This window comes from Mobilitalea sibirica, from assembly GCF_015999265.1.
GTDB lineage: Bacteria > Bacillota > Clostridia > Lachnospirales > Lachnospiraceae > Mobilitalea > Mobilitalea sibirica.
Map to the genome: position 1 here is coordinate 1 of NZ_JAEAGR010000010.1, position 115,343 is coordinate 115,343.

116 protein-coding genes are annotated in these 115,343 nt (G+C 38.6%); 98 read left to right on the forward strand and 18 right to left on the reverse strand.

All coding sequences use genetic code 11. From position 1 onward, the window contains the following. Positions 1-496: 496 nt before the first annotated feature. The 5 genes from I5677_RS10145 to I5677_RS10165 all read left to right on the forward strand — a co-directional run bounded on the left by I5677_RS10145 (position 497) and on the right by I5677_RS10165 (position 5,608). Positions 497-1,384, forward strand: a complete 888-nt coding sequence (locus I5677_RS10145) for a DegV family protein (protein WP_197661481.1) — start codon at positions 497-499, stop codon at positions 1,382-1,384. Positions 1,385-1,487: 103 nt separating this feature from the next. Further along, entirely contained in the window at positions 1,488-2,252 is a 765-nt protein-coding gene (locus I5677_RS10150) for a TrmH family RNA methyltransferase (protein ID WP_243456558.1), read from the forward strand. A gap of 33 nt (positions 2,253-2,285) precedes the next feature. After that, positions 2,286-3,629, forward strand: coding sequence for an MFS transporter (locus I5677_RS10155; RefSeq protein ID WP_197661482.1), 1,344 nt, complete (start codon positions 2,286-2,288; stop codon positions 3,627-3,629). 44 nt (positions 3,630-3,673) lie between these two features. Then, the gene (locus I5677_RS10160; RefSeq protein ID WP_279380756.1) at positions 3,674-4,504 is read left to right on the forward strand and encodes a glycerophosphodiester phosphodiesterase family protein; all 831 of its coding nucleotides are present in this window, start codon (positions 3,674-3,676) and stop codon (positions 4,502-4,504) included. A 174-nt stretch (positions 4,505-4,678) separates the two neighbouring features. After that, complete coding sequence (locus I5677_RS10165) at positions 4,679-5,608, forward strand: alpha/beta hydrolase (protein ID WP_197661483.1); 930 nt, start codon at positions 4,679-4,681, stop codon at positions 5,606-5,608. 156 nt (positions 5,609-5,764) lie between these two features. On the opposite strand, the gene I5677_RS10170 is transcribed toward I5677_RS10165, so the two are convergent. From I5677_RS10170 to I5677_RS10180, 3 genes are all read right to left on the reverse strand, one after another. After that, positions 5,765-6,502, reverse strand: coding sequence for an LPXTG cell wall anchor domain-containing protein (locus tag I5677_RS10170; protein WP_197661484.1), 738 nt, complete (start codon positions 6,500-6,502; stop codon positions 5,765-5,767). Positions 6,503-6,801: 299 nt separating this feature from the next. Continuing rightward, positions 6,802-7,401: a hypothetical protein gene (locus I5677_RS10175; protein ID WP_197661485.1), complete on the reverse strand. Its 600-nt coding sequence runs from the start codon at positions 7,399-7,401 to the stop codon at positions 6,802-6,804. Positions 7,402-7,626: 225 nt separating this feature from the next. Beyond that, positions 7,627-8,844: an argininosuccinate synthase gene (locus I5677_RS10180; RefSeq protein WP_197661486.1), complete on the reverse strand. Its 1,218-nt coding sequence runs from the start codon at positions 8,842-8,844 to the stop codon at positions 7,627-7,629. A gap of 337 nt (positions 8,845-9,181) precedes the next feature. Between I5677_RS10180 and I5677_RS10185 the strand changes: the two genes are divergently transcribed. From I5677_RS10185 to I5677_RS10250, 14 genes are all read left to right on the forward strand, one after another. Further along, positions 9,182-9,784, forward strand: a complete 603-nt coding sequence (locus I5677_RS10185) for a Maf family protein (RefSeq protein ID WP_197661487.1) — start codon at positions 9,182-9,184, stop codon at positions 9,782-9,784. 108 nt (positions 9,785-9,892) lie between these two features. Next, positions 9,893-10,321 (forward strand): GNAT family N-acetyltransferase, encoded by a 429-nt coding sequence (locus I5677_RS10190; RefSeq protein ID WP_197661488.1) that lies wholly within the window; start codon positions 9,893-9,895, stop codon positions 10,319-10,321. 17 nt (positions 10,322-10,338) lie between these two features. Continuing rightward, positions 10,339-11,559 carry a bifunctional glutamate N-acetyltransferase/amino-acid acetyltransferase ArgJ gene (argJ, locus tag I5677_RS10195; protein ID WP_197661489.1) on the forward strand — a complete coding sequence of 407 codons (1,221 nt, stop codon included), beginning with the start codon at positions 10,339-10,341 and terminating at the stop codon, positions 11,557-11,559. A gap of 424 nt (positions 11,560-11,983) precedes the next feature. After that, positions 11,984-12,874 (forward strand): acetylglutamate kinase, encoded by an 891-nt coding sequence (gene argB, locus I5677_RS10200; protein WP_197661490.1) that lies wholly within the window; start codon positions 11,984-11,986, stop codon positions 12,872-12,874. Positions 12,875-12,917: 43 nt separating this feature from the next. After that, a complete protein-coding gene (locus tag I5677_RS10205; protein WP_330617894.1) occupies positions 12,918-14,120 on the forward strand; it encodes an aspartate aminotransferase family protein in 1,203 nt (400 codons plus the stop codon). 236 nt (positions 14,121-14,356) lie between these two features. Further along, the gene (locus I5677_RS10210) at positions 14,357-14,791 is read left to right on the forward strand and encodes a DMT family transporter (RefSeq protein ID WP_197661595.1); all 435 of its coding nucleotides are present in this window, start codon (positions 14,357-14,359) and stop codon (positions 14,789-14,791) included. 218 nt (positions 14,792-15,009) lie between these two features. Then, a complete protein-coding gene (locus tag I5677_RS10215; RefSeq protein ID WP_197661491.1) occupies positions 15,010-15,693 on the forward strand; it encodes a helix-hairpin-helix domain-containing protein in 684 nt (227 codons plus the stop codon). A 36-nt stretch (positions 15,694-15,729) separates the two neighbouring features. Further along, positions 15,730-16,425, forward strand: a complete 696-nt coding sequence (locus I5677_RS10220) for a response regulator transcription factor (RefSeq protein WP_197661492.1) — start codon at positions 15,730-15,732, stop codon at positions 16,423-16,425. A 31-nt stretch (positions 16,426-16,456) separates the two neighbouring features. Beyond that, positions 16,457-17,851, forward strand: coding sequence for a sensor histidine kinase (locus I5677_RS10225; protein ID WP_243456559.1), 1,395 nt, complete (start codon positions 16,457-16,459; stop codon positions 17,849-17,851). A gap of 27 nt (positions 17,852-17,878) precedes the next feature. Next, a complete protein-coding gene (locus tag I5677_RS10230) occupies positions 17,879-18,754 on the forward strand; it encodes a GerMN domain-containing protein (protein WP_197661494.1) in 876 nt (291 codons plus the stop codon). Positions 18,755-19,328: 574 nt separating this feature from the next. Beyond that, entirely contained in the window at positions 19,329-21,707 is a 2,379-nt protein-coding gene (locus tag I5677_RS10235; RefSeq protein ID WP_279380758.1) for a DNA internalization-related competence protein ComEC/Rec2, read from the forward strand. A gap of 118 nt (positions 21,708-21,825) precedes the next feature. Continuing rightward, positions 21,826-22,587, forward strand: coding sequence for a transposase (locus I5677_RS10240; protein ID WP_197661496.1), 762 nt, complete (start codon positions 21,826-21,828; stop codon positions 22,585-22,587). A 178-nt stretch (positions 22,588-22,765) separates the two neighbouring features. Then, positions 22,766-24,352, forward strand: coding sequence for a gamma-glutamylcyclotransferase family protein (locus tag I5677_RS10245; protein ID WP_197661497.1), 1,587 nt, complete (start codon positions 22,766-22,768; stop codon positions 24,350-24,352). 308 nt (positions 24,353-24,660) lie between these two features. Then, positions 24,661-24,861, forward strand: a complete 201-nt coding sequence (locus I5677_RS10250) for a hypothetical protein (RefSeq protein WP_197661498.1) — start codon at positions 24,661-24,663, stop codon at positions 24,859-24,861. Positions 24,862-25,400: 539 nt separating this feature from the next. Here I5677_RS10250 and I5677_RS10255 read toward each other — a convergent pair. The 6 genes from I5677_RS10255 to I5677_RS10280 form a co-directional block, all read right to left on the reverse strand. After that, positions 25,401-26,693 carry a peptidoglycan-binding domain-containing protein gene (locus tag I5677_RS10255; RefSeq protein WP_330617896.1) on the reverse strand — a complete coding sequence of 431 codons (1,293 nt, stop codon included), beginning with the start codon at positions 26,691-26,693 and terminating at the stop codon, positions 25,401-25,403. A gap of 24 nt (positions 26,694-26,717) precedes the next feature. Next, positions 26,718-27,293, reverse strand: a complete 576-nt coding sequence (locus I5677_RS10260) for an N-acetylmuramoyl-L-alanine amidase family protein (RefSeq protein ID WP_197661499.1) — start codon at positions 27,291-27,293, stop codon at positions 26,718-26,720. 844 nt (positions 27,294-28,137) lie between these two features. Beyond that, positions 28,138-29,871 (reverse strand): S8 family peptidase, encoded by a 1,734-nt coding sequence (locus tag I5677_RS10265; protein ID WP_197661500.1) that lies wholly within the window; start codon positions 29,869-29,871, stop codon positions 28,138-28,140. 97 nt (positions 29,872-29,968) lie between these two features. Continuing rightward, the gene (locus tag I5677_RS10270) at positions 29,969-30,454 is read right to left on the reverse strand and encodes a GNAT family N-acetyltransferase (RefSeq protein WP_197661501.1); all 486 of its coding nucleotides are present in this window, start codon (positions 30,452-30,454) and stop codon (positions 29,969-29,971) included. Positions 30,455-30,489: 35 nt separating this feature from the next. Next, positions 30,490-31,227, reverse strand: coding sequence for an ASKHA domain-containing protein (locus I5677_RS10275; protein WP_197661502.1), 738 nt, complete (start codon positions 31,225-31,227; stop codon positions 30,490-30,492). Further along, on the reverse strand, positions 31,205-32,053 hold the full coding sequence (locus I5677_RS10280; protein WP_197661503.1) for a 2Fe-2S iron-sulfur cluster-binding protein: 849 nt from the start codon (positions 32,051-32,053) through the stop codon (positions 31,205-31,207). The genes I5677_RS10275 and I5677_RS10280 overlap by 23 nt, the downstream gene beginning before the upstream one ends. Between I5677_RS10280 and I5677_RS17520 the strand changes: the two genes are divergently transcribed. The 5 genes from I5677_RS17520 (at position 32,034) to I5677_RS10300 (ending at position 34,587) form a co-directional block, all read left to right on the forward strand. Next, on the forward strand, positions 32,034-32,222 hold the full coding sequence (locus tag I5677_RS17520) for a putative holin-like toxin (protein ID WP_408609480.1): 189 nt from the start codon (positions 32,034-32,036) through the stop codon (positions 32,220-32,222). The two genes, I5677_RS10280 and I5677_RS17520, sit on opposite strands and share 20 nt — an antisense overlap. A 95-nt stretch (positions 32,223-32,317) precedes the next feature. Beyond that, positions 32,318-32,530, forward strand: coding sequence for a helix-turn-helix domain-containing protein (locus I5677_RS10285; RefSeq protein WP_197661504.1), 213 nt, complete (start codon positions 32,318-32,320; stop codon positions 32,528-32,530). 19 nt (positions 32,531-32,549) lie between these two features. Beyond that, positions 32,550-32,717: a hypothetical protein gene (locus I5677_RS10290; protein ID WP_197661505.1), complete on the forward strand. Its 168-nt coding sequence runs from the start codon at positions 32,550-32,552 to the stop codon at positions 32,715-32,717. Positions 32,718-33,040: 323 nt separating this feature from the next. Then, positions 33,041-33,550: a helix-turn-helix domain-containing protein gene (locus I5677_RS10295; protein WP_197661506.1), complete on the forward strand. Its 510-nt coding sequence runs from the start codon at positions 33,041-33,043 to the stop codon at positions 33,548-33,550. Positions 33,551-33,960: 410 nt separating this feature from the next. Beyond that, positions 33,961-34,587, forward strand: a complete 627-nt coding sequence (locus I5677_RS10300) for a helix-turn-helix domain-containing protein (RefSeq protein WP_197661507.1) — start codon at positions 33,961-33,963, stop codon at positions 34,585-34,587. 49 nt (positions 34,588-34,636) lie between these two features. Here I5677_RS10300 and I5677_RS10305 read toward each other — a convergent pair whose 3' ends face one another. The 6 genes from I5677_RS10305 to I5677_RS10330 form a co-directional block, all read right to left on the reverse strand. Then, positions 34,637-36,619, reverse strand: a complete 1,983-nt coding sequence (locus tag I5677_RS10305) for a DNA polymerase (RefSeq protein ID WP_334298797.1) — start codon at positions 36,617-36,619, stop codon at positions 34,637-34,639. Beyond that, the gene (locus tag I5677_RS10310) at positions 36,616-37,143 is read right to left on the reverse strand and encodes an NUMOD4 domain-containing protein (protein ID WP_206762694.1); all 528 of its coding nucleotides are present in this window, start codon (positions 37,141-37,143) and stop codon (positions 36,616-36,618) included. The genes I5677_RS10305 and I5677_RS10310 overlap by 4 nt, the downstream gene beginning before the upstream one ends. 69 nt (positions 37,144-37,212) lie before the next feature. Then, entirely contained in the window at positions 37,213-37,776 is a 564-nt protein-coding gene (locus tag I5677_RS10315; protein ID WP_197661509.1) for a DUF2815 family protein, read from the reverse strand. A gap of 13 nt (positions 37,777-37,789) precedes the next feature. Next, a complete protein-coding gene (locus tag I5677_RS10320) occupies positions 37,790-38,905 on the reverse strand; it encodes a DUF2800 domain-containing protein (RefSeq protein WP_197661510.1) in 1,116 nt (371 codons plus the stop codon). Beyond that, entirely contained in the window at positions 38,898-39,248 is a 351-nt protein-coding gene (locus tag I5677_RS10325) for a DNA ligase (RefSeq protein WP_197661511.1), read from the reverse strand. Before I5677_RS10325 ends, I5677_RS10320 begins: the two co-directional genes overlap by 8 nt. Then, positions 39,241-39,405 (reverse strand): hypothetical protein, encoded by a 165-nt coding sequence (locus I5677_RS10330; protein WP_197661512.1) that lies wholly within the window; start codon positions 39,403-39,405, stop codon positions 39,241-39,243. Before I5677_RS10330 ends, I5677_RS10325 begins: the two co-directional genes overlap by 8 nt. A gap of 309 nt (positions 39,406-39,714) precedes the next feature. Here I5677_RS10330 and I5677_RS10335 point away from each other — a divergent pair, with 309 nt between their 5' ends. The 46 genes from I5677_RS10335 (at position 39,715) to I5677_RS17360 (ending at position 79,721) form a co-directional block, all read left to right on the forward strand. Continuing rightward, positions 39,715-40,071 (forward strand): DUF7768 domain-containing protein, encoded by a 357-nt coding sequence (locus tag I5677_RS10335; protein ID WP_197661513.1) that lies wholly within the window; start codon positions 39,715-39,717, stop codon positions 40,069-40,071. 92 nt (positions 40,072-40,163) lie between these two features. Next, positions 40,164-41,399: a site-specific integrase gene (locus I5677_RS10340; protein ID WP_197661514.1), complete on the forward strand. Its 1,236-nt coding sequence runs from the start codon at positions 40,164-40,166 to the stop codon at positions 41,397-41,399. Next, positions 41,386-42,387: a tyrosine-type recombinase/integrase gene (locus I5677_RS10345; RefSeq protein ID WP_197661515.1), complete on the forward strand. Its 1,002-nt coding sequence runs from the start codon at positions 41,386-41,388 to the stop codon at positions 42,385-42,387. Before I5677_RS10340 ends, I5677_RS10345 begins: the two co-directional genes overlap by 14 nt. After that, positions 42,374-43,396: a site-specific integrase gene (locus tag I5677_RS10350; protein WP_197661516.1), complete on the forward strand. Its 1,023-nt coding sequence runs from the start codon at positions 42,374-42,376 to the stop codon at positions 43,394-43,396. Before I5677_RS10345 ends, I5677_RS10350 begins: the two co-directional genes overlap by 14 nt. A gap of 72 nt (positions 43,397-43,468) precedes the next feature. Next, positions 43,469-43,630 carry a DUF7768 domain-containing protein gene (locus I5677_RS17570; protein WP_456299360.1) on the forward strand — a complete coding sequence of 54 codons (162 nt, stop codon included), beginning with the start codon at positions 43,469-43,471 and terminating at the stop codon, positions 43,628-43,630. Next, complete coding sequence (locus tag I5677_RS10355) at positions 43,627-45,879, forward strand: phage/plasmid primase, P4 family (RefSeq protein WP_197661517.1); 2,253 nt, start codon at positions 43,627-43,629, stop codon at positions 45,877-45,879. The genes I5677_RS17570 and I5677_RS10355 overlap by 4 nt, the downstream gene beginning before the upstream one ends. A gap of 147 nt (positions 45,880-46,026) precedes the next feature. Further along, entirely contained in the window at positions 46,027-46,308 is a 282-nt protein-coding gene (locus I5677_RS10360; RefSeq protein ID WP_197661518.1) for a VRR-NUC domain-containing protein, read from the forward strand. Further along, a complete protein-coding gene (locus I5677_RS10365; protein WP_197661519.1) occupies positions 46,289-47,656 on the forward strand; it encodes a DEAD/DEAH box helicase in 1,368 nt (455 codons plus the stop codon). The genes I5677_RS10360 and I5677_RS10365 overlap by 20 nt, the downstream gene beginning before the upstream one ends. A 54-nt stretch (positions 47,657-47,710) precedes the next feature. Beyond that, positions 47,711-48,031, forward strand: coding sequence for a hypothetical protein (locus I5677_RS10370; protein WP_197661520.1), 321 nt, complete (start codon positions 47,711-47,713; stop codon positions 48,029-48,031). A 1-nt stretch (position 48,032) separates the two neighbouring features. Then, complete coding sequence (locus I5677_RS10375; protein ID WP_197661521.1) at positions 48,033-48,449, forward strand: DUF1492 domain-containing protein; 417 nt, start codon at positions 48,033-48,035, stop codon at positions 48,447-48,449. A 118-nt stretch (positions 48,450-48,567) separates the two neighbouring features. After that, positions 48,568-48,927, forward strand: coding sequence for an HNH endonuclease (locus tag I5677_RS10380; protein ID WP_097015283.1), 360 nt, complete (start codon positions 48,568-48,570; stop codon positions 48,925-48,927). Positions 48,928-49,040: 113 nt separating this feature from the next. Then, complete coding sequence (locus I5677_RS10385) at positions 49,041-49,619, forward strand: P27 family phage terminase small subunit (RefSeq protein WP_197661522.1); 579 nt, start codon at positions 49,041-49,043, stop codon at positions 49,617-49,619. 185 nt (positions 49,620-49,804) lie between these two features. Further along, positions 49,805-51,031, forward strand: coding sequence for a site-specific DNA-methyltransferase (locus I5677_RS10390; protein WP_197661597.1), 1,227 nt, complete (start codon positions 49,805-49,807; stop codon positions 51,029-51,031). Next, the gene (locus tag I5677_RS10395; protein ID WP_097015252.1) at positions 51,024-51,596 is read left to right on the forward strand and encodes an NUMOD4 domain-containing protein; all 573 of its coding nucleotides are present in this window, start codon (positions 51,024-51,026) and stop codon (positions 51,594-51,596) included. Before I5677_RS10390 ends, I5677_RS10395 begins: the two co-directional genes overlap by 8 nt. Then, entirely contained in the window at positions 51,589-53,523 is a 1,935-nt protein-coding gene (locus I5677_RS10400; protein ID WP_197661598.1) for a DNA cytosine methyltransferase, read from the forward strand. The genes I5677_RS10395 and I5677_RS10400 overlap by 8 nt, the downstream gene beginning before the upstream one ends. Positions 53,524-53,595: 72 nt before the next feature. Next, positions 53,596-54,306 carry a virulence protein gene (locus I5677_RS10405; RefSeq protein ID WP_330617899.1) on the forward strand — a complete coding sequence of 237 codons (711 nt, stop codon included), beginning with the start codon at positions 53,596-53,598 and terminating at the stop codon, positions 54,304-54,306. Then, a complete protein-coding gene (locus tag I5677_RS10410; RefSeq protein WP_197661523.1) occupies positions 54,290-54,685 on the forward strand; it encodes a DUF4314 domain-containing protein in 396 nt (131 codons plus the stop codon). The genes I5677_RS10405 and I5677_RS10410 overlap by 17 nt, the downstream gene beginning before the upstream one ends. After that, positions 54,685-54,867 carry a DUF5049 domain-containing protein gene (locus I5677_RS10415; RefSeq protein ID WP_197661524.1) on the forward strand — a complete coding sequence of 61 codons (183 nt, stop codon included), beginning with the start codon at positions 54,685-54,687 and terminating at the stop codon, positions 54,865-54,867. The genes I5677_RS10410 and I5677_RS10415 overlap by 1 nt, the downstream gene beginning before the upstream one ends. Positions 54,868-54,939: 72 nt before the next feature. Then, on the forward strand, positions 54,940-56,538 hold the full coding sequence (locus tag I5677_RS10420) for a terminase large subunit (protein ID WP_197661600.1): 1,599 nt from the start codon (positions 54,940-54,942) through the stop codon (positions 56,536-56,538). Between the two features lie 13 nt (positions 56,539-56,551). Then, positions 56,552-57,811 (forward strand): phage portal protein, encoded by a 1,260-nt coding sequence (locus I5677_RS10425; protein WP_456299358.1) that lies wholly within the window; start codon positions 56,552-56,554, stop codon positions 57,809-57,811. Beyond that, positions 57,804-58,343, forward strand: coding sequence for an HNH endonuclease (locus I5677_RS10430; RefSeq protein WP_197661526.1), 540 nt, complete (start codon positions 57,804-57,806; stop codon positions 58,341-58,343). Before I5677_RS10425 ends, I5677_RS10430 begins: the two co-directional genes overlap by 8 nt. Further along, positions 58,312-59,013, forward strand: coding sequence for a head maturation protease, ClpP-related (locus I5677_RS10435; RefSeq protein ID WP_197661527.1), 702 nt, complete (start codon positions 58,312-58,314; stop codon positions 59,011-59,013). Before I5677_RS10430 ends, I5677_RS10435 begins: the two co-directional genes overlap by 32 nt. Before the next feature lie 18 nt (positions 59,014-59,031). Further along, positions 59,032-60,225, forward strand: a complete 1,194-nt coding sequence (locus tag I5677_RS10440; protein ID WP_197661528.1) for a phage major capsid protein — start codon at positions 59,032-59,034, stop codon at positions 60,223-60,225. 12 nt (positions 60,226-60,237) lie between these two features. Then, positions 60,238-60,450 carry a head fiber protein gene (locus tag I5677_RS10445; protein ID WP_097015245.1) on the forward strand — a complete coding sequence of 71 codons (213 nt, stop codon included), beginning with the start codon at positions 60,238-60,240 and terminating at the stop codon, positions 60,448-60,450. 14 nt (positions 60,451-60,464) lie between these two features. After that, positions 60,465-60,785, forward strand: a complete 321-nt coding sequence (locus tag I5677_RS10450) for a head-tail connector protein (protein ID WP_197661529.1) — start codon at positions 60,465-60,467, stop codon at positions 60,783-60,785. 1 nt (position 60,786) lies between these two features. After that, the gene (locus I5677_RS10455) at positions 60,787-61,122 is read left to right on the forward strand and encodes a head-tail adaptor protein (RefSeq protein ID WP_161839480.1); all 336 of its coding nucleotides are present in this window, start codon (positions 60,787-60,789) and stop codon (positions 61,120-61,122) included. A 5-nt stretch (positions 61,123-61,127) separates the two neighbouring features. After that, positions 61,128-61,559 (forward strand): HK97 gp10 family phage protein, encoded by a 432-nt coding sequence (locus I5677_RS10460; RefSeq protein WP_197661530.1) that lies wholly within the window; start codon positions 61,128-61,130, stop codon positions 61,557-61,559. After that, positions 61,556-61,897, forward strand: coding sequence for a hypothetical protein (locus I5677_RS10465; RefSeq protein WP_197661531.1), 342 nt, complete (start codon positions 61,556-61,558; stop codon positions 61,895-61,897). Before I5677_RS10460 ends, I5677_RS10465 begins: the two co-directional genes overlap by 4 nt. A gap of 3 nt (positions 61,898-61,900) precedes the next feature. Further along, positions 61,901-62,491: a major tail protein gene (locus tag I5677_RS10470; protein ID WP_197661532.1), complete on the forward strand. Its 591-nt coding sequence runs from the start codon at positions 61,901-61,903 to the stop codon at positions 62,489-62,491. 8 nt (positions 62,492-62,499) lie between these two features. Further along, positions 62,500-62,889: a hypothetical protein gene (locus I5677_RS10475; RefSeq protein WP_456299359.1), complete on the forward strand. Its 390-nt coding sequence runs from the start codon at positions 62,500-62,502 to the stop codon at positions 62,887-62,889. A gap of 47 nt (positions 62,890-62,936) precedes the next feature. Next, positions 62,937-63,077 carry a hypothetical protein gene (locus I5677_RS10480; protein ID WP_197661533.1) on the forward strand — a complete coding sequence of 47 codons (141 nt, stop codon included), beginning with the start codon at positions 62,937-62,939 and terminating at the stop codon, positions 63,075-63,077. Between the two features lie 14 nt (positions 63,078-63,091). Continuing rightward, the gene (locus tag I5677_RS10485; RefSeq protein WP_197661534.1) at positions 63,092-65,518 is read left to right on the forward strand and encodes a phage tail protein; all 2,427 of its coding nucleotides are present in this window, start codon (positions 63,092-63,094) and stop codon (positions 65,516-65,518) included. A gap of 13 nt (positions 65,519-65,531) precedes the next feature. Further along, positions 65,532-66,383 (forward strand): phage tail family protein, encoded by an 852-nt coding sequence (locus I5677_RS10490; protein ID WP_197661535.1) that lies wholly within the window; start codon positions 65,532-65,534, stop codon positions 66,381-66,383. Between the two features lie 3 nt (positions 66,384-66,386). Beyond that, positions 66,387-68,651 (forward strand): siphovirus ReqiPepy6 Gp37-like family protein, encoded by a 2,265-nt coding sequence (locus I5677_RS10495; protein ID WP_197661536.1) that lies wholly within the window; start codon positions 66,387-66,389, stop codon positions 68,649-68,651. Positions 68,652-68,678: 27 nt separating this feature from the next. Beyond that, positions 68,679-69,182: a hypothetical protein gene (locus tag I5677_RS10500; protein WP_197661537.1), complete on the forward strand. Its 504-nt coding sequence runs from the start codon at positions 68,679-68,681 to the stop codon at positions 69,180-69,182. A gap of 239 nt (positions 69,183-69,421) precedes the next feature. Next, positions 69,422-71,662, forward strand: a complete 2,241-nt coding sequence (locus tag I5677_RS10505) for a fibronectin type III domain-containing protein (protein ID WP_243456560.1) — start codon at positions 69,422-69,424, stop codon at positions 71,660-71,662. A gap of 65 nt (positions 71,663-71,727) precedes the next feature. Further along, positions 71,728-72,165 (forward strand): phage holin family protein, encoded by a 438-nt coding sequence (locus I5677_RS10510; RefSeq protein WP_197661539.1) that lies wholly within the window; start codon positions 71,728-71,730, stop codon positions 72,163-72,165. A gap of 26 nt (positions 72,166-72,191) precedes the next feature. Next, positions 72,192-72,749 carry a hypothetical protein gene (locus I5677_RS10515; protein ID WP_243456561.1) on the forward strand — a complete coding sequence of 186 codons (558 nt, stop codon included), beginning with the start codon at positions 72,192-72,194 and terminating at the stop codon, positions 72,747-72,749. Positions 72,750-73,207: 458 nt separating this feature from the next. Then, positions 73,208-73,717, forward strand: coding sequence for a hypothetical protein (locus I5677_RS17230; RefSeq protein WP_243456562.1), 510 nt, complete (start codon positions 73,208-73,210; stop codon positions 73,715-73,717). Between the two features lie 19 nt (positions 73,718-73,736). Beyond that, on the forward strand, positions 73,737-74,441 hold the full coding sequence (locus tag I5677_RS10525) for an N-acetylmuramoyl-L-alanine amidase (protein ID WP_197661540.1): 705 nt from the start codon (positions 73,737-73,739) through the stop codon (positions 74,439-74,441). 205 nt (positions 74,442-74,646) lie between these two features. Next, on the forward strand, positions 74,647-75,504 hold the full coding sequence (locus I5677_RS10530; protein WP_197661541.1) for an HDOD domain-containing protein: 858 nt from the start codon (positions 74,647-74,649) through the stop codon (positions 75,502-75,504). 328 nt (positions 75,505-75,832) lie between these two features. Then, on the forward strand, positions 75,833-76,264 hold the full coding sequence (locus I5677_RS10535) for a helix-turn-helix domain-containing protein (protein ID WP_197661542.1): 432 nt from the start codon (positions 75,833-75,835) through the stop codon (positions 76,262-76,264). Next, positions 76,257-76,439: an SHOCT domain-containing protein gene (locus I5677_RS10540; RefSeq protein WP_197661543.1), complete on the forward strand. Its 183-nt coding sequence runs from the start codon at positions 76,257-76,259 to the stop codon at positions 76,437-76,439. Before I5677_RS10535 ends, I5677_RS10540 begins: the two co-directional genes overlap by 8 nt. Beyond that, positions 76,436-77,992 carry a recombinase family protein gene (locus tag I5677_RS10545; RefSeq protein ID WP_197661544.1) on the forward strand — a complete coding sequence of 519 codons (1,557 nt, stop codon included), beginning with the start codon at positions 76,436-76,438 and terminating at the stop codon, positions 77,990-77,992. Before I5677_RS10540 ends, I5677_RS10545 begins: the two co-directional genes overlap by 4 nt. Continuing rightward, a complete protein-coding gene (locus tag I5677_RS10550) occupies positions 77,977-79,542 on the forward strand; it encodes a recombinase family protein (protein ID WP_197661545.1) in 1,566 nt (521 codons plus the stop codon). Before I5677_RS10545 ends, I5677_RS10550 begins: the two co-directional genes overlap by 16 nt. Before the next feature lie 56 nt (positions 79,543-79,598). Next, positions 79,599-79,721 (forward strand): hypothetical protein, encoded by a 123-nt coding sequence (locus I5677_RS17360; RefSeq protein WP_279380757.1) that lies wholly within the window; start codon positions 79,599-79,601, stop codon positions 79,719-79,721. Positions 79,722-79,841: 120 nt separating this feature from the next. Here the strand turns inward: I5677_RS17360 and I5677_RS10555 are convergent, their stop codons facing one another. After that, positions 79,842-80,753, reverse strand: coding sequence for a glycoside hydrolase family 18 protein (locus I5677_RS10555; RefSeq protein WP_197661546.1), 912 nt, complete (start codon positions 80,751-80,753; stop codon positions 79,842-79,844). Positions 80,754-80,911: 158 nt separating this feature from the next. Here I5677_RS10555 and I5677_RS10560 point away from each other — a divergent pair, with 158 nt between their 5' ends. The 3 genes from I5677_RS10560 (at position 80,912) to I5677_RS10570 (ending at position 83,434) form a co-directional block, all read left to right on the forward strand. Beyond that, on the forward strand, positions 80,912-82,210 hold the full coding sequence (locus tag I5677_RS10560; protein ID WP_197661547.1) for a LysM peptidoglycan-binding domain-containing protein: 1,299 nt from the start codon (positions 80,912-80,914) through the stop codon (positions 82,208-82,210). A gap of 226 nt (positions 82,211-82,436) precedes the next feature. Then, positions 82,437-82,583, forward strand: coding sequence for a hypothetical protein (locus I5677_RS10565; RefSeq protein ID WP_197661548.1), 147 nt, complete (start codon positions 82,437-82,439; stop codon positions 82,581-82,583). A gap of 89 nt (positions 82,584-82,672) precedes the next feature. Beyond that, on the forward strand, positions 82,673-83,434 hold the full coding sequence (locus I5677_RS10570) for a transposase (RefSeq protein ID WP_197661549.1): 762 nt from the start codon (positions 82,673-82,675) through the stop codon (positions 83,432-83,434). A 106-nt stretch (positions 83,435-83,540) separates the two neighbouring features. On the opposite strand, the gene I5677_RS10575 is transcribed toward I5677_RS10570, so the two are convergent. Further along, positions 83,541-83,858 (reverse strand): hypothetical protein, encoded by a 318-nt coding sequence (locus tag I5677_RS10575; protein ID WP_197661550.1) that lies wholly within the window; start codon positions 83,856-83,858, stop codon positions 83,541-83,543. A 14-nt stretch (positions 83,859-83,872) separates the two neighbouring features. After that, entirely contained in the window at positions 83,873-84,115 is a 243-nt protein-coding gene (locus tag I5677_RS10580) for a hypothetical protein (RefSeq protein ID WP_197661551.1), read from the reverse strand. Positions 84,116-84,566: 451 nt separating this feature from the next. On the opposite strand from I5677_RS10580, the gene I5677_RS10585 reads away from it, so the two are divergent. From I5677_RS10585 to I5677_RS10705, 25 genes are all read left to right on the forward strand, one after another. Further along, positions 84,567-85,679, forward strand: coding sequence for a DNA (cytosine-5-)-methyltransferase (locus I5677_RS10585; RefSeq protein WP_197661552.1), 1,113 nt, complete (start codon positions 84,567-84,569; stop codon positions 85,677-85,679). Between the two features lie 39 nt (positions 85,680-85,718). Beyond that, the gene (locus tag I5677_RS10590; protein ID WP_197661553.1) at positions 85,719-86,426 is read left to right on the forward strand and encodes a DUF434 domain-containing protein; all 708 of its coding nucleotides are present in this window, start codon (positions 85,719-85,721) and stop codon (positions 86,424-86,426) included. Between the two features lie 234 nt (positions 86,427-86,660). Further along, positions 86,661-87,392 carry a PhzF family phenazine biosynthesis protein gene (locus I5677_RS10595; RefSeq protein WP_330617900.1) on the forward strand — a complete coding sequence of 244 codons (732 nt, stop codon included), beginning with the start codon at positions 86,661-86,663 and terminating at the stop codon, positions 87,390-87,392. Between the two features lie 613 nt (positions 87,393-88,005). Beyond that, the gene (locus I5677_RS10600) at positions 88,006-89,466 is read left to right on the forward strand and encodes a UDP-N-acetylmuramoyl-L-alanyl-D-glutamate--2,6-diaminopimelate ligase (RefSeq protein ID WP_197661554.1); all 1,461 of its coding nucleotides are present in this window, start codon (positions 88,006-88,008) and stop codon (positions 89,464-89,466) included. A 137-nt stretch (positions 89,467-89,603) separates the two neighbouring features. Further along, positions 89,604-91,850 carry a replication restart helicase PriA gene (gene priA, locus I5677_RS10605; RefSeq protein WP_243456564.1) on the forward strand — a complete coding sequence of 749 codons (2,247 nt, stop codon included), beginning with the start codon at positions 89,604-89,606 and terminating at the stop codon, positions 91,848-91,850. 178 nt (positions 91,851-92,028) lie between these two features. Then, positions 92,029-92,523 (forward strand): peptide deformylase, encoded by a 495-nt coding sequence (def, locus tag I5677_RS10610; protein WP_197661555.1) that lies wholly within the window; start codon positions 92,029-92,031, stop codon positions 92,521-92,523. Between the two features lie 285 nt (positions 92,524-92,808). Further along, entirely contained in the window at positions 92,809-93,744 is a 936-nt protein-coding gene (fmt, locus tag I5677_RS10615) for a methionyl-tRNA formyltransferase (protein ID WP_197661556.1), read from the forward strand. 340 nt (positions 93,745-94,084) lie between these two features. Next, entirely contained in the window at positions 94,085-94,789 is a 705-nt protein-coding gene (locus I5677_RS10620; RefSeq protein WP_197661557.1) for a zinc metallopeptidase, read from the forward strand. After that, complete coding sequence (gene rsmB / locus I5677_RS10625; RefSeq protein ID WP_197661558.1) at positions 94,782-96,125, forward strand: 16S rRNA (cytosine(967)-C(5))-methyltransferase RsmB; 1,344 nt, start codon at positions 94,782-94,784, stop codon at positions 96,123-96,125. Before I5677_RS10620 ends, rsmB begins: the two co-directional genes overlap by 8 nt. Positions 96,126-96,318: 193 nt before the next feature. Beyond that, positions 96,319-97,362 (forward strand): 23S rRNA (adenine(2503)-C(2))-methyltransferase RlmN, encoded by a 1,044-nt coding sequence (gene rlmN, locus I5677_RS10630; RefSeq protein ID WP_197661559.1) that lies wholly within the window; start codon positions 96,319-96,321, stop codon positions 97,360-97,362. Between the two features lie 30 nt (positions 97,363-97,392). Further along, complete coding sequence (locus I5677_RS10635; RefSeq protein WP_197661560.1) at positions 97,393-98,112, forward strand: Stp1/IreP family PP2C-type Ser/Thr phosphatase; 720 nt, start codon at positions 97,393-97,395, stop codon at positions 98,110-98,112. Between the two features lie 17 nt (positions 98,113-98,129). Continuing rightward, positions 98,130-100,262 carry a Stk1 family PASTA domain-containing Ser/Thr kinase gene (gene pknB / locus I5677_RS10640; RefSeq protein ID WP_197661561.1) on the forward strand — a complete coding sequence of 711 codons (2,133 nt, stop codon included), beginning with the start codon at positions 98,130-98,132 and terminating at the stop codon, positions 100,260-100,262. 1 nt (position 100,263) lies between these two features. Continuing rightward, positions 100,264-101,145, forward strand: coding sequence for a ribosome small subunit-dependent GTPase A (gene rsgA / locus I5677_RS10645; RefSeq protein WP_197661562.1), 882 nt, complete (start codon positions 100,264-100,266; stop codon positions 101,143-101,145). A gap of 38 nt (positions 101,146-101,183) precedes the next feature. Beyond that, entirely contained in the window at positions 101,184-101,855 is a 672-nt protein-coding gene (gene rpe / locus I5677_RS10650; protein WP_197661563.1) for a ribulose-phosphate 3-epimerase, read from the forward strand. Positions 101,856-102,032: 177 nt separating this feature from the next. Next, positions 102,033-102,704, forward strand: coding sequence for a thiamine diphosphokinase (locus I5677_RS10655; RefSeq protein ID WP_197661564.1), 672 nt, complete (start codon positions 102,033-102,035; stop codon positions 102,702-102,704). Between the two features lie 202 nt (positions 102,705-102,906). Further along, positions 102,907-104,001 carry a redox-regulated ATPase YchF gene (gene ychF / locus I5677_RS10660; RefSeq protein WP_197661565.1) on the forward strand — a complete coding sequence of 365 codons (1,095 nt, stop codon included), beginning with the start codon at positions 102,907-102,909 and terminating at the stop codon, positions 103,999-104,001. A gap of 81 nt (positions 104,002-104,082) precedes the next feature. Further along, the gene (lgt, locus tag I5677_RS10665) at positions 104,083-105,015 is read left to right on the forward strand and encodes a prolipoprotein diacylglyceryl transferase (RefSeq protein WP_197661566.1); all 933 of its coding nucleotides are present in this window, start codon (positions 104,083-104,085) and stop codon (positions 105,013-105,015) included. Positions 105,016-105,366: 351 nt separating this feature from the next. Continuing rightward, on the forward strand, positions 105,367-105,795 hold the full coding sequence (mraZ, locus tag I5677_RS10670) for a division/cell wall cluster transcriptional repressor MraZ (RefSeq protein ID WP_197661567.1): 429 nt from the start codon (positions 105,367-105,369) through the stop codon (positions 105,793-105,795). A gap of 9 nt (positions 105,796-105,804) precedes the next feature. Further along, complete coding sequence (rsmH, locus tag I5677_RS10675; protein ID WP_197661568.1) at positions 105,805-106,737, forward strand: 16S rRNA (cytosine(1402)-N(4))-methyltransferase RsmH; 933 nt, start codon at positions 105,805-105,807, stop codon at positions 106,735-106,737. A gap of 42 nt (positions 106,738-106,779) precedes the next feature. Next, positions 106,780-107,313 carry a cell division protein FtsL gene (locus tag I5677_RS10680; protein WP_243456565.1) on the forward strand — a complete coding sequence of 178 codons (534 nt, stop codon included), beginning with the start codon at positions 106,780-106,782 and terminating at the stop codon, positions 107,311-107,313. 31 nt (positions 107,314-107,344) lie between these two features. Beyond that, positions 107,345-109,570, forward strand: a complete 2,226-nt coding sequence (locus I5677_RS10685; protein ID WP_197661569.1) for a peptidoglycan D,D-transpeptidase FtsI family protein — start codon at positions 107,345-107,347, stop codon at positions 109,568-109,570. A 54-nt stretch (positions 109,571-109,624) separates the two neighbouring features. Next, on the forward strand, positions 109,625-111,574 hold the full coding sequence (locus I5677_RS10690; protein ID WP_197661570.1) for a penicillin-binding transpeptidase domain-containing protein: 1,950 nt from the start codon (positions 109,625-109,627) through the stop codon (positions 111,572-111,574). A gap of 144 nt (positions 111,575-111,718) precedes the next feature. Then, a complete protein-coding gene (gene mraY, locus I5677_RS10695) occupies positions 111,719-112,687 on the forward strand; it encodes a phospho-N-acetylmuramoyl-pentapeptide-transferase (protein ID WP_197661571.1) in 969 nt (322 codons plus the stop codon). 104 nt (positions 112,688-112,791) lie between these two features. Next, a complete protein-coding gene (gene murD, locus I5677_RS10700; protein ID WP_197661572.1) occupies positions 112,792-114,150 on the forward strand; it encodes a UDP-N-acetylmuramoyl-L-alanine--D-glutamate ligase in 1,359 nt (452 codons plus the stop codon). 20 nt (positions 114,151-114,170) lie between these two features. Beyond that, positions 114,171-115,313, forward strand: a complete 1,143-nt coding sequence (locus tag I5677_RS10705) for an FtsW/RodA/SpoVE family cell cycle protein (protein ID WP_197661573.1) — start codon at positions 114,171-114,173, stop codon at positions 115,311-115,313. Positions 115,314-115,343: the final 30 nt, after the last annotated feature.

Below are 115,343 nucleotides of genomic sequence, written 5' to 3' on the forward strand. Positions count from 1 at the left end.
TGTTCAATACAATAATAATTGGTCTACCAAAAAGCTCAGGGGTTTTGCTATGGCTTATGATGATCTTCAGGAGATGTTTAACCTGAAGTACTCATAAATCTATTTACACAAAAATGTTGACACTATCCAATTGTTCACCTATACAATAATGTATGCTAAGATATTATATTTTCATTACTTTAAACATTAAAATTATTTTAACATTATAAAAATTGAATAGCAAGTTTTTTATCGCTAGTAAATTAATTTATAAGCCAGCCCTCTTGTCTGAAACAATGATACATAGTATTAACACATATTTGATTTGGTATAATTCTATCGTGATAGGGCTATATAATTAGGAAGAGCAGGAGATTTCTTTAATTTACCTTGCTAACTTTTTAAGAATCGTTTAAAATTATAGGTGGAGTTTTCCTTTATTTACAAATGGGGAGATCATGAAAAAATACAAATGATAATAATTTGAAATTTAATTCGTATAAGAAGGAGATAAAACATGAGCGACTATGTAATCGTAAGTGATGCAACATTGGATTTGCCGATTCAGATACTGGAGGAATATGACATAAATGTAATACCCATGGGATTTGACATTGATGGTGTGGAATTTAATCATTATCCGGATGAAAAAGAAATTTCGGTTGAAGCGTTTTATGGCAAATTAAAGGCCGGAGCAACCAGTCATACGACACAGATCACGCCGGGAGTTTTCATAGAGTATTTTACATGTTTATTAAATCAGGGAAAGGATATCTTATATATCGCTTTTTCTTCAGGATTAAGTGGTACATACCATGCGGCAGGGCTGGTAATGAAGGATTTGGCAGAGGAGTATCCGGACAGAAAAATATATATTGTTGATTCTCTTTGTGCTTCCGTCGGAGAGGGTTTATTGGTGTACCATGCCGCAATGCAAAAAAAGAATGGACTAAGTATCGACGAACTGAGAAACTGGGTGGAGGATCATAAGTATGCATCCCGTCATTGGTTTACGGTTAGGGATTTGCATTATTTAAAAAGGGGTGGAAGAATTACTTCTATCGAAGCTGTTGTAGGAACAGCCTTAAGGATTCGTCCGGTACTGGGTACGAATGAGGAAGGAAAGTTAGAGGTGGTATCAAAAGTCAGAGGTTCCAAAGCAGAACTTGAATTTCTTGTATCGAAGATGGAAACAGAAGGAACTGATTTGGCTTCCCAGACTGTCATAATAGGGCATGGAGATAACCTGGAGCAGGCAGTTGCTTTGGAAAAGTTGATTCGAAGTAAAAATCTTGTTAAGGATATCATCATCTCTAAAATTGGACCTATTATCGGGACTCATACAGGACCTGGAATGCTGGCTCTGGTTTATATGGGTAACAAAGGCCAAATAAAGATATTTTAAGTTGACGTTCTAAACCGAAACACTAACTAAGAAGCTTATACGCCCGTATATCAATGAGAATGGCAGAAGAAGAATGATTGTAATCAAAACAGGAGGCGAATCTTTGGATAACAAAAAAAAGAATATTCATCCTACAAATCGACCAATGGATCATCAGCAAATCAAACCGTATAAAAAGGATAGTGATTATTCTTATACACTGGGAGCATTTCCAACTTACGAATTGATTATGGCAAGACCTAATATTGTTCGTAAAGTTTTAGTACATTCTGCATATACGGATATTGATAAAATAAAAGAGCTATGTAAGGAAAAGTACATTCCAATAGAAAATAATGATAAGATTATTACAAAAATCAGTGATAAAGAAAATTGTTATGTGGCGGGTGTTTTTGATAAATTCGATTGTGAATTAAGTTATGACAAACCCCATATAGTTTTAGTTAATCCCAGTAATATGGGGAATCTGGGGACAATACTTCGTAGTGCGGTAGGTTTTGGCATTAAGGACATTGCCATAATACTCCCCGGAGCTGATGTATTCAATCCCAAAACGGTCAGATCCTCTATGGGAGCGTTATTTCGATTAAATCATCATCGATATACCTCCTTTGAAGAATATAGACAGCAATTTGATCAGCATGAGATATTTACCTTTATGTTGAATGGGGAACATACGCTTACTCTTCAGGATTGTCCGAAACCTAAACTGTTTTCATTGGTTTTTGGTAATGAGGCAACCGGACTTGATGATTCCTATCTTGGAGTTGGTACCAGCATAGTGATACCCCAGTCACCGGATGTGGATTCACTAAATTTAACGATTGCTGTTGGAATAGGGGCTTACGTTTTTACAAATCTAAAATAAAATATCTTAAGGAGCGGGTAGAGGGAGGTTCATATGAAGCTGAACTATAAGAGGACTTTTTTTGTGGGGCTGGCATTTTTATCAATTTGTGCTTTTTGGGAATTATACGATAATGTGGTTCCTAAAATGTTGGAGAAATCCTTCAATATGGGGGAAACGGCTGCCGGAGTAGTTATGGCTATGGATAATGTTTTAGCATTATTATTACTTCCGTTGTTTGGAGCGTTTTCCGATAAGGTTAATACGCGGCTAGGTAAACGAACACCGTTTATTTTAATTGGTACGATTGTAGCATCGGTTTTTATTCTTTTATTGCCGGTTGCCGAGCAACAAGGTAGTTTGGTATTGTTTTTGATTTCTCTTGGAATGGTTTTAATTGCTATGGGATCATACCGTTCACCGGCGGTAGCCCTGATGCCTGATTTGACTCCAAAACCTCTCAGAAGCAAAGCCAATGCAGTAATTAATCTAATGGGGACCCTTGGTGGTGCCTATGCTTTGTTGGTTATCCGTACACTGTACACAGAAAAGGAAGGAACAAGTAAATTACCTGTGTTTTTAGCTGTGGTAGGGTTGATGATTTTAGCGGTTGTCCTACTTTTAATCACAATTAGGGAAAAGAAATTAACGAAAGAACTTAGACTGCAGGAACAGAAGGAACGTTTGTATACTGAGGATGAAAACCAAAGTGATATCAAAATGAATCATACGGAAGATATTGGAGCACATACGGAAGAAATAAATGAAACTGAAGATCATAAAATGCCGGTGGAGGTTCGAAGGAGTTTTGCATTTATTATGGCATCCATTTTTCTCTGGTTTTTTGCATATAATGCTGTTAAAACTGCTTTTTCAAGATACGCGGAGAAAGTATGGGGATTTTCAGAAGGTGGATTTGCAGATCCGTTGTTAATTGCACTGGGAGCTGCATTGATCAGCTACATACCGATTGGAATAATATCTAGTAAAATTGGTAGGAAAAAGACCATTATTGCAGGTATCATTCTTATGACAATGTCTTACTTTTTAGGCTTCATGGTATTGGAATATTCAATTACGATTAATTTGATTTTTGCGTTTACCGGAATTGGATGGGCGGCAATCAATGTGAATTCCTATCCTATGGTTGTTGAGATGAGCAAGAGTTCTAATGTTGGAAGATACACAGGCTTATATTATACATTTTCTATGTCAGCACAGATTATTACACCGATTTTATCTGGATTTTTACTAGAGAATATATCTTATCGTACTTTGTTTCCTTACGCAGTAACCTTTTCTTTGGCTTCCCTGTGTACGATGTTGTTCGTAAAACACGGTGATTCCAAGCCTCTCAAAAAAGTGAATGTGATAGAAAACTATGATACTCCGGACTAATAAAAGGAGGTACGAAAGGAGATACCTAAAGGAGATATTACATCATGCTAATCAATGTCTTGATTTTTACGATAATTATTATAATCCTTTATCTTTTGGCTATTATGCCGAAACTACGCCGCAATCCCGATCTTAAGAAATTGGATGGGTGGTATTATGCTCACAGGGGATTGCATGATAACCAATCGGATGCCCCGGAAAATTCAATACGGGCATTTGAGTTGGCTGTTAATCATAGGTTCGGGATTGAACTGGATGTTCAGTTAACAAAAGATATTATACCGGTTGTATTTCATGACTATAATCTTAAACGGACCTGTGGGGTGGATAAGAAGGTATCAGAACTAACGTATGAGGAACTAAAGCAATATTGCCTATTTGGATCGGAGCAGAGAATTCCGACTTTTTCCGAGGCTTTATCCTGCATTGCAGGAAAGGTACCGATTGTTGTAGAGCTAAAGATTCCATGGAATGCAAAAAGCATCTGTGAAGTGGTATCCAAAGAACTAGATAATTACATTGGTTTTTATTGTATTGAGTCCTTTAATCCATTTGGTTTGATGTGGTATAAAAAACATTATCCAAAGATTGTTCGTGGACAGTTAGCAACGGATTTTTCAAAGGAGAAGATTGAAGGCAGCAAAGTTCAATATTTTATACTAAAACACCTTTTGTTCAATTTTCAAACAAAACCGGATTTTATCGCTTATCATCATGTATATAAAACGGGACTATCCTTTACTATCTGCAGAAAGTTGTATCAGACAAAGGCAGTAGCCTGGACCATAAAATCACAAAAACAACTGGATGAGTGTAGAGAGTATTATGATTTATTTATCTTCGAGCAGTTCTTGCCGGAGGATAAGGAAAATTAGACAAGCAACTTTTCATGTGTTCCTCTTGTGATATACAGTATAAAATGTTTACGCAAGGAGGAACATTTTTCATCTGTTTTAGATTCGACATGCAACCAATTGTATTAGAAGTATAATTATAGTATGGATTGGTAATTATGATGATAGAATGGATGTTAGGATGTAATGATGGTAATGAAAATAGTATGTATTTGGACAATGGCTATCTTATGGTGGCTTTCAAATTTAATATTAAAGCCTAGAAAATTATCCTGTCAAAAGGTATATAAGTTAGAAGAGAAAAGAGGAAAGTTCAGTTCTGCGTCCTATAAAGCTACGATAAAGATGGTATTCGATCTTCCTTCGGATTTTGGTTATAAAATATCCTGTGAGCAGCTGGAGCCTAATCAAAGGTTAGAAAACGTAACAGAGAATGATAAAAAACCGGTTAAGAAAATTGCTGTCTTGTGTCATGGTTTTACCTATGCAAAATATGCTTGTTTAAGCTATGCTGAAATATATCTTAAACTGGGTTTTACCGTAATAATATATGATCACAGAAATCATGGATTAAGCGGCAAAGCCTATACAACCATGGGATATTATGAAAGATTTGATTTAAAGAAAGTTATTGATTGGTGTTATGATACCTATGGATCAGATTGCATGATACTAACCCATGGTGAATCTATGGGAGCAGCAACAGTACTAATGCACCTGGGAATAGATAATAGAGTAAAATGTGCGATTGCAGACTGTGCTTACTCAGATTTAATACAGCTATTAAAGCATCAATTACATGTATATTACCATTTTCCAAAGTGTTTAATTAAGGTAGAGAGCTTAATTACTTATCTAAGGGCCGGATTTTGGTATAAGGAGGTATCTCCGATTAAAGTAGTCAGTAATACGGATATACCTATATTGTTTATTCATGGGAAAAAAGACTGTTACGTACCTACTGATATGTCGAGACAGATGTATTCCTGTAAGAAAAATAAAAAAGCAATCTATCTGGTAGGTAAAGCAAAGCATGCAGAAAGTTGTTTAGTAAACCGTAAGGGATATGAGGAAAAAGTAAGAAGATTCCTTAAGGTTTTTTTTGAAAACGATGTTAAATTATAGTGTTATGTAAAATGTTAAAAGTGATAGAAATATGTTATCGCTTATATATATTATCAGAAGGTATTAATAAAGTATAAACATTATTATTTCAAAATACAAGAACCCCACATATTATTCTATGTGAGGTTCTTTCTGATACAGCGAAACGCTATATTATTATTTTTCTCTTTTCTTAAGAACAACTGAACCGGTTCCGAAAGCAACAGCACCTAAGCCTAATAATAAAGCGGAAGATACAACACCGGTCTTAGGAACACTAGCTTCAGCAGCAGGAGCAGCTTCTTCGGAAGCTTCTTCAGCAACTTCTTCAGCAGCAGGAGCTTCACCGGTTAACTCGTTGAACAATGCTTTTGCATCAGCAGCAGCAAGGTATCCGGTTCCATCAACACCACCAATGATATCGCCATCTGCATTTCTTAAAACGAATTGCTCTAACGAAAGCTCGCCTTCTGTTTTGTTTCTTAATAAGAAAGCAACTGCAGAACCATTAGTACCATCTAAAACAGATCCGTCATAATCAGCACTTACAACTGTTACACCATCAACTGTTAAAGGAACAGCCTTTAGTGTATTATTGTCATAACCAGAACCATCGGGTGAATAAGCACCTTGATAAATCACATGGTATTCAACGGAGCAGTTTCCGTTAACTACAAAATCGATAGAAGCAATATCATTGATAACATCAGCAATTTCTTTGTGGTATGTAACTGCTGCACCATCACATGCTGCACCATCAACTAATACAATCCACCAAGGAGCTTTGTCAGCTTCTCTAGCACCTGCAGCACTGTCAATCGTGTCAATTGTTGCACCGAAAGCTGATCCTACCATCATGGAGAGAGTCAGTACGGTTGCGGCAAACCCAGCAAATAACTTGTTTCTTAATTTCATTTCAAATCCTCCCTAAAATTATGTATTATTAGTAAATATTGCATGTACATTATATCAAAATGCAATACTATTGAATAGTAACAAATATGATAAGTTTATTGCTATTTTTTATACAAAAGCAACAAACTTTTATTAAATAAATGGATATATATAATATAATATAATATTGGGTTTTGTTCTTCTGTTATAATAAAAAATAATATATGCTTATTGAGACACCTTAATCTTAATGAAGATACAAAAACCCCCCATATGTTAAACATATGGGGGGTAAATTGTCTTATGTAAGATAAGTTTAATTATCTTTCTTTTTTCTTAAGAGCAACTGCACCAGTACCGAAAGCAACAGCGCCTAAACCTAAGAGTAATGCTGTAGACACAACGCCGGTCTTAGGAACGGATTCTTCAGCAGCAGCTTCAGCAGCGCCACCATGAGTTACAAGAACTTTACCGTCAGCATCTTTGAAATCCATTCTTGCTACTGCAAGAGGGCCTTCAGTCTTATTCTTTAAGTTAACAATAACTTCAGCATAACCGGAACCTTTAACAACGTAAGGTAAGCTGAGAACTAACTCGCCATCTACTGTTTGACCAGCCATTGTTGTAGGTACCCAACCGCCAGCGAAGTTAGCGATTAACTCAGCGTCAAAGGATGCATTACCGGTAATAACGATATCAACTGTTTTAACTGCGTCGCGAACAGCTTCGTCATCAGTTAAAGGTGTAGCAGCAGTTCCACCAAAAAGAACTACCCATACGTCATTATTAGTTGCTGCATTTGCCTCATTAGGATACTCAAAAGGTAATACGTCGGTGGAAGCCATAGCGGATCCAACCATCATGGAAAGTGCTAATACGGTAGCTGCGAAACCAGCCATAAGTTTGTTTCTTAATTTCATTGTGAACTCCTCCTTAAATTTTATAATGCTTGATCACTCTCTTATTTTAACAAAAACAAGGTTGCTTGTATATCAACATATCAGATAAGTTTAAATTAGTTTTTTGTATAATTTGCACAAAACAGGGAAAAATACTTTTATTTATGGACACAAAATGTGGTATGCATTTTCCAAAGAATACATACCACATCAGCAATTTAATGTTATTTGTTATCAATTTTTGTTTTATTTTTTATCCTTATCCAAGGATGCCATTTTCATTGCTCGAACCTTTAATGATAATCCGAATAAATTAATAAAGCCTTCTGCATCATGATGGTCATACAGATCTCCGGTTGTAAAAGAGGCAATACTTTCATTATATAGAGAATATGGGGAAGTAGTACCTTGCTTTATAATGTTTCCTTTATAAAGTTTTAATTTCACCTCTCCGGTAACATATTCCTGTGTCACATCAATAAAAGCCTGATATGCCTCTCTCAGTGGAGTAAACCATTTGCCTTCATATACAATATCTGCAAAGCGGTTACTGATTTCTTTCTTTGCCGACAGAGTTGCACGATCCAGAATTAGTTCTTCTAACTGTGCATGAGCCTCCATCAGAATAGTTCCTCCCGGTGTCTCATATACACCTCGGGATTTCATTCCAACAACACGGTTTTCAACGATATCAACGATACCGATACCGTGATTTCCGCCCAATTGGTTTAACTCTTCAATAATCTTTGTAGGGGACATTGGTTTACCGTTTAAGCTGACCGGAATTCCTTTTTCAAAGGTCAAACTTAAAGTCTCGCCTACTTCGGGAGCTTTTTCAGGAGAAACCCCCAGTACCAGGAGATGATCATAGTTAGGAGCATTGGCGGGATCCTCCAGCTCTAGTCCCTCATGGCTGATATGCCATAAATTACGGTCACGGGAGTAACTGTTATCAGCGGAGAAGGGAAGGTTAATTCCGTGCTTTTCGCAATATTCAATTTCTTCTTCACGGGAAGACATGGTCCAAATTCTCCAAGGAGCAATGATCTTGAGATCCGGAGCCAAAGCTTTAATCGTAAGTTCAAAGCGAACCTGGTCATTGCCTTTACCGGTCGCACCATGACAGATAGCGGTTGCACCTTCCAAACGGGCAATCTCAACCAATCTTTTTGCGATAACCGGTCTTGCCATAGATGTACCCAGCAAGTATTTATTTTCATATATTGCACCGGCTTTCACACAGGGCATTACATAATCATTCACGAATTCATCGACAACATTTTCTATGTATAATTTTGTTGCACCGGATAATTTAGCTCTTTCTTCCAAACCGTCTAATTCATTTCCCTGTCCTACATCAATACATACACATACAACTTCGTAATCATAATTTTCTTTTAACCATGGAATAATAGCGGTTGTGTCAAGACCGCCGGAATAAGCGAGAATAACCTTTTCCTTCATATTCGTGACCTCCTAATTAACTTCAAGTTTATTTTTTTATTTATTTTATGAATGATTTTTGGTATTATGTGATTAAATATACAACAATTTTTATTATTATGCAATAGCAAATATTAAAAAATTGAAATTTATTGTAGATAAGATAAGGCAAGCATATCTTAGTCAACCCCTTTACTTATATTTTTATTGGGTTATAATTATTAAAAGTGAGTAAAGTAGATATTATTTTAGAGATTAGATATCATGTATATTTCGTTGCTTCTGTATAAAAGTGAATAAAGTGATTTAAAGAGCGTTATATACATGTTATTTGTAAGTTCGGGAAGGAGAGATTATTATGTTTCGTATTATTTTAGCATCAGAATCCCCAAGACGTAAGGAGATAATGGAGACAATGGGAATACCCTTTGAAGCAATGGCATCCAATGTAGAGGAGGTCGTTAGGGAGACATTGCCGGAGGAGATGGTACAAGCTTTGGCAAAACTGAAATCCGTTAACATAGCAGAGAGGATAGGCCACTCTGATGAAGATAGTATAATTATCGGAGCTGACACAATGGTATTCTATCAGGGACACGCTTTAGGTAAACCTAAGGATAGAGCAGATGCAATACGAATCTTGGAGATGATTGCTGATGACAGTCATGAGGTATATACCGGCGTTTCTATTATAATAAGAAGAAAAGGGTACAAGGAAAGGATTATTTCTTTTGCTGTGTGTACGAAAGTGACGGTACAGCCTTTAACAAGGCAACAGATTGAGGATTATGTGGCAACCGGAGAACCGATGGATAAAGCAGGGGCATACGGAATCCAAGGTAGTTTCGGAATATTTATACAAGGGATAGAAGGAGACTACTATAATGTGGTAGGGTTCCCTATTGCAAAGATATATGAAGAATTACTGCATTATGGCATTGATATAAAAAATATAAAATAAGTATTGCATAAAATTTAGTTCAGATGTATAATTATAAATATTTTATTTTTGAGGGGAATATTAACTACAATTATGTTGAATCATCGAAATAAAAATTAGGGGGTATTTATGATTAGATTATTATGCATGAATGATTATAACCAGATGTATAAACTATGGAAGAAGTCCCCCGGAGTAGGATTAAGAAGCTTAGATGATTCAAGAGAAGGAATTGAGCGTTTTTTAAGGAGAAATCCCTCAACGAACTTTATTTCATGGGAGGACGGTCATATCGTTGGTGTAATATTAAGCGGTCATGATGGAAGACGAGGTTATATTTATCATTTATGTGTGGAGGAATCTTATCGACGAAGATCCATAGGAAGAAAACTGGTAGAACATGTAATCATGGCGATGAGGAATGAGAAAATCAATAAATTAGCTTTGGTAGCTTTTCATGATAACAGCCCTGCGAATAATTTCTGGAATAAAATGGGCTGGGAGATACGAAGAGATCTGAATTATTATACAATAAGTTTAAATGACAATAATCTATAATGACGGAGGGTAAATGTATGAAGAAAATTGAAGGCGGCGTTACTGCCGCAAAAGGTTATAAGGCAGCCGGAATTTATGCAGGTATAAAGAAGAAGAGAAAAGATATGGCTTTGGTATATTCAACCGTGCCGGCTAAGGGTGCCGGTACATTTACCACAAATGTAGTGAAAGCAGCTCCTGTGAAATGGGATATGAAGATAACAAAAAAGAGCCCATATGTGCAAGCAGTTGTATTAAACAGCGGTGTAGCAAATGCATGTACCGGAGAAGAAGGTGAAACCAATAATCTCTTAATGGCACAGGCAACAGCCGATGCACTGGATATATCCGTGGATGCTGTATATACCGCTTCCACCGGTGTCATCGGTAAGCAGTTGCCGATTGATATAATAAAAGAGGGAGTAAAGCTTCTGGCAGAGGATATGAAGGAGGATATCGACCATGGTACCCTTGCTGCCGAAGCAATTATGACAACCGATACTTATTCAAAGGAATGTGCTGTAAGATTTATGGTAGGAGGTAAAGAAGTTATCATCGGAGGAATGGCTAAGGGTTCCGGTATGATACACCCCAATATGGCTACGATGTTAGGTGTGGTAACAACAGATCTGGCAATTAGTAAGGAGCTTTTACAGGAAGCATTAAGTGAAGATGTGAAGCATACTTTCAATATGATAAGTGTAGACAGGGATACCTCAACGAATGATTCCTTATTGCTTCTCGCCAATGGATTAGCCGGTAATGATGAAATCAAGGAAAAAAATGAAGATTATAAAGCCTTTTGTGAAGCTCTAAATTACGTTACAACTGACCTGTCTAAGAAGATGGCAGCAGACGGAGAGGGAGCAACCAAATTACTGGAGGTTCAGGTAATAGGTGCGAAAATAAAAGACGATGCGATATTAATCAGCAAATCCATTATAACCTCTAATCTGGTGAAAACCGCTGTATTTGGAAACGATGCGAATTGGGGTCGTATCTTATGTGCCATGGGTTACGCCGGAGTAGATTTTGATCCGGATATCGTGGATCTTTATATTGAAAGTATCGACGGGAAATTAAAGTTGGTAGAGAACGGGATGGCAACGAACTATAGTGAAGAAACAGCGACTCGTATACTTTCTGCAAAAGAAGTGAAAGCCTGCGCTGATTTAAAAATGGGAACCGAGTCCGCTACAGCCTGGGGCTGTGATTTCTCCTATGATTATGTCAAGATTAACGCAGATTATCGTTCTTAGGGAATAAGATACTAAGTTTATAAAGATAAGAAAATTGAATTATGGGTAACTGCTATTAATAATAAAAAGTATATTTCTTTATATATTATATTTTTAAATGTTGAAATAAAAGTGCTATACACAGCGTTGGGGTTTCCAAGGGTATTTACTGAAAAGTTTTGAACTGTAACAAAAGATGTAATACTTTCGGAAATTCGAAAAGAAAACAAAGGGGAAATTCGCCATGGAAGGCGAATTTAGGCACCTTCACCATGGAGGGTGATAGGAGTTGACCCGTAGATTGATATATCTAAAAGGAATTTCCGAATAAGTATTACTTAACGACGTTAGTGATTCAAAGAATGTCAGTAAGTACCCTTGGAAACCGTAAACATGATTTTGAAGATATTACATAACTCGAAAGGAAATTAAAACAATGGAATACATGGATCAAATACTTCTGAAAGCGCAGACACTAATTGAGGCGCTTCCTTATATTCAAAAATTCAACAATAAAAAAGTGGTAGTAAAGTATGGCGGCAGTGCTATGCTGGATGAGAATCTACAGTCCAATGTAATAAAGGATGTAGCATTACTGAAGCTGGTTGGTATGAGACCGATTATTGTTCACGGCGGCGGTAAGGAGATAACGAAATGGCTGAACCTGCTGGGTCATGAATCCCGCTTTGTTGAAGGCCTTAGGGTTACGGATGAGCAGACCATGGAAGTGGCTGAAATGGTTCTTGGGAAAGTGAATAAAAATCTGGTTCAGAGGGTTGAAAAGCTGGGTGTAAAAGCCGTTGGTATCAGCGGTAAGGACGGGGCAACTCTAAAGGTAGAGAGAAGAACTGTGAACGGTCAGGATATCGGATTTGTCGGAAATATAAAAGAAGTGAATGTGGATTTGATTAATACATTAATAGAAAATGATTTTGTTCCGGTAATTGCACCAATCGGCTTGGATGATGATTATCAAAATTATAATATCAATGCCGATGATGCTGCTTGTGCGGTAGCAACAGCAATCGGTGCTGAAAAGCTGGTGTTCTTAACGGATATCGAAGGTGTTTATGCAGATCCGAAAGACAAGGACAGCTTAATATCTGTACTTACGTTAGAAAAAGCAGATGAGCTTTTAGACAGTGGTTACATCGGCGGCGGAATGCTACCCAAATTAAAGAACTGCATTGATGCTGTCAGAAACGGTGTATCCAGAGTACATATTCTGGACGGAAGAATGGAACATTGTCTGTTGCTTGAATTCTTTACCAATCGTGGTATTGGTACGGCAATCATAGATAAAGAAAGCATCTTTGATAATGAGAAAGTAAATTAAACAGGTCAATCAATTACAATGGCAACCGGAAGGAGGAAGATAAATGGAACAGGTTATGAAGGCTAAGAACTATATGGAAGAAGCGGATCAAATATTAATGCATACTTACAGCCGTTTTCAGATAGTTTTGGATAAGGGTGAAGGTGTATATTTATATGATATGGAAGGAAAGAAATATCTTGATTTTGCAGCAGGAATTGCTGTTTTTGCCCTTGGATATGGAAACCAACAATATAATGATGCGTTAAAACTACAAATTGATAAATTGCTGCATACATCCAATTTATACTATAATGTACCCATGATTGAGGCTGCTAAGAAGTTCGTGAAAGCGTCTGGTATGGACCGGGTGTTTTTTACCAACAGCGGAACGGAAGCAATTGAAGGAGCCATAAAGCTTGCAAGGAAATATTACTATAAGAAAAAGGGAGACGCAGGCAGTGAAATTATCTCCATGAACCATTCCTTCCATGGTAGAAGTATGGGAGCTTTGAGTATTACCGGGACGAAAAAATATCGTGAAGCCTTTGAACCGTTAATTGGAGGTGTAGCTTTTGCCGAGTATAATGATTTGGAGAGTGTAAAAGCTCAGATCAAAGAAAATACCTGTGCGATCATTATGGAACCGGTACAGGGAGAAGGCGGAATCTATCCGGCAGAACAGGCATTTATTGAGGGGGTAAGAAAGCTTTGTGATGACAATGATATTCTCTTGATATTTGATGAGATTCAATGTGGAATGGGTAGAACCGGTGAAATGTTTGCATATCAAAAATACGGTGTAAAGCCGGATATTATAACAAGTGCGAAGGCTCTGGGATGCGGAGTACCAGTCGGAGCTTTTGCAGCAACACAAAAGGTGGCTAAAGCTTTTGAACCGGGTGATCATGGTACTACCTACGGCGGAAATCCTTTTGCAACGGCAGCAGTCAGCAAGGTCTTTGATATATTTGATAGTGAAAAGCTTCTGGAACATGTGAATGAGGTTGCTCCTTATCTTTATGAAAAGCTGGAGGAATTAGTCGATAAATACGATATCATAAAGGAGCATCGTGGAATTGGACTAATGCAGGGCTTAGAATTTACGATTCCAGTAAAGGATATCATATTAAAGGCAGTGGATGCCGGTCTTATCATCATCTCAGCAGGTGCCAATATCATTCGATTTGTACCGGCCTTAATTATTGAAAAAAGTCATGTGGATGAGATGGTAGAGATTTTAGATGGAGTACTAAAAAGTATATAAGTTTTATTTAGGCATTACCCCCGTATTGGAAACGCAAACAGGGTCAGGTGAAACTGTGTGGTTTCAGTAGGATTTCCTATAAGGCGGAGGTAATGCTTATTTTATATTTATAACTTCTACTTATTAATTCAATATAGCTTTTTATGTTTGCGGTGAGTTTTTGCATAGAGAAAAAAGAAACTGGAAATGTTAAGAAGGTACTTTTACAAATCATGCAGAAAGGTTTGGTTTCATCTATGTGGGGTATCATTATCGCAATCATTTCCGGAAGTTTAATGAGCGTTCAAGGTGTTTTAAATACAGGAGTAACAAAACAAACCGGAATCTGGGTTTCTGCCAGTTTCGTTCAGTTTACTGCTTTGTTGGTCTGTCTGGGGGCTTGGGTAACAACCGGTAGACAAAGTAATTTTGCAGATCTTTTTAAAATTGATAATAAATTTATGCTTTTGGGAGGTGTATTGGGGGCGTTTATTACTTATACAGTTATCAAGAGTGTAGGTTCCCTTGGACCGGCAAGAGCCAACATGTTCATAATCACAGCTCAGATGGTGGTAGCATATCTGATTGAGTTATTTGGTATCTTCGGTTCGGAAAAGGTGGATTTTGAATGGCATAAGCTGATAGGGATTGTATTGATATTAGGTGGAATTGTCACTTTCAAATGGAAGTAAGCCATAATAAAATATTTACCAACTTTTGAAATACCTATTGTAAATAGAGAACAGATTATGTAAAATAGGATTAACTTAATCATAAAAGTATAGAGGGTACTTTTAAGTCTTCTTTTATATTCACGAAAATTCTAATATTATGAACCGGAGCTACTCAGTTTTACATTGTAGTACAATTTTTGTGGATAATGAAATAATGTTAAAGGAAGATGATGATTATGAAACGAAAAATTATTCTAATGAGCATTATCTGCTGTTTTTTTATAGTGGCAGGTTTATGCTATAGTTGTAATTATGCAAAACCTGATCATGTAAAACCAATTCTTCTTACTACCTTAGAGGATGGTGAAGATGGAAACGAAAGTAATACATCCCATAATCGAAAGGATGTTAATTTAGACCGGCAAAATGAGATAACGAAAATGCCTAGTCTTGAAGAGACGATAGATATTTATGTCCATGTATGTGGTGCGGTAGTTAATCCGGGGGTTTACAGGGCTAAATCGGGGGACAGGCTGGTAGATCTAATCGAACTGGCCGGAGGTTTGACTGAGAAAGCGGACGATGCTTATGTCAATCAGGCACAGGAAGTAAAGGATGGCCAGCGATTTTATCTTCCTACAAAGGAAGAACTAATAGAACTTAAAATCGGAGAATATATCAAAGGCCAAGGAGAAACAGTAGCAGAACAGGGATCAACAGAAACTTTATTAATAAACATTAACAAAGCAACCGTAGATGAATTTATGCGCCTGCCTGGTATTGGTCAATCGAAAGCAGATAGCATTATAGATTATCGTAATAAGAACGGAGATTTTAATTCCATTGAAGATATAATGAAGATACCCGGTATCAAGGAAGGATTGTATCAACAAATATCCTCTTATATTACCGTAAATTAATCTGGAATATATATTATACAAAAATGAGGTGAAATGATGGCTAAGAGAGTACTGGTGGTAGATGATGAAAAGTTAATCGTGAAAGGAATACGCTTCAGCCTTGAACAGGACGGTATGGAAGTGGATTGTGCTTATGATGGAGAAGAAGCACTAGAAGCGGCGAAGCAAAAGGAATACGACATCGTGCTTTTGGATGTAATGCTTCCTAAGTTATCCGGTTTTGAGGTATGCCAACAGATCAGGGAATTTTCTTCCATGCCCATAATTATGCTTACAGCTAAGGGTGATGATATGGATAAGATATTAGGTTTGGAATATGGAGCAGATGATTATATCACCAAGCCTTTTAATATATTGGAGGTAAAGGCAAGAATTAAGGCTATCATGCGCCGCAGTGGTAAAAATCACACTGCTAATGAAGAGAATAAGACAGTATCTTTCGGTGATATGAAGATAGACTGTGATAACAGAAGAGTTTATATTGGCGGTAAAGAGGTTAATCTCACTGCGAAAGAATTTGATCTGCTTGAGTTGTTAGTGTTTAATCCGAATAAGGTTTATAGTCGTGAAAATCTGCTGAACATTGTTTGGGGATATGATTATCCCGGAGATGTAAGAACCGTGGATGTTCACATCAGAAGACTGCGTGAAAAAATAGAAAACAATCCAAGCGAACCAAAATATATACATACAAAATGGGGTGTTGGCTATTTTTTCCAGGATCAAGGCTAATCTAAGATTTCTAAATAGTATGAGGATGCACATGTTACTTATATTTATAGTAGTAGGTGTAGTTCCTCTTTCTATTTTTTCCTATGTGATTTTGAGTACGTATGAGAATAAGGCAGTTAACAATAAAAGACTTGAACTTCAAGGTCAGGGGAATATCCTGTCTAATATCATTTTTCCTACAGGGTATTTAACCACCTCAGAAGTGAATGCAACAGATCATTCGAGAATTGATGATGAAGTTAATAGACTTGCAGAGATTTATAATGGACGTATCATAATTGTAAATAATAATTTAAACATTGTAAAAGATACCTATGGATTTGATGAAGGGAAATATCTTATTTCAGAAGAAGTGATTCGGTGCTTAAACGGTTCCAAGCCCTGGTTCCATGATCGAAAGAGTAACTACATTAAATTAACATATCCAATCACCAATAATAACACCAAGGAAATCGTTGGTGCTATTGTTATGAACTTTTCTACCAGAGAAATTCAGACTGTCAGATTAAGTCTTGAACAACGTGCAGTAATGTTTGCGTTGACTCTAGCAATATTAATTATTGTCTTTGCGATCTATTTCTCCAGGAAATTAACAAAACCATTAACCAGCGTTGTGAATTCCATTGACCGCCTAACAGAAGGTTATCTGGAAGAGGAAGTCTCAATTAAGGGTTTTTATGAAATTGAGAAGATATCGGATTCCTTTAATCATATGATTTCCCGTATGCAAAAGCTGGAGAGCTCCAGGCAGGAATTTGTTTCGAATGTATCCCATGAACTGAAAACGCCAATCACCTCGATTAAGGTATTGGCAGACTCACTTCTAATGCAGGAGGATACGCCGGTGGAATTATATCGAGAATTCCTTGTGGACATTACGGATGAGATTGAACGAGAGAATAAAATTATCAATGACTTACTCAGCTTGGTAAAGCTTGACAAAACCGCCGGTGATATGAATATATCCAGCATCAATATTAATGAATTGTTGGAGCAGATATTAAAACGTCTAAGACCGATTGCCAAAAATCGAAACATTGAAATGATATACGAAAGCTTCAGACCGGTAATTGCAGATATTGATGAGGTGAAATTATCCTTAGCGATATCAAATCTCATTGAAAATGCAATTAAATACAATATAGAGGATGGTTGGATTCGTGTTTCTCTAAATGCAGATCACAAATATTTCTTTATTAAAGTATCGGATTCCGGTATCGGTATTCCTGAAGATGCACAGGATTATATCTTTGAGAGATTTTATCGTGTGGATAAAGCAAGATCCAGAGAATCCGGAGGTACCGGACTTGGTCTTGCTATTACTAAGAACGTAATACAGATGCATAGAGGAGCGATAAAGGTTTACAGTAAGGAAGGGGAAGGGACCACATTTAATGTCCGAATACCTTTAAACTATATTGTATAGACTCAGTTGGAAATGGAGTAGTTAAAGATGAAGAAGCAAATTTATGTGCTTTTATTATTGTTAATTATAGTGTTTTTCTCGGGTTGTTCAAATGATAAAGATAATAACCAGGGAGAAGAAGTAAAAGTATATTATATCGATAGTAAAACTTCGACTCTTGTCAGTGAAAATTATACCCCGATTGAAACAGAGAAAAAATTAATCGTGGAAGAGTTGTTGAGTGCTTTAAGGAAGGAACCGAAGAATGTAGTTTATAAAAAAGCCCTTCCCGATAAGGTTACTATCAAAGATCTAAGTATAAAAGCAGACGAATTAACGATTAATTTTGATTCTACCTATAACGAATTAGTTGGTATACCGGAGGTACTTTGCAGGGCTGCCATTGTAAGAACTTTGACCCAGATAGATGGATTAAAATATGTGGTTTTTAATGTAAGTGATCAGCAATTCGTAGACTCAAATGGCTTAAGTTTATTTACAAAAGAAGATTTTATCGAAAGTACAAGTGCGGAAACGAATTATAAAGTATCTTTATATTTTGCAGATGCGACAGGCCAAGCTTTGGTCGATACCGTAACAAATATTTTTTATACCGGGACAGGCTCTATCGAGGAATTGGTGATCAAACAGCTGATTAATGGACCGACTCAGCCCGGAATGTTAAATACCGTTCCGGAAGGAACTACATTGTTAAATGTTACTACGAAGGAAGGAATATGTGTCGTTGATTTTAACGAGAAATTTAATGATTCTCTTCCGAATGTCTCAAAGGAGATTTCCATCTATTCTGTAGTAAATTCCTTGGTTGAATTACCGGGGATTAATAAAGTTCAATTTAAAATCAACGGTACCGTAGGAGAAACCTACGAAAGAAACTTATCCTTAGTAAAGGGTGAAGAATAGATTTATTGTGGAAATCCATCCAAGGTAACGGCACCGGTGTGGATATAAACCACGTGAATATAAATCTATGTGAGAGTAGAAAACACGTGAATATAAATCTATGTGAGAGTAGAAAACACGTGAATATAAATTACAGTGACTGAGAGTATAATCTACTGTGAACATAAACCGTGTATATAAACTACAGTGAATATAAATCACTGAGAGTATAATCTACTGTGAATATAAACCATGTAAATAAACCACTGTGAGTATAAACCACTGCGGAAGTTACAGTCGTAGATATCAATGTGTACGGTTGTTCCTACTTAGTTGATGTTTATAATATATTGATTTAATTAGTTTATTGTAGAGAGGTATTTCAATACATTTCTAATTGAGTACAACTGATGTATAGTATAGCATACTGATATCTAAGTTGTTATCTTATACGATGTGTATTTTAGATAACAGGGAATATCATATCATCTACAATAAAGATACTCGTTTATAGGCTTCTTTCAATATTGGGAAAGGGGGTTACTTTCTGATTAAAAGACCATTTATATGGGTGCTGGGAGCCTACCTAGTTGGAATGCTCTTGGCCTGGTATCAGTTATCCTATCTATTGGTAATCATTCTTGTTCTAATATCTTGTCTTATCATTTTCCTTCTGATGTTTCGTATAAAAAATCCCCAAGTAAAGCAAACAGACTATTTTTTATGGAGTATACCGGTGTTGTTGCTCATCGGATTTTATTCTATGGGTATTCATATGCAACGACCGGATTTGGATACGGTATTTGAAGAAAAGATCAGTTGTAAGGTAAACGGTCAGATATCTATGGTTGTGAAAAAGCAGTGGGGTAAGGTTTTATATATTAGTAATAACACGGTATATTTATCAGAGGAAAAACCGTATCTTTGTGAAAATATAATCGTATATAGCAGTGATGATCTGGAATATCAAGTTGGAAATAATATTACCGTCTACGGTCAAATCGAGAAATTTTCTAAGGCCTCAAATCCGGGCCAATTCAATGAACAACTCTATTATCAAATTCAAAATATCGATTATAAGTTAAAAGCCGAAAGGATCTTTATCGTTGATACAGAAAGTTCCATTTTTCATAAGGTGTTAGATGGAATTAAGCAAAGGTTTTCAACCGTTTACCATACTCTTTTATCTGAAAAAGAAGCCGGAGTCATAACGGCAATGATCCTTGGTGACAAATATCTAATTGATGATGAATTAAAAGAGTTGTATCAGGAAAATGGTATCGCTCATATTCTGGCAATCTCAGGCCTTCATGTTACTTTAATCGGTCTATCTGTATATCATTTACTTCGTAAGTTAAAATCCGGTCTTATTCCCGCAACTATAATAACCATTGTATTCATATACTGCTATGGTGTATTGACTAGTTTCAGTGTATCTACCAACCGGGCAGTCGTAATGCTTACGATACTGCTTATGGCACGGATCTTTGGTAAAACCTACGATATGTTATCTGCAATTTCTCTCAGTGCTCTACTTATTCTTCTTCAAAATCCCATGCAGCTGTTTCATGTCGGCTTTCTACTTTCATTTGGAGCTGTATTAGGTATATCAATTCTTCTTCCGGCTATGAATACTCTACTATATTCTAATGTAATTACAAAAAAGTCTCCCATACATAATATAAAGAAAACCATATCTAGTGGAATACTTCTCAGTTTCTGTGCTCAGGTTATGACCCTTCCGGTAATCCTTTTGTTTTATTATCAATTGCCAGTATATAGTATCTTGATAAACCTTATAATAATACCCTGTATGTCTATCCTGGTAATAGGATCATTGGCAGCAGGAATCGCAGGTGTGTTTTTCATGCCGGTTGGAGTATTTTTGATAGGCGGAACCTATTATCTACTTAAGCTATATGAAGGGGTCTGTAGTATCGGAAGCCGTCTTCCCGGAAATCTGTTAACGGTAGGAAAACCGGATGTGATACGCATATGGATTTATTATATTGTAATCCTTATATTTTTACTGTTGGTGAAGCGAAAGCAGATGAAACATCTGATACTAATTCCATTCCTTGCTGTATTTATCCTTATCCTTCCGAAAGGAAATGCAGGATTAGAAATTACATTATTGGAGGTTGGTCAGGGGGAGGCAATCTTTATGGAAACAAAGTCAGGAACCACCTATCTGATTGACGGAGGAAGTTCCAGTATAAAAAAGGTTGGTACCTACAGAATACAGCCGTTCTTATTATCGAAAGGTGTAGACTTATTGGATTATGCAATCATAACCCATACAGATAAGGACCATATCAGTGGACTAAGAGAGCTGTTGGAGGGAAAGAAAATCGCTATCATGAATTTGATTTTACCATACCAAACATCTAAGGATGATGCTTATCTGGAGTTAGAGGCTTTGGCTGCTAAGAAAGGAGTAAAGGTCAGTTATATTAAGGCCGGGGATTTTATACAGGATGATAAGGTTATGATACGTTGTCTACATCCTGCCTATGATTATATTGGTACATCAGCTAACGCCTATTCCACTGTATTAAGCATCAACTATGGTGAGTTTGATCTACTTCTGACCGGAGATTTAGAACAGGACGGAGAAAAGCTTCTGATTGATCGGTTGAATGCTAAGAATATGATTAAGAGTACAGGTAAAGATAATAAATCAATGGAACAGGAGATAGTTGCTAATGATCGGATGGTTACAGATTATGATGTTCTCAAGGTGGCACATCATGGTTCTCGTAACTCTACCTCAGGAGAATTATTGAAGATAATACAGCCGGAATATGCTCTGATCTCCTGTGGTAAGGGTAATAGTTATGGACATCCTCACGATGAGGTTTTAGAGAGGTTAAAGGAAACAAAGACTCAGGTTAAAATTACATATGAGAGTGGGGCTATTATAATAAAGACAGATGGGAAGAGGATGGAGATAAGTGATTATATAAAAGAATAGGCTGACAACGGGACGGGGTTATTGACACTGGTGTGACAACGGTGTGACAACGGGACGCGGTGTGACAACGGGACGGAGTTATTGACACTGATAAATAATTTACCATGGAGGTGTTTTTTTGCCAAGAGTAGCAAGGATTAAAAGCAATAGTGGAATATACCATATCATTATGAGAGGAATAAATCGACAAACTATATTTGAAGTTGAAGAAGATTACGAAAGGTTTATTCTAACAATACAAAGATACAGAGAGATATGTGAATATAAGATATATGCTTATTGCTTAATGGGTAATCATTTGCATTTATTGCTAAAAGAAGGAAAGGAACCACTAGAGACAGTCATGAGAAGAATATGTGGTAGTTATGTCTTTTGGTATAACAAAAAATATGGAAGGGTGGGGTACTTGTTTCAAGATCGGTTTAAGAGCGAACCTATTGAAGAGGATGAGTATTTTCTCACTGTACTTAGATATATTTTTCAAAATCCTTTAAAGGCATGTATGGTTACTAAAATTGAAAATTATAAATGGACTAACTACATTGATTATATTCGAGGAAGTAATCAGACTGAGATAGACTTTGTGCTGAATATTTTGAATACAAATAGAGAACAAGCAATAAGGCGATTTATTGAGATTATAAACAAGGACAACGATGATGAATGTCTGGATATATTGGAAAAACAGCGGTTAACAGACGATGATGCAAGAAATATAATAAAGAGACATTGCAAAATTGACCATGTCATAGATATACAAAAATTTGATAAAGTTAAAAGGAATATGTATTTAAATGACCTGAAGGAGAGGTATGGCTTATCAATTAGACAAATTGAAAGATTGACTGGAATTAGTAGGGGTGTAATACAAAGAATATGATGTGTCGACAACCCCGTCCCCTTGTCACCTTGCCCCTTGTCACCTGCCCCTTGTCACCAAAATGAAATCAAAAAGCTAAACTTATTTTTACTAATATAAAAATATAATATCGTGTACGTAGACAAGGGTACTTGTCTTACGTATAATAATATTAATATTTGGAAATTGAGGTGAAATAATGCATAGTATTTTTATATATGGCACACTAAAAGATAGGGAGTTCCAGAGATACCTTTTTGGTAAAGAACTAGAAATGGTAAATGCAACACTTGATAACTATAAGATTTATAGTGATTTAGATGGCTACTACTATATTGAAAACAGCAAAGGTAATAGTATTAATGGTAAAATAATTGAAGTTACAGACAAAGAACTAGAAATCATTGAGGCATGGGAAGAAGTTCCAATGTACATTAGGAAAGAATGTAAAGTTACAATTGAAGGGGGGATACATAAAATTGTTGATGCCTATTTTAAAAGAAGTACATTTGGAAAGATAGAAGTTGACAATCAATCAACAACAAGAAACAATAGAGATGATATCATTAAAGAAATCGAGTTAATGAAAGAGCGCATTAGGGGGAGAGAATATCCAAGATCAGATCTTATGATTGTATATCCAGCATTGATTGTCGATAAAAAAAAGTATATAGAATTTGTTGATAAAAAGATTCAAAAAGAAACTGAAGAGTATTTCACAAAATTTATGAAGGATACCGTTAATACAGAATATAATAACGAGTTTAATGATTCTATTGAAAGAGTTTATTATGGACACAAATTTGTTGTGAGCGATAATAACAACCAGTATTCTGAGATCTATATCTCTTGTATAAAGGACTTAAATATTGTATCAATTTTAATTAATATTCCCAATATATTAATTGATACAGTTGAGTTGATTGAAAAGGTTAATGATCAAGCAATATTTTTCCAAGAAGGAAAGGGTAATATTGATATAAAAAACTTGTTGTATGAAATTGGATTAGAAATATGTGGAGTAGCAAATTTTATATCTTTTTTACCCGAGCTACCTAAGAAGAAAAAGATGAGTGATTTTTTAGCAGGTGAGATGACACCTGATAGTTATGAGGTAATACACCCTGATTATTATAATCCTGAGAATATTGGAATCTATAATTCGTCAGAAATATATGCGAGTTTTCACTCTTTATTAATTAGGCAAAACAATTTCTCGGATAACTATTTAATTAGAGCTAAGCGACAGACGCTTACTTACTTCATTATTGAATTGTTAGTGTTACAAGAAGCGTTAATAAATAGAACTAATGGTATTATTGATAAAATTATATATCACAAAGAGAAATATGATTGTGATTTTCAAGTAGAACAGCTTGAAAAATTAATATATGAGACATCGAAAGGATTGTTTCTTTGGAATGTCAGAAAGTTTAAGTTTACTACCGGAAAAATCCTTGCTGATAATATCTCAAAGAGATTTGGAATTGATGAACTGTTAGCAGAACAAGAAAAGAATAAGGACAGAATTGAACAACTTCTTTCTATACGAGTTGCACGGATTAATGAACATGAAAATAAAAGTATAAATCTCTTATTAATATTACTTACCTTTTTACAGGTTGCACCTGTAATATATACAAGTATCATGTCAATTTATGACGGTAAGTTTTATTTGGAGCAACTTTATGCTTCTGTTGCGAGTCTGATGATTTGCATTATTTTGTTGGTTATATTTAGAATTAGATTAAGAATAAAAATAAGAAAGGAAAACTTGAAAAAGTAACTTTTCTATCTCCGAAATTAAAACTTGACCACAATAAGATTAATGGATCTGCATTTGTTAAAGTTATACCGTTTCAATATAATAAGTGATCGAGAAGTTCACCATTTAGTCTGATATGCATGTAGTACAAGTAAAGAGATCTAAATATTTTGTAAATTAATGGAATTGTTATAATAATCTGAGTATTTATATACGCGAAAATAACAAGTCGTTTTTAGGTGGTTTCAATTGAAGAAATAATGCAATAAAAAGGATAATTATGGAAGTGTGTAGCGCATGTTTGAAAAAAAAGTAAAGATAATAAATCAATGGAACTGGAGATAGTTGCTAATGATCGGCTAGTTACAGATTATGTTGTTCTCAAGGTTGCCCATCACGGTTCTCGAAATTCTACTTCAGTAGAATTATTGGAGATAATACAGCCTCAATATGCTCTAATCTCCTGTGGTAAGGGTAATAAAAGGGTTACGAGATTGATACAATTTCGGTTTCCATGTTCAAGTCTGTAAATAGCTTATTATAAGGGTCTTGTGGCAAGTTGCTCAGAGATAGTTCTAGATTTTCAAGAGAAAAACATTGGGCTAAGTTATAATAATTACATCTTTCTAACTGCGTTTGCACAACCATATTAACGATATAAGTTTAATCGTTATAAGATTTAGTAATCGTTAGACAGTATCGCTCCTATAAAATTCATATTCATTGGATGAATTATGCCCAACTTAAATGATAAATTAAATTACGAACATAAAATATAAGTCAAAGGTGATTTTTTTGTGTAACAATCGTCTCACACCCGCATAGCGGGTGGGTTATATTTCGCACGCATTGCGTGCTCAACAGGGTCACGACCTATAACAAAACATCTGGTTAAGATATAACTATTATACTTGATCAGATTTTTTATTATAGGCGTGTTTCATCTGACGCTTACCCTTAAATATAATTTACCCGACTTTAAATGAGTTGATAAATAAGGGCATGGTAGTAAACGAATATTTTCGTAACAATAGTCCAAGTATTATGATAATCGTTACGATCGTATAACTCATTCCGCAATTCTCGTAACCCCCACATATATATGAGATATTTTATACCATGTAGCAAAATCTACCACACCGGTTTGGGGAAGATTAAATATTTGCTGGAAGATTCTTACCGCATCTGCGGTTTGTGGTCCATACTGTCCATCCACAGCTATTTTAGGAATCGCTACATAAGTATCTGAAATACGGTTTAGCTGTTCTTGAATCATCCGTACACTGACTCCGGTGGAACCTATGGTCAGATTTACTCCCGGCCAGGAAGCTGGAACACCAGATACTTGAGGTGCTGTGTTAATAAACATGGAATCTCCATAAAAATGTTGAAGTATCTGGATTGCATTCAGACCATTCTCTCCCAATTCCTTAGATCCCCATTGGGTCATCCAGTTCGGACACTGTACTCTATAACCATCACAGTATTGGGTTAATATGGGTTGTTTAACATTAGGTCTGGATAAATAATTGGTGAATATCTGGTCCACCGCTAGGCCGATATTACTGTAAATATTCCTGCCCGGAATCCATTTGTGATCAAAGGCCGTGGATGAGGTTATGGTAAAATTATATCCCTGATTACGATACCATTCCGTAAAAACTCGGTTTAGGGTAAAGGACTGGATAGCAAGAATATTTGCCATAATGGTTGATTCCGGCCATGTGGCATAGATTTCGCTAGAAGCTACATTTTTAATATAATCACGGTACCGTACATAGTGATTCTGTGCAGCAGTATCAGTAGGAGGACCGTCGTGGACTACGATATATTCTGGGATCACTACATTTTGTAATACAATTTCACCGGTTTCACCTATAGCTTTAATCTCTTCTTCTTCTATTTTTGGTGGGTAATCGCCATATAAAGTATGAGGTGGTATTACATATAATTCACCTCCGGTAGGAATTTCTGCAGGGGTTAGGGTTAATTCCTGCAGAGCTGTTACAAGGGTGAGTATTTCAACATTCGATACGGTAACCGGTTCAAAGTCCGGTGCGCTTACCCTAAGGTTAAATTCTGAATAAGGTTGTGTGGCTGGAGCAGGGTTCAGACTATAATCAATTGGGGGTGCCGGTAATTCAATTTCTTGTGTGAGCCCGTTAAAATCGGTAGTAAGCTCTTCTATAATTACCTGCGGCTCTGCCGAAGAGGAAATTTGGACGATTGCACTATCAATTGGTGCCAGTCCTCTGGTTGTGCAGCGAACCTGTAACCTCCCGAAGGTCTGTGTTCCCATTTCAGCTGGATAAACACGAATTTTATTATATAAATTTCGATTAATATTATTATTTTTCATCATTCTTTATCCCTCCTGTTATTAATATTAAATCGGTTCAAATCCAAAATAATTTAAGATACCGATATATATTGCATAAGCAATCAGCCATTGATTATCTCTAAGAATAGCGGCATCATGTTCATTCGTAAGATATCCCATTTCTATCAGTAAGGAAGGCATATTAGTTCTGCGCAAAATATATAAGGATTGATTTATACGGATACCATTATTCTTTAAGGCTGTAAATTGGACAATAGCATCCATGATATGCTGTGCTAGCCAATGTGCTTGAGTATTGTATTGGTATATATAGATCTCAGCTCCATTAATTGCAGGATTTACATTTGCATTAGCATGGATACTGATAAAATAATCAGCAGGCCATTCATTCGCCATTCTAACCCTTTCAGCCAGGCTGGTTGCATTTGTAGTTCCTAAAACCGTAGTAGGCGTAGGTCTTGATAACAAAACGGAAAATCTTCGGTCAGCTCCTAATAAATTGGCAAGATAGATTCCAACCTGATAAGTAATATCTTCTTCTATTAACCCAAGACCTCTGGCACCAGTATTGTGGTAACCAGTCGGATTGTGACCTTGATCTACAAAAATTTTAATAGCCATGAAATACTTCCTATTCTATAAAACTGTTATTATATTGTATTCAAGTTCATGTTAAATGTTGTTATTAAGGCTAATATAATTCCTTCATAGATTGTTATAGTCATTATTTCAAATGCACTAAGGCTACCCCATATGTTATTAGTGCCGTGTTAGGCGCATATTACCTTATAAAGTTAAAACGTATCAAATACATTTTCCAAGCTAAATTGTTCTGCAAATTAAGCAATCTGAATACATGTTAGATTAATTAATTATATTAATGATAAGTAATAATGAGATTGATTTAATTCTATTTATATGGACTTGTGTCTACGCTATTGACGCAAGTCCACTTGAACTTGGGTTGATAACATATAATGCGTATGCATTATTTCTTCAATATGAATATTTTCAAGGTTGTATAAAAAGATATTCGAGACACGAGTAATGTACCTCATGAGACGATAGACGCATACGCTGAGACTATAGAACTGCTTTTTGTCTTGCGAGACAAGGGAACTACTGTTTTTAAGTTAGGTTGAGACTAGAGAACTGTTATCATTAGACTAATCACTTATTATTCTTTATATACTTCCTTCCGTTTAATTGAAAGGTATCATGGCTTTTGATTTGCTCGATGGCAACTTTTAAGTTCCGAGCGTCTCTGTGCCTATGATATTGATTATAGCTGTTGTGCTTATGATATACTTTGAAATTTCTAAAGGTTGGGTATTCCGCAACATGAATACCCCAGAAGTGCATTGTATTCTTTGACTGCAAATAGACGGCAAAGCATCCCATCTGCATTACATTAAAATAATGGAAGTCAATAGTTTTTATGAAGAAAAGGAGTATTTTCGCTTTATTACATATAGCGGAAGGTATTATCCAGACACAGAGCCCCATATCCCAGAGTCCTGTTAGGATAGATTCTCTCAATCCGCAAAGGTCTGGCTCCATTAATCAGATATGCCCTGAGCTTCTCACCGTACAAATAAGGATCATTTCCCCGCACAATGCCCCATTCCATTAATAAAGCTGCACTGCCGGTGACAAACGGAGTCGCCATAGAAGTTCCCGAACGAATCGTATAGCCTCCTCCCGGGGAAGCAGAATTGATATTTACTCCTGGTGCCACAAGATCCGGCTTAACCCGGTTATTTCTGGTATAGCCCCTTCCCGAAAATGGTGCATAGCTGTCCGTATAGGCGTTGTAAGCTCCTACGGTGATGGCTCTTTCAGCGGTAGAGGGTATCGTCAGGGTGGTATATTCCGAGGAAAGCAGAAAGCGAGTAGCGGGGTTTTTTACACTTCCTGACGGAAGCCAGATATCATAATTGCCTTCCACGATCCGATTTGGTACCAGTTCAATACGCCAAATACCGGAATTAATATAACGGTTTGTCGGAATCAACTCAACATAGATCTCCTGTTGGGGATTATAGGGTGTGGGATCCCCATAGTAGAGAAATATTTCTGTCTGAGCCACCGTAAACTGCTGCGTACCTAAAATCCTTGGGATTGGTCCGACACGGGTTCCGTTCGGGGCAGTTATAATAATATCAAAATGATCATAATAATTTTTCCATATTTGAAAATTCAGTGCAAACTCATACTCGCTGACGGCAATTTCAATCACCTCGTTTCTTCCCATTTGTAGAACTCCCTGGGTGTGATTTCCGGTAGCACCTTCATTTCCCGTTCCTATAATTATGTTATTTTTCCAGATATTCGCCGCATCATTGATAAAAGTCTCCAGCAATGACAGTCCCGTATGGGAGCCGTAATTATTACCAAAGCTGATGTTAATCGCAACGGGGGTTCCTTCAATAACTGCCGTTCGAATCGCAAAATCAATTCCCTGCATCAGCTGAGTCGTTCTTGGAAAGGAATCACCAATGGATGTTCCAAGCTTTACCACAATCAGCTCACTTTGGGAAGCAACTCCGCGATACCGCCCGTTGCTTGCCCTTCCGTTGCCGGCAGCAATACCGGCCACATGAGTGCCATGGCCTGACAAATCCGTGCTTGGAACCAGCTCCAATCTCTCGGGCATGGGTGTATTCAAAGCTTCATTAATTTGCTCTCTGGTATAAAGAGTTCCAATGTCAAACCCTTCCGGCGGTGCTCCCGGTATGGTCTGATCCCATAATGCCAATATCCTCGTGGTTCCGTCTTCATTCCGGAAATCCGGGTGGGAATAATCAATTCCCGAATCAATAACAGCTACCAGTACGCCCTCACCAAACAGATTGTAAATACCTGTCTGAAGCGGGTTAATACAAGAAGCAGTCCTTCCTTCGTTTACTTCATAAAAAAGTCTCTTTGGTTTTTCGACAAACTCAACTTCTTCATAATCCGTAAGCCGGTCAATCAAATATTCCGGTATCGTCAGGATTGCATACCCTCTCACCAGTTCAACAGCAGATATATCCAGTTCCTCCCGGATCCGGTCAAGGCTTCCGCTGTATTTTACAATCAATTCCCATGTGTTCGTATTCGGAGAATATCCTACGTTCAGATTTAATGTTTTCGCTCTATCCGCTTCGGGAATATCAAGTGCAAGGTTTAACTCATTTTCCAGTTTACCATTCGGCATGGCTTAACTCCCAGGCTATCTTTGTTAGTTCATTATATGCAGACATGGAACTGAAAATTGCAGTCTTGCGAAAGGTACTTACCACTCCTACGCTTTCTTATAACAGATGATAATACAGCACAATGTCTTCATAATTACCGTCCTTTAACATAAAACCCCCGGGTACCACACCCAGCTTCACAAATCCCAGCTTTTCATACAAATGATGCGCACTGAGATTTGATTTAACTACCGCATTAAACTGAAGAATTCGAAATCCCAGCTCATGTCCCTTATTAAGACAATGTCTGACTAACTGCTCACCGACATGCAATCCCCGTGCAGAGGATTTCACTGCATAGCAGGCATTGCTGATATGGCCGCAGCGGCCTATATTATTAGGGTGAAGGATGTATAAGCCGACGATTTCCGTCCCCCATTGTGCAACAGCGGAAAAACTCTGGCAGGCAAAAAACTCTTTTGCCTCCTCCAGGGTCAGCGGTTCCATCTGCGGAAAAGCTATCCCGTCCTCCACTACCTCATTCCATATTTCCATCATAGATATCAGATCGTTTTCATTGTATTCCCTTATCGTTAAATTCATAATCAAATCACACCTTTACTTTCGTATCTTATTTTTCAAAAAGAAGGTTCCTCTGCTTTTTCTTCGAAAAACATATGCTTTATATATAGATCATTAAAATCTGTCTCATTGGATAAGCTGATTTCGCCGGATACGCCAAGTATATGATCCACTCTGGCAGAAGCGCTTTCCCCTGCCAGATACTTTACAGCTCCTCCTAACGCGCTGTTTCCAACAGCTTTGATTTTACCGGAAAGTTCTTTGGGCAGCAAACCCACACCAAAGGCCTTCTCCAAATTCATTTGATAGCCGAAGCCCCCCGCCAGATATACGGTATCGATCTCATCAAAAGTAATCCCATGACAGCGGACCAGCGTCTCTATTCCGGCACGGATTGCCGCTTTTGCCATTTGAAATTCCCGCATATCCTTTTGGGTAAACAGGATTTCTCTGCCCTGGGGATCGGCAGCAACCGGATACCCCTGTTCAAAATATTCCTCACAGAGCAGCCCCGTGGCATCGGATAGTTTTGACTGAAGCAGTTCAAAAACCAGTGCTACCACTCCGGTCCCGCAGATACCGATGGGCGGCTGATCTGCGATGGTCTGAAGCCGGTTCCCCTCCTTATTAATTTCAATATCACAGATGGCACCTGCAATGCTTCCGACACCGCAGGAAATATTACCACCCTCAAAAGCAGGTCCGGCTGCAGCGGAGGAAACTAAAATCCGGTCTTTATTGCCCACGGCCATCTCACCATTCGTGCCTAGATCAACTAACTTTCGCCTGATCAAAATCACAGGCCAGCAGACCGGCTACAATATCCCCTCCTACATATGCTGAGATGCCGGGAAGGATGGTTACCGGAATACTCAGGTAATCACTTCCCATGACTTCTTCATAAGGAAGCGTCAGCGTACTGATATTGACCGGCGTAAAAGGATAACTGCCCAGCCCCTGACAGGAATATCCCAGCAACAAATGGCCCATGGTGGTATTCCCGGCAATTACGATCCTTTTCAATCTGTTTTTCGGAATCTCGGCCTCATGAAGGATACGCCGGATCAGCTCCAGAAGATCATCCTGAATACTTATTCTCAGAAGCTCCCGCTTTCCGTCATTGGACGCCTTTATTCTTGATACAACATCCGTTCCATAAGCTCTTTGCCGATTGATTGCAGAGTCTGTCAACCGGATTTTTTTACTTTCAAGACCAACCAGACTGGTGGCAATGGTGGTGGTACCGATGTCAACTGCGACTGCATAATCCTCATCCGCCTTACCGTAACCGATGCTTTCCTGCCGGTGCTCCGTGATAATTTTAAAATCCGTCTCCCTGCCCGAAACCAGCCGGATGATGCAATCCTTTTTGGGATAGGCTTTACAGGCCAGCCGGTATCCCTGCTCCAGCTCTTGCTCCGTTAGTTTATTCCGATCAAACGAGGTTATTTCAAGCTCTCCCTCCAGAAGCTGAAGCTTACACTTTCCGCAGGTTCCTCTGCCCGCGCAGTCTGCACTGAGATAAATGCCTTGTCCAATCATCGCATCCAACAAACTCGTCTCTTCGGTATAATTAATCAGAATCGGTTCTCCTCTTCCCGTGATAGTAATCCGGCTCATCCGTTTCCTCCTGTCACTCAGTCATGTATTTATCCTGGTAAAACTCTTAATTCCTGTTGCTATCATACTTCAATTGTCTTCCTGTTTCAATAGTTATTCCTTTACTACTTTTGTCGTAGCTTTAATCACTCTTGTTATCCATCTAATAAGGATGAACAACAAAAAATGATTCTACAACATGTTAAATATTGACAAGCCGATTCCCCAGTGATACCATGAAAGCATAATAGCTTACAGAATTTTACGAATAGGTGGATTAAGTACATGGCAGACCGTTTTTTGACGGACGAAGAGTGCGCTTCGTTCGGAGAGTACGTTAAAGCACGCAGGGAAGTGCGCGGAAAGTCCATTCGTGGGCTTGCTCAGGAACTGTTCCTGACACCAGCATATCTGAGTGACATTGAGAAAGGAAACCGATATGCGCTGGAAAAATATCTTGACAGGATGGCTGAGGTACTGTGTATCAACGGGGGATGACCTCTACACTTTTTATGATTTGGCGGGTAAAAGTAGGAATAATCATTACCCGGATCTGGCAGAGTATATCGGGAAGACGGAGATTGTACAGGAAGCTTTAAGACGTGCCCGTGACCTCAACATCTCCATTTCACAGTGGCAGAACTTCATTGACGAAATTAGTGGTACGAAGAAAATACAGGAGTAGGCTATGATGAGGCAATCAGTGTGTTTACCTATGTTGATGGTCATTATGTCAGACCGCACTGTTTTAATAGTGGATATATTCGGAAAGACCAGACATTTTCCATCAGTATAAAGGATACATTAGTTGAAAGTACGCTCAAATCAGAATTTAAGAAGGAACTGGAAAGAGGAAATTTTTTGCCTGTAGACTCACATTTTTGCTTTAAACACCCTAATTACATACCCATAGAGAAGAAGGTCAGACTGTTTTAACAGATTATGCCTGATTCCATAGGGATGAATGTTGCCAAGTCTTCAATTTGAAGATTCAATCTCTGGACAAATATGGAGAGGGGTTTTGCAGGATGTGTTCTATTTAGGAATGCTGCTTCAAATATAGTTTTTGAAGCCCATTACTCATCTGACATTAAGGATAAGCCAAACCAAGCAAATATGATAAAGCAATATAATACAGAGTTACTGAATGTGGCTAGAATGCTACCAGTGACGTTTTCAGGGACACTGAATGCTTTAATCGATTGGTCTGGGATGACTGAGGAGGAACTGGCAGGTGCAGCAAGCATTAGTGAGAAAACGATTCAAAGATTAAGAAATGCAGAGCCAGACAATGTTACAATAGAAACAGTGGTACAGCTGTCGATTGGTATGCAGTTACCACCTGTATTAAGTACTTGTTTGTTAAAGGCATCGGGTAAATCTTTTATGATGACAGAGCAACACATCATGTATCAATTCCTGTTGAATACCTGTTACACAAAATCTATTCATGAGTGTAATGATATGCTGGAAGCACAGAATTTAAAGCAACTTGGACGGCAGAATAGAATAACATAATAAAATTTATTGTTGTGGTCGAACATGCCATGTCTGTCTGTATTCGTTATTCAAGAACAATAGCAATCAAAAAAAAAGAGTCATGAAAATAAGCTTGTTTTCATGGCTCTTTTTTTATTGCTGTGTCAGCAAAAATAGGACATCCCATGTCCGAGCAATTTTAGCTGGCACACTTTAAAATTAGAGCATAAATAAAAATTCATATAGACCTGACAGAGCGCTGGGAAGGTGGATATGACCATATTGCTTTAGAAGTAGCTGCCATTATGACAGTTATGGAAAAGCAGATGGAAGTACCCCTATAATTTCCTGCGCTCTTTTTCTAATGCCTGGTCTTGGGATACTTCTATCCAAGGTCAAAAGGTATCTCCCTTACCTCAGTCTCTCTCGGTCGGAAAGAGAGACAATCTATGGAAATCAGAGTAAATCAAGAGGAACAGGTATTAATCCCAATGATTATTGATAGGGATTCAATCGAAGAACATGGGATGATCGCGGGTGTTAAGAAATCTCAGATTAGAAAATGGAGAGTAGGGAACAGATTAGTGGATGTGGTGTTAGTTCCAGGAACTAAGGCACAGTACGATGCTGTAATGAGTTCCTATTCAGCAGAGTTTAAAGCAGAGGATCGTGACAAACGCTGCGAGGTAAGCAATGGAAAAGGAAAACTGATTCGCTGCCCAGAAAGTAATAAATGCAGTCAGTGTCCATACGCCATTTCATTGGACAAGAAGAATTTCGGAACATTAACCTTCAGTTGCCTGTCAGCAGAAAATGAAGATGGAGAAGAGTCAGATTTCGAAGCTGTAGCACCAACCACATATGGTGCAGCAGATATCTATTTGGGTATGTTAAATGAACTCATTAATCGCGTAAATGAGATCGACCCTAACTACGGTAAGATACTTCAGTTATTATCTGATGGATTTAGCCATAGGGAAATTGCGGATGAGATTGGAATGGGAAAGAGCACAGTCACAGATAAGGTGACGAAAATTAAAGCAATTGTAATTGATTTACTTGATAACATGATTTAATTCAAATGGTAGCAGCACTATATGGAATCGGTGTTGCTACCATTCCGTTTTAATCTTTTCTATAAAACGCAGTCTCAAAGCCATCAGCTCTTAATAATAGACCTTTTATCCATGGAGGAGTTCTTCCCATCTGTTCACAGATAAAATCCAAAGATTCTTCCACTGGACATTCGATAATTAATTCATCATGAATGTGGCCGCAAATGAATGATTGGGAGAGGGTTTGCATCGCATAGCTAAGGATATCTCTTGAAATAGCTTGAACGATATTCTCTACAAATTTAGCACCGTATGATTCTATTCGCCCCCACTTCTTTGTTGCCCCGATACCTTCGTAGGTTACGGCTTCTCCACCAAATCTGTTTATACCAATCTTAGGCTTTACATAAGTCAGCTTTCTTCCGGAAGGAAGTTTAATGAAGAGCATACCGCTTTGATAAATAAAATAGATGCCATGGGTTTCGGTAGTCGTTTTCTGCGTAACTGCTGTTTTGACAGCCGTATCAACGTCCCACCAAAGCTGTACAATATTGGGGTTTGAAAATCTCCATGCATCAACCAGGGGTTGTAATTCCTCTTCAGTAATTCCCATATCTAAGGCTCCCATGGATTTAAGAGCACCACACGAACCGCCGTATCCAAGAGCAAGTTCCGCTATTTTACCTTTTTGGCGAAGGTGACTGTTTTGACCATGCTTTTCAACTGGAACACCAAACATTGCAGAAGCACTTGCACAATAAATATCTTCATTATTTGCAAATACTTTATTTCTCCACGACTCCTGTGCTAGATATGAGAGCACCCTTGCTTCAATTGCACTAAAATCTGCCACAACAAGCTTATATCCAGGTCTGGGCACGAAAGCGGTGCGGATAAGCTCCGATAATACTTCGGGGACAGAATCATAAAGCATTTGTAAAGCTTCAAAGTTACCGCTTTTAACAAGTTCACGGGCTGGCTCCAAATCCGGCATATGATTTTGTGGGAGGTTTTGTAATTGAATAATACGACCTGCCCATCGGCCACTACGATTTGCTCCGTAAAACTGGAACATTCCTCTTGCCCGCCTGTCAGTGCATACGGTATTTTGCATCGCCTGATATTTCTTAATACTTGACTTGGCAAGCTGCTGACGGAGAATGAGAACATCAGCTAGTTCCTCTGGAGCATCCTTTAGCATTTCTGCTACAGCTTTTTTACCAAGGGTTTCAGTCTCCAGCCCATTGTCAGATAACCATTGTTTCATCTGTATTACTGAATTAGGATTATCCAGATTAGTTAACTTCTTCATTTCTTCTGATAGTTCTTCTTTGGAACGTTCATACATCATAATCGCCTGTTCTACGATATCCATATCAATAGCAATTCCTCTATCATTTATCTTTTGGTCTAAATGATATTCTTTCCAAACAAACTCTGGAACAGGAAAATGGGCTAACTTCTTTTGAATAGACATTTCAACTTCAACATCCTTGCGGTTGTAGGAGATGAATGTATTCCATTTATCTTCGTCATGCATAGGAAGATTTCTAGTCCGACCACCGTTTGATTTCGTAGGCTTGCATGGAACACAAAAATAGCGGATGAGGTCTTTTCCTTCTTTCATTTTCTGTTCTTCCAATCCAAGAACTGCTCCTACACCTTCAAGAGATAATGGTAATCCAAGATATGCCGACCATACCATCGAGCATCTCCACGAGGATGGATCCAGGTAATTATCGACCGTGTCTTCACTGGTACTGTAGCTACTGAAATATTCAGGATAATTTCTTCTAAGCCATTCAGACAAACAGATACGTTCAAAAGCAGCATTATATGCCCACTTTATAACTTCTTTGTCTGATAGAGCAATGATTACCTCTGTAGGAATTTTCTCATTATTAGCTAGATCGATAACGACAACCTCACCACCATTGATGGAGTAAGCAAAGAGAAGTATTTCAAAGTTGGGTGACTCTGCATATTTGTACATACCGCATTTCTTTAGATCCACATCAGAATATGTTTCGATATCGCAACTCATATATTTTATTTCAGCCATCCAAAACTCCTCCCTAATTTGATGCGAGATATTGTTGATGAAGAAACACCATACATACTAGCAAGCTCAACTCCTGTAATTCCACAGGATAAGCCAAAACGAATATTTTCAACATCGTCAGTCGATAATTTTCTCCATCGCCCCCCATCTTTATATACATCAAGAATATTTTCTGTACGTGTACCATATCGGAGATTGCAGACACGATTATCGGTAGGAATACCATTTTCGTGGAGAACTTCACAACCGTTAGGACAAGGACCTAAGAAGGTCAATGCAATTAATTGATGTACTGGTTTCCCAATGCCACCACGTCCTAATACTACAGAAACATGACCACTTTTACAGAATCGTCCTGGCTTTAAGATTCTGCCGTGAATCATTCTGTAAAAATCATGTCCTGTGAAATGACATTTACCCCTAACTAACCGATCTAGACTTTTAATACGTCCCATTGTGCTTGCCTGATATTTTCCTTCAAACCCAGGTATGTCTTTCCATATTTCTTCTATCATATTCACCATCCTTAATGTAAAAGGGCGGCAGCATAGCCACCGCCCAAGTCAGAGATTAATGGGTTACTTCTATGAAAGAAAATCATCATCGTCATCTGTAGAGAAATCATCCTCTGCACGAGATTTGCCGCCCAAAGGTTCCCCGTCTGAAATCTTCTGTAGATTATTTAAACCACACGCAATTCCACGATTTCCATTTGAATTGAAAGCATACAGATTGATGGAAGCTCTACCATATACTCCTGAATAAACTTCAGAACGGTCAAGGACTGGATTGCAATTTGCATCAACAATACCCGGTGCAGTAGCACTATTGGCATTGATGAAATATGCATTTGCATAAGTAGGGTCATCTGGTCTTTCTACATCGCCATCACGAAGAGGAGTTTTAAGAACGGAAAGAGCAGGAACTGTTTTACCATTACCCTTTAACTTTGACTCGCCTTCCTTATACGCTGCTTCAATGGCTGTCTTTATTAGCGCAACTGTCTTGGTATCAGACTTTGGAATTATAAGGCTAACGCTATACTTCGGTGTACCTCCATTGATTGACTTTGCATCCCATACATTTGCATATGACCATCTTGTTTGTGGACCGGTAATCACTTTCGTTGGATTTGCTACGTTTGACATATTATTGTCCTCCTTATTTAAAATCAATTTGTGCTGTGTTAAATTCCGGACGCTTATCATTCTCCGGAACAAGAGTTGGTTTACCTGGAGCCTTGATTACAAGGCTTCCTAGAACTTCTTCGAATTTCTTTTTGCCAAGAACTGAAGTCATGGCTGTAATACCTAAGAGCTTATTTTCGTATGGGTCAAAACCTGCTGATGTAACTGCATCTGCAACCGCCTGTTCATCGGTGTATTTTCTGGTTGAGCGTCCCTCAACAACTTTAAAGCCATCGTACTTTGTGCCACTAAGTGCTTGTTGTAATGCATATTCCTTTATGTCATTGACCCAGGTGACAAGGTTATCTACCTTGGTGAGAATAACACTTATTTCTGTGTCATCTAAATTGGAAGGCATCTCAAAGTCATACTTTGCTAGTTCAAGGTTGTACTCGGCACGTTTACGACAGGTAGCCTTAATCTTACAGAACTGGCAGTGGTCACCGGCCTTAAATTCACCCTCACCTGCATAGGCCAGTTTTGCTATAGGGGAGAGTACTTCATTACCCCAAGTTATTAGTTCTTCCTTTGACAAGGTGTAGGTGCTGATATTGTCCCTTCGTGGTTGGAAGATTGTCATCTTAACGGTATCGATATCGTAGATACCATCGAAGAGTTCAATAGCTCCAAGAGCATAACACATCATCTGTGGGTTCTCTTCAGCTGACACCAGTATTCCAAGTCCGTGTTTGTAATCGATGACTTGAAGAATACCATCAGCAACGATTACACAGTCACCTGTTCCAAATCCATTCTCTACATATTTAGAGAAATCGAGACGCTGTTCAATTAAGATTACAGGATCAGAACAATAGAGCTTTGCTTCCGCCAATTGCTCAATGACGAATGAAGCGTATTCTTCAGCACAGATTTCCATCTCTCCATTGTAGAAATCCAAATTCTCCGTAGGGTCTTTTGAGTTTATGCCGAGTGCCTGTTCTAATTTAAACTGACAGAGGCTATGTGCATCGGTACCCTCTTGTGCATAAGGACTGGATTTGTTATCTTCTTCAGCACATAACTTTGCCGAAGGTGGGCATTGCAGCCATCGGTGACTGGATGAAGCGGAGAGTAATGCATGCTTAGGCATTTCCAAACACCTCCGCATCTGCGAGTAAAGCTTCATAATCAGTCGGATTAATGTCGGACAGTTTATCAGCTCCATACTTTAAAAGTAGTGCTTTGATATCGGCTGTGTATCCACTGCGGGACTTCTCCGCAAGGATTGCTCGGACATCCGTAAGAGAGATTGATTTCTTTGCAGGTTCTGGTGGTACTTTTGTCGTAGCCTTCTGATTCTTAGACTTACTTGTAGCTTTTTCTTCTACATCCGTAGAAAAAAGTTCTCTTAGAGTATCTGAAATTCCAATTAAGATTTCACCACATCTTTTTAACTCATCAAGTTCCGCGGATAGTTCGTTCATCTTACTCATGCTTGTTTTCTCCTTCCTTGTTTGCTTGTTTTTGCTCGGTTAATTTCCTTGCAAGTCGCTTTGAAATAACACTAATTGCGATTAGTACATCAGCAAGTTCTTCATCTAAACCGATGTCCTGCTTGCTATCTGCACCTGCAGTTGATTCAGACTGCATAATTAGCACCGCCTTTCCGAGGGTTTATTACCTCTCAATTTCCTAAGGACAAAAGTCTGAGCTTTGGACGGGTAATCTTAAATCTTTTTGAAATTCTTTTCTGACTCATATCCCTCCAACTTCCTAAGGACAGAAAACAAATAAATGGACGGATAGTTTCGAAGCTTTTTCTACTCGGTTTTTGGCTTATATAAAGGAAGCGATTCTGAAATAAAAAGTTTGCAAAGTGTCCGTCCAAAAACGAAGGTTCTGTCCTTAGGAAGTTAGAGGGATATTTTGTCCTCGAGTATTTTTAAGGAGGTGAAACCTTTGGGAATCAGTTTTTATAACTCAGAAGGCTACAAAGACCCTGTACCCTTTGAAGCGATCAATGGCATAGAGCGTGAAGAAAGAAAGAGTAATTACAGACCACTTGTTTATATCTGCTCTCCTTACGCTGGAAATGAGAAATGGAATACAATGAAGGCCAGAGAGTATAGCAGATTTGCAGTAAACATGGGAGTAATACCAATTGCCCCACATCTGTTGTTTCCGCAATTTATGGATGAAGCCACCGAGAGGGAATTGGCAATGTTCATGAACATGGTACTGCTGGGAAGATGTGCAGAGTTGTGGGTTAATGTAAAGTCCTTCATTATGTCAAATCACTCCCTTAAAGTATTGTAAAATCAATAAACAAGTCTCAAAAACTTCGCATAACAAACCTGTATAATGAAAATGCAAGCGATATGACTTGACTAAAAAAATGGAGGTTTGTTATGAGCGAACAAAGACACACCATATCCGAACTTGTGGATATGGCAAGGAACGAAATGATCCGGCTGCAGTACAGTCACTTCACCGTTGAGAATTACTCGAAAGTATGGAGAAATCTGCTGAAATATGCCGCTGAAAAAGGTGTTGCATATTTCTCGGAAGAATTTGGAGAGCAATTTCTGCGGGACCATTACAAATACGAACATGGATATTTGGAGCGAGAGCACAGAATAGTCCAGCCGCCAAGAATGGTCAGGGTGTTGGGACACTATCAATTACATGGGGTAATCATGCATGAGCGGCTCAATAGCAAGAAAATGCAACCGCCCGAAATATTTGCCCCGGTAATGCCCGATTTTTCAAAGTATTTAGCCGAATTGGGCTTGAAAGAAGGAAGCGTAGATGTTGTGACCAGAAATATTGTGCGTTTTTTGGAGTTCCTTTCGGTAAATCAAATCACCCGGCTTGATCTAGTGACTGAAGCACACATCACCGGATTTGCCGCCACACTTTTCAGGTATTGCTCAGAAACCATAGTGTCTTACTTTGGTTCGATGCGGCATTTTTTCAGATTTTTGCATCAGAAGGGATACCATCAAAAGGATTTATCTATTGCTGTGCCCCGGCATTTATCGCGTCAAACACGATCTATCCCGTTCATTTGGAGCAAAGAGGACGTGGAGAAGTTGCTGGCAGCGGTTGACCGGGCGAATCCTATCGGGAAGCGAAACTATGCAGTACTGCTGCTTGTGACCAAGCTCGGTCTGAGAGACAGCGATGTTCAAAACCTTAAGCTTGGCGATTTGAAATGGGAAAGAAATTACATTGAACTTGTTCAGGTTAAAACCGGGAAGAATGTCACGCTACCCTTGTTGGATGATGTAGGGTTGGCTATTATTGATTACCTCAAATATGGCCGGCCTGTAAGTGAATGCCCTCATGTCTTTTTGAAGCATGTTCCGCCATATGACAGGATGCATGATTTTACCAGCATCGTGTACAAATATATGAATCTGGCTGGAATCAGCGTTAAAAACGGAACCCCGCACGGATTGCACTCGTTGCGACACACGATGGCGAGCAGGCTTTTGGAGCGAGATGTGCCGTTATCCACAATATCAAGCATTTTAGGACATGCCGACTTAAACTCCGCAAGTGTGTATCTGTCGATTGACATGAACAATCTGTTGAAATGCGCACTGGACCCGGAGGAGGTGTTCGTAAGTGAAAATTCCTGAAAAATACATGGAATTCACCTTCTCCAGCCCTATATCCGAATGTATAGAGAAATTCATCGCACAGCAAAGGGCAATCGGATTCGTCTTTAATGACCAGTCGAAGCATCTGCGTAGCTTTGACAGATTTGTCTCCACGCAAAACTGTCCACCAAACACACTCCCAAAAGAGCTTGTGAATATGTGGATAGACAGCCGTCCAAATGAAAAACCCACGACCCAACGAAAGCGCGCCAACCTGATAAAGCAATTGGGACAGTTTATGGTAAAAAACGGTTACGAAGCGTATATACCGCCCATCACCGTCACAAGAGCTATACCGCCGGATTACATTCCATACATCTACACAAACGAGGAATTGGCAAGGTTTTTTACGGCAACGGACAATCTGCCTCGTAGTTCCGCGAGCAATCGCAGTCTTGCCGCTCCGGTTTTCTTCCGAATGCTTTACGGCTGCGGGTTGAGAGAATCAGAGGGAAGAAAGCTGAGAGTACGTGATGTTGATTTAGAAAAGGGTACGCTTGCGATTAATGCTACAAAACTGGGAAAAAGTCGACTCATTCCTATGGCACCGTCCTTGTTGCAGCGTTGCAGGGATTACAGCCGCCAAGTCCATAAGCATTCTAATCCGGATGATTTTTTCTTCGCACCTTCCAAAGGCGGGATGTACAGCAGAGGCGCTTTTCTCAGAATGTTTCACGAAAGTCTGAGAAAAGCGAAAATTCCTTACGGCGGCAAAGGAAAAGGCCCCAGGATGCATGACATGAGGCATACCTTCGCTGTCCATTGCCTCAGAAAATGGTCCCAAAATAGCACAGATATAACAACGGCGTTTCCTTACTTAGCTGTATACATGGGACATTGTGATTTGCGGAGTTCTCAATATTATCTCAGACTGACATCCGAGCTGTTTGAGCATATCACTGATTCCCTTAATGAACAGTTTAGTGATGTTATCCCAAAGGCAGGTGATGTCTATGAAAACAACTGATTTTTCTAAGTATCTGTCTGACTTTCTGGGCGTCTACTTGCCACGGGGAAGGAACATGAGTTCTCATACAATATCGTCTTACTGCGACACGTTCAGCCTATTTCTGCGATTTTGCAGGGATGTGAAAGGAATCAGAGCGGACAGGCTTTCCTTAGCCGACTTCAACAGTGATCTGGTTACCGCTTATCTGAAATGGATCGAGACCGACAGAAAGTGTAGCGTGTCAACCAGAAATCAACGGCTGGCTGCGATTTGCTCTTTTGTCCGATATGTTCAGATTGAATCGCCGCGACACATGTTTGAATTGCAAAAAATTCTCGCGATACCATTCAAAAAGGCAAAAGAACCCGTAGTAAGCTATCTTTCCGCAGATGAGTTGAAACTTCTACTGGAACAACCCGATACCTCGTCCATTTACGGAAGGCGCGACTTGGTTATGCTGAGCGTTCTGTATGATACCGGTGCAAGGGTACAAGAGCTTGTGGATTTGACGGTTAGAAATATCCGCCTTGAAAATCCGGCCCACATCACCCTGACGGGCAAGGGTGATAAATCAAGACAAGTTCCTCTGCTGCCAAAGACGGTTGATTTACTGCGCCAATATCTTGCTGAAATGAACCTGAGAACACCAGACAAGCTAGATTATCCGGTGTTTACCAACAATCAAAAAAAGAAGTTTACCCGTGCTGGTGTCGCATATCTTTTGGACAAATACGCAAAGATGGCGAGAACCTACAATCAACTGATTCCGGAGAAGGTGACCCCGCATATGCTTCGCCATACCAAAGCTATGCATTTGCTGCAGGCTGACGTTAACATTATTTATATTCGAGATATTTTGGGGCATGTCGATGTCGCGACAACGGGTGTCTATGCCCGCGCCGATACAAAAATGAAGCGTGCCGCGTTGGAAAAAGCTGATGACACCAAACTGCCAAGCTCTATCCCGCCATGGGCGAAGGATCAGGATTTATTAAACTGGCTCAAAAATTTAGGAAAGGATGTGTAAATCATCAATTATTATGCGAAGTTTTCTTGCCTCAAAGCCTGTGTTTCAACAGGCTTTAAGATTCTACTTTTCATAACAAATCTCTTTACATTAACCCAATTATGTGAAGCTTCACATAAGTGGGTGTTTGGAGGAAGGATATCGGAAGGTATGGCAGCTGAAATTCTAAGAGCCAAACGAAAACGCATGAGAATCCGTTATTTTACGGAGGACTTTAAGGAGGTGACCAGATGAAGCAATTTACTTTGTATACATCAGACAGTGTGGGGAGCCAAACAAATTGCGTTTATCCTCATAAGACAGTTATTACAGATGAAGTCTCTTTGAAGCAAGCGGCTACACATGACCATGTTTCGGCAGAATATAAGGGTAATTATCGTAGCAGCATGAATTTCATTCAGGCAGATAATGTACCTCTCGATTGTGATAATGATCATTCAGATAATCCGGATGACTGGGTAACACCACTAGAAGTTGCGTTTGCCTTCCCTAATGTTGCTTTTGCTGTTGTATATAGTAGAAGCAATATGCTACAGAAGGACAGTAGGTCACCACGTCCAAGATTTCACGTGTTCTTTCCAATACCTCCAGTAACAGATGCAAAAGTATACTCAGCGTTAAAAAAGGAGATCACATCGTGTTTCCCTTATTTTGATAACAATGCTCTTGATAGCGCAAGATTTTTATTTGGAACAGCCAATGCTGAGGTAGAACTCTACAGAGGAGATAAAAGTATTGTAGACTTTCTGCAAGATAATAAATTTGAAGAATGGGATAATTCGCAGGATGAAGTACTAGAAGGAAATCGAAACAATACGATGTCGGGTATAGCAGGTAAACTCGTTGTTCGTTATGGGAACACCGATGAGGCATATGCTATTTTTCTAAAGAAGGCAGAGAAGTGCAATCCACCTTTGGAAGAAACAGAATTAAAGACTATATGGAACAGTGCTGTAAAATTTGGGAAATATGTATCTTCTCAGGAGAGCTACATTCCACCAGAACAGTACAACACAGATATGAAGTTAAAGCCGGACGATTTTTCCGATGTAGGTCAGGCGATTGTTTTATCAAGAGAATATTTGGAGAGTTTACGTTATTCGCCATCCACAGATTACATCGTCTACAACGGAAGCTACTGGGAGGAGTCAAAGCCAAAGTCTCAGGCAGTGGCACAGGAACTAACAGCAAGGCAGTTGGAGGAAGCGGAAGCAGAGATGCAGAAGGCTACGAATGAAATGCTGCAAAATGGTGCTTGGGAGATGCTTGTTGCAATGGGACCTAAGAAAGCAGCATCAGCTTTTAATGAACAGCAAAGGCATTCCTTTGAGAAATACCAGACCGCACAGCTTTATCGCAATTATGCCATTAAGCGTCGCGATTCCAAATACATCTCATCTGCCTTAAAAGAAGCTCGCCCAATGTTGGAGATAGAGCAATGTAATCTGGATGCGGATGAGTTTCTATTAAATACACCATCCGGAACATATGACCTACGTAAAGGATTAGGTTCTGTTATGAAGCATGATCCACTTGATTTTATTACAAAACAGACAATGGTGGATCCTGGTACGGAAGGAGAAGATCTATGGGAAGCAGCTCTGAATACATTCTTCTGTGGCGATTTAGATCTCATCCATTATGTTCAGGAGATTGTAGGCCTTGCTGCCATAGGAAAAGTATATGTGGAAGCGTTGATCATTGCCTATGGGGAAGGTCGTAATGGTAAGTCAACCTTCTGGAATGTAATTGCTAGAGTACTTGGTTCTTACAGCGGTAATATTTCTGCTGATATGTTGACAGTTGGATGCCGTAGAAATGTAAAGCCGGAATTAGCTGAAGCAAAGGGAAAGAGATTGATAATTGCTGCTGAGATGGAGGAAGGAATGCGCCTAAATACATCAAATGTGAAACAGTTGTGTTCTACCGATGAAATTTACGCAGAGAAGAAGTACAAGGATCCATTCAGCTATATTCCAAGCCATACACTGGTGCTTTATACCAACCACCTTCCTAAAGTAGGCGCTATCGATAGAGGCACCTGGCGTCGTCTGATTGTAATTCCTTTTAGTGCAAAGATAGAAGGCAACGCAGATGTGAAGAACTATGCAGATTATTTACTTGAAAATGCAGGAGGCGCAATTCTTTCTTGGGTGATTGAAGGTGCTACGAAGGTAATCGGACATAAATTCAAGATTGAAGCACCAGAGAAGGTAAAGGCTGCAATTCAGTCATATAAGGAAAATAATGATTGGCTTTCACATTATCTAACTGACTGCTGCGAAGTGGATAATTCTTATAGTGCAAAGTCTAGTGAAGTTTATAGCTCATACCGCACTTATTGCATGCAGGTGGGTGAGTTTATTCGCGGTACAGCAGATTTCTATGCAGCGCTGGAAACAGCCGGATTTGACCGTAAAAGAACCCGTGATAATAATCTAATTCTGGGACTAAAGCTGAAGCCGGAATTCCTTGAAGTATAAGGCTTTTTAACTATGTGTGGAGGTCTATGGAACTTGATATATAAACTTTCTTATAGGGGTAAAAAAATAGCCTATATATAAAGTTATAGAATCAGCCTCCAAAGACCTCCACACCCCAATAATCTTGATGGAAAGGTATGCGAGAAAATGCGTGAGAAGACTATAGAACAAAAACTTGTTGTAGCAGTTAAAGCCAAAGGTGGTATTTGCCCGAAGTTTACATCACCTAGCTTTTCGGGTATGCCGGATAGATTGATATTACTTCCGGGAGGAAAGCTTGGATTTGTGGAAGTGAAAGCACCTGGTGAGAAACAAAGACCGTTGCAGCTTACTAGACATAAGTTACTTTGTCAATTGGGATTTAAAGTATATGTGTTAGATTCGGTAGAAAAGATCGGAGGGATTATTGATGCAATACAATCCACATAGCTACCAGCAATATGCTATCGAATATATCAAAACACATCCCATTGCAGCAGTCCTTTTAGATATGGGTCTGGGAAAAACAAGTATTACTCTGACTGCAATAGTTGACTTGTTATTTGATTACTTCGAGATACACAAGGTTTTAGTGGTAGCACCGTTAAGAGTGGCAAGAAATACCTGGTCAGCAGAAATAGCCAAGTGGGAGCATCTACAGGATTTGAAGTACTCCATAGCAGTTGGAACAGAAGCCGACAGGCTTACGGCACTAAAAGCCAAAGCAGATATTTACATTATCAATCGTGAGAATCTTCAATGGCTGATTGAGAAAAGCAATCTTCCATTTGATTACGACATGGTTGTAATCGATGAGCTATCTTCATTTAAGAACTGGCAGTCAAAGAGATTTAGAGCTTTTATGAAGGTAAGACCAAAGATAAAAAGAGTAGTAGGACTCACAGGAACACCAAGTAGTAACGGTTTGATGGATTTGTTTGCTGAGTTCCGTGTGCTTGATATGGGTTTGCGTCTTGGAAGATTCATTACCCAGTTTCGTAATAACTACTTCAAGCCAGATAGAATGAGTGGTCAGATTGTTTATAGTTACAAACTATTGCCTGGAGCTGAGCAACGGATCTATGACAAAATATCGGATATTACGATTTCTATGAAATCCACCTACTATCTGCAGATGCCAGAACTAATTAATTCTAACTATTTAGTATATCTGGACCCAGAAGAACAGGATTTATACGATGATATGAAAAGAGATTTGATGCTTCCTTTTCGTGACGATGATGATATTACAGCAGCAAACGCGGCAGCACTTTCAGGGAAGCTTTGTCAAATGGCAAATGGGGCAGTGTATTCCGATACAAATGAAATCGTGTATATCCACGACAAAAAACTGGATGCTTTGGAGGATATTATTGAAGCAGCAAACAGTAAGCCAATCTTAGTGGCTTATTGGTTTCGACATGATTTGGAGCGTATCACAGAGAGGCTTAATAAATTAAAAGTAGAATTCACACAGCTGAATACAGACAAAAGTATCCAAAAATGGAATGCTGGTAAGCTTCCTGTAGCATTAATACATCCTGCGAGTGCCGGTCATGGCCTTAACCTCCAATCTGGTGGATCCACCATAGTCTGGTTTGGAATGACATGGTCCTTGGAATTGTATCAACAAACAATAGCAAGGTTGTGGAGACAAGGGCAGATAGAAAATACCGTTGTGGTGCAGCACATAGTTGCCGCTGGAACGATTGATGAGAGGATTTTAAAAGCATTGTCAGAAAAGAACAATACACAATCCGCATTAATCGATGCTGTAAAGGCTAATCTGCAAATCTGAGACAATCTGAGTAAATCCGAGGGAATAAAAATTCTAAAATCGGAGGTACTGTTTATGTACAAAAACAATAGTCAAGCTAAACCTTTTATAGTTGAAGATGGATTTTCCAATCTAGCAAATGCCATTATCATACAGGCAGTTAAGGACTACCGAGAAGCAATCCATTTCCTAAAACACCATCCACATACTCCTGATCTAGATACTGAGGAAGCGAAAAAGGATATTCGAAAGATTACTCTGCTAAATAATATCATTAAAAATGAAGGAGAGCGGGATGATGTAGAACGCTTTTTCCGTTCCGGTTGGTTTGGGGAGCTCACTGCTCTGGATGGTGATGTTCTATTAAAGCAGATTCGTGAAATGGAGGTGGGCTAATATGACTGCTTTAGATTTTCTTAGCCAAGCTTACCGACTTGATCTTCGCATTGATAGTAAGCTTGAACAGCTTGCTTCCTTAAATGAACTGGCAACAAAATGCACCACTACTATCAGCGGTATGCCTCGTAACCCCAACCATAACGTATCCTCTATGGCAAATGTAGTTGCAAAGATTGTGGATCTCCAAAGAGAAATTGATCGTGACATACATCAGTTAATGGACATTAAGCGGCAGATTGCTGCTAGTATCAAAGCAGTCGAAAATAAGGAATACCAGACCTTGCTTGAGCTTCGTTTTCTTTGCGGCTGTACATGGGAGGAAGTTGCTATCAAGATGGGTTATAGCATTCAGCATACTTATCGAATGCGTGATAGAGCACTAAAGAAGGTTGTTGTTAATGCAAGTGGAGAGTAAAGGAGAGTTGATGTTATTGCAGAATATAGTATAATGGTATTGTAGAAAGTATAGACACAGGCCACCGCAGGAGAGATCCTTGGTGGCTTTTGTTATGCCCAAAAATGAGGTGAAGCAAATGCCAAGGAAACCTAAGCGACCTTGTTCATATCCTAGCTGTCCTGAGTTAACTGATGGTCGCTTTTGTGAGGAGCATGCAAAGAAGGAAGCATCACGGTATGAAAAGTATGACCGTGACCCTGAAACAAGAAGGCGTTATGGTCGAGCCTGGAAGCGCATTCGAGATAGTTATATTGCAGCTCACCCTCTCTGTGAAGAGTGTAGGAAGAATGGAAGGCTGACACCAGCAAATGAGGTACATCATATCTTACCACTTTCAAAAGGTGGAACTCATGATAAAAGGAATCTGATGGCACTTTGTACTCCTTGTCATTCTACTATCACTGCAAGAGATGGGGATCGTTGGAGAACCCGGTAGGGGGATGAGAATCTCCACAGCTTTTCAATTGTGCAACGGGCGTGGGGCATCACGCAAAAAAAGTCCAGTTCAAACGGGGGATTAACCCCTGCAAGTCAAGAAAGGAGCAAAATGTGGCGAAAGACGGAACGAATAGAGGAGGTAGACGAGTTCGTGCAGGTGATAAGCCACTACCACTTTCTGATAAAATAGCAAGCGGCAAAGCAGCAAAGATTTTAGAGGTACCAGACCTACAGCCTGAAACCGTATTTAAGATTGATGAACCAGAGGGAGTCGTAGAATTGTACGGAGAAGATATGCCCGCTCCAAGTGATTACCTTAGTGCAAAGCAAAGGGATGGTAAGCCGTTAGGTGCAGATTTATTATACACGGAAACATGGAAATGGTTGAAAGAACGTGGGTGTGAGAAGTTCGTCAACCCTCGATTGATTGAAGCCTATGCTCAAGCATTTACACGTTATATCCAGTGTGAGGAAGCGATTAGTACATACGGACTTTTAGGAAAACATCCAACCACAGGTGGTGCTATAACAAGTCCATTTGTACAGATGAGCCAGTCGTTTCAAAAGCAGGCAAATCTCATATGGTATGAGATTTTTGATATTGTAAAGCAAAATTGCACCACATCATTTGTTGGAAATCCTCAAGACGATATTATGGAGGCTCTTTTATCAGGAAGAAAAGGTAGGTAACATATGACTCTTACTATGTTTTTAAAGCAACTAAAAATGCAAAGAGATAGATTAACAAAGCAACAATTTAAAACAATACGTGGGCAAGCAATTGCGGGAGATATTGTTGGTGCAAATAAAGGTCTTATAAAATTACTAAGCCGGGGGTGATTATTTTGGATAAAGAAAATAAGTTTACACAGGAAATGAAGCAAGTTGAAGTATCAAAACTTGTACCGTATGCAAATAATTCAAGAACCCATAGCAAAGAGCAAATAAAAAAAATACAATCAAGTCTTAGGGAGTTCGGTTTTGTGAATCCGATTTTGATTGATAGAAAATATAATATTATAGCTGGCCATGGTAGATTGTTAGCTGCGAAAGAAGATGGCTTAGAAACCGTGCCTTGCGTATTTGTAGACCATCTAACGGAAGCACAAAAGAAAGCCTACATTATTGCAGATAACAGGTTAGCTGAAGATGCAGGATGGGATAAAGATTTATTGGCCATTGAACTGGAAAGTTTACAGGAACTGGACTTTGATATCGACCTTTTAGGTTTCGATGCAGCTGAATTAAATACACTATTAAACTCTGCTGAAGATGTAAAAGAAGATAATTTTGATGTCGAAGAAGAGCTAAAGAAGCCTACATTCTCAAAGCAAGGTGATTTGTGGATTTTAGGTAGGCATCGTCTTTTATGTGGAGACAGTACAAAATCAGAAACATATGAAAAATTGATGGATGGTAAGAAGGCAAATCTAATCGTTACCGATCCTCCGTATAATACGAACTATGAAGGCACTGCAGGAAAGATACAAAATGATAATCTTTCGTCAGATGCCTTTTTTAATTTCCTTTTTGATAGTTTTAGCAATATGGCAAAGGTTATTGCTAATGATGGTTCCATTTATGTGTTCCATGCCGATACAGAAGGACTTAACTTTAGAAAAGCGTTCTCTGATGCAGGATTTTATTTAAGTGGTACCTGCATATGGAAAAAACAAAGTCTTGTTTTAGGAAGAAGTCCATACCAATGGCAGCATGAACCAATTCTCTTTGGATGGAAGAAAAAAGGGAAACATCAATGGTACTCCGATCGAAAGCAAACGACTATCTGGGAATTTGACAGGCCGAGTAAAAATGCGGATCATCCAACGATGAAACCAGTAGCACTTATAGCTTATCCAATTGGAAATTCCAGTTTAACTAACTCAATCGTTCTTGACCCCTTCGGAGGCTCTGGAAGCACACTTATTGCTTGTGAGCAGATTGATCGTATCTGCTATATGGTTGAGTTAGATGAAAAGTATTGTGATGTTATTGTCAATCGATATATTGAGCAAGTCGGTAATTCAGATGGTGTACTTCTTCTAAGAGATGGTATCGAGTATAGGTACCATGATATATCGGAGGTGACTACCAATGAGTGAAGAATGGAAGCCTATATTAGGCTTTGATAATGAATACCATGTAAGTGATAAAGGCAGGGTATTTAGTTTACGAAATAACACTGTGCTCCAACCAAAAAAGACAAAAAAAGGATATTATAGAGTAAGCCTTTCTGCAAATGGAATAAGAAAAGACTGTATGATTCATAGGCTCGTGGCTGAAGCTTTCATTCCCAACCCAGTAAAAAAGTTAACAGTGAATCATATTAACGAAAATAAACAAGATAATTGTATTGAAAATTTAGAATGGGCAACTCAAGCGGAACAAAATATTCATGGTACAAGAATTGCTCGTGTTATAGAAAATACAGATTATAAAGCAAGAAATATAGACTATAAAGTCGTTGCAGCAAAACATGATTACAATCAAATTAATAGAAAACAAATGAAACCCGTGCTTCAGTATGATAAGCATGGGATTTTTATTGCTCGTCACGAGGGGGTAGCTGCAGCATCGAGAAGTATTGGAGTAAATGCAGGGCATATTTGTTGCTGTCTCAAAGGGAGGAGGATTAGTTGTGGTGGATATCAGTGGAAATATGCATAAACAATTAACACTATGTTCTCTTTTTGATGGGAGTGGAGGCTTTAGTCTTGGAGCAATTTTATCTGGCATTAAGCCAATTAGTTGTTCAGAAATTGAACCATTCCCTATTAGAGTTACCTCAAAGCGAATGCCATGGATAAAGCACTTAGGAGATATTAGCATTATTAACGGGGCCGATATAGAACCAGTTGATATTATAACGTTTGGCTCACCCTGCACCGATATGAGTGTGGCAGGGAAAAGAGCTGGGCTGGACGGAGAACAATCCGTCCTTTTTTATGAAGCGATACGGGTTATTAAGGAAATGAGGTGCAAAACGAATGGACAATATCCAAGATTTATCGTGTGGGAAAATGTCCCCGGAGCATTCTCCTCAAATAAAGGAGAGGATTTTAGGGCAGTCCTCGAAAGCATCGCAGGGATTAAAGATGAAACCATATCTATTCCTAGGTCTGACAAATGGCTTAATGCAGGAGAAATCGTGGGAGAAGATTACTCCATCGCCTGGAGAGTGTTTGATGCGCAATACTGGGGAGTACCCCAACGAAGAAAACGTATCTACCTTGTCGCAGATTTTACAAGTAGGAGTGCCGGAAAAATATTATTTGAGTCCAAAGGCTTGTCAGGGTATTCTTCGCAGAGCATCAAGCCGTGGAAAGGAATTACCATTAATGTTAATGATGGCACTGGAGAAACAGGCACAATCTGTCTAAATGACCAAGGTGGGAATCGCATGGATATAACAGAGGACATGACTTGCACCCTTCGAGCTAAATCAAACCACCCTCCACTTGTATTTGAAAATCACTCGCAGGATAGTCGCTATGTGGGACCACTTAAAACAGCTCAGACCGTTCTTGCTACGTTTGGTACGGGTGGCAATAATCAGCCTTTTGTAATGGAAACACCAAAGACATTAAAAATACGGTGTGGCTGTGAAGGTGGAGGTAAAGGAGCCTTAATACAAGATAATAAATCTGCTACGATTTCTTGTAATAACGATCAAACCTTATTCGTTCCTACTGCTTATGGAATTTGTTCTAAGGATAGCAACTCAATGAAATCTGATAATCCTCACAGTGGTATCTATAAGGCAGAGACCTCACGTACGGTGGATTGCAACGGTGGAAATCCATCCTGTAATCAAGGTGGTATTGCTGTGGTTGCTTTGCAAGGATCGATGATTGGGAGAAAAGATTGTAATGGACCACGTGGGGAAGGTATGAGCGAGGACATTTCTTTCACATTAAATACCGTGGATAAGCATGCTGTAGTCTATGCCATTGATAGAGAAACCTTTAATTGTGGTCAGAACTTTGCAAGAAACTTAGGTATACACAATGAAGGAATCGCTTCAACACTAAATGCGCAGGGACCGAGTGCAATAGCAACTCCAACCTATTCATCCAGTAAGGCATCCTTCTTTACCAGTGTAGAAACAGAGCTTGCAAATACACTTGTGGCTACAGATTATAAGGACCCACCTTTGATTAATGTTGTAAAGACAGCATCTGGCAAAGAAGTGTTTGGAACAATTGCTGCCAGTATGGGTTCGAAGCAGTGGCTTGGTAATCAGGAAGCCTTCAGTGGCGATTATCATATTGTAGAGCCTGAGTATATTGTAAGAAGGCTGACACCTACAGAATGTGCGAGACTTCAAGGATTCCCTGATTGGTGGTGTAGTGATCTTGAAACAAAAGACCCTACGGAAGAAGAAATTGCTTTTTGGATGGATGTCTTTGAAACACATAGAAGAATAATAGGGAAAGCTAAGAAACCAAAAAGTAGAAAGCAAATTATCAAATGGTTGCAACGTCCTCACTCGGATTCAGCGGAATATAAAATGTGGGGCAATGGTGTTGCTCTTCCTAATGTAGTATTTGTGCTTTCAGGTATTGATTATTACACACAAAATAATAATGACTAATTCCACATTATTAACTTGCAATTATGTGCCTTTAGAGTGATATATGTAAGTGCAAAAAACAAGGAGGATTACATGATGGAAGTTAAATACAACGCCATAGGTAAAGAAAGAAAATCATTAGTCACGGCTATTTGTGATATCACAGGATTAAAATCAAAATACAAAGGAATGCCAACCTATGCATATGAAATTGATTATTTCACAGTAGACAAGGAAGGTACACTTATTTTTGATGATAGGGCAGATAGTAATGAGATTGAAATATTGCTTGAGAAACTTGGTGAAAAAGGCTTTGTGGCGGAAATAACCGAAGAATCAAACAATGCTACCAATACTACAGAAGAAGCGCCACAAAGCGAAACTGTGGGACTTACAGTGGCAATGCCTGCAACCTACTTTGATGAAGGCACCATGGAAAACCTACAGCACATCATCGAGGCAAAAGGAAACCTTATCAAAAAGGCACTTGGAATAGATAGCCTTCCGATTCACAAGGATGATGAGAAGGTTTCTTTCCCTTGGTTCTCATTCATGCCTAATGATAGTGATATGGTTGCAGCCTACACACACTTCATTTACAGCATTTGTGAAATGGCAAGAACCCAAAAACGCATCAGTGCGAAAGGGAAGGCGGTAGACAATGAAAAATATGCATTCCGCTGTTTCCTGCTTCGCTTAGGCTTTATTGGTGACGAATACAAAAAAGAACGCAAAATTCTACTGCAGAACCTTTCGGGTTCATCCGCTTTCAAAGGAGGTGTCAAGAATGAGATTTTCAAGTAGAGAAGAAGTTGAAAGAATTCGAAAACAGTATCCTATCGGTATTATGGTAGAGCTAGTGCAGATGGATGATCCACAAGCACCACCAATCGGAACAAAAGGGATTGTTCATGCGGTTGATGATGTTGGAAACTTAATTATGAAATGGGAGAATGGATCAAGGCTGAATGTAATAATAGGTGAGGATATTGTGACAATTATTCCTGCCGTAACAACTATCTGTTATGGCAGAAAGGACACTTGGAAGACAAGAACCGAGGCAGAAGAGTTCTTCCTTAAAGCTATGATGCTGAGCGAAGGCAGTGAACGGGAACGATACACCAAGATTTATACAGAATTGAAAATGGGAATGATAATCTGCATCGACGAGGAGGAGTCATGATGGAAAAGACAATAAAAAAGCAAATTTTAGCTATAAGGGATACAGGTGAAACAAATATGTTTGACATTCCTGTTGTTATCGACATTGCGGAACGTGATGGGTATTATGAATTGATTGATTATCTATCGGAACATAGAGATGATTATGTCCGCTTCATTCTTACGGGTGAAGTCAGAGAATAAAATAGCTTACATTTTTGGAAGGGAATCCTGTTATGGGGTTCCTTTTTCAGTGTTCACTGGGAGGTGGCGGCGATACGAAAACTAAAGACATACAAGCCGACCATCTTCAAAGCAGATGGTTCGGTTTATAATCAGGATTCGGCAGATACAGCAGTAGCCTTTATAAATTGTTTAAAACACACTAAAGGAGAGTGGTACGGTCAGTCATTTGAATTGATTGACTGGCAGGAACAGATTATTCGAGATTTGTTTGGTGTTATCAAGCCGAATGGTTACCGTCAATTTAATACTGCTTATATTGAAATTGCTAAAAAGCAAGGAAAGTCAGAACTTGCGGCAGCAGTAGCATTACTGCTTACTTGTGGTGATTATGAGCATGGTGGAGAGGTATATGGCTGTGCTTCTGACCGTCAGCAAGCCTCAATTGTTTTTGATGTGGCAGTGGAAATGGTAGAGCAGTGTCCGGCACTAAAAGCTAGAATAAAACCTGTACTTTCTCAAAAAAGATTAATGTATAAACCACTTGGGAGTTTCTATCAGGTTCTTTCTGCTGAAGCATATACAAAGCATGGTTTAAATGTTCATGGAGTAGTATTTGATGAGCTACACGCTCAGCCAAACCGACAACTTTTCGATGTTATGACTCACGGTTCTGGAGATGCAAGAAAGCAACCACTATATTTTCTAATTACTACTGCTGGAAACGATCAGCATTCAATATGCTATGAAGTACACCAAAAGGCAAAGGATATTCTAGAAGGGCGAAAGGTTGACCCTACATTCTACCCAGTCATTTATGGTGCAAATGAAGATGAAGACTGGACAGATCCGAAGGTATGGGCGAAAGCCAACCCCTCAATGGGTATTACTGTAGATATAGAAAAGATACAAATCGCTTGTGAGAGTGCAAAACAAAACCCTGCGGAAGAAAACCTATTTAGGCAGCTTCGTCTAAACCAATGGGTGAAACAATCAGTACGTTGGATGCCTATGGAAAAATGGGATAAATGTTCATTTGCAGTAGATCCTGAAAGCCTTAAAGGTAGACAATGCTATGGTGGGTTGGACTTATCATCAACTACGGATATAACAGCATTTGTTCTTGTCTTTCCACCAGAGTATGAGGACGATAAGTATATCGTTCTTCCTTATTTTTGGATACCAGAGGATAGCCTTGAATTAAGAGTGAGGCGAGACCATGTACCTTATGACATATGGGAAAAACAAGGTTTTTTAAAGACAACAGAAGGAAATGTAGTGCACTATAGCTACATTGAAAATTTTATAGAAGAGTTAAGCCTGAAATATAACATTCGAGAAATTGCCTTCGACCGTTGGGGTGCAGTTCAGATGGTGCAGAACCTAGAAGGTCTAGGATTAACAGTTGTGCCATTCGGTCAAGGATTTAAAGATATGTCACCACCAACGAAAGAATTGATGAAGTTAACTTTGGAAGGGAAATTTGCTCACGGAGGGCACCCGGTACTTCGATGGATGATGGACAATATATTTATTAGAACTGATCCTGCTGGTAATATCAAACCAGATAAGGAAAAGAGTACAGAAAAGATAGATGGCGCGGTTGCAACAATTATGGCTCTTGATAGAGCCATCCGCCTTGGTGGAACCAGTAATTCTGTTTATGATAATCGCGGGTTAATTGTATTCTAATTATTCGGAGGTGATGCTTATGAGTTTATTAAAAGGAATGTTCAAATCAAGAGATAAACCACAAAATCGTGTGGGTAGTTCGTTTTCATTCTTATTTGGTGGAACAACAGCTGGTAAAACGGTTAATGAGCGAACTGCCATGCAGACAACGGCAGTATATGCATGTGTAAGAATACTAGCCGAAGCTGTAGCAGGACTTCCACTACACGTATATAGATATCGTTCGGACGGAGGAAAAGAAAGAATACCTTTCCATCCGTTGTATCACCTTCTTCATGATGAACCAAATCCAGAGATGACTTCATTCGTGTTTCGAGAAACACTTATGAGTCATCTTTTACTTTGGGGTAATGCTTACGCACAGGTAGTTCGAAACGGGCGTGGGCAGGCGATTGCACTTTACCCTCTGTTACCAAGCAAAATGGATGTTAGCCGAGCATCAAATGGAGAGTTAGTATACAAATATTATCGTGATGTTGAAGAGAGCAGTAATAATCCAAAAGGTGGCTATGTCACACTCCGGAAAGATGAAGTTCTACACATCCCTGGTCTTGGTTTTGATGGTCTTATCGGCTATAGTCCCATAGCAATGGCTAAGAACGCGATCGGAATATCACTAGCCACGGAGGAATATGGAGCAGCATTCTTTGCTAATGGTGCTAATCCCGGCGGAGTATTGGAGCACCCTGGTGTAATTAAAGACATACAACGAGTCAAAGATAGCTGGAATAGTGCATACCAAGGAAGTGGAAATGCTCATAAGGTTGCTGTATTGGAAGAAGGCATGAAGTTTCAAGCCATAGGTATCCCACCTGAGCAGGCACAATTTCTTGAAACACGGAAGTTCCAGATTAATGAGATTGCAAGGATATTCAGGGTGCCTCCTCATATGATAGGTGACCTTGAGAAATCAAGTTTTTCCAATATAGAGCAACAGTCACTGGAATTCGTAAAATACACCCTTGATCCTTGGGTGGTCCGCTGGGAACAGGCATTACAGCAGTCACTACTTTTGCCTTCCGAGAAATCATCACTGTTTATTAAGTTTAATGTGGACGGTCTTCTTAGAGGCGATTATCAGAGTCGTATGACAGGTTATGCCACGGGTATTCAGAACGGATACTACTCAGTCAATGATGTAAGAAGCCTTGAGGATTTGAATATGCTGTCAGACGAGGACGGTGGTAATTTACATTTTGTTAATGGAAATATGGTAAAACTTGCGGATGTCGGAGCAGCATATCAGAAAAACACAGGAGGTGGCGATGTATAGCCAATATGAAATGAGAAGTGACTACATGGTTGGGTATCTGAAGTCTGGACAGGAATTTCTGTTTGATGTTAATGACTTTGAAACGATACAACAGTACAAATGGGTTTTTGATAATGGTTATGTACGTATGTCTCCTACCCATGGAAAACGTGTTTTTCTACACAATTTTCTGTTGGGTTCAGGACGTGGAGATGAGGGTTTGTTCGTTGATCACATCAACCACGATAAACTTGATAACCGTAGATGTAACCTTCGAGTTGCCACAAAATCACAAAACGGTATGAATCGTTCCCTACAAGCTAACAGCACGACAGGCTTCATTGGAGTAAGTTATATGCCACAAAGAGGTAAATACAGAGCAAGAATAAAGAAAGACGGTCGAGAGCAGCATCTCGGCCTTTTTATTACTGCGGAGCAAGCAGCAATTGCCTATGACAGTGCAGCCATACGGCTTCATGGCACATTCGCTTATACAAATTTTGAAAGGAGGCAAATAGCCAATGAGAAAATTTTGGAACTGGGTGCGAGATGAAGCCACCGAGGATCGTACTCTTTATCTTAACGGAGAAATATCTGACGAGACTTGGTGGGGTGACGAAGTAACACCTAAAATATTCAAGGATGAGTTAATGGCTGGCTCTGGAAATGTCACGGTATGGATTAACTCACCCGGTGGTGATGTATTTGCCGCTGCACAGATCTATAACATGCTAATGGATTATGTAGGAAGTGTAACCGTAAAGATTGATGGTCTGGCAGCAAGTGCGGCATCGGTCATTGCTATGGCTGGTGGTGATGTATATATGTCCCCGGTATCCATGCTTATGATCCATAATCCTTCGACCATAGCCATCGGAGACAGCGAGGAAATGCTCCGTGCCAAAGCTTTGTTGGATGAGGTGAAGGAAAGCATCATCAATGCATATGAACTGAAGTCTGGGTTAACCCGAACTAAAATCTCCCACCTTATGGATGCAGAAACATGGATGAACGCAAACAAAGCCATTGAGCTTGGTTTTGCTGACAAAATCATGTTTACGGAAGATGAAGAGCATATCCCAATCGATACAGGGCAAGGGCTTATATTTTCCCGTGCGGCTGTATGTAACTCGCTACTTGGGAAAATTCCTAAAAAGCAAAAACAGAAAATAGGAACCCCAATAGAGTCGCTGGATAAGCGGCTTTCTTTAATTTCTCACTAATTTAAAGGAGGAAATACAATGAGTAAAATTCTTGAATTGCGCGAAAAGCGCGCTAAGGCATGGGATGCAGCAAAAGCATTCCTTGATACGAAACGTGGCGGTGATGGATTGTTATCCGCTGAAGACACTGCAACTTATGAAAAGATGGAAGCAGACGTTGTGGCTCTTGGTAAGGAAATCGAGCGTTTGGAACGTCAAGCATCTATCGACCTAGAACTGTCGAAAGCAACCAGTAACCCTATTATGAATCAGCCAACAAGAACGGGAGAGGAAAAGACCGGCCGTGCAAGTGCTGAATACAAAAAGGCATTTTGGAACGCTATGCGTGATAAGGTCAGTTATGATGTAAAAAATTCTTTGACGATTGGTACCGATTCTGAGGGTGGATACCTTGTACCGGATGAATTCGAGCGAACCCTAGTGGAAGCACTAGAAGAAGAGAATATCTTCCGTAGACTTGCTAATGTTATCACGACATCTTCCGGTGATCGAAAAATCCCAGTTGTTGCAAGCAAAGGAACTGCAAGCTGGGTAGATGAAGAAGGAGCAATTCCTGAGAGCGATGATAGCTTTGGTCAGGTATCCATTGGTGCTTATAAACTGGCAACCATGATTAAAGTTTCTGAAGAATTGCTAAACGATTCTGTGTTTAATCTTGAAAGCTATATTACAAGAGAGTTCGCACGTCGTATTGGTAACAAGGAGGAGGAAGCCTTCTTCGTTGGTGATGGAACAGGTAAGCCAACAGGCATTCTAAATGCAACAGGAGGCGGTCAAGTCGGTGTTACTACAGCTGGAGCAATAGCTATCAATCTGGACGAAATGTTAGATCTGTTCTACAGTTTGAAAGCACCATATCGTAATAAGGCTGTGTTTGTAATGAACGATGCTACGGTTAAAGCCATCCGTAAATTGAAAGACGGAAACGGACAGTATCTATGGCAACCTTCCATACAATCAGGAACACCAGATACCATTCTAAACCGTCCTCTTTACACCTCTGCATATGTGCCTACTATTGAAGCAGCAGCAAAGACCGTAATATTTGGTGACTTCAGCTATTACTGGGTGGCTGATCGTCAAGGAAGAGTATTCAAAAGATTAAATGAACTCTTTGCCGTTACAGGTCAAGTAGGATTTATTGCTACTCAACGTGTTGATGGCAAGCTTATCTTACCAGAGGCTGTTAAGGTGCTCCAGCAGAAAGCGTAATGGAGGTGCGATATGAGTTATAACACGAAGAACTACATGGAACAAGGCGGCGAGAAATTAGTAATTGGTGGAACATTAGAAATCTTAGAGGGAGCTTCAGTAACAGGGCTCCCTATTGCTGAAAATCAAGCGGACAGCACAGCCACTGATGTCGCTGGGGTGGTTACGGATTTCAATGCCTTGCTAGTCAAATTAAAAGCTGCAGGACTAATGGAGGCTGACTAAAGGAGGTTGGTGATATGGCAGTTGCAGACAATCTCTTGCCTAAGGTCAAGGCGAACTTAATCCTAACGCATGACCAAGATGATGATCTCCTTATTGGTTTTATCACTGCAGCATTGTCATATGCCCAGAGTTATCAGCACGTCTCTGAAAGCTATTATGAAACCAATACCATGCCACCTACAACAGAACAAGCAGTGATAATGCTGTCGAGCCATTTCTATGAAAGTAGGGATGGTTCGACGGCTGGTTTCTTCGCTGATAGTGTACAGGCGGGTCAACAAGTATGGAACACAGTGAACTTACTTTTACGTCTTGACAGAGAGTGGGGTGTATAGCATGAGCTTTGGAAAGATGAATACCTTTATTGATATTATCAGCACCGTGCCAATTAAAGATAAGGAAGGCTTTTCTATAAAGGGAGATGACATACTTGCTAGTGTACGTGCTTATAAGGAAGATCGTCACAGCAGTGAACGGTGGACAAATATGGCTTCATTTTCTACTGCCTCTTGCCTATTTCGGTTTAGGAAAATTTCTGGTCTTAAGGTTACAACAGAAATGGTCATAGTCTGTGATGACGGTAGATATCAAATTTTAAGTGTAGAAGATGTAAGAAGCCGTGGGATGTATATTGAGGTTTTAACTGAAAAGATAGAACCAACTGTGAGGTGATGGATATGGCAAGAGTAAATATCAAGATGCCAGAAGAATTTCTTTTAAAGGTATCCAGGTTATCTGACCAGACTGATGTAATTCTACCTAAAGTTTTAGAGGTTGGTGGTGAAGTGGTTCTGGCTAAAGTCAAAGGTAATCTTAGTAAAGCAATCGGCAGGGATACTAAATATTCATCAAGAAGCACTGGTGAACTGCTATCCTCATTGGGTCTTTCTGGTGCAAAGCAGGATAGAGGCGGCAACTTCAATGTGAAAGTTGGTTTTGCAGAGCCACGATCAGATGGAGAAAGTAATGCTAAAATTGCTAGTATCATTGAATACGGAAAGCATGGTCAGCCTGCAAAACCCTTCTTGAAACCAGCGAGAACTACATCTAGAAAGGCTTGTATGAATACTATGATAGCCAAGCTAGAGGAGGAGATTAGTAAGATATGAATATTTTAGAAGAACTGAATACCCTCATAACCGCTATACCACTCCCCGTTGAAACCGGGGTCTTTTCAGGTTTAGCACCGGATGAGTATGCTGTGATACTTCCTCTTTCAGACATCTTCGAAGTCCATGCGGATAATCGTCCAGGATTTGATGTGCAGGAAGCTAGGATATCTCTGTTCTCAAAAATTAATTACTTAGAACGGAGAAGGCAGCTTACACAAGCTTTACTAGATGCAGACATCACGGTGACAGAACGTCGGTATATTGGTCACGAGGACGATACCGGATATCACCATTATGCCATCGATGTGGCAAAAAACTATAGATTGGAGGAGTAAAATATGGCAACAATCGGTCTTGATAGATTGTACTATTCAAAAATAACTGAGGATACAAATGGTGAAGAAACCTATGCTGTACCTTCAGTTCTTGCAAAAGCTATTACTGCCGAACTCTCGGTGGAGTTGGTAGAAGCAATTTTATATGCGGATGATGGTGCGGCCGAGGTCGTGAAGGACTTTAACAGTGGCACACTCACTCTTGGTGTAGATGACGTTGGTCCAACTGTAGCGGCAGATTTAACTGGTGCGACTACAGACGACAACGGAGTATTAATCTCAGCAAGTGAGAACGTGGGAACCCCTGTCGCGGTAGGATTTCGTGCTCAAAAGGCCAATGGCACATACCGATATTTTTGGCTATACAAAGTGATATTTGGATTACCAGCAACCAACTTACAGACAAAAGCAGATACCATCACATTCTCTACACCCACGATTGAAGGAACGGTAATGAGAAGAAACAAGCTGGACGGTATGGGAAAACATCCATGGAAAGCAGAGGTCACAGAAGGTGATGCAGGTGTTTCTTCTGCAATTATAACAGGTTGGTTTACGGAAGTTTATGAACCAGTATATACACCTGAACCGTAGGAGGGAAAATGATGGAGAATGAGAGAAGTGCAGCTATCAATATTGGTGGAAAAGAGTATGAACTTATATTAACTACACGTGCTACAAAGGCGATTGCTGGTCGATACGGTGGACTTGAAAATCTTGGTGAAAAGCTGATGAAGTCTGAAAACTTTGAGATGGCACTGGATGAGATTATATGGTTAATTACAATACTTGCAAACCAGTCTATCTTAATTCAGAATCTCAGAAACAAGAATTCGCCAGAAGATTTGCTAACCGAGGAAGAGGTAGAAATCCTAACCACACCATTTGATCTGGCAGAATATAAAAACGCAATCACAGAAGCCATGTTTAAAGGTACGAAACGTAATGTGGAAAGTGAAGAAGAAACATCAAAAAACGTGGAAGTCGGGTAACAGACACTGAAGTCTTTACCCGGCTTTTTTACTATGGAACAGTTCAGATGGGCATGAATGCAGAGGAATTCTGGCTCATGCCAATTGGACTGTTTTTTGATTTATGGACCTGTCATAAGCAATGGCACGGAATCGAGAAACCAAGAAGAACTCGAACGATTGATGATATTATTCCACCAGGTATATAAGGGGAGGTGATGGCATGGCAGACAATTTTGGATTAAAGATAGGCGTTGAGGGAGAGCGTGAATTTAAGAAGGCACTTTCTGAAATCAATCAATCCTTTAAGGTTCTAGGAAGTGAAATGTCTTTAGTAACCAGTCAGTTTGATAAAAACGATAAATCCATACAGTCGGTCACTGCCCGGAATGCGGTTCTGAATAAAGAAATTGATGCACAGAAAGATAAAATTTCTACCCTTAAGGCTGCTCTTGATAATGCCACTACCTCGTTTGGTGAAAATGATCGTCGTACCCAAAACTGGCAGATACAACTAAATAAGGCTCAGGCAGAACTAAATGGCATGGAGCGTGAATTAGAGCAGTCTACAGTCGAAGCGGATAATCTTGGAGATGAACTTGAAGACTCGGGCAAAAGTGCAGAAGATGCTGGTGGTAAGTTTGATAAGCTCGGTGGCATACTGACTGGTATTGGTGTAGCAATGGGTACAGTTGCTGTTGCAGCTGGAGCTGCTGCAATTAAGTTAGGTAAAGAAGTAGTAACCCAATTTGGTGAGTTGGAGCAAAACCTTGGTGGCTCAGAAGCAGTTTTCGGTAAACACGCTGCTGCGATTCAGAAAAGCGGAGAGGAAGCCTATAAGAACCTCGGTGTCTCCCAAAGCGAGTATCTTGCGACTGCCAACAAAATGGGTGCATTATTCCAAGGTTCCGGAATCGAACAACAGAAAAGCTTAGAGCTTACTGAAAAAGCAATGCAACGTGCTGCTGATATGGCATCCGTTATGGGTATCGATATGTCTTCTGCTATGGAAGCGGTCACTGGTGCGGCAAAAGGCAACTTTACCATGATGGATAATTTAGGTGTTGCGATGAACGCTACAAACATTGAAGCCTATGCTCTCTCAAAGGGGTTGGATTTCACATGGAAAACTGCAACGCAAGCAGAAAAAGCTGAAGTTGCAATGCAGATGTTCTTTGAAAATACAGAGCAGTATGCTGGAAACTTTGCGAGAGAGTCAACGGAGACAATAACGGGTTCTATTGGATTGTTACAAGCTTCACTTGGCTCATTTACTGCTGGACTTGGTAATGCAAATGCGGATATGACAAATCTGACTGAAAATCTCGTTGATGCGTTCCAAGCTGTTGTCGCTAACATCGTGCCAGTTTTAGAAAATATCGTAATCGCATTACCGACAGCAACAGGTGCGATTCTAGAAGCGGTTGCAGATTTACTTCCTATGCTTCTTGAAACTGTCACAAGTATATTCACGCAGGTATTAGAAACAGTTTTGAACCTCTTACCTGAACTAATTCCGGCAGCGGTTACTGCTCTTATGACGATTGTAGGAGCGTTAATTGAAAATCTTCCGTTACTCATAAGTGCAGCAATACAGCTGGTAACTGCGCTTGTGGAGGGTATTAGCATCGCCTTACCCCAACTTATACCCGCAGCAGTTTCTGCTGTTATACAGATTGTTCAAGGACTGATTGATAACTTACCTCTGATCCTAGATGCGGCTTTGCAACTAATATTAGGGTTAGCACAAGGCTTAGTGGAAGCTATACCACAGCTTATTTTAGCTTTACCAACCATTATCTCAGCAGTAGTGGATTTTTTAATCGAAGCTATTCCCCAGATTATTGATGCCGGTATTCAGTTATTGACTTCATTAGTAACAGCACTCCCTACGATCATTGATGCAATATTAAAAGCAATTCCAGAAATCATCGACAATATTATTAATGCAGTTATTGATTCCATTCCAATGATTATCGATGCGGGCATCCGTCTTTTAATATCGTTAATTCAAGCATTACCACAGATTATTACGACAGTTGTAGCTGCGATTCCAAAGATTGTAACCTCATTAGTAGGTGCAATTGTTGATAACATCGACCAGATCATTCTTGCAGGCGTTCAGTTGTTTATAGCTCTGATTGAAAATCTTCCACAGATTATTGTGGAAGTAGTAAAAGCAGTACCGCAGATCATCAAAGGACTTATTAATGCATTCTCTGATTATATAAGTGATATGTCCGATATGGGTGGTGATCTAATTAAAGGACTATGGCAGGGGATATCAGATGCGGGAGCGTGGCTATGGGATAAGATATCTGGATTTTTTGGAAACGTAGTTTCAAAAATTAAAAACTTCTTTGGCATTTCATCCCCATCAACATTATTTGCAGGACTTGGACGCAATATGGGTGAAGGTATTGGTGTCGGATTTGAAGATGCGATGGAGACCGTATCAAGAGATATGCAGAATGTGATACCAACAAGTTTTGATATGAATTACAGAAATATGGTAGGACAGGGTGGTGTAAATGCCGCTGGTGCAGGCATCACACAAAACATATCCGTTGTTACACCTAAGGCTTTGTCTGAAAAGGAATTGTCCAGGGAATTTAAAAACCTATCACGTAAATTGTTACTAGAATTATAAGGAGAGGATGGCTATGGAAGTTACCTATATTAACTCGAGTGGTGAAAGCATCACGCTAAATCAAAGCCGCCCATTTTTCATTACCAAGATAGACGGTACAGGAAACATACGCCAGACCGTTAATACCTTCAAGGCACCGGAACAGGACGGTGCTTTTTATGTGTCATCTACGATGGATATGCGAAACATTATATTAGAGGGTACGATTATAGCAAATACATCGAATGAAGCATATGAGCTGCGTAAAAGCTTCCTAAGATTATTCAGCCCTAAGAAGTCGGGAGTTATTAGATATCGTGAGAGACAAATTTCCTGTGTTGTTGAGGAGGCTGTATTATCAGTCTCCTCAAGAGAGAGGATACCAAAGTTCTTTATAAGCCTACTATGTCCAAACCCTTTCTTTGAAACCTTGGATGATGTATGGCATGACCTTGCTTCTTGGGAGCCTTTGCTAGAGTTTGAATTAGAGATACCGGAGGAAGGCATCGAGTTTGGGATGAGACAGCCAAGTCAGATCATTGCAGTGGATAATTTCGGAGATGTACCTTGTGGTTGTGAAGTTATATTTAGAGCATTAGGGCCAGTTACTAATCCAGAGCTTCTACTTATGGATACTGGTGAGTATATAAGAATTCTTACAACAATGAATAATGGGGATGAATATCATATATACACTCACTTTGCTGAAAAAAGAGTAATAAGCATCATAAATGGTACAGAAAGCAACGCCTTTTATTTATTAGATACATCCTCTAATTTCTTTCAGTTAGAACCCGGCATGAATAATCTTCGCTATGATGCATCGGCGAACTTGGAATTATTGGATGTTATCATAAATTTCCGTCCACAGTTTTTGGGGGTGTAGCATATGGAGTTATACGTATTTAATCAACATCGAGCCTTAATCGGAATTGTAGAGTCATTTGAATACCTACGATGGACTAGACGTTACTCCCAGTGCGGGTCGTTTGAATTAAAGGCCAATGCATCCACTGAAAATGCAGCATTACTTCAGGTGGGAAATTATATCTGGAAGAACGATGATGAGGAAATTGGATTAATCGAGTTTCAACAACTATCTCAAACAGATAGCGAGATCATTATAGTTAGTGGAAGGTTTGCGACAATACTGTTAGGACGAAGAATTATCTGGAATACGGAGAGGCTGAATGGTGACTTATCAGCTTGTATAGGACAATTAATAAACAACAATGTCATATCACCATCTGATCCTGATAGGCAAATAACAGATATTAGTTTTTCGTCACCTAATCTAGATATCCCAGTGAAACAGCAAGTGTCGTATACCAACCTTTTAGATAAAATACAGGAACTATGCACAGCAACATCCGTTGGAATCAAAACTATCTTTTCACCAGAGTCTGGTCACTTAACGGTCACCTTGTATATGGGAACATCATCTCAAGCTGTGTTTTCAAAGGAATATGATAACTTACTGGATCAAACATTAACAAAAAACACAGCAACTTATGCCAATACAGCTAAGATTGGAGGAGAGGGAGAAGGTGAGAATGGTCGTATTTTTGAGTATATCTATAACGGCGCTGGGGAAGAACGAAGAGAAGTATTTGTAGATGCGAAGGATCTTCGTGTTGCAGATTTTCCAACGGACTATGATGAGGCATTAATCCTTCGTGGTTTGGCAAGACTCTCAGAGTTTTCCATGTCTCATTCCTTTGATGTGATTGTCAATAACCATAGTAACTTAACCTATAAGACGGATTATGATCTCGGTCAGGTGGTACAGGTTATTTCAAAAAAGTGGGGAGTTACGATGACAGCCCGTATTGAAGAAGTGGAAGAAAGCTATGATGCAGAAGGACAGAGCATTAATGTAACCTTTGGAAAGGCTGAGCTTACAATTGCACAAAAACTTAAATCTGAATTTAGCCAAGTACGAACATCTCTTGGAGCTCCGACAGGCCTTACTGAAATGCTCGGTGAATCAAATGAGTGGACTGATCTTCAAAAATTCTCAGGTGGTGTCATGATTAGTTCTGCTAGACTTGCTGCAAATACATCAACAGCAGGAGGTAATGACCCAACGCTGGCAAAATACTACCATGTTGCAAGGGTTGTCATTAATGGTTCATTTAATCGTATTGCCTTTAAGTTCGATTATATTGGTACTGGAACAACTCCCAAAATGGGTACCATTGAAGGATATGTTTATTCTACATCATCTTTCTCGACCATATCCATTCAATCCTTTGTGCAAGCTTATACAAGAGATAAAAGTCCATTTTTACCGACTGATATCAAAGTAGTTAAGTCCGCAAGTTCTACTAAAACAATATGGGATATCTATGTTTGGTTATCAGACTATGGCACGGCATATGTAAATGGATTATATGCACTTACTGAATCAGGAAATCTTTTAGCTGACCCCAGAAATGGAGACCTACTTCTTGTGGCTAACCTGCCTATTGTATCAAGTACATTCACTTATGAAGGTGAGAATTTTACGGTAACAGCTATTGATAATGGAGTTGTAAGAACATCTACTTATAGCGAGAAAGGTGAGTTTAATTCGATACAGTTACCGAATCGAGATATAAGTCTTACGTCGTCCGATAATCCGTTACAGATCGGTGTATCTGGTGGAGTAAATATGGTCTTTGGCGGTAATGAGATTATGACACGAAATAACGGATTGTCATCGCCCATGTATTTAAATCTAGAGGGAGGTCCCGTTTGTGTTAATGGAGACGCTACCACAGGTATTATTTATGGTGGAGATACTGGGTGGCAGTTTGTACAGGATGCAGAATTTCAGAATGGTTTTACAGCTTATATAGGAGGAACAGCACAGCGGCCTAGATACCGAAGAGTTGGACGGGTGGTGCATTTATTTGGTGCATGTTCTCCGCCTACTGGTGCTACCATAAACTCGGCTTCAGCGACGAGTATGTTCACATTGCCAGTAGGGTTCAGGCCAAATTATGATTTTCGTACCTTATGTCAAGGCTCAAGTACGAATAAGTGGCTGTTTGTAGTAGGTGAAAACGGACAATGTACTGCAGCACGTTATGGTACTAACGAGTATGCTTCGAACATCACAGGTAATGAGTGGCTTCCGTTTAACGTATGTTTTTTAGCTGATCCGAGCTAACATATATTAATGAAGGAGGGTTTTGTTATGGAAAAGAGTGGATTTTTCAACTCTTCGAACGGTGACCGGATTTACGATGCCACTGATTTTGCTACCTATTTTGGCAGCTTAGTTTCGAATGGCATATTTTATAAGGATACTACAAATCTGCAAGTGACTCCAGGTTCTGGAATGGCAGTAAATATAGCAGTTGGAAGTGGTTGGATTAACGGATATCATTATGAGAATACAGCAGTGCTTAGCAAGACACTAGAAACTGCAAATGGTTCCTTCCCAAGGATTGATCGAATTGTTATGCGATGGAGCTTTCTTGAAAGGAATATCGTTGTAGCAGTTCTGACTGGGACAGCAACCGCCTCATCAAGTGCTCCTGCTCTAACACGTAACACGGATGTCTATGAATTGTGCCTTGCAGAGGTATTGGTTCCGCAGGCAGCTACGTCTATAACTATAGGAAATATCACGGATACGAGATTGAATTCTACTTTATGCGGAACAGTGAATTCACTAGTTACAGCAGTGTATGAGTGAGGTGAGTAAGCATGGCAAATTACCAAGCTACAAATGCATGTACTTGGCGTGATGGGAGATATATTCCAGGCACTACGCAAGATATAAGGCAAGGGGTATTTGAAGATTTAGGTCAATGCGTCGGTGTTATGATATTTAATCTGACATCTATACGAAATCAATACCAGGACTATTACCCGACAAGTGCGTCCCTTGCACTTACACGAACAGGAGCTGGTGCCTGGGGTAGCGAGCGCACGATGACGCTTTATGCTGGAAACCAAACAGGTATCCCGTCTTTGAGCTCTTCAACGAATATAAATGCTCCTCGTCCAACCAAAGTAAGTTCTGCCTACAATTATGATATCTCTGCAGGGCAGGGTGATAAAATAATAAATATTTCAACGGCATTGATTGATTCCATAGGAAGTGGAGCTAGTAATTGCCTTTTTATAGATGCAGGGTCGAGCACAACTCATTACATGTCTTTTATGGGGAGAAACGACCTTACAAAGATTGTACTAACAGTTAACTGGGAAAGCCGTACGACTGCAGCTAGTGCACCAACGTCATGTTCACTTAGTAGTACACTAGCCGAGGGTAATGTAACCCTATCCTGGAGTGGTGCTAAAGCCGGAACAAATAATGATATATCATCCTATGAAATTCAGTACAGCGATTCAACAAATAACTCTACTTGGGGGAGTTGGACAGCGCTTACTGTTATTAATTCTACTGTTACTAGCGGAAGTTTGTCAGTCTCTCCTCCATCTACCAGAGGAAACTTTCGAAGATTTCGTATCCGTACACGTGGTACCGCAGGTAGTTCCTATTACTCGGGATGGAAGATCTCGTCAAATACCGTTAGGAAGAATACGCTGCCATCTGCTCCTACAACAGCAATAGCCTCACCTGAAATTCACAGCAATGAGACTATAACACTAACTTGGTCTGGAGCAGCAGGAGGAACAAGTGCAATTAAAGGCTATCAGATTTCAAGCCGAACATCCACTGATAACAATACATGGAGTGAATGGGATGAACTCATAACACTTAATCTTAATGCCAGTAGTGGTAGTTATAATCCCGTAGTAACTAATATTTCAGGAACCTATACGCAGTTTCGCATTAGAACCGTTGATGTTCTCGGGGCTATTTCAACAGAGAAAATCAGCAATAGTATTTTATGTAATATTACAGCTTGTGGTGAACCAACCGTATTTTCTTTAAGTACCACTGTAGCTGAAGGAAGTCTTACGCTTTCTTGGAATGGAGCGACAGCGGGAGCTGGCAATGCAATTATAGGTTATGAGATGGAGTTTAGCGATTCTAGTGATGATAGCACTTGGGGTATATGGAGTTCGCTTAAAATAGTGATGACATCTGGAAACAATGGATCAACGAGCGCGTCTCCTCCATCAACACGTGGGTATTATCGAAGGTTCAGAATTCGTACACTGGGAACAGCAGGTAGTAATTATTATTCTAATTGGAAGACCTCAGCAAACAGTGTTCGTAAAAATATTCTACCAACACCACCTTCGATCTTAACGGTTTCGCCGACTTTATATGAAACTCCAACTGTAGCAATAAATTGGAGTGGAACGCTACCTGGTACCAGTCCAATCAAACATTATGTAATTCAACGCAGTACTTCATTTATGGGTAATCCACCATGGTCATCATACGAAACATTGGCAACGATTGCATCTAGTGAAACATCTGGTACTTACGTAGCGGAAGCATCAAATTTGCCTGGTACATCAACAAGATATCGTATCAGTGTTACAGATACACTCGATGCAGTTTCTGCTTATGTAACTAGTAATATAGTTAGGAAAAACAGTCCTCCCACAGCACCTAAAATCGAATGCCCAATATCTGGCAGAACAACATTCAATAGAACACCACGATTTATGATCACAACGGGTATAGAGCCGGATGGTCAGACGCAGATTGTTGAAGTAAGACTTAACTCGGGTGCGTGGTATAGCAGTGTTAATAATCCTGAGATGTTCTCTACTAATGGCTATGTTGGAGATAACACAAAAACGGTATTTAAAGCACCAACGTTATCATACGGAAGTCATATGGTGACCATTCGGTGCTTGGATAGTGACTTGATGACATCAAGTGCTGAGATTGTAAAAACATTCAATGTTCAGCCATCACCTTTTGAGTTAATTATGGCAAATGTAACTACGGTTAAGGCAACGCATATTAATGCTCTTCGTACGGCTGTTAATACCATTCGTGAATTCCACTGTCTGCCTCCGATTGTATGGGGAGAAGAAATCATTTCTTCAAAAACCACAATAGAAAGGTGGCCACAACACATAGAAGAGCTTCGCGCTGCACTTGAACCGGTTATCACTAAAATTAATGAGTTTGATGATACATCTACTTTTGACATACCACCAGTAGAATGGATATCTTTTGGTATAGGAAGGCCAAAGGCAGACGTAATGACACAGCTACAAGAATTGATACTGATATTATAATGTTATAGCGCTCTTGATAACCAGGGGCGCTTTTTGTTGCAAAAATAAGATTGGAGGATTAGAGAATGAAAGAGATATGGAACAAGATACAAGCAGCATTGACGATCGCTGGAGGGTTTGTTGGTTGGTTTCTAGGTGGTTTTGATGGCTTTCTCTATGCGCTCATTACCTTTGTTGTAATTGATTATATAACGGGCGTGTTATGTGCAATCATTGATAAAAACCTTTGCAGTAAAATAGGAGCTAGAGGCATCTTTAAAAAGGTGCTTATTTTTGTATTGGTAGGTGTGGCGCATGTGCTAGATACAAATGTTTTAGGAGTTGTAGGTAATACAGATACAAATGTTCTGCGTACAGCAGTGATTTTCTTTTACTTAAGTAATGAAGGAATTTCTATTCTCGAAAATGCAGCTCACATCGGATTGCCTATCCCGGAAAAACTTAAGGATGTACTAAAACAACTGCATAAGCGAGAAGAGGACGGTTCGCAGGAGGAAAAATAATGATTGATTTAACGAAAGTAGCAACAGTGTTCATTGGTCGGCGCGGTGAGCATCACTATAGAAATATTGAATTTGATGTATCTAACCTATTGGAAGATAAATACTCTGGAGCATCATTAAATGCTATTTACAAAAGACCAGATGGAATTGCATATCCGGTGGTTACAAATTATGTTGATGGTGTCCTAACATGGTCACCAAGTGCAACAGATACAGTACTTGTCAGTGTTGGGCGGTTGGAAATAAGAGTTACAGACGGTGATGTGGTAGGAAAAAGCGTTCGAGTTTTAACTGTAGTCGAGGATGCTTTTGTAGACGGGATTGCCGAGCCACCGGAACCTCCTGCACAAGAATGGCTAAATCAAGTCCTATCGGCATTATCCGCACTAGATGTTGATGAAATAAATAGTCTACTTAATCTCATCTATGGCTTGCTAAATAACAACTATGATTTATTAAACACCACTCATGAACGATTAAATGATACCTATGGTCTGCTTACCACTGCGTACGATTTAGTTGATGATAACTATGAACTTCTAACTACTATTCACAATCGGCTAGAGGATAATTTACACTGTTAAATACTACACATGGTCTATTAAATGATAACTATAATTTGCTTAACACTACGCATGGTCTAATACAGGATATGCGTGACACATTATACACGCGAACTGGTATTCTTCCCAACCATTTGCATCCGATAGAAACTGCTACAGAACCGGATTTAATTAGCCGAAGAGGAGTCATCACCTTTGCAAGCATAAATATTGGCAACAACGTAGTAATCGGCACGGTGACATATACCTTTGTTATAGCTTTGGGCAGCCCTGCTGCAAACAATGTGCAGGTACTAATCCAAGGTACCCTTCGCAATACTGTCAAGAAACTTGCAGAAGCTATAAGGGGCATCCAAGATGTAGCAAACATTGTTTATGGTTCGGGAACATCGCCAAATCCGGCTTGCACAGCTTATTGGACGAGTCGGATTTTTTCCATAGGTGATATTACCATTCCTTCTGGAGAGAGCCTGTTTTTATTGGAAAGAGCGGAAAATGCGACGTTACCATTGGCGCTTACATCTACTGCAACTGCTACAATCAACGCATTCACCAGAGCAAGCTATTTAAGATATGTTCTTAACGGTAATGTTACCGGAGCAGGCGGTTCTAATAGTGTTCGGGGACCTTTACAAACATTATTGCCCATTGGTAGCGTAGTTATAGGAGGACAGGACGGATTGCTTTATCCAACGGCTTATGATTGTCATTTGGTTACCCTTTGCCGTCAATCGGATACAAGTGAAAAAGAATTAGATTTATATATCTCAAATGATGAAGTGAACTTTACTAGAATATCACGCAGCACACCGATCGGTGCTGATAGTTCAAACGCTGGGTTGCATACTGATATTCAAATGCGTCAAGGCCGAGTACCTTCTGGTTATGGGCTGTATATCAGTATGGGAAGTGATGGTACATCGGCTAGTGCTTACTGTGATCTGAAATTTACCTATCATCTGTACCCATTAACTTTACCAGCCAATTAAAAATTATGAGGTGATAATATTGAATTTGTATAAATTGATACTTACGAAAAACGCCTGTTATAAAGCAGGTAAAACCATAATACCAAAAGGAATCATGGTTCACTCCACTGGAGCAAGTAACCCATGGCTTAAACGTTATGTTGGTCCTGATGATGGACTCCTTGGCAAGAACCAATACAATAACCACTGGAATCAGGATAAACCAGGTGGAAAGCAAGTTTGTGTCCATGCCTTTATTGGTAAGCTGGCGGATGGCTCGATAGCTACCTACCAAACGTTACCTTGGAACCACCGTGGATGGCATTGTAGTAGTGGATGGAAAGGGTCAGGTAATGATACACATATCAGTTTTGAGATTTGTGAGGATAACTTAACCGATAAAACATACTTTCGTAAAGTGTTTAATGAAGCAATAGAACTTTGCGTGTATCTTTGCAAGCTATATGGTCTGAATGAAAATAATATCATCTGTCACAGTGAAGGATATAAACTCGGTATAGCCAGTAACCATGCAGATGTGATGCACTGGTTTCCAAGACATGGTGAGACCATGGACTCTTTTAGAAATGCAGTAAAAGATGGGCTTATGGCAGAAGAGGAGAAGGAAGAAAAGAAATACTACCGGGTTCAGGTCGGTGCTTTTACTTCTAAATCTAATGCTGAAGACTTGCTAGTCAAAGCTAAGAAGGCAGGATTTGTTGACGCTTATATAAAATATATTTGATTACATTAACACCCGAGGAGTTAATTAAACCACTTCGGGTTATTTTTATGCTCTTTAGGGAGACAATTGTAAAGCCTTACTAATTATCGACGGCTTATTCAACATATAGTAGATTTTTTTGTTCAATAGCGTATCATTATGTGTTAAAATAATAGCAGTAATAATGGTATCTCGTAAATTTAAAATTTTGCTGTGGGGGATAAATATGGATGAACATAAAATTATTAGTCTAATCAAAGCTTCGGGGCATTTGCCACAAATACCGAAAGACTTCGGTGAAATATTAAAAATGCTTTTAGAACCTGTTGAATATAATATAGACCAATGTGTTGAGAATTTCTCACGTTTTCCTCAATTAGAAGTTGCTCTGATACAGGTACTGAATTATAATTCTAAATTAAATCGTGAAATAAAGACGGTTAAAGATGCTATAAACTATTTGGGAGCTAAAAATGCAAAAATCATAGCAATATCTTATGTTACAAGATTGTTATTACCAGATAATAAGGGAAGAGCAAAGCTCTTCAAAAATAACCAATATTGGAAACATTGTATTGGAACATCACTTGCTGCCTATATGATCACAGATGAAACTAAATTATGTAATAAAGATAAAATGTTTACCTATGGATTAATTCATGATATTGGAATAACGGTATTGGATATTTGTTTGCCAGATTATTTAGATAAAATTTATGAGTTACAACTAAAAGGAATACATCAAATTGTAGCAGAAAAAATAGTTCTAAATGGATTAACGCACGCAGAGGTTGGTATGTGGATATGTAAAGAATGGGGCTTACCCGATGAAATAGTAGAAGTGGTTGGTTTTCATCATTCGCCATTGCTTGCTGCAGAAAAATATGTAGATGAAGTTAAAATAATGCATTTGGCTGATTCTATCAGTACAAATTACTATGAAAAATTATTAGGTAATGATACTACTTTCATTTATGCTGATAAAATAATGGAAGCATTAAATGTTGATAATGTATTTATTGATAATATTATAAAGAAACTGCCATCTGAAATTGGTAAATTGAGTAGAAGGATTATATTGTAATTCCTATTATAATAAATTCAATAAATTAGTGTTTCGCCACGTGGAGACCGTTTCTCTGCTAGAAGCACAGTAAAAGTGAGACTTCAGATATTCATATAGAAGAAGAGAAGCAAGAAAAGAAAGCCAACGCTGAAACAATGCTTGCCAGGATCAAGTATACTGGATTTGACGATGCAAGCATTAAAATAGAATAGTCTACTGTTAAAGCCGCTGGGTGATTTATTTCACATGGCGGCTATTTTTTTGTGAAAATTTCCGTCCAAATCAATAATTTCTGTCCTTAGGAAGTTAGAGGGGTAATTCCTCAACGATTGGAGGTGCTATATCAATGACGAAAGAACAGAAATTACAAATTGCAAAACTACGTGCTGAAGGATACGGATATATTAGAATTGCTCAAGCGCTTGGTGTTTCAGAGAATACTGTAAAGTCTTTTTGTAGAAGAAACAATTTAACGGGTAAGGCAATAGTGGATACAGCAAAAATTCAAGTGCACGTAGCTGATGGAATACACTTTTGTAAGCAATGTAGTGTTTCTGTAGAACAAAACCTAGGTAGAAAAGAGAAGAAGTTTTGCTCTGATAAGTGCAGAATGGAATGGTGGAACAACAATCTTGATAGGGTAAAGCGAAAAGCTGTGTATGAATTTACCTGTCCTCACTGCAAAACGCAATTTAAGGTCTATGGTAATTCCAATAGGAAGTATTGTAGTCATGAATGCTATGTGGCTGACCGATTTGGAGGTGGCAAGGATGAATGATGAACAGTTTCGGAATGAAATGCTGTATCAAACCACAATGCGTCTTGCAAAGGACCTCTTAAAACAAGGAGTTATTAATAAGGAAGAGTATAGGCTAATTGATACAATTTTTACCCAAAAATACAGTCCATCTTTGGGTTGTTTATTTTCCGACATTAACTTGATAAGTATTTGATAGTACGGGAAAATGTATCACTGACAAGGAGGAATTTTATGCTGAAAATAAGAAAAATCGAGCCATCTCTTCCAAGTATAGAGAAAAGAAAAAGGGTGGCTGCATATGCCAGAGTATCTATGGACAGCGAGCGATTACTTCATTCTCTGTCAGCACAGATTAGTTATTACAGTTCCTTAATTCAGAAGAATACTGAATGGGAATATGTAGGAGTATACGTCGATGAAGGAATAACAGGAACTGATACAAAAAACCGTATAGAGTTCAACAGATTGATGCTTGATTGTGAAGCTGGGAAGATTGATATTGTGCTTGTAAAGTCGATCAGCCGATTTGCAAGAAATACTGTAGACCTCCTCGAGACGGTTCGACATTTGAAGGATATCGGTGTTGAAATCAGATTTGAGCGAGAGAATATTTCTACATTTTCAGGAGATGGAGAATTACTCCTCACACTTCTGGCATCTTTTGCTCAGGAAGAAAGTGAGAGTATATCAAGAAATGAGAAGTGGGCAATTAAAAAGAAGTTCGAGAAAGGTGAACCAAATACATCACTTCGCACTTTTGGCTATGACTGGGATGCAGAAACTGGCAAGTGCACTATAAATGAAGAAGAAGCCGTTTGGGTTCGTTATATTTACAATCAATACTTAAACGGAGCCTCTATAAAAGGTCTTGCCAAGGATCTCGCAGAGAAAGATGTTACAGCCTTAAGAGGGCAATCGTTAGGAAGAACTACAATCAGACGGATTCTCACTAGTGAAACTTATGTAGGTGATATGATTTTACAAAAATACTTTTCTCCAAGGATACAAAAACCGACAGTTAATAAAGGAGAGGTTCCAAAGTACATGGTTTCTAATGCACATGAAGCAATCGTTAGCCGTGAAGACTTCGAAGCGGTTCAGGAAAGGCTTAACAATAGGGCAAGAACAGCTACCAACGCAGGATACGAAAAGACATTCTTTGCTGGAATGGTTAGATGTGGACAGTGCGGATACGCATGCAACCATGTTGAACGTAGCAATCATAAAGGGCGTTATATTCATATAGAATGCAACAATCGGAAAATAAAGGAGTGTGATTTACTGCCAATCAGGGAGTATGAACTGAAGGAGATTATGGAAGGCATTCTTGGAAAAAGAGACAACCTAGAAAAAATCGTAATGTATGATGACCATATCGAATTTTGTTTAAAAGGCGGTAAGGTCAAAAACTACATAAGACAGTATCCCAAGGGTGGTTATAACAAGCATTGTTTTTCAAGAAAAGTACAATGCGGAGAATGCAGAAGCATATTTGTTAGAATGAATTGCTCCAGGAAGGGATACGACAAGTGCTGGATGTGTGCAGCTAAGAAAACTGATAAAGATACCTGTTCCATAAAGTACATCACAGAAGATGAGCTTATAAAGGCGAGCATCAACATTCTTGGATCGGATGACAACTATGAAATGAGATTCTATTGCGAGATTGAAAAGGCTGCGGTATTCAATGACCGGGTAGATTTCTTTTTCAAGAAGGGAGATGTAAAGATATGGCAAAGAGAGTAATGGTTATCCCGGCATCCTTAAGACAATTTACAGCAGAGCCCATCAATACGAGAAATAAAAGAAAGACTGCTGGATATGCTCGTGTTTCTACCGATAGTGAGGAACAGGCAACAAGCTATGAAGCCCAAATGGATTATTACCAAGAATACATTAAAAGCCGTGAAGATTGGGAATTTGTAGGAATGTATAGTGATGAAGGTATCACAGCAACTAACACCAAACACCGAGACGGCTTTAATCAGATGGTTGAAGATGCTCTGGCAGGTAAGATTGATCTAATCATTACCAAGTCAGTCAGCAGATTTGCTCGAAACACCGTAGATTCGCTTACAACGGTGCGAAAACTGAAAGAACACGGGGTTGAGATTTATTTCGAGAAGGAAAATATCTGGACGCTTGATGCCAAGGGAGAGCTTCTAATCACAATAATGTCTTCGTTGGCACAAGAGGAAAGTCGTAGCATTTCAGAAAATACAACTTGGGGGCAGAGAAAGAGATTTGCAGATGGTCGGGCTAGTGTTGCTTATAAAAATTTCCTCGGTTATGAAAAGGGTTTCAAGATAAATGAAGAAGAAGCAGAAACGATAAGGTTAATTTATAAATGGTTTCTTGAGGGGCATTCATCATTTGCTATTGCAAGGAAGTTAACAGACAGAGGAATTCCAACGCCAATGCATAAGAAAAAATGGCATGCTAGTGTGGTTACGAATATTCTCAAGAATGAGAAATACAAAGGGGATGCCCTTTTACAGAAGTATTATACTACAGACTTCCTTACTAAAAAGCTTAAGAAGAATGAAGGAGAAATTCAACAGTATTATGTTGAAGGTCACCACGAAGCAATCATATCTCCTGCAGTGTTCGATCTAGTACAAGCCGAGCTTCTCAGAAGAAACAGTTCGAGCAGCAAGCACAGCGGTGTTAGTATTTTTTCATCCAAAATAAAGTGTGGAGATTGTGGCAGTTGGTTCGGTTCTAAGATATGGCATTCTAATGACAAGTACCGTAAAGTGATATTTCAATGCAACAATAAATTTAAGGGCAAGTGTAAATGCACCACGCCACATCTTACCGAACAGCAGATAAAGAATATCTTCTTATCGGCTTTCAATAAGCTGATGCCGGAAAAGAATGAGATATTAGGTAATATGGAGATTATTATCCAAACCCTGTGCGATAACAAATCTCTTGAGGAGCAAGTCAGAGACTTGGAGAATGAGATTGCGATACTTGTAGAGATGACTCAAGACCTCATTAGACAGAATGCACATATAGCGCAGAACCAGGAAGAGTACCAGAAACACTACGAAGGCATGATTGAGAAGTACGAATCTAAAAAAGAAGAGTATGATGGCTTACAGATGAAAATTAGTGAAAGAAATGCAAAGGCAGAAATCCTTAGAAAATACGCTTCTTGTCTTGCAGAGCAGAAATATGCTCTTATAGAATTCGATGGTAGCCTTTGGAGCGGATTGGTGGATTTTGTAACGGTCTATAATAAAAAAGATATCAGAGTTACATTTAAGGATGGAACGGAAATCACAGTATAATAGGCAAAATATTGACTGGGGAATCCCCGATCTTTATTTGTAGCCTGAAAGGCTTTATGAAAAGGTTACAGAAACAGGAACAGCTGATTGATGAATTTGACAAGAGCCTTTGGAGTAGCCTTGTAGATTTCATAACAGTATTTAATAAGGAATATATACGTATCACCTTCAAGAATTGAATGGTAATAAAAAGATTAAAGTGAGGTTTATGTAATGCTATTATAAAAGTTCCCAATTTGCGAAGCATTTTGTGCATTTTGAGCAAATTGGGAATAAGAGCATATAATTAATTTACAATTTTATTGAATTGGTAACTTAATAATGTTGAAAGTTGCAGCAATGATTGAAAATAGCGGCTGATAATAGCTTCGTAAATTCCAAAAATTTGTAGCTACTAAATCATAATCAAGGATAACGTCATCTGATGCCTTTATTCTTCGGGCATCTATAAACCATACTATATGTTGTTCATTACCTCCTTCTGAAGTCTTATCATAATAAACATACGGTGTTTGAGATACTTCATCAAATTGAATTACTGCTTTTTGTCCATATGCTAAATTAATTACAGAATTAAGTGACATTAAATTTGCTGTTGAGCCAGGCTTATGTGGAATAATCCAATCTATCCCAATTAGAGGTTCTCCAAAAGAAATTAGTTCAGGTGAAACGTTGCTAATAATATTTTCAATAAAAGAGCTTATTAATGAAATATTGCTTACAGGTGCTGGTGGCTGTATACGCTTAATCCAAATATTTTCTAAGAAGATTATCCTATCAACAAATAAACTTATACTATTATAATTAAGATTTAAATCAGTGTAATCATTAGAAGTGATAGTTATCTTAAAAATGTATCCCTCATTTCTTAATATTGCTGATATCTTTTCAATGATATTAAGGTATATACTTTGATTGTAATGAGTTATATTACTAATTATTAAATTAGCTCCCATATATCCTTTATACCTTAAAATATGAAGCACTTCATTAATCAATTTTTCTTGCAATTCATTATCCAATAATAACTCATAAAGAAACTCGGTATTTATTTCCCCTGATGGTGAAAGTGCAGAAATCGCTAATAAAGGAATTGTATCATATTGCTTTGCCATTTTAATTATAGTAGTATCATCAAAATCACTAATTAAACCGAAGTTATCATCAACAATTCGATAGTCATAAATAGAAATGTATGTCAAATAAGGCAAGCCTTATTTTTTTGCCTTCCTTTGATGAGGGGATTTGGGGTGTAATGGTTGAGTATGTAACAGTATTTATAAGAAGAAAGTGATTTATACTTTTAAAGGTGGAATTGAGATCATAATTAATTCATATACTAATAATGAATATATTTTAGGGTGTTAGTATGATTATTCATGTAGTGCAATCTGGTGAGTCAACGAATGAAATAGCTAAGAAATATGGCGTATCAGAGGAGAGGTTAATATTAGATAATGAAATACAAAACCCACATAATTTGGCTATTGGAGAAACTCTGATTATCTTAATCCCTCAAGTGACTCATATTGTTCAAGAAGGGGATACATTATACGGGATAGCGAATTTATATGGGATTACAGTGTTGCAATTATTGAGAAACAATCCGTATCTTTCAGGTAGGAATTATATTTATCAGGGAGAAATTATTGTTATTAGTTACGAGAACGAAAAAGTAGGTAAACTTTCTACCTATGGTTATGCTTATCCATATATAAATACAGATGTTTTAAAAAAGACATTACCTTTTTTAACATATATTACAGTTTATAGTTATTCTTTTACTGATGAAGGAAGAATTAATGATATTGATGATAAAAAGATAATTGAACTAGCGAAGCACTACCAAGTAGCGCCTATTATGATGTTAAATGCAGTAGATATTAACCAAATCAGTGAAAGTAATGTTATGCAGAATTTATTAATGAGTCAAGAGAGCCAGGAACAATTGATTTATAATGTGCTTAATATTTTAAAGTCAAAGGGATATTATGGCGTTAATATTAATGTACCATATATTTTTCCGCAAAATAGAGGTAATTACGTAGATTTTATTAGTAAACTTTCAAGTGCATTAAAGAATGAAGGATATACAATTGTATTTAATACATTGAGTCTAAGTTCATTTGAAATAATGACTGGTATTGTATATGAGGGTTTTGAGTATTCAAGACTTATTCAATATATAGATGGTTTATTTTTAATGACATATGAATGGGGCAATTATATTGGAATCCCTACTGGTATTATATCTTTTCAGAATATTAAAAAATATGTTCGTAATATGGCAGAAATATTTCCGACAGAAAGGATGTGGATAGGTTTACCAATTCTCGGATATCTATGGGAATTACCTTTTATCCTTGGAGTATCAAAAGGACTAGTAATTACTAGTAATGCAGCAGTAGAATTATCTAAAAATGTGGGTGCTACAATAAATTATGATGAAGTATCCGAAACTGCATATTTTCAATATATACTAGATAGAGAATATATTGTACGGTTTAGAGATGCTCGAAGTATTAATGCATATATAAATTTAGTAAATGAAACTGGGTTAAATGGAATCTCGATCTGGAATATAATGCAATTTTATCCTCAGCTATGGTTAGTAGTAAATTCTCTTTATGAAATAAATAATATTTATGAAGACAATGATAATGTTTAAATCACTATTAACAATCTGGCCATAGATTTAATATATGGAATACGTGTTCAAATTCAGTTTTATCTTAGAGATTTTTAAAAATTGCAGATGGGGATAGAAGCATTAATTCTGTTCTCTCAGCCGTAAACATAGTAATGCACACTGTGCGGTATCGTTAAACCGTGGGGTGTGCATTTTTTTGCCCTAAGGGGGTTCATCGTTTAATTGTATCAATATCGTTGCCCTAATGAATAGTTATGGACATCCTCACGATGAGGTTTTAGAGAGGTTAAAGGAAACAAAGACTCAGGTTAAAATTACATATGAGAGTGGGGCTATTATAATAAAGACAGATGGGAAGAGGATGGAGATAAGTGATTATATAAAAGAATAGGCTGACAACGGGATGGGCTGACAACGGGACGGCTGACAACGGGACGGGGTTATTGACACTGATAAATAATTTACCATGGAGGTGTTTTTTTGCCAAGAGTAGCAAGGATTAAAAGCAATAGTGGAATATACCATATCATTATGAGAGGAATAAATCGACAAACTATATTTGAAGTTGAAGAAGATTACGAAAGGTTTATTCAAACAATGCAAAGATACAGAGAGATATGTGAATATAAGATATATGCTTATTGCTTAATGGGTAATCATTTGCATTTATTGCTAAAAGAAGGAAAGGAACCACTAGAGACAGTCATGAGAAGAATATGTGGTAGTTATGTCTTTTGGTATAACAAAAAATATGGAAGGGTGGGGTACTTGTTTCAAGATCGGTTTAAGAGCGAACCTATTGAAGAGGATGAGTATTTTCTCACTGTACTTAGATATATTTTTCAAAATCCTTTAAAGGCATGTATGGTTACTAAAATTGAAAATTATAAATGGAGTAACTATATTGACTATATTCGAGGAAGTAATCAGACTGAGATAGACTTTGTGCTGAATACTTTGAATACAAATAGAGAACAAGCAATAAGGCGATTTATTGAGATTATAAACAAGGACAACGATGATGAATGTCTGGATATATTGGAAAAACAGCGGTTAACAGACGATGATGCAAGAAATATAATAAAGAGACATTGCCAAATTGACCATGTCATAGATATACAAAAATTTGATAAAGTTAAAAGGAATATGTATTTAAATGACCTGAAGGAGAGGTATGGCTTATCAATTAGACAAATTGAAAGATTGACTGGAATTAGTAGGGGTGTAATACAAAGAATATGATGTGTCGACAACCCCGTCCCCTTGTCACTCGTGATGTGTCGACAACCCCGTCCCCTTGTCACTCCGTCCCCTTGTCACTCGTCCCTTTGTCACTTACCCTTGTCACTTATATATTATTTAACTTTATATCTAAAACATCTGCAGAAATTTGTTGTTTCTCTAAGATGTGATTGATTCCTTTGGTTATGTCCTCATTATAGATGGAGATAAGATTAACGATTAGTTCATTTTTTGATTTCTGTGGTAATGTATCTAAAGCAGCTGTAATCATTTGGATGGGATAATCCTTCATGTCCATCAACAACTGACCTACTTTACCTAATTTATTATCTTGTTTCGATATATCCTCCAAAAGCTTTGGCAATAAGCTTTCTATTAAGGCGTTATAATTAATTTCATCCAGCAGCAATTCTAATTTTAACATTCACTCACCCCTAACTATATTTTTTCAATATGAAGCTTTTTAATCTTGATCGGTATATTTTCTTTTTTTAGAAGATTGTTTAGCTCTTCTGATATTTTTTCTGAATTATTATCAATTAGGAAAGCTGAGATCTTTTCTTTTGCAGGCAATATGCGAATTCCCGTTTTCACGAAAGAATTATTAAACTGGTCCGGAAGCAATTTATCCGCTAAGGTGTTAAAATCTATTTGATCAACTTTGATGTCAATTTTCAGCATTCGTATCCCCTCCCCGTATCATTTCGTTCTATTATACTATTATATGACAATTTCATGTAATGTAACAGGTGAATAGTCTATTTCATAAAAAAAATATAGAGTTACCCATTTTATCTAAATTGAAACGACGATATGAAACGGATATTTTGTATACGTATCCTTGTTGGCTTATTTATTAAGCAGGCAGACATTTATATGATATGTAGGTAAATGAAATTTTTTGAAACAAAGACTAATAAACTAATGGATTGTCATAGAAAGAGAATTGTTATATGATTTAGTCAACATAATCAATATATATTTGGGATTTTTATTATATGTTTGCTTATTAAAAAGCACATAAGGATGAATATAGATTCAACAATAAAGCGAATAAACTCGCACACTGCGTTATCGGTTTGTCTTATCTAATATGTTAACATCTGGTTATAAAACGTTAGGAGGTATCATAATGGCAACAGTAAAACTAAAAATAGCAGAGTTAAGAAAAGAAAAAGGGGTAGGACAACAGGAATTAGCAGAGGTACTAGGGGTATCTTTTCAATCCGTAAGCAAATGGGAAACAGGTACTACGATGCCAGATATTACACTTTTACCAAATGTAGCAGAATATTTTCAGGTATCTGTAGATGAATTATTGGGTCTGAAACCACTGCGACAGCAGGCATATGTACCGAGAAATACAGACAACCGTGATTATTGGAATGATAAGAAGGGTATGTATAAAAATCGTAAATATTTTTGGAATGATGATTACTTAAGATTTCTTGTGAATGATGTATGGAAGATAGACAAGTCGGTTAATGTGATTGATTTTAGGTGTGGTGAGGGTGATATTGGGATGCAATTACTTGATATGCTACCCGAGGGGAGTTCCTATACAGGAGTTGATAATGAGTATTTTACGAATAATGCAAGGATAAAATATCATAATACTGAATTCAATGCCCAGTTTTTCTCGTCTGATTTATATACCTTTGTAGCAGATAATAAATATGATGTTGCCATAAGTCAGGTGGGATTACGTCATCTGAACAGGCCAAAAGAAATTTTAAAAATAATGAAAGCTTCTGTCAAAAAGGGAGGCCTTATTGTCTGTTTGGACGTGAATCGGGAATTCGAGCAAGACGGACTTTATATTGATGGTATGGATTATGAATATCTTTGTACCGCCTTTGACTTTCATAAGATATGGAAGAAGGAATTGGAATGTGAAGGCAGGGACTATGCGATTGGTATGCGTCTGCCGTTTTATATGAAGCAATTAGGACTACAGGGTATCGATATCCGTATGAATGATAGAATAATATATGTAGATCCCGATATGGTGGATTACGAGGAAATAGTACAGGATTTTATTGAAATTCAAGGTCTTAACCAATCCTTTTCCGTAACGGATCAGGAAAATACAATTGAATATTTTATGAGTCGTGGAGTTGATAGAGCTCAGGTAGAAGCTTATATCACAATGAGAGCAAAATTAGCTGAGTATTTTAAGGATGCAAATACAAAAAAATCTTTTCTTAAAGTTCAGGGTTTACTTGTTACATATGGTCGAACATGACCAAAACTAATAAATATATAAAAGGTTAGAGGTAGTAGAATGTCAAAGAGGGGTTTTGTTCCTGCGGATATACATGAATTTAATGAGGAAAGCCTTATTATATTAAAGAAGGCACAGTCAGATCTTTTGTATCTGCTGGAGCAGGGCTATCCAATCAAAAGTGCCTCTACCTTCGTCGGTAATCATTATATGCTCAGTGAACGCCAGAGACTGGCTATCGTCAGAGCAACGGCAACGAGGGATGTTATCAGTGAAAGAAGGTTGAAGCTGTGTGAACATATTCCGGAAGGGAAGGTGGTATTACTGGATGGGCTAAATCTGATTATTACCTTGGAGGTGGCTTTATCATACTCAACCTTAATTCGTTGTATGGATGGAACGATACGGGACTTGGCAGGGCTTAGAGGGACTTACCGGCTAATTGATAAAACCGATGGTGCAATTTTGTTGATTGGAAACATGCTAAGAAAGATGATGATAGGTCAAGCATGCTTTTATCTGGATTCTCCGGTATCCAATACCGGCAGGCTAAAGATGCGAATTCTTGAGCTGTTAAAGGATTTTCCTTATGAAGTTACAGTGGAACTGGTTCATAATGCAGATGCGATCCTCAATAAGAAGAAGTATGTAATAACCGGAGATTCCATTGTATTAAATCGTTGTAACAGTTGGATTAATCTTGTGGCTCAAATCATCGATGAAGAACTACCGGAACTTAATATTGTGGATTTTGGTATAGATGATTGAACTTATTGTGTATCAGTCTTTTGAATATTTCGAGGAGATCCAAACCCTGCGAACTCCTTGTAAGCTGGTAAAGGTAACTCAGCGCTGTAAGAGGAATTAAGGCTCTTGATCTAAGATTGATAGTACTGATTAATAATTATGGGTTATTACTGATTAATCATATTGGGTTTTGCTTGAATAAATCATTCCTATGTGCTATATTACCCAATAATATTTGTTAAGGAGGGGCTTCCTATGAAGTACTATGTGGTGGATGCATTTACTAAGGAACCGTTTCACGGCAATCCGGCCGGTGTATGTTTACTGGAGGAATGGCTAAGTGATACATTGATGCAAAATATCGCTTATGAGAACAATCTGGCAGAGACAGCTTTCTTGGTGAAAAGGGACGGATATTATGACTTAAGATGGTTTACGCCTGAGGTGGAGATTGATTTATGTGGTCATGCTACATTGGGAAGCGCCTTTGTATTGATGAATTATGTGGATACTACAATGAAACAGGTGAAGTTCCATACGAAAAGCGGGTTACTGAGCGTAAACCGAAACGAAGATATCTTTACATTGGATTTCCCCTCAAGAAAGCCCGTAGCCTGTGCGGTGCCGGATTTATTAGAAAAGGCCTTGGGGGTTAAGGTATTGCAAACTTATAAATCCAGAGATTTGCTTGTTGTAGTGGAAGACGAAGATGCGGTCGCCAATCTTGTTCCGGATTTTTTGATGTTGAAACAGATAAAAGATACGTTCGGATTTATCATTACTGCGAAAGGTAAGGATTGCGATTTCGTCTCAAGATTTTTTGCACCAAATGCTGGAATTGATGAGGACCCGGTTACAGGTTCCTCCCATACAACTTTGATACCATTTTGGAGTAAGAGATTATCTAAGACGGAGCTTTTGGCAAAACAGCTTTCCAAAGAGGAGGAACGCTTTACTGTAAAGATTATGAAGACAGGGTGGAGATAGGAGGATATGCAAACCTTTATCTAAGTGGTGAAATTCGTTGTTAAAATAGAATTTCCCCGATAAAAAACCTGAATCGCTATCTTTCATTTGATATATAGATATAATGAGTTGTTATTCTCTAAATTCTGATCAAAACAGGTTAAGCGAATTTATCAACTCAGATTAAACCACATACATAGATTACGATATAATATATCAAAATTATTTACAGAGCAATAAGGCATGTTCCATGAGTAATTGGACTAAATATAATATTAATGTATGATAATCTGCTTTGAAAGTTTCTAGCTTTTGAGGCGGATTTTTCATATCTATCTTTTATTATCAATCATGAAATGCATGCTACCTCTAAAAAATAATTACCATAAATTCAAATAACTTTTCTTATAATATTGGGTTAGGTGGGATAATTCACATGCCTATCTTTTTCTTTACAAATAAGATAATTAGCCTATAATTATATATGTGTAAATTATGTTTTTACATATAATAAACCATAAGAATAAGAAAGATACAAGCAACATAATAGGAATGAGATCACTGATAAGACAATACGATACCTATATAGAAAAGAATATTAATCTGTAATAAAATGAAAAGAGGAGGGCTCATTATGCAATTAGACCAATTGTTAGAAAAGCTTGATTATACCTGTATTCAGGGAGATGTTCATACATTAGTCACAGAGTTAGTGTATGATACCAGAAAATCATTGATAAAAGACTGTGTTTTTGTATGTATATCCGGAGCTAAGCATGACGGACATGATTATATAGATGAAGTCGTGAAGAATGGTGCAGCAGCTATCGTTGTTGAGAAGGATGTTGTTCTTCCTAAGGATGTAACGGTAATTCGCGTGGAAAGTACCAGGGAGGCATTGGCAGTTATGTCAGCAGCCTATTTTGGTCACCCTGCAAATAAAATGATAACAATCGGAATTACAGGAACGAAGGGGAAGACGACAACTACTTACATGGTAAAGTCTATTCTTGAAAAGGTAGGAATTAAGACCGGTTTGATCGGAACCATTGAGAACATTATTGGAGATGATGTAATACCGGCCAGTCATTCTACTCCGGAATCATTTATAGTTCAGCAGACCTTTGCGAAAATGGTAGAAGCCGGTTGTGAATGTGTTGTTATGGAGGTTTCCTCTCAGGGTCTGAAGCACAGCCGTGTATCCGGTTTTACGTTTGATTACGGAATTTTTACCAATATTGAGCCGGATCACATTGGTGGTGATGAGCACAAGGATTTTGAAGAATATTTGGAATGTAAAAGTAAATTATTTAAGCAATGTAAGATTGGATTAATCAATAGGGATGATTCTCATTTTGAGGAGATACTGAAAGGACACACCTGTGAGGTAGAAACTTTTGGTTTTTCAGATCAAGCGGACATTCAGGCTAAGGAGGTTCGGTTACTGAATAAGCAGGGATACTTAGGAATAGCATATCGGGTTGAAGGTCTTATGAATTTTGATGTAGAACTTAATATTCCGGGTAAGTTTAATGCATATAATTCTCTATGTGCGATTGCCCTATGCAGCCACTTCAATGTATCCGTAGATAAAATAAAACAAGCATTGGATACTGTTAGAGTTAGAGGAAGGGTAGAACTGGTTCCTGTATCAGATAAATTCTCGGTTATGTTAGATTATGCCCATAATGCCATGAGTCTGGAAAGCTTGTTGACCACCTTAAAGGAATATCAGCCAAAACGGCTCGTATGTGTATTCGGTTGTGGAGGAAACCGTTCCAGAGACAGAAGATTTGAGATGGGTGAGATATCCTCACGCCTTGCTGATCTCACCATTGTAACCTCGGATAATCCAAGATTTGAAGAACCGCAGGATATTATTAATGACATCATTGTTGGAGTAAAAAAAGGTCCCGGTCAATATGTGGAGATTATAGATCGAAAAGAAGCCATCCGTTACAGTATTGAACATGCTTTGGAAGGAGATGTCATTGTCATAGCCGGAAAAGGACATGAGGATTATCAGGAAATTAAAGGCGTAAAATATCATATGGATGACCGGGAATTGATCAGAGACGCCGCTGAAGGATTGTAAATAGGTGACAACTTATAGTAAGAGCAAGAGTAATTATTATATATTCATATAAATACGATAATGCAATTTTATTAGGAAGATAAAAGATAAAGATAAAGACAAAGATTGAACTTTAAAAACACGAAGGAGGGCATAAAATGTCGAAACAGTTGTATGCTGATATCATAATCGATATTTCCCATGAAAATTTGGATAAGACATATCAATATGCCATTCCGCAAGAATACAAAGAGACAGCAGTAATCGGGACCCAGGTTATGGTACCCTTTGGAAGGGGAAATCGCTTCCTTAGCGGATACATCATTGGAATCAGCGATGAACCTAAGATTGATAAAGGGCTTATAAAACAGATTAGTCAGATCGTTCCGGAGGCTACCGTGATAGAAAGCCAATTGATACATCTTGCTGCATGGATGAAAGAAACCTTCGGGGGCACGATGAACGACTCATTAAAAACAGTGCTTCCGGTGAAAAAGACGGTCAAGATCAAGGAACGGAAACGTATATGCCTGAATATAAAGGAAGAAAAGTTTACTGAGGTTTATGGGGAAAATCTACGTAAGAATAATCCGGCCAGAATCCGGCTACTTGAGGCATTACAAAAAAAGAATACACTTGATTATGATGAAGTTATTCATAAATTAAAAATATCCCGTAGTACACTACAAGGCTTGGAAGAACAAGGGGTTATAAAAACGGTAGCTGAGCAGATTTACCGTAATCCGATTAAGCTGGAGGATACACCGTATCAATCGGTTAATTTAAATGAAGATCAAAAAAGAATTGTAGAGAATATCCTACAGGATTATATAACCGGAGTACGTGCTACTTACTTAATCCATGGTATTACCGGAAGCGGTAAAACCGAGGTGTATATGGATATTATTGATGGGGTTTTAAAACAAGGGAAACAGGTGATTATGTTGATACCTGAAATTGCCCTTACCTATCAGACGGTTATGAGATTTTATATAAGATTTGGCGAACGGATCTCCATACTGAATTCAAAGATGTCCCATGGGGAGAGATTTGATCAAAGCGAGCGGGCCAAGGCAGGGGAAATTGATATCATCATTGGTCCCAGGTCCGCACTTTTTACACCGTTTAAAAATCTTGGTCTGATAATTATCGATGAGGAGCATGAAAACAGCTATAAAAGTGAGACGACTCCCAAATACCATACAACGGATGTGGCTATTAAGCGTGCCATGATGGCAAATGCATCCGTTATTTTGGGCTCTGCAACCCCATCTTTGGAAGCCTATCACAAAGCAGAGCTGGGTGAATATAAGTTATATACCTTAACCAAAAGGGCGAAGGAAGCAATACCTCCTAAGGTTTGGGTCGTAGATTTGAGGGAGGAATTAAAGAATAAGAACAAATCCATATTTAGTCAAAAACTAAAGGAGTTAATCTCTGAGCGTCTGTCAAAAAATGAACAGATTATGCTGTTTTTAAACCGCAGAGGATATGCAGGCTTTGTATCCTGCAGAAGCTGCGGGCATGTAGTGAAATGTCTCCACTGTGACATATCCTTAACTTCTCACAACAGTGGTAAGTTAATTTGTCACTATTGTGGTCATAAGGAGCACCTACCGCAAAAGTGTCCTGTCTGCGGATCAAAATATATTGCAGCCTTTGGTACCGGAACACAGAAGGTGGAAGAGTTCGTAAAAAAGGAATTTTTCAATGCGAGAGTACTTCGAATGGATACGGACACCACGAAATTAAAGGGCGGACATGAAAGAATCTTAAAAGCATTCGCACAGCAGAAAGCGGATATCCTGGTAGGAACCCAGATGATCGTCAAGGGTCATGATTTTCCGAGAGTTACCTTAGTAGGTATTATAGCAGCTGATTTATCCTTGTATGCAGGGGATTTCAGAGCTGGGGAAAGGACCTTTCAGCTATTATGTCAGGCGGCCGGAAGGGCAGGAAGGGATGCGTTACCCGGAGAAGTTGTAATACAGACCTATCATCCGGAACACTACAGTATCACCTGTGCGGCAAAAGGAGATTACAAAGCTTTTTTTGAACAGGAGATGCTATATCGAAAATTAATGAAATATCCGCCGGCGGCACATATACTGCTGATACTCATATCCTCTAAGGAGGAAGAGAAAGTAGAGAAAGCTGCACAGTTTGCCGGAGAAGCAATTAAGGAATGGATGAATCAAAATTCACAGGAACTTCAAGTCATAGGACCAGCTCCTGCCGGAATTGCTAAGGTCAATGATATATATCGTAGGGTGATTTATATGAAAGATGAGGATTATCAAAACCTCGTTAACCTAAAAAATTATTTGGAGGGATATTATAGTTATTCAGAATATTTTAATAACTGTAATCTTCAATTTGATTTTAATCCAATGAGCGGATATTAAACAAGCTTAAAAGAATGTAAGGCTACTACTGGATTTAGAAAAGTTTCGCTTCTATCGCCAGCATTAGCATAATGATAAGAAAGTATTTATGATTAGATGGTATAAGATAATATAATCTTTTTTATAAATACAATATAACTTGAGCAAATTGATACACGAATAGAAAGGAAAGATGGATATGGCAATCAGAAATATTAGAGAAATAGGGGATAAAGTTTTAGAAAAGGTATGTAGAGAGGTTAAAGAGGTTGACAAAAAAATAATAACACTAATTGAGGATATGTTGGATACCATGTATGAGGCTCAAGGTGTTGGTCTTGCGGCACCTCAGATTGGTGTACTTAGAAGAGTTGTAGTTATTGATGTATCCGAGGAAGGCGATGATCCTATCATATTAATCAATCCTGAAATACTGGAAACAGACGGTGAACAGATTGGTGATGAAGGATGCCTTAGTGTTCCCGGTAAGATTGGTACTGTGGCCAGACCTAATTATGTGAAGGTTCGGGCATATGATACAAAGATGAAGGAGTTTACAATAGAAGGAACCGAGCTGCTAGCCAGAGCTTTATGCCATGAAATTGATCATCTAAACGGAGAACTTTATGTGGATAGGGTAAACGGTGAACTCCGAAGCACCTATAATACGGAAGAAGTGGATGAATTAGCGTGATTTAATACCCTATGAAGTCGAGATGAAGATATGTCTATTCACAAGAGAGGATACATTAGTGGATAATAGAATAAACATTATGCCTATGAGGTTTATAAAGATAATCATTAGCAGCTTATTAGAATTATGAAATTTTAGTGAAGGTTTTACAAAACCATAGACTTTTTACATCTCTTCTATATAATAAGATAATAAAACTACAACAAGTTATGAATTGTTAGCTAGTTTTGATTTAACAAATACAGATGGAACTATGGTTTTAAATAGACGAAAGGATTGTTGACAATGAAGTTAATATTCATGGGTACGCCTGATTTTGCAGCGGTAATTCTTAAAAAAATGATAGAGGTTGGTCATGAAGTGATTGCGGTAGTCACGCAACCGGACAAGGTAAAGGGGAGAGGTAAGGAAATGAGCTTTCCTCCGGTAAAAGAGGTTGCCCTAGAGCATAATCTTAAAGTATATCAGCCTACGAAGGTTAGGGAACCGGATTTTGTTCAAAAAATCAGGGAAATGCAGCCGGAGGTAATTGTGGTAGCCGCCTTTGGACAGCTCTTACCGAAGGAACTGCTTGATATACCTCCTTATGGATGTATTAATGTACATGGTTCTCTATTACCAAAATACCGTGGAGCAGCACCAATTCAATACTCTATTATTGATGGCGAAAAAGAAACCGGTATCACGATTATGTATATGGATGTTAAGCTGGATACCGGAGATATGATTTTACAAAAAAGTCTAACCATAGCTCCGGATGAAACAGGTGGTAGTCTGCATGATAGGATGGCTGTTTTGGGGGCGGATTTATTGGCGGAGGCACTGGATCAGATTAAAGAAGGTACTGCTAAACGAATACCTCAGGATGATTCCAAAGCTACCTATGTTAAAATAATTGACAAAAGCATGGGTAATATTGATTTTTCCCTGTCAGCAGAACAGATTGAGAGACTGATCAGGGGACTTAACCCTTGGCCCAGTGCCTTTACTCATCTGGATGGAAAGACTTTAAAGCTATGGGTTGCTCAGGTGGAGGATACCGATGTGAAGGCTGAGCCGGGAGAGGTTATTGAGATTAGGAAAGATGCCATCGTGGTTATGACCGGGAAAGGAGCCTTAATTCTTAAGGAACTTCAGTTGGAAGGTAAGAAGAGGATGAGCGCCGATGCATTCTTGCGGGGATATTCCTTATCCAAGGGAACCAAATTGGGAAGGAATTAGTCCGAAAATCACTTTGTATATGATTGTACTGTAACCTAACGAGCGGTGAATTAATATATTTAACGGTCGAAATAATTTTTTTCATAAACAATAAGAGTTAGAGTTAAAGTATGGAAGATAATCAATATTTAACTATTTATTAATGAATGAATAGTAGTAAACAAATAATACAACATGAATTAAGAAGTTGATCATTAATATTTATGTTGAGAAATGATACAGAAATTCTGGAATTATTTATACAATGTTATATTGTTGTACAAAGAATAAAATAACATAAACTAATAACATAACACATAGAAAAACAGAAACATTTTAAAAAAAGAAAGTAGGTGTAATTATGGGATATTATTTTCCTTATTATTTTGATCCGACTTATATATTAGTAATTATCGGAGTGGTTTTAACCTTGGCAGCTTCTGCAAGAGTAAGATCCACCTATGCGAAGTATTCCGCTGTCAGAAGCATATCTGGGATGACAGGAGCGCAGGCAGCGGAACGATTATTACACGCATCCGGTATCTATGATGTTCATATTGAAAGAGTATCCGGACATTTAAGTGATCATTATGACCCAAGAACTAAGGTACTTCGATTATCCGATTCCGTATACGGGCAAAATTCTATTGCAGCGATTGGCGTTGCAGCTCATGAGTGTGGACATGCGATTCAACATCAGCAGGAATATGCACCGTTAAGACTCAGAGGAACTCTGGTGCCGGTAGCTAATTTTGGATCGAGGATGGCATGGCCAATTATAATTGTAGGTGTATTACTAGGAGGTTCCAGTACTCTGATTAATATTGGTATCATTTTATTCTCTGCCGCGGTTTTATTCCAGCTGGTAACCTTGCCGGTAGAATTTAATGCATCAAAAAGAGCTGTGGCAAGACTTGGCGAAACAGGGATTTTGTTTGGTGAAGAGCTGGATCAGACGAAAAAAGTATTAAATGCAGCAGCTTTAACCTATGTGGCTGCAGCTGCAGCAACGATTCTACAGCTACTTAGACTACTTATTTTATTCGGAGGAAGAAATCGTGACTGATAAGGTAAATGCCCGGGAAATCGTTCTTGATATGTTAATTGAAACCATTGAGGGGGATAAGTTTAGCCATAGGGTATTAAATCATACCCTAAAGCGTTATCAACACCTGGATAAACAGGAGCGAGCCTTTCTATCCCGTATATTTACCGGTACTGTCAAACGATATCTTACCTTGGATTATATTATTAATCAATTTGCTTCTTTAAAAGTATTAAAAATGAAGCCGTTGATACGTAACCTCCTAAGGTTAAGTGTGTATCAGTTTTTATATATGGATAGTATCCCGGAGTCTGCAATCTGTAACGAAGCGGTTAAGTTGGCGAAAAAGAGAGGTTTTACGAAGCTTTCCGGCTTTGTGAACGGAATACTTCGTAATATTGCCAGGAATAAGATGAATATTGCATATCCCGATCCTTCAAAAGATTCGATTGCTTATCTGCAGGTTACCTATTCCGTTCCGGAATGGATTGTAGAACAGCTTCTTGGTCAGTACGGCTTTGAAGTAACAGAAATACTTCTGGCGTCTTCCCAGAAAGAAAAAGAAACAACCATCCGATGTAATCAGAGTAAAATTACACCCGGTGAACTTAAAGATATACTTTTAAACGAAGGTGTTACTGTCATAGACAATGAGATTTTAGATTATGCTTTTCAGATCAAAGATTACGATTACATTGATAAGCTAAAAGCGTTTCACCTGGGATATTTTACGGTTCAGGATATCAGCTCCATGCTGGTCTGCCAGGTGGCAGGACTTAAGAAAGAGGATTATGTCATTGATGTATGTGCGGCACCGGGGGGAAAGGCGCTACATGCAGCTGAAAAATCAGGAAAGGTATCTGCCAGAGATTTAACGGAATATAAGATTGGCCTTATAGAACAGAACATTATACGGTTAGATCTTCATAATGTGGAGACAAAGATATGGGATGCAACGGTTTTAGATGATGCGAATATCGGACAGGCCGATGTCGTAATTGCAGACCTCCCCTGTAGCGGTTTGGGAGTATTAGGGAAAAAACCAGACATTAAATATAAATTGACACAAAATCAACAAAAAGAACTGATAGATTTACAAAGGAAAATACTAAGCATTGCTAAGGATTATGTAAAACCCGGCGGTATACTTATCTACAGTACCTGTACCTTAAATAAAGAAGAAAACATAGAAAATAGGGATTGGTTTTTAAAGCAATATGAATTTGAACCGGAAAGTCTGAATCCTTATCTCCCTAATAACCTACATTATGAAACTACAGCACAGGGTTATCTTCAGTTGGTACAAGGAGTTCATCCTACGGATGGTTTTTTCCTTTCTAGGATGAGAAGAAGATAGAAGGTTTGGATATAAATATAATTCGTAAGATATCATTTAAAACTGCTTTATATAACAACTTTATAAAAATCTATTGATTTTTTTATGTATTTATAAAATGAATAAATCAATAAAAAAACCGAATAACGAGCTTTCTAATGGTTGATAGTTGGAAATAAGTCATACTATATATATGACAGAATAGGAATGTTAAATGGAAAATTTAGATATTAGATCTCTTTATATAAATGAATTGGAGCAGGAACTTAAAAAAATTGGACAGCCGGCCTTTCGGGCGAAACAGATTTATGAATGGCTCCATGTTAAATTAGTAAAAGATTATGATGATATGACGAATCTGCCAAAACAATTGAGAGATGAACTGAAAGAAAAATTCCCTATTGTATCTCTAGAGAAAGTAGATGCTTTACACTCTGAGACAGATGGAACGATTAAGTATCTTTTTCGTCTAATGGATGATAGGGTCATTGAAAGTGTATTGATGAAATATCGTCATGGGAATAGTGTTTGTATTTCCTCCCAGGTTGGCTGTAGGATGGGTTGCACCTTCTGTGCATCTACCATAGGAGGGAAAGAGAGGGATTTACTTCCTTCCGAAATGCTGGATCAGATCTACCGTATTCAAACGCTTAGTGAAGAAAGAGTTTCTAATGTGGTAGTAATGGGTACGGGAGAGCCCCTAGATAATTACGATAACCTGATTCGGTTTCTAAGAATGTTAACCGATTCAAAAGGTTTAAATATCAGCGCCCGTAACATAACCGTATCAACCTGTGGAATACCGGACCGTATTCGGGATTTTGCAAAGGAAGGTCTGCCTATTACGCTGGCACTTTCTCTTCATGCACCGAACAATGAAATAAGGAAGAAACTAATGCCAGTAGCAAGGCAATATGATCTTAATGAAGTTATGGAAGCGTTTCGCTATTATTATGAAAAAACAGGTAGACGACTGACCTTTGAATATAGTCTGGTTGAAGGTGTGAACGACGAAGAAGAACATGCGAAGGAGTTGTCAGCCTTAATCAAAGGCCTAAATTGCCATGTGAATTTAATTCCTGTAAACCCAATCAAAGAAAGAAATTATAGGAAAACAGAGAACAAAAAAGTGCAAATTTTTAAAAATATACTTGAAAAAAATAGAATTAATGTTACTATTAGAAGAGAAATGGGCGCGGATATCGATGCAGCATGTGGACAATTAAGAAAGAGTTATATCGATAAATTACGCGTTTAGGGGTAATGGGCAAAACGAGGAGGTGCAGGCTTGAAAGCATTTTCAATAACTGATATTGGAGAAAGCCGGAAGATAAACCAGGATTATGTCTTTTGCGAGGAGAAACCGGTCGGTAATTTACCGAATTTATTTATCGTAGCCGATGGTATGGGTGGACATAATGCGGGCGATTATGCTTCAAGATTCTGTGTTGAGTTTTTTACACAAAAGATAATGGAAAGTAGTCTTACATCTCCGGTTACAATGATAGAAGCTGCTTTAAAAGAAACCAACGATATCTTACGTAGCAAAGCACAGGAGCAGATTGAATTAGAAGGTATGGGAACTACCTTTGTGGCAGCGACCATAATTGATAAGATCATGTATGTCGCCAATATAGGTGACAGCAGATTGTATGTGATAGGAAAAGAAATGTTACAAATTACAGAAGACCATAGTCTGGTGGAGGTCATGGTAAAAAACGGGGAGCTCAATCGAAATGAGGCTAGGGTTCATCCGAATAAAAATATCATTACGAAAGCCATTGGAGCAAACGAAACAGTAGAGCCGGACTTCTTTGAAGTGAACTTAGATGAGGGAGATATTGTACTTATGTGCTCGGACGGTCTGACGAATATGTTGGAGGACGAGACAATTGAGAGGATTATCAGAGAAAATGATGATCCCCAAGCGGCTACAGAGACTTTAGTAAAATGTGCAAACCAGAATGGTGGAAAAGACAATATAGCGATCATAATTATAAAAGTATGAAGAAGAGGTGAGAAGTAATGTTAAAACCTGGTATGTTTATCAGCGATCGATATGAGATTATTGATAACGTCGGTTCAGGCGGAATGGCAGATGTCTATAAGGCAAAATGCCACCGGCTGAACCGTTTTGTTGCCATAAAAGTATTAAAACCGGAATATTCCAGTGACAAAAGCTTTGTAAACAAATTCAGGGGTGAGGCACAGTCTGCTGCCGGTTTATCCCATCCTAACATAGTTAATGTATATGATGTAGGTGATGACGGCGGTTTACATTATATCGTAATGGAATTGGTTGAGGGTATTACCCTGAAGAGATTTATTGAAAGGAAAGGAAAGCTTGAAGTTAAGGAAGCAGTCGGTATCGCAATACAGATTGCTCAGGGTATGGAAGCTGCCCATGATAACCATATCATTCATAGGGATATTAAACCCCAGAATATTATCATCTCAAGAGACGGTAAGGTTAAAGTAACGGATTTTGGTATAGCCAAGGCTACAAATTCAAATACCATTACTTCCAATGCCATGGGTTCGGTTCATTATCTTTCACCGGAACAGGCAAGAGGCGGCTATAGTGATGAGAAGAGTGATATTTATTCTTTGGGTGTTACTCTTTATGAGATGCTATCTGGAAAAGTTCCGTTTGCAGGAGATAATACCGTATCTGTTGCACTTCTTCATATTCAGGGAGAGGCAATGCCTCTTCGAGAATTAGATCCCAGCATTCCGGTCAGTATAGATAAAATTGTACTTAAATGTATGCAGAAGCGGCCTGAAAGAAGGTATCACTCTGCATCTGAACTGATTTTAGATTTAAAAAGAGCAATTGCGAATCCGGACGGAGATTTTGTTCAGATACCTGCCTTTGTCGCAAGTGATTCACCGACGATTAATATATCCGATGATGATTTGGGTAAAATAAAGAATGGAAATTATCATACGAATGGATACCATGATGGGATGAAGGAATCTACCGGGAAAATAGCAAATGAGGAAGAGGATCTGGATACCGTTGACACCAAGATAGAAAAATTTTACCTGGCAGGATATATTATAACGGCAATTATATTGTTTGCCCTTATCGTATTTTTAGTAGTACGTTTTGTATTACCGAAGGGTGAAACTGAACCTTTTTCACCTGAACCGACACCCCAGGCAACTTTATCACCGACACCGACATTAACACCGACGCCGGAGCCGGACCCTACGGCTGCTACTTATAAAGTTCCTCAGGTTGTGGGTCTTACCTTTGAAGATGCAGAGGATACGATTTTAGCTAAGGATCCGGATGCATTCATCAAACGTTTTGAAGATTATTCAGACGAATACGAAAAAGGTGTCGTTATGCTGCAATATCCACAAGCAGATAGGGATACAATATATAAATCCGAAGTTTTGTTAACTATCAGTCTGGGACCGGAATCCTTTGAAATACCTTTTGTTTACGGATTAACTGAAGCACAGGCGGAAAAGAAGCTGGAGCAATATGAACTTGACCCTGTAGTTGATTATGTAAGCAGTGATACGATTCCTAAGGATCATGTTGTTTCAACGGATCCGGCAAAAGAATCCTTAGTGGTTAAGGGTCAAACAGTAAAAGTATATATCAGTACCGGGCCGGAGAATAATCAGGTGGCAGTACCTTTGTTAACCGGTTCTACCCTGGAAGACGCTACTAAGATGTTAACGGATCTTGGACTTAATGTTGGTAATGTCAGCGAAGAACCGTCAGAAACCTATGAAGCTGGAATTGTAACATATCAGAGCACCTCGTCCGGGGAGCTGGTAGATGTCGGTACTTCCATTGATATCTCTGTTAGCACCGGACCGACAGGAGTGGAAACCGATGGTGAGAGCAGCAATGTAATACGCTATATTGGTGATGTAACAATAGATTTAAACCCGTATGAATATGGCTATGGGGAAGATGATTTAGAAATCTATTTGGAACTGGAACAAGGTATTTGGAAAACGAATTTATATGAGGAAATAACTCCTCAGGATAAATTCCCATTGACAATTACAGATATCGAGGGTGAAGATGAAACGGTCGGAATCGTTCGAATGTATGTAGACGGTGTTCCGTTCGTAATGCCGGGTGAAACTAAGGCATATGAGTGGTATGTAGAATTTGAGGCTGTGGAGGAATAGCTTGAAGGGAAAGATTATCAAAGGTATAGCAGGATTTTACTATGTTCATGTACCCAGGGAGAATATAATTTTTGAATGTAAGGCAAAAGGAATTTTTCGCAATCAAAATATCAAACCCCTGGTTGGAGATGATGTAGAAATTGATACCAATGATCAACCGGAAGGTATCGGTATTATTACGAAGATACTTCCGAGAAAGAATGATTTAATCAGGCCGGCTGTTGCAAATGTTGACCAGGCTATGGTAATATTTGCAGCGGCGGAGCCTGCTCCGAATTTAAATCTATTAGACCGATTTCTTATCATGATGCAAAAGCAGAAGGTATATACGATTGTATGTTTTAATAAAAATGATATCGTATCAGAAAAAGAAATGATATTATTAAAAGAAACTTACCTGCGTTGCGGTTATGAAGTTATTAGTACAAGCATGTTAAACAAGGAAGGGTTACCGGATATTACGCAGCTAATCAAGGGGAAAACCACCGTGTTAGCAGGGCCCTCGGGCGTCGGAAAATCCTCCTTGATTAATGTTTTACAACCGGATGCCAATATGGAAACCGGGAAAGTTAGTGATAAAATAAAAAGAGGGAAACATACCACGAGACATTCCGAACTAATCTATGTAGAAGATAATACCTACATTATGGATACCCCGGGGTTTAGTTCTCTTTATATCAATGAAATTGAAAAAGATGAGTTAAAAGATTATTTTATAGAGTTTAATGAATATGAAGACAAATGCAGGTTTATCGGATGTATGCATCTGAATGAACCGGGTTGCGCTGTTAAAGAAGCTCTTAGGGAAGAAAAAATTAGTAAGATAAGATATGAAAATTATGTTGATTTGTATAAAGAGTTAAAAGATATCAAGAGGTATTAGTGTTACATCTTTATACTTTGATATGTAAGGAGGACAACATGATAAAACTGGCTCCATCAATATTGGCAGCAGACTTTAATAGATTGGGAGAACAAATCAGTATAGTGGAAGAGGCAGGTGCCAACTATCTTCATATTGATGTAATGGACGGTAATTTTGTTCCAAGTATTAGCTTCGGAATGCCGGTAATAGCTTCGATCCGAAAAAAATCGAAGCTTATTTTTGACGTTCACTTAATGATCGAAGAACCCATAAGATATCTGGAGGTTTTTAAGGAAGCCGGAGCAGATATCATTACCGTACATGTGGAAGCATGTCAGGATTTGCATAAAACTCTGACACAAATTAAGAAATTAGGATTAAAGGCAGGAGTAACATTAAATCCTGAAACATCATTGGAACGTTTAGGGCATGTTCTTGGAATTGTGGACATGGTATTGATTATGAGTGTGAAACCTGGTTTTGGCGGTCAAAGCTTTCTGCCGGAAACTCTGGATAAAATAATAAACCTTAAGAAAATAGCCGTTCAAAACGGTTTTAATTTTGATATAGAGGTTGATGGTGGTATTACGAAAGCGAATGTTATCGATGTACTGAAGGCAGGAGCAAATGTAATTGTATCCGGAACCTCTGTGTTTGGCGGTAATATCAAAGAGAATGTAACGGACTATCAGAATATATTTGCTGAATTCAAACAGGGGATTTCATAAGTGAGAAAGAGTTGGTTTTATAGATGATTAAAGTGTCAAAAGTGCTGCGCACTTGTTTATTGCTATCCTATAACTCTATTACAAGTGGACTTGTATAGCGTTATAGGATAGCAATAAAGCACCTTCGGTGCTTTCGACACTTTGATTAATATTCTGGAACAGAGGATTCGTGATGATATGAACGAAAACAATAAGACGATCAATAATAACATATTAATAATCACCGGTGGACATGTAGACGAGGAATTCTTAAAACATCAGGTTTTAAAGACACCTTATACTATGGTGATTGCTGCGGATCATGGATTAATTGCAGCTGATCAGCTGAAACTCTCCCTGGATTATATTGTAGGCGATTTTGATTCGGTTTCTCATACCCTTCTTAAAAAATACCAGGAGATATCGACACCCATTAAGACATTTCCAACGGAAAAAGATAAGACAGATACGCAGATAGCAATTGAATTAGCGTTGATGCATAATCCTTCGAATATCGATATAGTTGGTGCAACAGGAAGCAGAATGGATCATGTACTGGCGAATATCCACCTATTGATGCTTCCAATGCAATTGAATGTCAGTGCCGGTATGATTGATTCTAACAATAAGATATATCTTAAGAATAAAAGTTTTACAATAAAAAGAAACAATCAATTTGGTAACTATGTTTCCTTAATTCCCTTTACAGATAAGGTCACTGAGTTGACACTTAAGGGCTTTAAGTATCCTCTTAACAATGTTACTCTGATAGCAGGTAACAGCCTTGGTATCAGCAATGAAATAATAGAGGAAGAAGCATTTGTTGATTTCTTAGAGGGAAGTCTGATCGTAATCGAAGCAAGAGATTAGAGGCTAAGTACTTAAATATGTATTTTTAGAATGAAAAGAATAAAAGTAAGTATAAGCAGAACATGAAAATATGATCTAATAACATTTAGAGTAGAACATTCTTAACGGTAAGTATTAATATAACAGTTAGAGTTTTATGATTAATAAGATATAATCTAATATTATAAATAAATAAGAAACTGTGTAAGGAAGGAAGACACCAATGAAATTAGGTATTGTGGGTTTACCCAATGTAGGAAAAAGTACACTTTTTAATTCTTTAACAAAGGCAGGTGCAGAATCTGCCAATTATCCCTTTTGTACAATAGATCCCAATGTCGGAATTGTTCCGGTTCCCGATGAAAGGTTAAAAGTTCTGGGAGATTTATACCACTCGGAGAAAGTAATTCCGGCCACAATTGAATTTGTTGATATTGCAGGATTAGTAAAAGGAGCCTCTAAGGGTGAGGGACTGGGTAATCAGTTTTTGTCCAATATTCGTGAGGTAGATGCGATTGTTCATGTGGTTCGTTGCTTTGATGATAGCAATGTCATTCATGTGGATGGTTCTGTAAATCCACTGCGGGACATTGAAACTATTAATTTAGAGCTGATATTCTCTGATATAGAGATTTTGGAAAGAAGAATAGCCAGAACCTCCAAGGGAGCGAAAAATGACAAAGCCTTAGCAAAGGAATTGGAGTTATTGCAAAGATTAAAGGCTTACTTAGAAGAGGGTAAAATGGCAAAAAGTTTCTCTGTAGAAGAAGATGAACGGGAGCTGATGAAAGACTATAATCTTTTGACGGATAAACCGGTAATCTATGCGGCGAATGTAAAAGAAGATGATCTGGCTGACGAGGGAGAAAACAATGAGTATGTGAAAGCAGTCAGAACTTTTGCTGCAGAAGAAAATTCTGAGGCGTTTGTTATATGTGCTCAAATTGAACAGGAGATTGCTGAACTGGACGACGATGAGAAAAAGATGTTTTTGGAGGAACTAGGACTTAGTGAATCCGGACTTGAAAAACTAATTAAGGCAAGCTATCGTCTCTTAGGTCTTATCAGTTATCTGACCGCAGGTCCGAAGGAAACCAGGGCTTGGACGATTACGGTTGGTACCAAAGCACCTCAGGCTGCAGGTAAAATCCATACGGATTTTGAGAGAGGCTTTATTCGTGCAGAAATAGTAAATTATAAGAACCTTGTAGAGTGCGGAAGCTATAATGCGGCTAAAGAAAAGGGACTGGTACGTTCTGAGGGTAAGGAATATATTGTTCAGGACGGAGATGTAATCCTTTTCCGCTTTAATGTATAAATGAAATGAAACCTATGAGAAACAATATCTAACGACGAAACTTTGATATAATTGAAAATATTATGAAATGTGGTGAATTGAATGGAGATGTTATTAAGTACCAGTATCAGATTCCCAAACCTGGGCATAGAACTTCCTAATGTACCGTCCGGTATTAATGTATTTGGGTTTCATATAGCTTACTATGGAATCGTGATTGGTATAGGAATGCTTGCAGGTTGGTTGATTGCCGAATGGATGGCAAAGAAGACAGGACAGAGTACGGAAATCTATCTGGATTTTGCTTTGGTGGCTATCGTTGTTTCCGTTATATTTACAAGACTATTCTATGTGTTATTCTCCCTGGATGAGTTTAAAGACAATCCCTGGGAGGTATTTAACTTAAGAAGTGGCGGTCTCATGATATATGGTGGTATTATCGGTGCGATTCTAACGGCAATTGTATATACCAGAATAAAGAAGTATTCCTTCTGGCTCTTAGCGGATACCGGCTGTATCGGATTGGTTACGGGGCAGATGATTGGCCGTTGGGGGAATTTCTTCAACCGGGAAGCCTTTGGAAAGTATACCGATGGATTATTTGCGATGCAGCTGGATAAAAGAGATGTTCCTTATGATTTCAGAATGTCCGAACCAAACCTTCTGGATAAATATGCAGGAAAGGAAGCGGCTTATGAAAGAATTATGGAAATTAGGAATAATCCGGCATTCGTGGATGGAATTGAATATATCCAGGTCCATCCTACCTTTCTGTATGAATCCTTATGGAATCTTGGTCTGTTAATCTTTTTAATCGTATTTACCAAACATAAGAAATTCGATGGTGAGATAATTATGTTATATTTGGCCGGGTATGGTATGGGAAGAATATGGATTGAAGGACTACGAACCGATCAGTTATTTTTATGGGGTACCTCCATTCCGATCTCACAGCTGTTGTCCGGTGTACTGGTAATAGCATCCTTTGCATTTATTATTTATAAAAGAAGTAAGAGAAAGAAATTATCAGCTTAAAACCTTATATCGGGACTAATTTACTATATTCGAGGGTTTTAACAATATATTGACATATTTTGTTCGATTTTTATGCCGAACACAACATATTGTAAATTATTATAAAAAAAGCGCAGAATTCCTTATAATTAAGGACATTCTGTGCTTTATTTTTTTTTTTTACCCTTGATATATTCCCAATTTTATAATAAAATGTACCTATAAGTGGAGCGAAGTGGTGAAAAGTGGTGCAAATGTCCACTAAAGTGGTACGAGCTACCTGATAACCAAGAGTAGTTTGGCCATACATAAGGATTACCATACTAACCACTATGACAGTAAATGGTATTGAGATATAAGAGGGTGCGCCATATGTTTATGGGGGAATTCAATCATTCGATTGATGCAAAAGGAAGAATTATCATACCATCAAAATTCCGGGATGACTTAGGTGAAGATTTTGTGATTACTCTGGGTTTGGACGGATGTCTTTTTGTATACCCGAATAAGGAATGGCAAATCTTTGTAGAAAAGTTAATGACGCTTCCGGGAACTAAAGAAGCAAGAAAACTTCAACGTTACTTTATGGCAGGAGCCGCTGCATGTGAAACGGACAAGCAGGGAAGAATATTAATACCGGCGAAACTTCGGGAAAGTGCATCCCTGGACAAGGATATTGTATTTGTAGGCGTTTTAAATAAAATTGAGATTTGGAATAAGGAACGTTGGGAAAGCAATAACGATTATGATGATGTAGATGCGATTGCCGAACACATGTCGGAATACGGAATAAGCTTTTAAGGAGCTAAGATGACATTTAAACATATATCAATCTTGTTAGATGAAACAATTGAACATTTAAATATTAATCCTGAGGGTATCTATGTGGATGGAACCTTAGGAGGTGGAGGACACTCCTATGAAATCGCCAAAAGACTGACCGACGGAAGGCTGATTGGAATTGATCAGGATGAAGCAGCGATACAGGCAGCCAAAGATCGACTCTCTGATTTTAGGGACAAGGTAACGATCGTCAGGAGCAATTACAGTGAGATGGGCGAGGTATTAAAGGAACTGGGAATACCTAAGGTGAATGGAATTTTATTGGACCTTGGTGTTTCATCTTATCAACTGGATACTCCGGAGAGGGGATTTTCCTATAAGGAGGATGCTCCTCTTGATATGAGAATGGATACCAGAGCATCAATAACGGCTAAAGATATCATTAATAACTATAGCGAAATGGAGCTTTATCGTATTATTAGAGATTACGGAGAAGATAAATTTGCTAAGAATATAGCGAAGCATATCGTTCGTATGAGAGAGGAAAAGCCCTTAGAAACCACCTTTGAACTGACAGAAGCTGTAAAGGCGGCAATTCCGATGAAACTAAGAATAAATACCGGTCATCCTGCCAAGAGAACCTTTCAGGCAATTAGAATAGAGCTTAACAAAGAATTAGATGTGTTAAAGGACACTCTACAGGATATGATAGATTTACTTTCCCCCGGGGGAAGATTGTGTATTATAACCTTTCACTCTTTGGAAGACCGAATTGTGAAAAGTATATTTAAAACAAATGAGAATCCTTGTATCTGTCCACCCGGCTTTCCTGTATGTGTTTGTGGAAAAGAGCCGAGCGGCAAGGTGATTACCAGAAAACCCATTCTTCCTTCTATGGAAGAAATAGAATACAATAAAAGATCAAAAAGTGCAAAGTTAAGAGTATTTGAAAAAAACTGATGAGAAAGACATGAGTAAATTTGTTTAAATGGAAGTAAACAAATGACAGTAATATGGCATAAGGTAGCGGAAAGAGGGGTTTATTGCATGGAGGCGAACAATAAACGATATCATCAATATGGGAAAGTACGGACAAGCTACGTGGAAGGTAACACAGCCCGTAAACTAAATGCTGTGCCAGACATAAGGAGAGAGGAACAATCATTTGAAATTCCTTCTAGACGTCGACAGGAGCACAGATATCCAAGGGCCTTAACCGGAATGAATATAGCTTCCCTTTTTGTGCTTACGATAGCGATTGTAACAACCTTGTATGTATGTGTGGATTATCTAAAGTTGCAGTATAATGTAAGTCGAATGGAAAAGAATATTATTACTCTGGAGCATACACTGACAACTTTATCAAATAGTAATGATGCTGCTTATGAACAGATCAATACAGCCTATGATTTGGGATACGTATATCAGGTCGCTGTAGAAGAGTTGGGAATGGTATATCCTGATAAGAATACCGTAATCACATACCAAAGCAGTGAAGATAGTTATATCAGACAGTTTGAAGATATTCCTGAATAAAATCTTGCAGAAGTTACGAGGTTAATACACTATGGAAAAATCATCAGCAAAGCTTATAAAAAAATTCTCATCACGAATGCAAGCAAGGCTTTTGCTTGTATTTTGTGTTATTACTCTTTTGTTGGTAGGATTGATTGGCAGATTAGTATATATCATGCAAACTGACGGTGAACGTTATGCCAAGCAGGTTCTATCCAGACAATCTTATGTGAGTGCTGTATTGCCTTACAAACGAGGCGAAATACTTGATCGGAACGGAACCGTACTTGCCCGAAGCGAATTAAGATATAAGTTAATACTGGATCCCAAAAATCTTTTAATGAACGCAGAGTATATACCTCCAACCTTAATTGCATTGAAAGATCATTTTAATATCCCAGAAGAGACCGTTCGGGAAATACTTGATAAGAGACCGAACAGTCAATATACGATTCTGGCAAAAAATCTGAATTATAAGGAAATGAATGATTTTAAAGCTTTCATGGAAAAGAACTCAGCTGTGAAGAGTGTATGGTTTGAGGAGGAATATGTTAGAACGTATCCCTACGGTACACTTGCCAGTGATTTAATTGGTTTTACTTCTACGGATAACAGGGGATTTTTTGGAATTGAGGAGTATTACAATGAGGAACTTAACGGAACTAATGGCAGGGAGTACGGTTATTACGACTCATCTTTAAATATTGAAAGAATTGTTAAGAAACCGGAAAATGGTCATTCAATTGTTACTACGATAGATTCTAATGTTCAGAGAATTATACAAAAACACATCAAGGAATTTAATGAAGAAACCGGAAGTTTAAATATCGGTGTTCTCGTAATGAACCCCAATGACGGGGGCATCATTGCCATGGCTTCAAATAAGGAATATGACTTAAATAACCCAAGAAGCTTAGAAGGAATTATCCCCGAAGAAGAATTGCAGGCTATGACACCGGAACAAAAGCTAGAAGCGCTCAATAAACTATGGAGAAATGATGCAATCAGCAGCGGATACGAGCCGGGTTCCACCTTTAAGCCAATTACGGTTGCTTCTGCTTTAGAAGAGGCCATAATTAACGAAAACACAACGTTTCATTGTGATGGCGGGGAAGAGGTTGGTGGATGGTACATAAAGTGTAGCAATGTAAACGGCCATGGAGAGGTAACCCTTGAGGAAGCCTTAATGAAATCCTGTAATGATGCTTTGATGCAGATTGCTGCAGCGGAAGGAAGAGATATCTTCTATCGTTATCAAAATTATTTTGAGTTTGGAAGAAAGACCGGAATAGATCTACCCGGTGAGGAAGCCGGTATTATAACTGCACTTCAAAATCTTAATGCAACAGAACTTGCTACAGCAAGCTTTGGGCAGACCTTTAATGTAACAATGATTCAAATGGCAGCGGCATATTCCTCTCTCGTAAACGGAGGAAAATACTTTCAGCCCCATGTAATGCAACAGATTATTAATGATTCCGGAGCCACTGTAAAACAGATGGATCAATTGTTAATAAGACAAACAGTTTCTAAGGAAACCTCTGAATTCATTCAAAAAGCCATGTATCAAACCGTAGAAGTAGGAACTGCAAAAGGTGCTAAGGTAGAGGGCTATGCAATTGGAGGTAAGACCGGTACAGCGCAAAAGTATCCAAGGGATGCAAAAACCTATCTGGTTTCTTTCTTAGGAGCAGTACCTGCGATTAACCCTGAGATTGTAATTTATGTTATCATTGATGAACCGCAGAATGTTCCCAGACAGGATAACAGTTCTATTGCAACAGAGTTCGCCGGTAGAATCTTAAAAGAAATTCTACCTACGCTGGGAATTTATCCTGAGGGAGAGATCGACTATCTACTTCCCACGAATGAGGAGGATCAAGATAATAATAACGATGATCCGGATAATAATGGGCAGGATGATAACACGGATAATATGGATAATACTAATAATACAGATAGTTCAGGGGATACACAGACAGATAACGGTCAAAATAATGAAACCTCTGGTTCTGATTCCGATCATAACGACGGAGATAATTCTGCTACAGATGATGCAGATGAAGTTGGTGATATATCCGGTGAAGGTAACGCAGATGTTACTGGAGAAACGGAGACAAATACGGAAACAGATACTAATACAACAACGGATTTGAACACGAATACGGACATTTCCGAAGAAGAGTTAATAAATTCGGAAGGAGAAATGGAGGATGATGAGTGGTTCTTCGATGAAGAAGAGTTTAATGGAGCCGCAATTGGACCAATGGATGAATAAAGACGTTACATTTGTAATAAAATGAAACGATAAGATATACAAGGTTTGGTTTGAATGGCAAGAAACAGGACCTATAACAAAAAAAATATATTGGTGGTGGTTAGTGTTGTAATACTGGCTGCCATTGCTCTTACAGGAAGACTGGGATATCTGATGATTGCAAAATCGGAGGATTATGCAGCCCGTGCAAAACAACTACATGAAAGAGAACGGGCGATAAAAGCAGAACGGGGAAGTATCTATGACAGAAACGGTGTTGAAATTGCTACCAACAAACCGGTATGTACAATCTCAGTCATACATAGCCAGATAACTGACCCGGAACAGGTTATAAGGGTTTTATCCGATTTGCTTGGCTTGAGTGAAGAAAGGGTAAGAAAAAGAGTCGAGAAGGTTTCCTCCATTGAACGGGTGAAATCCAATGTTGATAAAGAAATAGCAGATAAAATCAGGGAATATGACCTGAATGGAGTTATGGTGGATGAGGATTATAAGAGGTACTATCCCTATGGTAGTCTGGCATCCAAGGTGATCGGTTTTACCGGAAGTGACAATCAGGGTATCATAGGCCTTGAAGTAAAATATGAGGAAAGCTTGAAAGGAATAGATGGTACGATACTTACCTTAACCACTGCTTACGGTGTTGAGATACCGAACGCGGCAGAAGACAGGATTGAACCACAACCGGGGAATGATTTACATTTAAGCTTGGATGTAAATATTCAAAAATATGCCGAGCAGGCTGCCAAAAAGGTGATGCAGGCAAAGAGTGCGGATAATGTTAAGCTAATTGTTATGAATCCGCAAAACGGTGAATTGTACGCAATGGTAAATGTCCCTGAATTTGATTTAAACAATCCTTATACGTTAATTGATGAAATCGTGAAGGAACATGAAGGAGAGCAAATCACTTCAGAAAAAATGAATGAGCTTCTTAATGGAATGTGGAGAAATGCCTGTATCAGCGACACCTATGAACCAGGCTCTGCATTTAAAATAGTGACTGCTACGGCAGCCTTAGAAGAAAAAGTGGTTGAACTAGATGATACATTCCATTGTCCCGGATATAAACGGGTTGAGGACAGGATTATCAGATGTCATAAGGCCGGTGGTCATGGCACACAGACCTTTGTGGAAGGAATTAGAAATTCCTGTAATCCGGTATTTATGGAAATCGGCGCAAGAGTAGGCGTTGAACGAATGTATTATTATTTTGACAAGATGGGATTGTTTGATAAGACCGGGGTGGATCTTCCGGGAGAAGCCAATTCCATTATGCATAAAAAAGATATCATTAAAGCAGTTGAACTGGCGACCATGTCCTTTGGACAGTCCTTTCAGATTACACCGTTACAGCTATTGGTAGCATCCAGTGCTGCGGTAAACGGAGGAAAACTGGTAACACCTCATTTTGGGGTTGAAATCAAAGCTCCTGATGGAAGGACAGTTAAGACCTTAAAATATGACACAGAAGAAGGAGCAGTTTCTAAGGAAACTTCGGATATTATGAATGAACTTCTTGAATCGGTCATTTCTGACGGCACCGGCAAAAGGGCATATCTTCCCGGTTTTAAAATTGGAGGAAAGACAGCTACTTCGGAGAAGCTTCCCAGAAGGACCGGAAGATATATCTCCTCCTTTATCGGCTTTGCCCCTGCGGATAACCCGCAGGTAATGGCAATCGTCTTAATTGATGAGCCGGTTGGAATTTATTATGGTGGTACGATTGCTGCACCTGTGGTTGCAGAGCTTTTTGATAATATACTTCCTTATATGGGAATAGAAGAAAGATATACAGAGGAAGAACTTCAAAAATTCAATGTCGGAACATTCCAGGTTCCTAATTTCGTTGGGAAGACAAAGAAGGAAGTGAAGGATCTGTTAAAAGTATATGAATTTGGGGAGATATATTCTCCGGGTGAAGGGGAGACGGTTATGGAACAATTTCCGCTTCCGGGGGAAACGGTTGAGAAAGAGAGCGATTTGATTTTGTATTATAATTAATATTGTCAATTGAAATGTTATAAAGTATAATAGCTAAGTTAATAATACAAAAAAGAGTTTCTTGAAAATAGGTGTACTTAACAGTGCAACAAAAGATTATCACGTAAGAAATTGTGCCTATTCCCAAGGCAGATAGGAGTTAACATGAATTTTGCAGATTTTAAAGTAGTATTACCGGCTATTATTTCCTTTGGAGTTTGTGTGGTTTTATGTCCACTATTGATACCATTTTTAAAAAGGTTAAAATTTGGTCAATATATTAGACAGGAAGGTCCGGAATCCCATTTAAAAAAGTCAGGAACGCCTACTATGGGTGGAATTGTCATTGTACTTAGTGTAGCAATTACTTCATTAATATATTTAAAAGACTATCCGGATATCGTACCTGTTCTGTTCGCAACAATCGGATTTGGTATTATAGGCTTTATGGATGACTACATAAAGGTGGTAATGAAACGCTCTATGGGATTAAAAGCCTGGCAAAAGCTGTTAGGTCAGATTCTAGTCACTGCAATATTCGGATATTATCTGATTAATTTTACGGATGTAGGAACAGCTATGTTAATCCCTTTTTCCGGAGGTAAATATCTGGATGTCTCTTATATGTTTTTGCCGATGTTTTTTATCGTGGTATTAGGAACAGTTAACGGATCTAACTTTACCGATGGTCTTGATGGTTTAGAGTCCTCAGTTACGGTATTAATAGCAACATTTTTCACGGTTGTGGCAATCGGAGTAAAAAGTGGTATCTCGCCGATTACCGGAGCGGTGGCAGGAAGTCTTTTAGCCTTCCTGTTATATAATGTATATCCCGCCAAAGTATTTATGGGTGACACCGGTTCCCTTGCCTTAGGAGGCTTTGTTGCATCGGCGGCTTTTATGCTACAGATGCCTCTGTTTATATTGATTGTTGCTTTGGTATATCTGGTTGAGGTAATGTCTGTTATGATGCAGGTTGGCTATTTTAAATTAACCGGTGGAAAACGGATATTTAAAATGGCTCCTATCCACCATCATTTTGAGCTTATGGGATGGGAAGAAACAAGGGTAGTTGCTGTATTTTCTATCATTACAGCTGTACTTTGTCTGGTTGGTCTTATGGGTCTTAACTAATTAGTAAAGATATTAGGAATAATACGTAGGCAATATTAAGATATCTTTTCAACAATGATACAGTAGTTTCTTATTATTAAAACTGATGAACCGGAGGAATAAGTATGCAGCTGGGGGAAAAAAGGGTTCTGGTATTCGGTGCCGCAAAAAGCGGTATCTCTGCAACAAGGCTGTTACAGAAACAGGGCGCATTTGTAATATTGTATGACGGTAATAAAAAACTGAAACTAGAAGACTTTGAAAAAGAATTTGATATAAAGCATAATTTTGATTTGATTCTCGGGGACTTATCAGACGATCAAATCTCTACCATCGATTTACTGGTTTTGAGTCCGGGAGTTGCCATAGATAATCCCGTGGTTGAACGGATTAGAGCAAATAATATACCAATCTGGGGAGAAGTTGAGTTAGCGTACCGTTTATCCAAAGGAAAAATAATCGGTATCACTGGTACTAATGGAAAGACCACCACCACAGCCATGGTAGGAGAAATTATGAAGACCTATTTTTCACAGGTTTATGTGGTGGGAAATATCGGATATCCTTATACAGATATTGCTTTGGAGACATCCGATAACAGTGTAATTGTAGCTGAATTAAGCAGTTTTCAATTGGAGACAATTCATGAGTTTAAACCTATGGTGAGCGCCATATTAAATATTACTCCGGACCACTTAGACAGACATCATACGATGGAAAATTATATTAGTATGAAGGAGAATATTGCCAAAAACCAGACGTTATCCGAGGTATGTGTACTTAATTACGAGGATGATATTCTTAGAAAAATGGCTGACAGACTTCCAACCAATATATTGTTTTTCAGCAGTGCTAGAGAACTGAAAAACGGAATGTATCTGGATGGGGATGACATAATCTATAGTCAGAATGGTGCGAAGCAAACGGTATGTAATATAAATGAACTGAGGATCTTAGGAAAACACAGTTATGAAAATGTTATGGCTGCCGTAGGGATTGCAATTACCATGGGTGTACCAATGGATTTAATTAAAAAAGCTGTAACCTCATTTCAGGCGGTGGAGCATAGAATAGAATATGTAGAAACGATAAACGGAGTTACCTATTATAATGACTCCAAAGGTACGAACACAGATGCCTCCATCAAAGCGATACAGGCGATGAATAGTCCTACGATTTTAATCGGTGGAGGATATGATAAAAATTCTGAGTTTGATGAATGGATCGAAGCCTTTGAAGGAAAAGTAAAATGTCTGATACTACTGGGGCAAACCAGAGAAAAGATAGCGAAGGCTGCCAGAGAATATGGTTATGACAATATTATTATGGTAGATGGTTTAAAAGAAGCAGTAAAGATTAGTGCGCAAAAAGCCGAAGATGGGGATGCTGTATTATTATCTCCGGCTTGTGCCAGTTGGGATATGTTTGATAACTATGAGCAACGAGGAAAACTATTCAAGGAATATGTCAGGGAAATGCTTTAATAAAGCGGGAGTGTTGAAGGATGAGCAGAACAGCAGGAGAAACGAATCGAAAGAAAATGCATAGCTACTATGACTACAGCTTATTATTTCTGACACTCTTTCTTGTGTGCTTTGGCTTAGTCATGATTTACAGTACCAGTTCCTATAACGCCCAGAGGGTTTACGGCAATGCCACTCATTATCTGGAAAGGCAGGCTTTATTTGGCGGGGCGGGAATACTCATTATGCTGCTAGTATCTAAGATAGATTATCGTCTTATGATAACTAAACTGGCCGTAATAAAGATAAAACCGGTTACACTACTGTATTTTCTGTGTATCATATTACAAATATACGTTTTAATCTTCGGAGATGTCATCAATGGTGCGAAGCGTTGGATTAACATGGGCGCCTTGGGAAGATTTCAGCCCTCCGAGTTAACGAAGATAGCTGTTATAGTTTTTACTGCGTACATAGTAAATCTGGCTCCAAGAAAACTAGATAGATTCCGTGGTTTTTTAAGAGTGGTTCTGTTTATTGCCCCTTTACTGGGTCTCATCGTAATCGAGAACTTTTCGACCGCTCTAGTTGTCGGTGTCATAATGGTGGCAATCTGCTTTGTAGCCAGTAAGAAGAAGTTTTATTTTATTATATCAGGCCTGTTAATGGCAGGTATCGGGTCCATGCTTATCTTCTTTGTATCCTATCGTTCTACCCGTATAGATGTATGGCTGAATGTGGAGACCCATGAGAAGGGTTATCAAATCTTACAGGGGCTTTATGCAATCGCATCGGGAGGAATCTTCGGAAAGGGTCTGGGAGAAAGCATGCAAAAACTGGGCTTTATTCCGGAATCTCATAACGATATGATTTTCTCGGTTATTTGTGAAGAATTAGGTTTGTTCGGGGCAGTAGCCCTGATCTTACTTTTCATATTATTGATATGGCGTATCTTCATCATCGCCATAAATGCACCGGATTTATTCGGTGGACTGATTGCTACCGGTGTCCTTGCCCATATTGCAACTCAGGTTTTAATCAACATTGCGGTTGTTACCAATTCAATACCATCTACCGGTATTCCGCTGCCGTTCATCAGCTACGGCGGAAGCTCGGTTATGGTTCTTCTCTTTGAGATGGGAATTGTACTCAGTGTCTCAAATCAGATTAAAGCGGAGAGATGAGGTTCACCTTTCACGCGGACAAAGGAGATT

Bases quoted from the DNA above. Each gene is read 5' to 3' on its own strand.
- I5677_RS10405 (WP_330617899.1), top strand. From the start codon at position 53,596: ATGATGGAAGTTAAATACAACGCCATAGGTAAAGAAAGAAAATCATTA.
- I5677_RS10285 (WP_197661504.1), top strand. From the start codon at position 32,318: ATGGCAGACCGTTTTTTGACGGACGAAGAGTGCGCTTCGTTCGGAGAG.
- I5677_RS10375 (WP_197661521.1), top strand. From the start codon at position 48,033: ATGACTGCTTTAGATTTTCTTAGCCAAGCTTACCGACTTGATCTTCGC.
- I5677_RS10400 (WP_197661598.1), top strand. From the start codon at position 51,589: ATGCATAAACAATTAACACTATGTTCTCTTTTTGATGGGAGTGGAGGC.
- rlmN (WP_197661559.1), top strand. From the start codon at position 96,319: ATGGAAAATTTAGATATTAGATCTCTTTATATAAATGAATTGGAGCAG.
- rpe (WP_197661563.1), top strand. From the start codon at position 101,184: ATGATAAAACTGGCTCCATCAATATTGGCAGCAGACTTTAATAGATTG.
- I5677_RS10190 (WP_197661488.1), top strand. From the start codon at position 9,893: ATGATTAGATTATTATGCATGAATGATTATAACCAGATGTATAAACTA.
- I5677_RS10600 (WP_197661554.1), top strand. From the start codon at position 88,006: ATGCAATTAGACCAATTGTTAGAAAAGCTTGATTATACCTGTATTCAG.
- I5677_RS10580 (WP_197661551.1), bottom strand. From the start codon at position 84,115: ATGCTGAAAATTGACATCAAAGTTGATCAAATAGATTTTAACACCTTA.
- I5677_RS10270 (WP_197661501.1), bottom strand. From the start codon at position 30,454: ATGAATTTAACGATAAGGGAATACAATGAAAACGATCTGATATCTATG.
- I5677_RS10170 (WP_197661484.1), bottom strand. From the start codon at position 6,502: ATGAAATTAAGAAACAAGTTATTTGCTGGGTTTGCCGCAACCGTACTG.
- I5677_RS10490 (WP_197661535.1), top strand. From the start codon at position 65,532: ATGGAAGTTACCTATATTAACTCGAGTGGTGAAAGCATCACGCTAAAT.
- I5677_RS10440 (WP_197661528.1), top strand. From the start codon at position 59,032: ATGAGTAAAATTCTTGAATTGCGCGAAAAGCGCGCTAAGGCATGGGAT.
- def (WP_197661555.1), top strand. From the start codon at position 92,029: ATGGCAATCAGAAATATTAGAGAAATAGGGGATAAAGTTTTAGAAAAG.
- I5677_RS10395 (WP_097015252.1), top strand. From the start codon at position 51,024: ATGAGTGAAGAATGGAAGCCTATATTAGGCTTTGATAATGAATACCAT.
- I5677_RS10175 (WP_197661485.1), bottom strand. From the start codon at position 7,401: ATGAAATTAAGAAACAAACTTATGGCTGGTTTCGCAGCTACCGTATTA.
- I5677_RS10560 (WP_197661547.1), top strand. From the start codon at position 80,912: ATGATTATTCATGTAGTGCAATCTGGTGAGTCAACGAATGAAATAGCT.
- murD (WP_197661572.1), top strand. From the start codon at position 112,792: ATGCAGCTGGGGGAAAAAAGGGTTCTGGTATTCGGTGCCGCAAAAAGC.
- I5677_RS10350 (WP_197661516.1), top strand. From the start codon at position 42,374: ATGAAAACAACTGATTTTTCTAAGTATCTGTCTGACTTTCTGGGCGTC.
- I5677_RS10370 (WP_197661520.1), top strand. From the start codon at position 47,711: ATGTACAAAAACAATAGTCAAGCTAAACCTTTTATAGTTGAAGATGGA.
- lgt (WP_197661566.1), top strand. From the start codon at position 104,083: ATGGAGATGTTATTAAGTACCAGTATCAGATTCCCAAACCTGGGCATA.
- argJ (WP_197661489.1), top strand. From the start codon at position 10,339: ATGAAGAAAATTGAAGGCGGCGTTACTGCCGCAAAAGGTTATAAGGCA.
- I5677_RS10265 (WP_197661500.1), bottom strand. From the start codon at position 29,871: ATGCCGAATGGTAAACTGGAAAATGAGTTAAACCTTGCACTTGATATT.
- I5677_RS10255 (WP_330617896.1), bottom strand. From the start codon at position 26,693: ATGATGAAAAATAATAATATTAATCGAAATTTATATAATAAAATTCGT.
- I5677_RS10360 (WP_197661518.1), top strand. From the start codon at position 46,027: ATGCGTGAGAAGACTATAGAACAAAAACTTGTTGTAGCAGTTAAAGCC.
- I5677_RS10355 (WP_197661517.1), top strand. From the start codon at position 43,627: ATGAAGCAATTTACTTTGTATACATCAGACAGTGTGGGGAGCCAAACA.
- I5677_RS10165 (WP_197661483.1), top strand. From the start codon at position 4,679: ATGAAAATAGTATGTATTTGGACAATGGCTATCTTATGGTGGCTTTCA.
- I5677_RS10485 (WP_197661534.1), top strand. From the start codon at position 63,092: ATGGCAGACAATTTTGGATTAAAGATAGGCGTTGAGGGAGAGCGTGAA.
- I5677_RS10280 (WP_197661503.1), bottom strand. From the start codon at position 32,053: ATGAGCCGGATTACTATCACGGGAAGAGGAGAACCGATTCTGATTAAT.
- I5677_RS10470 (WP_197661532.1), top strand. From the start codon at position 61,901: ATGGCAACAATCGGTCTTGATAGATTGTACTATTCAAAAATAACTGAG.
- I5677_RS10235 (WP_279380758.1), top strand. From the start codon at position 19,329: ATGCTCTTGGCCTGGTATCAGTTATCCTATCTATTGGTAATCATTCTT.
- I5677_RS10430 (WP_197661526.1), top strand. From the start codon at position 57,804: ATGTATAGCCAATATGAAATGAGAAGTGACTACATGGTTGGGTATCTG.
- I5677_RS10410 (WP_197661523.1), top strand. From the start codon at position 54,290: ATGAGATTTTCAAGTAGAGAAGAAGTTGAAAGAATTCGAAAACAGTAT.
- I5677_RS10320 (WP_197661510.1), bottom strand. From the start codon at position 38,905: ATGCCTAAGCATGCATTACTCTCCGCTTCATCCAGTCACCGATGGCTG.
- I5677_RS10340 (WP_197661514.1), top strand. From the start codon at position 40,164: ATGAGCGAACAAAGACACACCATATCCGAACTTGTGGATATGGCAAGG.
- I5677_RS10530 (WP_197661541.1), top strand. From the start codon at position 74,647: ATGGATGAACATAAAATTATTAGTCTAATCAAAGCTTCGGGGCATTTG.
- I5677_RS10220 (WP_197661492.1), top strand. From the start codon at position 15,730: ATGGCTAAGAGAGTACTGGTGGTAGATGATGAAAAGTTAATCGTGAAA.
- mraY (WP_197661571.1), top strand. From the start codon at position 111,719: ATGAATTTTGCAGATTTTAAAGTAGTATTACCGGCTATTATTTCCTTT.
- mraZ (WP_197661567.1), top strand. From the start codon at position 105,367: ATGTTTATGGGGGAATTCAATCATTCGATTGATGCAAAAGGAAGAATT.
- I5677_RS10380 (WP_097015283.1), top strand. From the start codon at position 48,568: ATGCCAAGGAAACCTAAGCGACCTTGTTCATATCCTAGCTGTCCTGAG.
- I5677_RS10655 (WP_197661564.1), top strand. From the start codon at position 102,033: ATGAACGAAAACAATAAGACGATCAATAATAACATATTAATAATCACC.
- I5677_RS10390 (WP_197661597.1), top strand. From the start codon at position 49,805: ATGAAGCAAGTTGAAGTATCAAAACTTGTACCGTATGCAAATAATTCA.
- I5677_RS10505 (WP_243456560.1), top strand. From the start codon at position 69,422: ATGACGCTTTATGCTGGAAACCAAACAGGTATCCCGTCTTTGAGCTCT.
- I5677_RS10465 (WP_197661531.1), top strand. From the start codon at position 61,556: ATGAATATTTTAGAAGAACTGAATACCCTCATAACCGCTATACCACTC.
- I5677_RS10690 (WP_197661570.1), top strand. From the start codon at position 109,625: ATGGCAAGAAACAGGACCTATAACAAAAAAAATATATTGGTGGTGGTT.
- rsmH (WP_197661568.1), top strand. From the start codon at position 105,805: ATGACATTTAAACATATATCAATCTTGTTAGATGAAACAATTGAACAT.
- I5677_RS10145 (WP_197661481.1), top strand. From the start codon at position 497: ATGAGCGACTATGTAATCGTAAGTGATGCAACATTGGATTTGCCGATT.
- I5677_RS10705 (WP_197661573.1), top strand. From the start codon at position 114,171: ATGAGCAGAACAGCAGGAGAAACGAATCGAAAGAAAATGCATAGCTAC.
- I5677_RS10495 (WP_197661536.1), top strand. From the start codon at position 66,387: ATGGAGTTATACGTATTTAATCAACATCGAGCCTTAATCGGAATTGTA.
- I5677_RS10310 (WP_206762694.1), bottom strand. From the start codon at position 37,143: ATGATAGAAGAAATATGGAAAGACATACCTGGGTTTGAAGGAAAATAT.
- I5677_RS10620 (WP_197661557.1), top strand. From the start codon at position 94,085: ATGGGATATTATTTTCCTTATTATTTTGATCCGACTTATATATTAGTA.
- I5677_RS10450 (WP_197661529.1), top strand. From the start codon at position 60,465: ATGGCAGTTGCAGACAATCTCTTGCCTAAGGTCAAGGCGAACTTAATC.
- I5677_RS10330 (WP_197661512.1), bottom strand. From the start codon at position 39,405: ATGCAGTCTGAATCAACTGCAGGTGCAGATAGCAAGCAGGACATCGGT.
- I5677_RS10225 (WP_243456559.1), top strand. From the start codon at position 16,457: ATGTTACTTATATTTATAGTAGTAGGTGTAGTTCCTCTTTCTATTTTT.
- I5677_RS10575 (WP_197661550.1), bottom strand. From the start codon at position 83,858: ATGTTAAAATTAGAATTGCTGCTGGATGAAATTAATTATAACGCCTTA.
- I5677_RS10540 (WP_197661543.1), top strand. From the start codon at position 76,257: ATGAATGATGAACAGTTTCGGAATGAAATGCTGTATCAAACCACAATG.
- fmt (WP_197661556.1), top strand. From the start codon at position 92,809: ATGAAGTTAATATTCATGGGTACGCCTGATTTTGCAGCGGTAATTCTT.
- I5677_RS10480 (WP_197661533.1), top strand. From the start codon at position 62,937: ATGGGCATGAATGCAGAGGAATTCTGGCTCATGCCAATTGGACTGTTT.
- I5677_RS10250 (WP_197661498.1), top strand. From the start codon at position 24,661: ATGGAACTGGAGATAGTTGCTAATGATCGGCTAGTTACAGATTATGTT.
- I5677_RS10455 (WP_161839480.1), top strand. From the start codon at position 60,787: ATGAGCTTTGGAAAGATGAATACCTTTATTGATATTATCAGCACCGTG.
- I5677_RS10300 (WP_197661507.1), top strand. From the start codon at position 33,961: ATGGAAATCAGAGTAAATCAAGAGGAACAGGTATTAATCCCAATGATT.
- I5677_RS10685 (WP_197661569.1), top strand. From the start codon at position 107,345: ATGGAAAAATCATCAGCAAAGCTTATAAAAAAATTCTCATCACGAATG.
- pknB (WP_197661561.1), top strand. From the start codon at position 98,130: ATGTTAAAACCTGGTATGTTTATCAGCGATCGATATGAGATTATTGAT.
- I5677_RS10565 (WP_197661548.1), top strand. From the start codon at position 82,437: ATGAATAGTTATGGACATCCTCACGATGAGGTTTTAGAGAGGTTAAAG.
- ychF (WP_197661565.1), top strand. From the start codon at position 102,907: ATGAAATTAGGTATTGTGGGTTTACCCAATGTAGGAAAAAGTACACTT.
- I5677_RS10680 (WP_243456565.1), top strand. From the start codon at position 106,780: ATGACAGTAATATGGCATAAGGTAGCGGAAAGAGGGGTTTATTGCATG.
- I5677_RS10590 (WP_197661553.1), top strand. From the start codon at position 85,719: ATGTCAAAGAGGGGTTTTGTTCCTGCGGATATACATGAATTTAATGAG.
- I5677_RS10180 (WP_197661486.1), bottom strand. From the start codon at position 8,844: ATGAAGGAAAAGGTTATTCTCGCTTATTCCGGCGGTCTTGACACAACC.
- priA (WP_243456564.1), top strand. From the start codon at position 89,604: ATGTCGAAACAGTTGTATGCTGATATCATAATCGATATTTCCCATGAA.
- I5677_RS10160 (WP_279380756.1), top strand. From the start codon at position 3,674: ATGCTAATCAATGTCTTGATTTTTACGATAATTATTATAATCCTTTAT.
- I5677_RS10535 (WP_197661542.1), top strand. From the start codon at position 75,833: ATGACGAAAGAACAGAAATTACAAATTGCAAAACTACGTGCTGAAGGA.
- I5677_RS10365 (WP_197661519.1), top strand. From the start codon at position 46,289: ATGCAATACAATCCACATAGCTACCAGCAATATGCTATCGAATATATC.
- I5677_RS10550 (WP_197661545.1), top strand. From the start codon at position 77,977: ATGGCAAAGAGAGTAATGGTTATCCCGGCATCCTTAAGACAATTTACA.
- I5677_RS10245 (WP_197661497.1), top strand. From the start codon at position 22,766: ATGCATAGTATTTTTATATATGGCACACTAAAAGATAGGGAGTTCCAG.
- I5677_RS10425 (WP_456299358.1), top strand. From the start codon at position 56,552: ATGCTTATGAGTTTATTAAAAGGAATGTTCAAATCAAGAGATAAACCA.
- I5677_RS10460 (WP_197661530.1), top strand. From the start codon at position 61,128: ATGGCAAGAGTAAATATCAAGATGCCAGAAGAATTTCTTTTAAAGGTA.
- I5677_RS10185 (WP_197661487.1), top strand. From the start codon at position 9,182: ATGTTTCGTATTATTTTAGCATCAGAATCCCCAAGACGTAAGGAGATA.
- I5677_RS10445 (WP_097015245.1), top strand. From the start codon at position 60,238: ATGAGTTATAACACGAAGAACTACATGGAACAAGGCGGCGAGAAATTA.
- I5677_RS10435 (WP_197661527.1), top strand. From the start codon at position 58,312: ATGAGAAAATTTTGGAACTGGGTGCGAGATGAAGCCACCGAGGATCGT.
- I5677_RS10510 (WP_197661539.1), top strand. From the start codon at position 71,728: ATGAAAGAGATATGGAACAAGATACAAGCAGCATTGACGATCGCTGGA.
- I5677_RS10500 (WP_197661537.1), top strand. From the start codon at position 68,679: ATGGAAAAGAGTGGATTTTTCAACTCTTCGAACGGTGACCGGATTTAC.
- I5677_RS10155 (WP_197661482.1), top strand. From the start codon at position 2,286: ATGAAGCTGAACTATAAGAGGACTTTTTTTGTGGGGCTGGCATTTTTA.
- I5677_RS10585 (WP_197661552.1), top strand. From the start codon at position 84,567: ATGGCAACAGTAAAACTAAAAATAGCAGAGTTAAGAAAAGAAAAAGGG.
- I5677_RS10210 (WP_197661595.1), top strand. From the start codon at position 14,357: ATGTGGGGTATCATTATCGCAATCATTTCCGGAAGTTTAATGAGCGTT.
- I5677_RS10260 (WP_197661499.1), bottom strand. From the start codon at position 27,293: ATGGCTATTAAAATTTTTGTAGATCAAGGTCACAATCCGACTGGTTAC.
- I5677_RS10205 (WP_330617894.1), top strand. From the start codon at position 12,918: ATGGAACAGGTTATGAAGGCTAAGAACTATATGGAAGAAGCGGATCAA.
- I5677_RS10325 (WP_197661511.1), bottom strand. From the start codon at position 39,248: ATGAGTAAGATGAACGAACTATCCGCGGAACTTGATGAGTTAAAAAGA.
- I5677_RS10415 (WP_197661524.1), top strand. From the start codon at position 54,685: ATGGAAAAGACAATAAAAAAGCAAATTTTAGCTATAAGGGATACAGGT.
- I5677_RS10595 (WP_330617900.1), top strand. From the start codon at position 86,661: ATGAAGTACTATGTGGTGGATGCATTTACTAAGGAACCGTTTCACGGC.
- I5677_RS17360 (WP_279380757.1), top strand. From the start codon at position 79,599: ATGAAAAGGTTACAGAAACAGGAACAGCTGATTGATGAATTTGACAAG.
- I5677_RS10295 (WP_197661506.1), top strand. From the start codon at position 33,041: ATGGAGAGGGGTTTTGCAGGATGTGTTCTATTTAGGAATGCTGCTTCA.
- I5677_RS10230 (WP_197661494.1), top strand. From the start codon at position 17,879: ATGAAGAAGCAAATTTATGTGCTTTTATTATTGTTAATTATAGTGTTT.
- I5677_RS10475 (WP_456299359.1), top strand. From the start codon at position 62,500: ATGATGGAGAATGAGAGAAGTGCAGCTATCAATATTGGTGGAAAAGAG.
- I5677_RS10215 (WP_197661491.1), top strand. From the start codon at position 15,010: ATGAAACGAAAAATTATTCTAATGAGCATTATCTGCTGTTTTTTTATA.
- I5677_RS10315 (WP_197661509.1), bottom strand. From the start codon at position 37,776: ATGTCAAACGTAGCAAATCCAACGAAAGTGATTACCGGTCCACAAACA.
- argB (WP_197661490.1), top strand. From the start codon at position 11,984: ATGGATCAAATACTTCTGAAAGCGCAGACACTAATTGAGGCGCTTCCT.